Here is a 115,343-nt window from a genome sequence, read left to right as displayed (position 1 = left end):
GATTGATCAACGATATACGGGTTCAAAAGGGATTGGAGGCGATTTATTTTCAGGGAAAGCCCAATCTGTTCTATCCTTTGGTGATACTGACAGATATATGGAAGAACATCGGCTGGAATTCCATTATATATCTCTCCGCCCTGACAGGCATTGACCCCGGGCTGTATGAAGCAGCGGAAATTGAAGGAGCCGGAAGATGGGCAAAAACCTGGCATATTACGCTGCCGGGCATTCGTCCGACCATCGGCATCCTGTTCATCATGAATCTGGGCGGGATATTGAATGCAGGATACGAACAGATCCTGTTGATGCAGACGCCTCCTGTAATGGATGTCGCCGAGGTGCTGGACACCTATGTTCTGCAGAGAGGTCTGAAAATGAATCAATTTGGGTACGCCACGGCGATCGGGCTCTTCTCCAGCGTTATTTCATTGATCCTGGTGGTTGTGACAAACTATATTTCCAGGAAAACGACAGAAGTGTCATTATGGTGAAGGAGGGGAAGGCATGGAAAAAGCAGCCGGTTACAGACGAACAATAGGCGATCGGATTTTCGACGGGATCAATTATCTGCTGCTGTCGATTCTGGGCTTCACCACGTTATATCCCTTTATTTATGCTTTGGTGCTGTCCTTTAACGACGGGAATGATGCATTGAAAGGGGGGATTTACTTCTGGCCGAGGAAATTCACTCTGGACAATTACTATAAGGCGTTTCAGAACCCCAACATATCCAGTGCTTTCCAGATATCGATTGCACGGACAGTCCTTTCCGTGGTCCTGTCCGTATTTTTGACGGCTATGCTGGCATATGCCCTGTCCAAGAAAGGGATGCCCGGGCGGAAATACTTTGTGATGTTCTTCTATTTTACCATGCTGTTCGGCGCCGGACTGATCCCCAAATATGTGATATACCGGAAAATGAATCTTCTCAACAACTTCTGGATTTATGTGCTGCCGGGTTTGTACAATTTCTATAATGCAATTGTCATGAAAACCTATTTTGACGGCATACCCGACAGTTTATCCGAAGCGGCAGAGATTGACGGATGCAGTGAACTGCAGACATTTTTCCGGATCATTCTGCCGCTGTCCATGCCGGTTCTGGCCACCATTTCCCTGTTTGTCGGAGTGGGAAGCTGGAATGACTGGTTTACCGGTGAGTATTTTATCAACAAAGCCGAACTGGTTTCTGCGGCGACCCTGCTGAACAAGCTTCTGAGTGAAGCAAGTTTTGAGAGTTCAGCAGGAGCAAATGGGTTTGAAAATATAAATGAGTCCATTCGCCAGAACAGTAATGTGACTCCGGAAGCCCTGAGAATGACATTCCTGATTATTCTTACAGTTCCCATATTATGCATCTATCCCTTTTTACAAAAATATTTTGTGAAAGGAGTTATGATCGGATCCATCAAGGAGTGAACACGGCAGGTGAAATCGTCATCACAGGCAATGCTATCCAATGAATATCAAAAAAAGAAAGGGGATTTCAATCATGAATTCACGGCGAAAACGGTTTTTGGTCCTTTGTCTGGCCTGTCTTTTTGCACTGACAGCTTTTACCGGCTGCGGCAGCAAGGAAAACGGGAAAACATCCAATGGCGGAGGATCCAAAACGGCAAAAGGCGGAAAGGAACAGGTCACGCTGGATTTCCTGATGTGCTGGAATGGCGCATCCTCCCAATTTCCGGAGGATATGAAAAACAATCCGATTTCAAAGGAACTGGCCAAAAAGACCGGAGTGACCCTCAATGTGCAGACCATTACCACGGACGAAGGGGAAAAGCTGAGTACGATTTTCGGATCCGGTGAAGTTCCCGACATCGTAAACGCTCCTTATTGGGACACCAATCCGGGCAGTTCGGGAGATTTCATCCGAAAGGCTGCCACCGAGGGATTGGTTCTGGAGCTGGATCCCTATATGGACAAATATCCCAACGTAAAGAGAATGATGACGGAAGGCGTTTCCGAATCCTACAAGAAATATGATCTGGAACATCCGGATTATAACGGCAAGCATTATATTATTCCCCAGCAGACTCCCAGAACCGATGCCGATGTGACCCAATGGGCCTATAACGTTTGGGTGCGGCAGGATATTCTGAAGGACCTGAGTGTAGAGCCGGAGAGCATTGACAGCTCGGAAAAGCTGTACGAATTGATGAAACAGATTAAAAGCGGTGGGTTCAAGGATATCAACGGCAAACCCGTGATCACAGCCGGCACATGGGGAAATGGCTGGAACTACAGCGATTTTATGAGATCCTTCAGCAGGGATACCGTTTCAGACTGGAGAAATCTGGACGGAAAAATTACCCACTGGATCTTTGACCCCATGGAGGATAAAAAGGTTTTGTTCATGAGAAAGCTGGTTTCAGAAGGATTGTTTGATCCGGAAGCCTATACCCAGACGGACACGGTAGCGAAGGAAAAGATCGCCACCGGCAGAGTGGCGGTACTGAACGGCCATTATCCCAACCTGAGGGATTTCATGAGGCAGACTTTGTATAAGACCAATCCGGAAATGAAATATGTTCCAGTGGGTCCGTTCCTGGATGCGGACGGCAAGCAGGTGACAGCCAAGGAATCCAGAGGCCGGACAGGTTCTCCCGCGATCTTTCTGAGCAGCAAATGCAAGAATCCGGAAAAGGCATTGGAGTTCATTGATTATATCAACAGCGATGAAGGCCTGAAGCTGGTAACCTTCGGAATCGAAGGCGTTCATTACAACATGGTGGACGACAAGCCCCAGCGTACGGACGAGTGGCAGGACAAGAAAGAAAATGACATGACAGCCTACGTGAACGAAGGCCTGGTATTTGGCGACAACTTTGTCGGAGCCGATCCCAGAAAGGGCTGGTGGCCTGAAAAAGAGGATCCCGATTATGAGAAGGCAAAGGAAGTGACTCCTTTGGAGTTTTACGATGGCACCAATGCCAACTTTATCGCCAGGGATTATCCGGACCGGCAGGAATATGAAAGCAATACTGCAGCGCTGGATTATGGCAAGGAGTTTATGAGAGCGACCTTTGAGGACACGGATGAAGGCGCACTGAAAATATTGAACGATTACCGGAAAAAGCTGAAGGATGCAGGCCTGGATAAATTTATAGAGTATATGCAGAAGGAAATTCCGAAGGTGAAAGACGTCCGGTATTGATATTCTGACCTGAGAAAGCATCGGAAGGTATGGTTAGTTCATGCCTTCCCTTTCTTTTTGGTTTTTTTACCAATATCATCCTATTGAATTGAACCGGCCTGCATACTATAATGGAATTGTAAAGCAGTAAAGTGCTGGGAACGGACAGGCGGAAAAGGCGGATATTCCTGAGAGGCTATTGGAACTTCAATGGAGAAGCGGGGATGAACCATTATGAAAAAACGAAAATATGGATTTAAAATAGCCTATAAAATATTTATTTTTACGACAGTAATCTCATTTATTCCAATGATTATCATCAACACGGTCTTTTACAATAAAATAAGGCAAACAGTGGAGGATGAAGTCGTTGCATCCTATCAGCACTTAATACAGCAGTACGTGAGTAATGTGGAATATAAGCTGGCACTCTATGACAACATTATGGGAGAAATATCCTCCAATAATCTGGTGCAGGATTTTCTGACGTTCCTGCAGCAGGTGAAGAATCCGGATGAGGTGCGGGAAGCCAGAGTGACCTTGCTGGAAGATGTCAACAAGTACCTGTCCGATAAGTTTGTTGCCGGATTAAACGAACTTACCCTGTATCCTCTCGGCAATCGAGCGGTTCTGTATCACAGCCATATCGGGAATGTGGATCGGCTGGATGATCGCTCCTGGATTCAATCGATGCTGGATACGGGCAATAAGACCAATTTTTATGTTCGCCGGGACTGGGCAGACCGAAAAGTGATTTCCTTTTATGCGGTGATAAGGGACACGGACCGATATGCACCGGACAATATCCTTGGGTTGGCCCGGCTGGACACTTTTGTTTCCAATTTTTTTGCACTGACCAATATTCCGGCGGTCAGTGAGAATGTGAATCTCGCCATAGTGGATCAAAACAGGGATCCGTTATATGGGACAGGGGATTTGTATGACTGGAAGAACAAAAAGGAAATGATAGAAAATGCATGGTCCCATGGGGAAAATCATGTGGAGATTGATGGAAGGGAATATCGGATCCTGAATCAAAAAATAGCGAGATACGGCTGGTCTGTCCTTTTGCTGTTTGATTACGGCGCCATCCGTCAACAGGTGAGGGAAGCCACCATGTCCATTTTTATCATGAGTCTGACCCTCTATATTATCCTTTTCATGATCTGTATTCTTTTCTCCGCATCCATGTCCGCGAGGCTGAAGGTTCTGACGGATAAGATGGAAAAGGTTAAATCCGGGGCTTTTGCAACACAGCCTGTTGTAACGGGCAGGGATGAGATTGCGGAGATCGACCATGATTTCAACAATATGATCGTCCGGCTCCACAAATTGATTAATGAGAACTATGTGCAGAATATAGAGAGAAAGGAAGCAGAGCTCAGGGCACTCCGCTTTCAGATCAATCCTCACTTTCTTTACAATACCCTGGAGTTGATCAATTCCATGGCCTCGGTATATGGCTGCGACGATATCGGAAAGATAAGCCAGAACCTGGGCCAGATGTTCCGTTATAACATGTCCGGTTCAGATTCGGACTTTGCCACCCTGCGGGAGGAAATCGAGCACATACAGAATTATACTTCGATTGAAAAAGTCCGGTTTGAGGATAAAATAAAAGTGAAAATAGAAGTTTCGCAGGATCTTCTTGAATGCAGGGTCCCGCGTTTTATTCTTCAGCCTCTGGTGGGAAATGCGTTCCGGCACGGCTTTCGGGACAAAACAGACGGCTGCGTTGTCATCCATGCGGAACGGAAGGATTCCTATTTGTGTATCCTGGTTCAGGACAACGGGCAGGGGATTGCGAAGGAAAGGCTGGACGACATCAATCGTTCCATCCATAGCCAGGAGACAGGGATCGCCTCTGCCAGGACGGATACGGGAATCGGGCTTTACAACATCAACAGGCGGATTCAGCTCTGCTGCGGAGAGGCTTACGGAATACAGATGAAAAGTCAGGAAGGGAAGGGGACGGAAGTGTGGATCCGTCTCCCGGCAGAATAAACGAAGGAGGCAGGAAAATGTCGGATCTGTTGATTGCCGACGATGAAAAATGGATACGAAAAGGAATTATCGCCAAACTGAAGAAAAGCGGTCTTCATTTTGACGATATATACGAAGCCGGCGATGGCCTTGAGGCGAAAAATCTGATAGAGGAAAAGAGGCCGCGCATTGCGATCACCGATATCATTATGCCCAGGCTGGATGGTCTGGAGCTCATGGAATGGGACAACCGGAATCAGTTTGGCACCCGGTTTGTTATCATAAGCGGGTACTCGGAATTCCGATATGCCCAAAAGGCTATCAATCTGGGTGCGGAAGGGTATATTCTGAAGCCGATCACCGATTATGATCTGGTTTCCATCCTGCAGAAGGTCCTGCAGGAGGTCCTTCCTTCGGAGGCCGGGCAGCAGCAGACTTCCGGGCGGGACATTATCTCCGGGGCCAGGGAATATATTGCCGGCAACTATGGCAGGGATATCACAGTGAAGGACATTGCGGCGCATGTTTCCGTTCATCCCAATTATTTATCCGGTATCTTCCGAAAGGCAACCGGCGAAACCCTGACACAGTACCTGACAGGGATCCGAATCGAGGCGGCCTGTTACCTGCTGCGAAAGTCGGACGAACCGATTTGCAATATCTCCTGCCGGGTGGGATACCACGACAACCAGTATTTTTATCGGGTGTTCAAAAAGTTGAAGGGGGAGACGCCGGCAGATTTCCGGAATCAATACCGGAATGGATAAATGAGCGGTTTGACAGAATCTTCATTTACAGGGGAAGGGAATTATGATACGATATAATGCAAGGGTGATTTGGAAACAAATCTGATCCGGCATGTTGAGCCGGCGCGGAAAACGAACCGGTGCAATGAAAGCAGAATAAATGCAAATGCGATGAAGAGAAGAGTAGGAAAAGTCTTCCATCCACAGAGAGCCCCAATGGTGAAAAGGGGCATGGCGCTTTTCCAAACCAAGCCTCGGAGCGGCATACGGATTTCCATGCCTGAGTCAGAGGGATATTGGATGACAAAGGGTATGGATGGATGCTATGACGGTATTCCCCGTTACGGAACAACGGTATGGATATGGAAAGACGGATACCGGCAGAGACCAGTATGGCGACATATCGGCAAACAGGGGTGGCAACGCGAAGCGGGAGCTTTCGTCCTCAGGAAAAAATTCTGAGACGGAGGCTTTTTTCTTTGGGTGAAGAAACGATACGGTATGCTTTTCCCGGGATTGATGCAGAATCAATGGTGAGACAAAAGAACGGCAAGGCAACAGCAGAAGTTGAAAGATACAGAAGTTGAAAGATACAGGAGGAGAGATTTTAGATGGCAGACAGAAAAACGATACAGGAGAAGGCAGGGGCAGCCGCCCGGCCTGTTTTTCCGAAACGGGCGGTGATCACGGGCGGAATGCCCTATGGCAACAAGGAACTGCACTTTGGCCATATCGGTGGTGTGTTTGTCCATGCGGATGCCTTTGCCCGGTTCCTGCGGGATCGGATCGGGGAAGACAATGTGATTTTTGTTTCCGGAACGGACTGTTATGGATCACCGATTCTGGAGAATTACCGCAAACTGAAGGAGGAGGGCGCTTTCCATGGGTCAATGGAGGAATTTGTAAAGTACAATCACGATCTGCAAAAAAAGGCTTTGGAAGAATATGATATCAGCCTGAATCTGTACGGCGGTTCCGGGCTGGGCCGGTCCCGGGAGATTCACAGACAGGTATCCCGGGAAATTTTCGATAAGCTCTATCAGAACGGCTGGCTGACCAAAATCACCACTTCCCAGTTCTATGACAGCGAACTGGGTGTTTTCCTGAACGGACGGCAGGTGGAAGGGCAGTGCCCCATTGAAGGATGCCGCTCGGAAAAGGGATATGCGGATGAATGTTCCCTCGGCCATCAGTACATGCCGGCGGAGCTGATCCATCCCATCAGCACGTTATCGGGGAAGAAGCCCGATATGCGGGATGTCACCAACTGGTATTTCAATCTGGAAGACTGCCGGGGACTGCTGCAGGAATGGGTGGATACCCTGAAAAAGGCTTCCAATACTCGTCCCATGCTGATCCGGGTCCTGGAAGAGTTCCTCAGGCCGCCGGTGATTTATGTAAAAAAGGAGTTTTTTGAGCAGGTGGAATCCATCAAGGCCCGGATTCCGGATCATACTGTGGAGGAAGAGGAGAAAAAGCCTTCTTTCATCATGGAATTTCACAATCTGAAGGACCGGGAGAAGGCCTGTGCGGTTCTGACGGAACACGGGGTTCATTATCGTACGGGAAAGACCCTGGTTCCCTTCCGTCTGACGGGAAACATTGACTGGGGGGTTCCGGCGCCGGAGCGGGAGGGCATCGACGGCCTGACGTTCTGGGTATGGCCGGAGTCCCTCTGGGCCCCGATTTCCTTTACCAGGGCCTGGCTGGAGAAGCAGGGCCGGGGCGCGGAGGAATGGAAAAAATGGTGGTGCTCTCCGGAAGCAGAGGTTTATCAGTTTATTGGGGAGGACAATATCTATTTCTATGGTCTGGCGGAGATGGCCATGTTTATGGCGACCCAGGGAAAGAATCCGTCCATTCATCCGGATCCGGGGCAACTGCAGCTGCCCGGTCTGGTTGCCAACAGTCATATCCTGTTCCTGAACAAAAAAGCCAGCAGCAGCGGAAAGGTAAAGCCTCCCATGGCGGAAGACCTGCTGGAATACTATACGGCGGAACAGCTGCGAGCTCATTTTCTGGGCCTGGGGCTCGGAATCCGCAGCGTCAGTTTTCAGCCCAAACCGCTGAATCCAAAGGCCGGTGAGAGAGACGGTGATCCGGTACTCAAGGAAGGAAACCTGCTCACCAACGTGCTGAATCGTCTGGCAAGATCCTGCTTCTATACATCCCAGAAGTATTATGATGGCCGGATTCCGGCAGGGAAAATAAGCGGCTCGGTGCTGCAGGAATCCCGGGAGACCATTCTGGAGTATGAGAGACTGATGTACCGGTATGAGTTTCACAATGTTATGAGTCTCATGGATACGTATATCCGCAATGCCAACAAGTACTGGGCCAGCGGAATGAAGGAGGTCAGGGACAAAGATGACAGTGATCTCAGGATGCAGATCGTTGTGGACGCTTTTCATATGCTTCGGACATCCATTGTGCTGATGCATCCCATTGCGCCGGAGGGGACGGAGATGGTACGGGACTATCTGAACTTCCGGAAGGAGTTCTGGGACTGGAGCCGGATCTTTGATACGGTGTACGACTTTATGGATCAGCCGGAAGGGCATAAGCTGAAAACCCTGGAGCCCAGGGTGGACTTTTTCTCCAAACATCCCAGCCAACTGAAATGAGTTTCCAGCCAACTGAAATGAGTTTCGCAGGAAGCCGATATTGACGATGGACAGGAATCCATGTATAGTACTAATTGTAAAAATAGTCGCTTTTTGCGACAGATAGAATATGGGGTGAACGGATGAATGTAGCATTTATTATCAGTATTGTGCTGGTTCTGGCCGTGGTTTTTGTCAACGGCTGGACCGATGCGCCCAATGCCATCGGGAGCGCAGTGGCCACCAAGGTTTTCAGACCGAGTACCGGCATTCTGGTCGCTGTGGTCTTCAATTTCCTTGGCGTCCTGCTTATGACTTCCATCTCGACGCAGGTGGCGGACACCATATCCAATATGGTGGACTTTGGCCCGGAGCCCGGCAGGGATGCCCTTGTGGTTCTGACCGCCGGTATGTTTGCCATCGTTGTCTGGTCGGTGGCAGCATGGTATTTTGGCATCCCCACCAGTGAGAGTCATGCACTGATTGCCGGCATCACCGGTGCCGCTCTGGCCCTTGGCGGGCTTTCCGCCGTGAATATGGCAGAATGGTCCAAGGTGCTGATCGGATTGGTGGAGTCCTCCATTCTGGGGTTTGCCGGCGGCTTTCTGATTGCCCGCCTGATTGAAACCTTTATGCGGCGGGTGAACCGGAAGAAGGCAGAATCCTTTTTCAGCAAGGGACAAGCCGGTGCCGCTGCCGGTATGGCATTTCTGCACGGTGCCCAGGACGGGCAGAAGTTTATGGGAGTCTTTATGGTGGCCATGTTTTTAAATGGCATGGCACAGAGGGGGCCCAACGGGTCCTTTGAAATTCCGATATGGGTTATGGTTCTTTGTTCCCTTACCATGGGGGCAGGTACCATGATAGGTGGATGGCGGATCATCAAAAAAGTAGGTATGGATATGGTAAAGATGCAGACCTATCAGGGCTTCGCTTCGGATATTGCAGCCGGCGCCTGTCTGCTCCTGGCATCCCTGACCGGTCTTCCGGTATCCACAACGCATACCAAAACCACTGCTATTATGGGGGTGGGTACTTCCAGACGGGCTTCCTCGGTGAACTGGGGAATTGCGCGGGATATGGTCTATGCCTGGGTCCTGACGTTTCCGGGATGTGGCCTGATTGGATTTTTGATGGCAAAGCTGTTTCTGGCGATTTTCTGACTTTTGGAACTCGTTTTGTCAGTTGTTTGTTTTGTGCATGGAAATAAGGGTATAAAAAATGTGAACGGAAGAGGAGAAAGAATATGAAACTTGGCAGTAAAAAAGAGCCCAATTATTATGAACTGCTCTATCAAATGGCACAATGCTCCCATCGGGCGTCCATTCAGCTGGATGAAATGATGCATGACTTTACCGATGTTGCCAAAAAGGCCAGGAAGATTCACGATGTCGAGCATGAATGCGATGGTCTTCTTCACAAGCTGGTCCATGAGCTGAATTCTGCCTTTATCACACCCATTGACCGTGAGGATCTGATTGCCATCGGAAGCGGTCTGGACGATGTGATGGATGGTGTGGAGGATGTGGCAAACCTGTTTGATATCCTTTCTATTCAGCAGGTGGAGGAGACTGCGAAGGAAATGTCCGGACTTTGTGTTTCCATCTGCAAGGCACTGGCCGATGCAGTAAAGGAATTTGAGTCCTTCCGCAGTTCCAAAAATCTGAATAAGCTGGTTATTGAAGTCAACCGTCTGGAGGAAAAAGGCGATGTATTTCACCGATCCATCACGAGGACTTTGTTCAGCAGCGAGGACCGGCCTGTTCTGGAAATTATGAAGTGGAAGGAAATCTATGACGGCCTGGAAGACATTTATGACATTTGTGAAGATGTAGCGGATGTTCTGGAGAATACAGCTGTGAAGAACCGATAAAGAAAGAACAAATGGGGGAAGAGAAAATGAAAATATGGAAGGAATTTAGAGAGTTTGCAATGCAGGGGAATGTAGTGGATCTGGCAATTGGTGTCATTATCGGTGGTGCATTCGGCAAAATTGTCTCCTCTCTGGTGGGTGATATCATTATGCCCCTTATTGGTCTGCTCACAGGGGGAATCAATATGAAGGCGGCCCGGTGGGTGGTCCGGGAAGCGGCAGGGAAGACTCCCGAGCTATCTCTGAACTACGGAATGTTTTTGCAAAACGTCATTGATTTCCTGATTATTTCCTTCTCCATTTTTATGGTGATCCGGTTTTTCAATCAGTTCCGGAAAAAGGAAGTCGATGAGCCTTTGGAAGAAGAGGAATCAGCCAAAGAAGAACAACTGCTTACAGAAATCCGGGATATTCTGAAAACAAAGGCTTAATCGAAATTTGTGAGTCGAAATTCTTTTTTCAGATGTCATTGTTCTTATAAAGGATGGCCGGAAACGGCCGATTATACCGAGGACGGGTTGGATCATGTGAAGTCATACATGATCTATTTTTAACGAAAGGCAAGATCGGTTCATTGCATTTCTGCAGAGGATATTATACTATAAGTAGTATAGTGCAAAGGGATAAGGGCACTACATAATGTATATAAAGGGAAATTGCTGCCGAAAGGGATCGGGTTTTGCCGATAGCTTTCCAAAAAACATGCTGACTGGCTTTTGGAAGGATGCAGTCTGCCTGGTATTTGGAACCCGTCCTGCGGAAATGCGGAAACGGACGGAGAAGATGCAAGGGAGGATATGGGAAGCAATGGCTGCAATACAAAGGAGGAGAACACGTACTTGAAGACGATAAACGATTTGATGGTGAGAAGGTTTACCAGGGTACTGGAGAAAGACCCTGACAAGACCGTTTATGACCTTTTTGAATGGAAGACCGTTGATGTCCGGATCATGGATTATAAAAGAAACAAGGCCGTATGTGACATGAAGGATCTGGAGTTTCCGGTCCGGTATTCCCAGAATGCCTGTGACATCATAGCCATGAATTACTTCAGGAAGGCAGGCGTTCCCAACGAAGTGGGTCACGAACGAAGCATGCGGGAAGTGGCGGATCGCATGGTTTCCTTCTGGGTCCGTGCATTGGAGGACGAAGGACTGATCGATGAGGAGGAGCAGGGGAAGATTCTGTATGATGAGCTGGTTTACCTGCTGCTTTCCCAGGCATGGGCGCCCAATTCCCCCCAATGGTTCAATACCGGTCTGAAGCTTGCCTACGGTATCAGCGGTGACCCCGACGGCCTGTATTATTATGATCCGGATCAAAAGAAGGTTGTGGAGAGCAAGGATCGTTATACCCGGACCCAGGCATCCGCCTGCTTTATTCTTTCCATAAAGGATAAGCTGATGGGGGACCAGTCCATTACGGAACAGTATGTTACCGAGACAAAGCTGTTCAAGGGAGGATCCGGTACCGGAACCAATTTTTCGCCGATTCGCGGGGAAGGGGAGAAGCTGTCCAGCGGCGGCTATTCATCCGGGCTTCTGAGCTTTCTGAAAGGTCTTGATAAAAACGCAGGCGCCATCAAATCCGGCGGTACAACACGCCGTGCCGCCAAAATGGTCATTGTGGACGACGACCATCCGGATATCCTGAAGTTTGTGACCTGGAAGGCAAAGGAGGAGGACAAGGTCCGGGCATTGGGCAAGATGGGCTATGATACGGATTTCAACGGAGATGCTTACAGTACCGTGTCCGGCCAGAACGGAAACAACTCTGTCCGGCTGTCCGACGATACCATGGAAAAGATCCGGAATCTGGATCAGGATCCCGATGCGGCCATTACCCTGCACGGCAGGGTGGACTCCGCAGTGGACCGGGAAATCCCTGTCCGGGAGCTGTGGGATGCGATCAACCAGTCTGCATACAGCTGTGCAGACCCCGGGCTGCAGTTTCATGGCAGATTCAATGAATGGCACACCTGTCCTGCAGGGGAGGATGGTCAGGTATGGGCAAAGCATAATCAGATCAACGCCACCAACCCCTGCAGTGAATATGCTTTCCTGAATGATACGGCATGCAACCTGGCATCCATCAACCTGTACTTTTTTTACGATCCGGAAACAAAATCCTTCCGGGTGGAGGATTTCATGCATACGGTTGCCCTGGTTCAGATGGTCCTGGAGGCATCCATTCACTGGGGACAGTTTCCTACTAAACAGATTGCGATGCGGTCCCATCTTTTCCGAACCACCGGTCTTGGACCTGCCAATCTGTCTTCCCTGCTGATGGCGGCAGGGTATCCGTATGATTCCAGGGAAGCCCGGGCATTGGCAGCTTCCATTCTGGGCATCCTGACCGGCTATTCCTACTATGTCTCTTCCCTGATGGCACAGAAGCTCGGTTCCTTTGAGAAATACAGCCTGAATAAGAAGTATATGCTGCGGGTAATCCGCAATCATTCCCGGGTTGCCGGGGCAAGATCCGACGGATATGAGAATTTAAGCTATGAACCCATGAAGGTGGATCATGAACTGCTGGATTCCATGGGCTTTCAGGATGTCTGCTCTGCCCTGAAGCATTGCTGGGATCTGGCCTGTGACAGCGGTACAAAGTTTGGATACCGGAATGCCCAGGTAGCGGTGGTCGCTCCCACCGGCACCATTTCCTTTGCCATGGACTGCGGGGCAACTTCCATTGAACCCTTTTATGCCCACGTGATCTATAAAAAAATGATCAGTGGGAATTCCATGATCATGGTGAACCCGGTGATTGAAACGGCACTGAAGAATCTGGGATATCCGGAGGATCAGATCGATGCCATTGTCAGCTATATTCTGCGGAGGGATGCGGACGGCAATATCCTGGATGGCAAAATGGAAGGCGCTCCGTATCTGAAAGAAGAGCATTATCCCATTTTTGATACCGCCGGCAGATGCGGTACCGGTAAGCGTTCCATCTCACCGGAAGGACATGTGCTGATGGTATCCGCTATCACTCCCATGATTTCCGGATCGGTTTCCAAGACCGTAAACCTGCCTCATTCCGCCACCGTGAAGGATATTGAACGAATCCATCTGCTGGCCTACAACACAGGCACCAAAGCCATTGCCATATATCGGGATGGTTCCAAGGCCAGCCAGCCCCTGACTTCCGGGATTACGCCCAAATCCGAAAAGGATCTGGAGGATATGACCTATCAGGAACTGCTGGAGGCAGCCAGGGCAAGCAGGCAAAACGTTCCCGTTCGGGAGAAAGCCAGGGGACGGAGGCCCGGGTTTACGCACAGCGCCAAGATCGGGGATATTGAGCTGTATGTTACCGTCAATTTCTATCCCAACGGGAAGATCGCAGAGCTGTTTATTTCCACAGACAAGGAAGGAACCGTGGTAAAAGGCTTGCTGGCCTCCCTGTCCAAGGCGATTTCCAACATGCTGCAGTACCACATTCCGGCAGAGGAGATTTCCCGTACCCTGCGGGGACAGCAATATGAACCATCGGGTTTTGTCAGCCGGCATCCCTATATCAAGTCTGCCACTTCCATCTCGGATCTGGTTAGCAAGATCATTGACATTGAGCTGGGCGACTTTTCCCGTTGTCAGGTGAAGCCCGGGGAACAAGGCGGCGAACCGGTCCTTTCTGCCCATGACCTGGTGACGGCCACTTCAGAGGATGAGACCGAAGGCAGCATGGATGCTGCAGGAATGACAGAGGATCCTCCCGTTCCGGACGGGAAGGAAAAGGAAAACGACAGGGGCGACCGGATCTACGGAGAGGTCTGCGCCACCTGCGGCAGTACACGCCTGCGGAGGAACGGCACCTGCAAGGTCTGTGAGGACTGCGGGGCGACCACCGGTTGCTCGTGATGCCGTAAATACGGATTCGCAGGTTCCATGGATCCTGCGTTTTGCAGAGCGGTTTTTTGAGGCCCTGAATTCTCTTTACGGAGGATTCACGGCCTTTGTCTTTTTGTCCTTTTTTTCATTTTGAATTCACTTATACGTATCACTATGCTATAATAAAGGAAGCTGACAAACCGGTTTCTGATTCACCGGTCTTCGGCGACATCTGTGTGGACTCATAAAAAAGGAATCGGAAAAACACAAAAAGGATGTTCCTATCCCTATGAAGAACAAAATTGTATCGGAGTTCCTGAAGAAGTATTGGACGAATTACCTGTGGGGCGCCATTTTTCTGTTGTTGTGTGTTTCGATTGAGGCATTGTCTCCCCGATATCTGGGGATCATCATTGACTTGTTGAAGGCTCCTGTCATCGATATGCACCAGGTGATGCGGTATGTCGGGCGGATTCTGCTTGCTGCGCTGGGCGTCTTTGTCACCCGGTTTATCTGGCGGTATTTCATCATGGGAAATGCCCGCAATATGGAATGTTTTCTGCGGATGAAGCTGTTCCGGCACCTTCAGCAAATGTCCGTTGATTTCTACAACAACCGGAAAACCGGGGATCTCATGGCCTATGCCATCAACGACATCGGTGCCGTGCGGAAAAGCTTTGGTCCCGGGGTATCCCTGATCCTCAACGGTCTCGGTATGGGGCTGATCTCTGTCTTTTCCATGGCAGGATCCGTAAACCCCAGGTTGACCCTGCTTGCCCTGCTTCCGATTCCTTTCGTTGTTTTCATGATTGTCCGGCTGGGAGGAACCATACAGCATCGGTTCCGGGCGGTACAAAAGAACTTTGCAACCATTTCTGACCGGATACAGGAGAACATTTCCGGCATCCGCGTGATCAAAACCTATGTGCAGGAGGAGGATGAAGTCAGCCGGTTTGATGTGCTCAACGGCCGTATGAAGCAGTCCAACATCGATATGGTGAGGGTTTCTTCCCTTCTGACTCCCCTGATTCAAATCTTCTTTGGCATCAGCTTCACAATCAATCTGATCTACGGAAGTTCTCTTGTCCGGGCCCATGAGATCTCCCTCGGTGATTTTGTTGCATTCAACGGATATCTGACCATGATCATGCGTCCGGTGGTCTCCATTGGAAGAATCATCAACATTTTTCAGAGAGGCATGGCTTCCTATAAGCGGCTTGGTGAGATTTTTGAGGTGGAGCCGGAGATCCGGGATGAGATCCCGCTTTTCGGTTCCATGGAGCGGCTGGAAGGGAATCTTACGATTCGTGATTTGTCCTTCCGCTATCCCGGTCAGGAGGAGTATGCCCTGGAGGACATCAACATCAATCTGAAAAAAGGCAGGATACTGGGTATCATTGGCAGGACCGGCAGCGGCAAGACCACACTGGTCAATCTTCTGCTGCGGCTGTACAATGTGGAGTCCGGGAAAATCCTTCTGGACGGAAAGGACATCAACGGATATTCCCTGGAGGAACTTCGGGAAAACATTGGTTATGTTCCCCAGGACAATTTCCTGTTTTCCGACAGCATCTATGAGAATGTCCGCTATTTCAATGACCGGTATTCCGAAGACGAGATTAAAAGTGCGGTGCAGTCCAGCATGATCTATCAGGATATCATGGAATTTCCGGATCAGTTTGAAACGCAGATCGGGGAGCGGGGAGCGAATCTGTCCGGCGGACAGAAGCAGCGGATCTCCATCGCCAGAGCGATCATCAAGCATCCGCCCATTTACATTCTGGACGATGCCCTGTCTGCTGTGGACACCCGGACAGAGGGAGCGATTCTGAAAAATCTGAAACGGGAAATGAAAGGCCATACCGGCATTGTCATTGCCCATCGCATTTCCGCCTTGCGGAACGCCGATGAAATCATTGTCCTGGATCATGGCCGCATTGTTGAGCAGGGAACACATGATGAGCTGATCGATCGGGAAGGATTGTACAGGGAGCTGTACCAGGAACAGTACGAGCAAGAGCAAAGGGAGGACATGGAAAATGAAGCATCCTGAGCAAAAACATCACAGTCTGCTGCGCCTGATGAAAATGAGCCTGCCCTACTGGAAAATCATACTCGCCTGTGTATTGTGTGTGATAGCGGTGAATGGGGCCGCGCTATACAAACCGCTGGTGATGCAGAAGGTTATCGACGATTTTCTGGTGGCGGGCAAACCGCAGCATGGACTTTCTTCCATCCCTGCCATGGGGGTTCTCTATATGCTCCTGATCGCCGGGAGCTCGGTTCTCAGTGCGGTGCAGATCAATGCCATGACCTGGGTTGGGCAGAATGTCATAACCGACCTGCGGAGAACCGTATTTTCCCATATTCAGCATATGCCGTTGTCCCTTCTGGACAAATACTCTTCCGGGCGGCTGATCACACGGGCTACCAACGATGTGGAAGAACTGAGCCAGATGTTTACGGACGTTTTGATCGATCTGTTCAAGGATGTTTTTCTTCTGATCGGCATTGTGGTCATTATGGTGAAACTGGATTGGCAGCTGTCTCTGATTGGGTTTGCAGTGCTTCCCTTTATTGTTATGATCACCAATTTCATGAAAAGGAAAATGAAAGCCAATTTTGTGGTCATCAAGCGTCTGACCGGCCGCATTAACGGCTTTTTTGCGGAAAACATATCGGGGATGAAGCTGGTGCAGATCTTTAACATGCAGCGGGAAAAGGAGGGAGAATTTCAGGGCCTGAATGACAAATATTATCAGGCCTCTCTTACCCGCCTGATGCTGCACAGTATCCTGCGCCCTTCCATTGAGATCTTCAATTCGCTGGCCATTGCCCTGCTGGTATGGTACGGAATGGGGCGTATCATGAACCATACGCTGGACATCGGCGTTCTCTATGCTTTTACCAATTATATCAAACAGTTTTTTGATCCCATCAACGACCTGGCGGAAAAATACAATACCATTCAGTCAGCAGTGGTTTCGGCAGATCGCATTTTTGAAATTCTGGATGAGGAAGGCAGCCTGGAAGATTGTGATTCCGGCATGCACCTGGAAAGACTGCAGGGAGAAATTGAATTCCGACATGTCTGGTTTGCCTATGAAAAAGAGGACTGGGTGCTGAAGGATGTCAGCTTTCGGATCCAAAAAGGGCAGACAGCGGCTTTTGTCGGAGCCACCGGCGCCGGCAAAACCACCATCATCAACTTGATTTCCCGCTTTTACCGGGTGCAGAAGGGGGAGATCCGGATCGATGGGGTCAATATCAATGATATCAATTTAAAGGATCTGCGGCGGAACATTTCCGTCGTGCTGCAGGACGTATTTCTTTTTTCGGGCAGTATCCGGGACAATGTCACCCTGAGCAACCACATTTCTGATGAAACGGTGGCAGAAGCCCTGAAGCTTTCCTGTGCGGATGCGTTTATTGATGAGCTGCCGCATAAAATGCACGAGATGGTCACGGAGAGGGGGAGTACCTTTTCCGCCGGTCAGAGGCAGCTGCTGGCATTTGCCAGGACCATTGCCCATGACCCGGCTATCTTTGTACTGGATGAGGCAACGGCCAATATTGACACCAAAACGGAAAAGCTGATCCAGAAGTCCATTGAGAATATCTCAAGAGACCGGACCACGCTGATCATTGCCCACCGGCTGTCCACTATCCGGAATGCCGATATGATCTTTCTGATGCGAAAGGGCCGCATCGTGGAATCCGGGAACCATGAAAGCCTGATGGAGCTGGGAGGGTATTATGCACAGCTCAATGCGGTATAGCCTGCCGTGATTCCGGTGCAGGCGGTTTTATTCCCTTGTCAGCAATTTGTCAATCTCCTGATTGTTCACCATATTCTCCAGTCTGTCCAGCCCCAGCTGCTTCATGATCTTTATGATTCCTGTTATCAAAGGGGGTCAGAATGTAGGAATCTTCTCCGAAGTCATTGACGCAATTTATGGATGATATCATGAAATAATTTCGTTGTGGTAGACGGAAACATGGATATATTGTAGAATAGAGCAACAGGTGCATTTGAAAAAGCGGATGCAGGACGAAAGGAGTCTTAAAATAGTATGTTGTTGAGTAAGCTGCTGGGGGAGAGGTTTAAGGAAAAGCCTGCGGATGCGTTTATGGCCAGTCATATCTTCATGCTTCGGGGCGGTTACATCCGGCAGGTGTCCAATGGAATTTTTACCCTGCTTCCTCCTGCGAAGAAGGCATCCCGGAAGATCGAACAGATCATCCGGGAGGAGATGGACGCCATTGGCGGCCAGGAAGTATTGTTTCCAGTTGTGCTTCCGGCGGATCTTTGGAAGGAATCCGGGCGTTTTGATTCGGTGGGCAGCGAGCTGCTGCGCCTGAAGGACCGGAGTGGGCACGACATGGTTCTGGGCATGACTCACGAAGAGGCAGCGGTCCATCTTGCCCGTTCAGAAGCAAAGTCCTATCTGCAGTATCCTTTTATGATCTATCAGATCCAGACCAAATTCCGGGATGAGCCCAGAGCTCGGGGAGGACTGATCCGGGTCCGGGAGTTTACCATGAAGGATGCGTATTCCTTCCATACGTCCCAGGAGGATCTGGATGCCTATTACCAGAAGGTTCTGGAATCTTATGGCAGGATCTATAAAAGGGTCGGGCTGAGGAATGTCGTCGCCATTGAGTCGGATACCGGAATGATGGGCGGCCAAAAGGCCCACGAGTTTATGTATCTTTCCGATGGAGGGGAAGACACCATTGTGCTGTGCGATCAGTGTGGATATCAGTCCAATATGGAAGTCGCGGTATCCAGCATTCAGAAGGAGCCTTGTGAGGAACGGCCCATGGAAGAGGTTCATACGCCGGGTGTCCGGGATATTGAGGCATTGACGAAGTTTCTGTCCGTACCGGAGTCCCGTACCATGAAGGCTACGGTATTTTCCCGCAGGGACAACAAGATTCCTGTAGTGGTGTTTGTCCGCGGAGATCTGCAGGTCAATGAAGTGAAACTGAAAAAAATACTGGGTACGGAAGTGGATCCCCTGACAGATTACGAAGGAGTGGATCTCTGCTTTGGGTATATCGGAGCTTATCATCTGAATGCGGAAGGCATACAGGTCCTTTATGACAAATCCCTGGAAGGGGAAACGAACCTGGCGTGCGGCGCCAACCGAAAGGATTACCATATCCGGGGCGTGAGCGTTCCCAGGGATCTGGATATCAGGGAGTTTGTGGATGTGGCCAAGGTAAAGGAAGGGGATGCCTGCGTCAAATGCGGCGGTCCCCTGAAGGTACGCCGGGGCATTGAGGCAGGAAATATCTTTCAGCTTGGCACGAAGTACACCAAAAGCATGGGAATGCAGTACATGGATGAAAACGGAACGCTTCAGACCCCCCTTATGGGATGCTACGGCATCGGCGTCGGGCGCCTGCTGGCCTGCGTACTGGAGGATAATCACGATGAATATGGGCCAATCTGGCCGAAATCCGTGGCTCCCTGGCTGATTCATATCTGTATGCTGAACGATACGCAGGAAGGAATCCGGGAGCTGGGCTTCCGTCTCTATCAGGAGCTAGGGCAAAAGTGGGATACCCTGCTGGATGACCGCGGAGCGGCGGCAGGCGTGCAGTTTGCTGATGCGGATCTGCTTGGGGCACCGGTCCGGATTATTCTCAGCAAGCGGAACATTGCCAGGGGACAGGTGGAAATCACCACCCGGGACAAGCGGATCAAAACGATGGTTTCCATTGAAGAGGTATCGCAAAAGGTTGGAGAGATACTGGATCAATAAATTTATTCCCTACCCGGAATGTTCAGGAAATTCAGGGTTGCTTCTTGTATGCAGGATGGGCCTATGTTATAATACAATCATGGGAAAGAAGTTCTCCCACGGGAATACCGAAACCGCTTAACAAAGCTGATGACTTCTGTTTGAAACAGAATGTCGTCAGCTTTTTGTTTTTGGTAAAATATCCGAAGTGCCGGATGAAAAGCGGATGGTATTCAAGAACAAATAATAGTAAGGAGTGAGCACATGACGTATTCGATTGAGGTGGAAAATATGTGTCCGGTTGCCCAGGGTGTAAATCATGGAGCTGCGCCGATTCCCGAAGAAGGCAAATGGGTGCGGGCGAAAGAGGTCAGGGATATATCCGGTTTGACCCATGGAATCGGCTGGTGTGCGCCTCAACAGGGGGCTTGTAAACTGACGCTGAATGTGAAGGATGGTATCATTGAGGAGGCTCTGATTGAAACAATCGGCTGCAGCGGCATGACTCATTCTGCTGCCATGGCTTCCGAGATTCTTCCGGGCAAGACGATTCTGGAGGCGCTCAATACCGATCTGGTCTGTGATGCCATTAATGTAGCCATGCGTGAATTGTTTCTGCAAATTGTTTATGGACGTAGTCAAACGGCTTTTTCAGAGGATGGGCTTCCCATCGGCGCAAGTCTTGAGGATCTGGGAAAAGGAATGAGGAGTCAGATTGGTACCATGTTTGGTACAAAGGCGAAAGGAGCCCGTTATCTCGAGTTAACCGAAGGATATGTCAGTCGGATTGCCCTGGACGAAAACGACGGGATTATCGGATATGAATTTATCAGCCTGGGGAAAATGATGGACTTCATCAAAAAAGGCGAAGACGCCAACGTAGCGCTGGAAAAGGCCAGAGGCACATACGGACGCTTTCATGAAGCTGTAAAATACATTGATCCGCGTCAGGAATAAGGAGGAGATTGACATGGCATTATTTGAAGGCTATGAGCGTCGCATAGATAAAATCAACGGCGTATTGAACGAGTATGGTATCGCTTCCGTTGAGGAGGCCGGAGATATCTGCAGAAAAACCGGTATTTCTCCTTATGACATCGTAAAGTCCATTCAGCCTATCGCATTTGAAAATGCCGGCTGGGCTTATACTGTGGGGTCTGCCATCGCTGTCAAAAAGGATGTCAGATCGGCGGCGGAAGCGGCGGAAGCCATCGGCATCGGACTCCAGAGTTTTTGCATTCCCGGCAGTGTGGCGGAGGACCGCAAGGTTGGGCTGGGTCATGGAAATCTTGGTGCCATGCTGCTGCGGGACGAAACAAAATGCTTTGCCTTCCTTGCCGGACATGAGAGCTTTGCAGCCGCCGAAGGCGCCATTGGTATCGTGAAAAATGCAAACAAGGCCCGCAGGGAACCGCTTCGCGTCATTCTCAACGGACTTGGCAAGGATGCGGCACAGATTATCTCCCGCATCAATGGTTTTACCTACGTGCAGACACAATTCGATTATGCTGCCGGTAAGATCAGCGTTCTGCGCGAGATTGTCTACTCCAGGGGGGAACGGGCGCAGGTACGCTGCTACGGAGCGGACGATGTACGCGAAGGCGTGGCGATTATGCACCTGGAAGGTGTGGACGTGTCCATCACCGGGAATTCCACAAATCCCACCCGATTCCAGCATCCTGTTGCCGGAACCTACAAAAAGGAGTGCGTGGAGCAAGGGAAAAAGTATTTTTCCGTAGCATCGGGAGGCGGCACGGGCCGCACGCTGCATCCGGATAATATGGCAGCCGGTCCCGCTTCCTACGGAATGACCGATACAATGGGGCGTATGCACTCGGACGCACAGTTTGCCGGCTCCAGCTCTGTTCCGGCCCACGTGGAAATGATGGGCTTTCTCGGTATGGGGAACAATCCAATGGTTGGAGCTACTGTTGCCGTGGCTGTTGCAGTTGCAGAGGCATTGAGGAATTGAATACCTTTGGAAACTGTTTATTGGTTGGCGCAGGAGGAATGCTGGGGACGATGGGACGCTACAACCTTCTCCACCTTTTCCCTGGAAGCTGTACAACTGCTCCAAAACGACGAACCGGCCGTCGCCCTTTCCTATATGGTACTGAGTGTCACTGCGTGTACCGCTGCCGTTGCCGGGGCACAGGCTCTCGTTAAGTAAATAAAGAAACGGGAAAGAAGTTCTCCCATGGCGAAAGCCAAACTGCAAAAAGCTGATGACTTCTGTAACAGGAGAAAGCATCGGCTTTTTTATATTCCAGGAGGGAGTTTTTATGTTTTACAGTATTCTGTTTCCTGCACAGGAGCATTTTGAAAAGCCGCAACAGGTCAAAGCGCCAGCCTGTTTTACGGACTTAAACCTTGATCAGATATTTGGGCCTGTCTTTCAGTCCATAGAAGAATTTGATCTGGAGGAATATTTTTATACACCGCTGCAGGATCCGGGTGTTCTGAACTATAGACAGGATGTCATGCGGGAGTTGGAGAAGGAAGAACTTCGTATTTTGCTCGTTGATTTTTCCAATTCGGCTTATTGGACAGGAAAATACATGAAGGAGATCCGTTCTTCGCTGAACTCCGGGGACAGTTGGCGCAACAATTATCTTACACGGGGGCAGATGTTGGATTATGCGGACCGATATTGCCATACGGTTTCCGTCCTTAATGATGCGTTTTCCAAACAGACTTTTCATTCGGAGGGTCTTCGAAGTTTTGCGGGATATCTTGCTGCATACTGCATGTCGGGTGATTTTACGGAACTTTACAGTCATGTAAAACGACTGCGTGACGAATTTTCCACTGTGAAATATTGCATGCTCATCAAAAATGGCACCATACGGGTCCGCAAATACGAGGGACAGGCAGACCACTCAGAGCAAATTCTCAGGACTTTTGAAAGATTCCGTCAGAGCGTTGCGAAGGATTACCGGCATAAATTTACGGAAGAGCCCTATGCCAATCATGTGGAAGCAGCCGTGCTGAATATGGTCGCAGGGCTTTACAAGGATATTTTTGCAGACTTAAATCACTTTTGTTGCAGATTTTTTCAGTTTGAGGATGAAACAATTCTGCGCTTTTCCCGGGAGATATGGTTTTATCTGTCATGGCTGGCTTATGTCCAGCCGCTCCGGCAAACAGGCCTGTCCTTTTGTTATCCGAAGATTTGCGACAAGCCGGATCATCTCCATGATTTTGATTGCTTTGACCTTGCACTGGCGCAAAAGAAATCCGGGAAAATTGTAGTCAATGATTTCAGGCTGGATGCACCGGAACGGGTTATGGTTGTTACCGGGCCCAATCAGGGTGGGAAAACAACCTTTGCCCGCGCCTTCGGCCAGGTACACTATCTTGCCTCTCTGGGTCTGTGCGTGCCGGGTCGTGAAGCGTCCCTGTACCTGTTTGACAACATTTTTACCCATTTTGGGCGGGAGGAAGACTTGTCTGCATCCAATGGTAAGTTGCAGGATGATCTGGTACGACTGCATGATCTCTTTGACAAAGCTACCCATCGAAGCATTATCATTATCAATGAGATATTTGCTTCCACTACCCTGTCCGATGCCCTGCTGCTGGGCGGTCTTATGATGGATACCCTGGCTGAGTTGGGTGCACCTTCCGTGTTGGTAACCTTTCTTGATGAGCTGGCTTTACACGGGCAGGAAACGGTCAGCATGATGAGTATGGTGCGGAAGGACGATCCGACCCGGCGGACCTTTAAAGTCGTCCGGAAACCGCCGGATGGTCTTGCTTATGCCGTTCATATTGCCGGGAAACACGGACTCACCTATGAACAACTTTGCAGGAGGCTGAAGAGATGAAGGGAAATCTGATGTTCCGGGACAGGGATTTAAATTTGAAAGCGGAGCCCTGTTTTGGAAAGAATATTCTAACCGAAGATCTGCAGCTGAAGCGCATGCTGCATGTTATGGCACAGGGCGACGAAACTATTTATGCAGCATGTGATACAGCTCTTTTTTGCCCCCTGCAATCGGCGGAGGGAATTCGCTACAGACAGGAAAACCTGAGGGATGCACTAAGAAATCCGGATGCTGTGCGGCGGCTCTATGAAATTACAGTCGAAACAGAAAAGAAAAGAAAGGATTCCTGGCATTGGCTGTCTTCCGCTTATCTGTCCAGTACTTTATCAAGCGCCGTTGAGCTCATGAAGATCTATATCGGGATGCTTATGAAACTGCGCCGGGTTGCAGACAACTATCTTCCGGACTTTCAATCGGAAGGCTTTCGGAATTTACTGACCGGGTTTCAACGGGAACTGAACGACGATTACCTTGCCGAAGCCCATGCTCATTTGAAGGATCTGCAGGATGGGGACGGCCTACTGATCAGTGCTGTACCCGGGAATACTCTGCAGGGGATTCATTATGTGCTCCGTCGGAAAAATCGAAAGGGGTTCTGGTGGAGGTGGCGCTTTGCTCCTTCCTATACCATTGCTCACCGTGACGATGCCGGGGCTGCAGATCTCGAGCGGCGCTGCGGGCGCGCCGCCAACGAAGCGACAAATGCGCTGGCACAGGCAGCAGAGCATATGGAACATTTCTTTGCCACACTGCGCGGTGAGTTGGCGTTTTATGTCGGATGTTTGAATTTGGCGGATGTTTTGGGGAAGCTGGGAATGCCCATTACTTTCCCAAGTCTGCTTTCCGTAAACAGCAGGGACCGTTCCTGGATGGGCTTGTATGATGTAAGCCTGGCATTGGCGAAAAATGCAACAGTGGTTGGCAATGACCTGAAAGCTGCCGGCAAGCAACTGTATCTTATCACCGGTGCAAATCAGGGCGGGAAAACTACATTCCTGCGAAGCATGGGGCAAGCGCAGCTCATGGCTCAATGCGGGATGTTCGTGGGGGCAAAGGGCTTTACTGTCCCGATTCGCAGCATGGTTCTTTCTCATTTTAAGAAGGAGGAGGATGTCACCCTGCAAAGTGGTAAACTGGAGGAGGAACTTATCCGCATGAGTGAGGCAGCTGACCACCTGGGGAAAAATGCGCTGATGCTTTTTAATGAATCCTTTGCTGCTACCAATGAGCGTGAGGGATCAGAGATCAGCAAGCAAATCACAAAGGCGCTTGTCGAAAATGGTGTGGAGGTCTTTTCGGTAACGCATCTTTACAGTTATGCCGCTGCATTTTCCGGCAGCAGTCAAACACAGTTCCTGCGGGCACAGAGGCTGGATAATGGGGAACGTACCTTTCGTATGATATCGGGTGAGCCATTGAAAACAGCTTTTGGCGAGGATTTGTACCGAAAAATATTTGTATGAATTATTTTCAACTGTAGAAGTGAGAATGACGGGATTGTATTGGCCTGTGCATTTCATGGCGTGGTGTATTGACAGACTTCCTGATCCACATTATACTGAAATATGAGCTGTTTCCTGCAAAGATATCCGTTCCGGAATAATGTTGTTGCATACCAGGTATCCGGATGGCTGGCAGGCTTTCCTGTATTTGGAGGCGGGACTTTCGCAGGAATGCAGAATAGAATGGAAAAGCAGAAAATGTCCGGCCCGTTTTGGGGCCGATTCATTCAGGGCACCGAAAGGTTTAATAGGGAAAGCGGTGAAAATCCGCTGCAGCCCCCGCTACTGTGAACGGAGACAAATCCTGATATCCACTGGCAGTTCCTTTGCCGGGAAGGAGGGAGGAGAATGACCCGTCAGCCAGGAGACCTGCCCGGATGAAAAAATGCAGTCCTTCGGAGGGAAGGAAATAGGCATGGGATTACGATCATACCAGGACTATGTTCCTTTTGAAGGAGTATGGTCTTTTTTATTTGCAATACAGCCGGAGGATCAAACTCCATAGCAAGAAGAAGGAAAATAAAGGAAGGGCAATTAAGGATAACAGGGAAGGAGTGTTAAAATGGAAGGCCTGGTCCATATTTATACCGGTGACGGAAAGGGAAAGACCACAGCTGCCGTTGGCCTGGGGCTCCGCGCATGGGGCAGGGGAAAGAAAGTCCTGATGGTACAATTCCTGAAAGGAATGGAAAGCGGAGAGCTGACTGCCATTGATAAACTGGGAGAAGGATTTACAGTGAACCGGGGCAGATTCATGAGCAAATTTACCTGGGATATGAGTCAGGAGGAGCGAAAGAAATCAGAGGCTCTTCAGAACCAGCAGCTGGAATATGCTCTGAAGCAAATGAAGACGGATCAATGGGACATGCTGATTCTGGATGAGATCATGGCGGCCATTACGACCGGGATGGTGCGGCAGGAGGATGTTCTGGCGCTGATTGAGGACAAACCGGATCGGCTGGAGCTTGTTCTGACCGGACGGAATGCTCCGGGCCAACTGGTGGACGCAGCCGATTATGTTTCCGAGATACGGGAAGTGAAGCATCCATTTCAGCGGGGGATTGGAGCCCGGTTGGGAATAGAGAATTGAAGAGTATTCTCCCAGTCTGCGTGGCACAACAAAAGGCAGGGATCAAATATGGAATCCGGGATGAATCCATGATGGAAGGAATACAGGAAAATCTCAGGATAACAGAAAGGGAGACAAAAAATGAGAAGAACAAAGAAAGAGGCAAATCCATCGAGGTTATTATCCATCCTGATGGCTTTCCTGCTGATGTTTACCGGTTTGCTGGCCGGCTGCGGACAGGACAGTGACAAAAAGGGGAACGATGGTGCCGGCGGAACAAAAATAACGGAAACAAAAAAACAAAGTGAGAGTGCAGAGACAATTTATCCCTTCACCATTACCGATTCCTTTGATCGGAAGGTAACGCTGAAAAAAGAACCTCAGAAAGTGGTTTCCATCTCTCCTGCCGTTACGGAAATTGTCTTTGCTCTCGGGCAGCAGGATAAGCTGATCGGCCGGACGGATTACTGCAGCTATCCGGAGGAAGCTGCGCAGATTGAGTCCATCGGGGATCTGATGAGCCCCAATATCGAAAAAATTGTGGATATGGAACCGGATGTTGTGATCGCTTCCGCCCATTTCCAGAAGGAAGTGCTTCAGAAGCTGGAGGACGCCGGCCAGACGGTTGTGATACTGTACGGGGAAGAAAGTTTTGACGGCGCCTATGAAGCAATCGGAAAAATCGGAGGCCTTTTCAATGCCCGAAAAGCCGCATCCGGGATCATAGATGATATGAAGGCAACGGTTGCGGATGTGGAAAAGCGGGTGGAGGGAAAGGAAAAGCCAAGTGTGTACTATGTGGTGGGATTCGGAGAAATGGGAGATTATACTGCCGGAAAGGATACCTTTGTCGGTCAGATGATTGAGATGGCAGGCGGAAAAAATGCAGCCGATGATGTGGAAGGCTGGAATTACAGTCTGGAAAAACTTCTTGAAAAAAATCCGGATGTTTTGATCTGCTCCAAGGCCGACCATCACAAGGAGCAGTTGAAGACGGCCAACGGTTATCAGGATCTGGATGCCGTGAAGAACGGCAAAATACTTGAAATCGACAAGAATAAGCTGGAAATTCAGGGGCCGAGGCTGGCGGATGGTCTGAAGGAGATCGCCAAATACATTCATCCGGAAGCTTTTAAATAGAAGAGAAACCGAGGAAATTGCCATGACTTTTTTACAAAAGAAGAAACAATACGGGATCCTGTTTCTGATCGCTCTGATTGTCTTGTTTTTCCTGATGATTTTATCCGGCACCCTGGGGGCCGCAGACATTTCCTTTCTGGAATCCCTTCGCATTATGGTATCGGGGGTTCCCCTGCTGCGCCGGCTTGCGGATGTCGGTTCCATACGTTCTTCCTCCCGTATGATACTGTGGAATGTGCGGCTGCCGCGTATTTTCCTGTCGGCCCTGATCGGGGCCGGGCTTTCTGTTGTCGGCTCCACCTTTCAGAGCATGTTTCGGAATCCCATGGCGGATCCCTATATTCTCGGCATTTCATCCGGCGCATCTGCCGGTGCCACGGCAGCCATTGTCCTGGGATGGGGCGGAATGGTGGGCGGCATGGGAGTTATCGCCCTGTTTGCCTTTGCGGGAGCTCTTCTGACGACTTTGCTGGTCTATCGGATTGCCAGAATCGGAAATCGGATTCCGACGCTGGGACTGATTCTGGCTGGAGTGGCGGTGGGTTTTTTCCTGTCTTCCCTGGTCAATATCATGATGTTCTTTCATCGGGACCAGATGGATCGGATCGTCATGTGGACCATGGGCAGCCTGGCGACAGCCACCTGGAGTCAGGTGAGGATTCTCTTTCCGGTGGTGCTGTCGGGCTCCGTCGTTCTCTTTGCCTTTGCAAGAGATCTGAATGCCATGTCCACCGGAGAGGAAACGGCAAAAAGTCTGGGCATTGAAGTGGAAAAGGTGAAAAAGCTTCTGCTGGCGCTCTCTTCCCTTATCATCGCCTGCTGTGTCTCCACTGCCGGCGTGATCGGATTTGTAGGCCTGATCGTGCCCCATTCCATTCGACTGGTACTGGGATCTGACCAGAGAGCGGTAATTCCGTTTTCCGCGGTGGCGGGGGCTGTTTTTCTGGTGCTGTGCGATACTTTGGCAAGGAATCTGATTCCCCCGTCTGAAATCCCTGTTGGGGCTGTGACTTCGCTGTTTGGCGCGCCGTTCTTTGTGTATCTGCTGCATCGGAACAAAAAGAAGGTGATGTGAGTGGAATCCGGGAATCAGGAGAAAAGCACAGATCCGGCACAATATCCGGTGGCGGTCCGTGACCTGAGCTGGAGCTACGGCGGCCGGCGGGTTCTTTCCGATATCACTTTGTCTTTTGAAGAAGGAAAGCTCTACAGCATCATTGGTCCCAACGGATCGGGCAAGACAACCTTGCTCCGGAATATTGCAAAAAGCCTGGAGCCTGCAGCCGGTTCCGTTTTCCTGAATGGTACGGACATTATGGATTTGAGCACCCGGGATGTGGCAGGAAAGCTTTCTGTTGTTCCGCAGAATACCTATATTGATTTTGATTTTACCGTCCGGGATATCGTCCTGATGGGGAGAAACCCCTATATCAGGCGATTGAGGTCCGAAAGCCGGGAGGACATGGCTGCTGCGGAGCACGCCATGCGATTGACCAACACCTGGGATTTCAGGGGAAAGAGCATCAATGAAGTCAGCGGCGGCGAAAGGCAGAGGGCTCTTGTCGCAAGGGCCCTTGCACAGGATACGGCCGTCATGCTGCTGGATGAACCGGTGTCCCAGCTGGACCTGCACCATCAGATTGAATTGATGGACATGGTGCGCTCCCTGACGCAGGACAGAAAGCGCACCGTCATATCGGTGATGCATGATCTCAATCTGGCTGCCCGGTACAGCGATTTCCTGATCCTGCTGAACGAAGGACGGATCGTTTGCCAGGGCACTCCCTGGCAGGTCCTGACCAGGAAAAACATTGAGACGGTGTATCGTCTGGACAGCTGCATTGTAAATAACCCCGTCACGGGAAAGCCCTATATCATTTATGCAAAGGGGATTTGACAAAAGCAGTGGAATTCGTGGATAATGAGGGGGGAAACCGGAAACGGAATCCTGACATCATTATATGGCATAAATGGTCAGAGAGGAGAAAAGCATCATGAAGGTTCAAATTCTGGGGACAGCTGCAGCAGAAGGAATTCCGGGGATATTCTGCAACTGCCCTGTCTGTGAGCATGCACGGAGGGCCGGCGGCAGGGAGATCCGTACACGGTCACAGTCCATCATCAATGACAAATATCTGATTGATTTTCCGATGGATTCCTATCTGCATTCCCTGAGGTATCATATTGATTTTCATAAAATTCAACATATTATTATAACCCATCCCCATGATGATCATTTTTATCCCAACGATCTGGAATATCGGCGGCCTCCGTTTGCCTATTCTGCGGAGGGCTCCTGTCTCAATGTGTATGGACCAGGCTCCCTGAAGGAAGAGCACCCTGAATTTCCTTCGGAGGCAAGCAGGGATTACATAAAGGTCCACTATTGGGAGGCTTATCATACCTATCCGGTGGGTGAGCTTCGTGTGACCCCCCTGACGGCGCGGCATGACCAGAGATTCGAATGCTTTGTATACATAATCGAAGCGGGTGGAAAGCGGCTGTTTTACGGACATGATTCCGGTTTTCTTCCGGAGCGGAGCATGGAGATGGTCCGGAATACACATCTGGACTGTGCATTTTTTGATGTGACATCCGGGCGGTCCAGGGACGGAAAGTACCATATGGGCCTGGAGGATGACATCGGGATGCGGGACGATATGAGAGCGGCCGGCTGTGTGGACGAAAACACGGTATTTGTCCTGAACCATCTGTCCCATAACGGCAGACTGACCCATGAGCAGCTGGAGAAAGCTGCTTCGGAAAATGGATTCCTGGCAGCCTATGACGGATTTACAGTGGAGTTCTGAACTTTGAAGTATAAAAAAAGCACCTGCAAAGGTGCTTTTTTTATAAGAGGTACGGGGATGGTTATGAATTGATTACAGTGTCCTGTTTTTGGTCCGGCTTCTTTTCATTCTGTGTCTTGTCCGGCACGGACTCGCTGGCGGATACGGCTTTCCCCTTTGCAGTCTCCAGATTTTCCTTTGGGATGGATCCGGAACGGATCAGGGCAAACTTTGCGCAGGCAGGTCCGATCAGCTCATACAAAACCGATGAGGACAGGATGATGGTCAGAAGCATGTTGCCTTCTGCGCCCGGCAGGATTCTCTGTCCCAGGAAAGCGAGTCCTATGGCAACTCCGGCCTGAGGGGTCAATGCCATCCCCAGATAATTCCGTACGGATTTCGGCGACTTTGCCACCACGCATCCCAGATAGGCGCCAAGATATTTTCCGATAATCCGAATGAAGAAGTAGGCTACTCCAATCACTCCCAGGGTTTGAAAGGAGGTGATATCCAGGTTCATTCCGGATATGACGAAAAACAGGGACAAAATAGGCGGTGTAAAGTTCTCCATCTGATCATACAGCTGTTTATCCTTTGTCATGTTGATATACGTAGTGCCAAATACCATGCAGGCAAGCAAGGGAGAAACATCGACGATTGCACACAAACCTGCAATGCCGAGAAGCAGCGAGATGGTCAGTATCAGACGATTGCCCTCGCTTCGATCCGGCGTCATCAGCTTGCTCAGTATCAGTCCGCATACAAAACCGAGCACCAAAGCACTGATGTTATAGAGGATCGGCAAAATGATATCCCATGTGGAAAGATTTGCTCCGGATTCGGCGCTGACCACAGCAGAAGCGATGCTGAAGGCAATCAGACACACGGCATCATCAAATGCGGTAACCTGCAGCAGGGTATTGACAAAAGGCCCCCGCGCATGGTACTGACCAATGGTAACCATGGTGCTGGCAGGCGCCGTGGCTGTGGCAATGGCTCCCAAAAGCAGGCTGAAGCTCCAGTCCAGATGAAACAGAAAGCGCAGGGACAGGGCGATCAGGACTCCGGGGATCAAAGACTCCAGCAGGGTAATCGCGATGATGCCGATGCCGGTTTCCCTGAAGGACTCCTTTACAAAAAACCGTCCGATGCCAAATGCAATAAATGACAGGGCAATATCACTGACGAAGCCCATTTTACCGACCATCTCCAGCGGAATCAGCTTCAGGACATAGGGCCCGATCAGGATGCCGGCAATGATGTAGCCTGTGACGTTGGGAAGCTTTGCCTTCTTTGTAATGCGGGTAAGCAAAAAACCGGCCAGCAGTATTATGGATAATGTTAAAAGAACCGTTGTAGTATTATTTAATTGACTGAATGGATAGACCATCGACGTACACTCCCTAAATAGAAATAATTTATAATATATCAAAGTATCCAACAGGTGTTCCCTCAGACTGTTCAAGCCAGACAGGAATTCTTGCGATATCGTTGAACTTATGTTACTATTATAGTTGCCTGATAGCATAAAGTAAATTTATGAATTATTAGCAGTCAATAATGATATGTTATAAAGAAGGGGAAACGAATGATTGATCCAAAACTGTATACATTGCTGGCAGTGGTTGAGTATAACAGTTATACCCGTGCGGCAGAGCATCTTTCCCTGACGCAGCCGGCTGTAACCCAGCATATCAAACAATTGGAAAAGGATCTGGATATCAAAATATTCAATCGTGTCCGGAACAAGATAAAGCCCACAAATGAGGGGTATATCGTCATTCAGTATGCCCGGCGGATGATCAGTCTGTATGAGTCCATGAAACAGGACATCGAGGATGAACAGCATCATATCCGCCGTCTGACCGTTGGAATGACACACACGTCGGAGAGCAATGCTGTAGCAGAAGTGCTGGGCAAATTCAGTGCAAAGAGTCCGGGCACCAACATAACAATAGTCACTGACTCCATAAATAATCTTTATAAAAAGCTGAAGAATTATGAGCTGGATCTGGCTGTTGTGGAAGGGAGGATCGAGGATGAAAGCATCCATTCCCTGCTGCTGGATACCGATTCTCTGGTGCTGGTGGTATCGAATAACAATCCTCTGGCAAAAAGAAGCATGGTAACCATCGACGAGCTGAAACAGCAGCCGTTGATTTTACGCAGTCCGTCCTCCGGGACCAGGAATCTTTTTACGGCGAAACTGGAAAGCCATAATCTGTCTCTCAATGATTTCAATGTTATCATGGAAGTGGATAACATTGCAACGATCAAGGATCTGATCCGGCGGGATATCGGCGTTTCCATCCTCTCCCGCAGTGTGTGTCTGGATGAGCTGAAGAAGGGGAAGATCACGGTTCTGCCTATTGAGAATCTCAGTATGATACGGGAAGTCAATATTCTGTATCACAATGATTTCAAGCATGTGGATATCCTGCGCAATATTATGAAGGAATACAGAAAGGTAAAAGGGTTCTACGCTTCCTAGAAATATGATATAATTTTGCCAGACAAAGGCTTCCTGCCCCTATATCGGGTAATGCTCCCATGGGCAGGGGGACAGGCAAGGTTCCATATTGCATTTTGTGAGATCTCCTATATAATTTTTGTGAGATCTCCTATATAATATTGAATGAAAAGTCTGAACACAAGAATGCTTGCGAAAGGGGTACAAAAGTGACGGAGAAGGAAATCAGGGCAAAAGTTCAAAGCTTTCTGCAGAAAAACGGAATGGACCATGAGAGCATGGACTTTATGAAGGAATGCAGGACATTCCTGCAGGATATGCAGAAAGGGCTGGATGGAGATGAGGGTTGTCTGGATATGCTGCCCACCTATATTCCCATGACGGAAGATATCCCATCCAATGAACCGGTGATTGTAATGGATGCGGGAGGGACCAATTTTCGGATCGCTGTGGTTTCCTTTGATGCGAACAAGGAACCTGTCATTGATGATTTTGAAAATTATCCCATGCCCGGAGCCGGAGAAGAAGTGGACCGGGATGAGTTTTTTCATACGGCAGTGGAGTATTTGAAACCAGTGATCCACAAGAGCAATAAAATCGGATTTTGCTTCTCCTATCCCACCGATATCCTTCCCAACGGGGACGGCAGATTAATTCGTTTCAGCAAGGAGATCCGGGTTCAGAATATGATCGGACAGTCTGTGGGGGCAGGGATCCTGAAGACGCTTGAAAGCGAAGGAGTGACGGAGCCGAAGCGTATTGTCCTGCTGAACGATACTGTTGCCACCTTGCTTGGAGGAAAAGCAGCTTTTTCCAGAATGCATTATGACAGTTTTGTGGGCTACATCCTGGGTACCGGCACCAATACCAGTTATATTGAGGAAGGTGCAAATATCGGGAAGCTTCGGGAAGCACGCAGGAGCTACGACACCATGGTGATCAATATGGAATCCGGAGCCTATGCGAAATCCCCGTCCGGAAAGATCGACGGGGAATTTGACGCAACCACTGTGAATCCGGGGGAGTCCACCTTTGAAAAGAAGATTTCCGGCGCCTACCTGGGAGGCCTTGCATACACCCTGCTACGGGACGCTGCGGAGGAAGGAATGTTTTCGAAAGCACTGACCAATGCCATCCGGAGCATTCTGACACTGAGCACCAAGGAGGCCGACGATTTTCTGCATGCCCCTTATGGAGACAACCTGCTGGCCGGTTTCTGCAGTCCGGATCCGGAGGAAGGAAGGAATGATCGTACTGCCCTGTATTTCTTGATAGATTCCCTGATTGAGAGAGCGGCCAAGCTGTCTGCTGTCAATCTGTCCGCTGTTGTTATGAAGACCGGGAAGGGAAAGGATCCCGCAAGGCCGGTGTGCATTACGGCAGATGGTTCCACTTTCTATAAGACAAAGGATTTTCCAGGCAGGGTGGAGCGCTATATGAAGACCTGGCTGAATGACAAGCTGGGACAGTATCATACATTTGTCGAGGTAAAAAACGCCAATCTGACCGGCTCCGCGATTGCCGCCCTGGCGAAACTTTAATTTCAGCCAGGATGGAAAACAGCAATTGAAAAGCAGCAATCACCGTTTTGTGAAAAGCGGACCCTGGACGGAAAGGACATTGGAGGTTTTTGATTGAACAATCCCGGATCGGAATATGAGAAAAGAACAAAAGAGTACCAAAAGCAAGGGGAAGATCAAACATCCCGGTTGAATCGGATCAGCAATTTCCGACTGCTGACGGCACTGATTGGGTTCGGCGGATCTTTGTATCTGTATTTCCGAAAAGAAGAAGCGCTGGGCATTGCCGTATTTCTGCCTGCCATGCTGCTGTTCCTGTATCTTGTTGTCCGGCATAACCGCCTGAAACATGAGCAGGAGCGTATCGATGTTCTGAGGAAGATCAATGGGGATTCCCTGAAACGGCTGAATGGGGCATGGAGGACGTTTGAGGATATCGGCGAGGACTATCGGGATCCGGAACATGACTTTTCAGAGGATCTGGATGTGTTTGGCCGGAATTCCCTGTTTCAGTGGATGAATACGGCAAAAACCTTTGCCGGCAGGAATGCCCTGAAAAAGCTGCTTACCGATCCGCCCAAAAAGCCGGAGGAAATCCGGGAACGTCAGACAGTGGCAAAGGAACTGGCCGGGCTTCTGGACTGGCGGCAGCAGCTGCAGGCGGAGGCGCTGCTTTCTGCAGACAAACTTCAGGATCCACAGCCGTTTTATCAATGGGTACAGCAGCGCAATCCCCAATATCACAGACGTGTTGTCCGCTGGCTGATTCAGGGTCTGCCGCTGCTGCTGATTCTCTTTTTCACAGCTGCCTTTGTATTTCCTGCTTTTCCTTTTTTCATTCCCTATCTGGTTCTTCTCCTTCAGATGGGACTGACGGCTTATCATTATTCAGAACGAAGGCAGATCCTGGACGTGGTCGCCCCCTTTCTCGGCAATATCAAAATGGATCGGGCCATGCTGGGAAAAATAGAAGATCAGGAATTCCATTCCGCGTATTTAATTAAGCTGCAGCAGAGACTGCGCAATGAACAGGGCGAAACGGCATGCCGCCAGATCAGGAGGCTGGAAAGAATCATGGACCGGACCGCCGTCCGGTACAGCCAGTTATATTGGCTCATCAACATTCTTTTTCTGTGGGACTATCAATGCATGTTGGTATTGGAGAAGTGGAAGGAACAATCCGGCGATCGGATCCGGGACTGGATCGAAGCATTGGGGGAGATGGAAGCACTGTGCAGTCTGGCCGTCCTGTATTACGATCATCCGGACTGGGCGGTGCCAAGGATTTACGGGGACGGCCGTTCCCTTCTGTTTGCTGCGGAAGCGGGGCATCCGCTGCTGCCGGAAGACAGGGTATACAACGACATAGACCGGATGAAAAGTGGACAGGTCTTTCTGATCACCGGTTCCAATATGTCGGGGAAAAGCACGCTGCTGCGTACTGTCGGGATCAATCTGGTACTGGCTTATGCGGGTGCTCCGGTCTGCGCGAAGGAGTTTCATTGTACGGTATTTAATCTTTATACCTCCATGCGGGTCCGGGATGATCTGGAAGGCAGGATTTCTTCCTTTTACGCGGAGCTTCTTCGGATCAAGCGAATGATTGAAGCGGCAAAGAGGGGCGAACCGGTCTTTTTCCTGTTGGATGAAATCTTCAAGGGGACCAATTCCCGGGATCGGCATACCGGAGCGCGGATTTTGATCAAGCTGCTCAGCTCGGAAGGAGCCGTCGGCTTTGTGTCCACCCATGATGTGGAGCTGGGGGATCTGGAAAAGGAGGACAGCAGAATCCGGAACTATCATTTCCGGGAATATTACCGGGAAGGGAAACTCCTTTTTGACTACAAACTCCGGAAAGGCGTTTCCAATACCCGGAATGCCGTTTATCTGATGAAGATGGCAGGAATGGATATCCCCGAAGCGGAAATGAATGCGCTGTCCGCCGGCCCATCGGATACCAGGGAATAAACCCATCTATCGGGATCCTGTCACGGCAGAGTTTGCTGCCGGACTTTCGTATGTCTGGAATTTTAACAGGCCGAATTTTAACAGACCACTTGTCAAAATGCAATGACCAATCCGCCCTGATTCGCATAGGTGGAACTGAGGCCTCCCATTTCCGCAATGATAATGTCCTTGAAGGGGTATCTCTTCTGGATCTCTTCCTTCAGTCTCTGCGCCCTGTGAAGACAGTTGCAGTGCGAGATGCCCAATACCTTGTCCTCCAGATGGGTTCCTTCCTCCCCTATAACATCGATCAGGCGCTGAAACGCCCTTTTGTAGCCCCTTACCTTGCTGACCAGGCGGATGGATCCGTCATGGGCGCCCATGACGGGCTTGATGGAAAGAATGTTTGCCGCTTTGGCTACAATGGGATTCAGCCTGCCGGCCTTTGTCAGGTTGTCCAGGTCCTCCAGCAAAAAGAAGGTCTTCATCTCTTCAATATATCGGGTGACCTTTTCCACGATTTCGGCGTTTTCCAGATTCTTCTTTATATATTCATGAATTTTAAGATGAACCATGGTTTCGCCGATTGCAGCACTTTTGGAATCAAAAACGTGGATAAATTTATCACTGAGCTCTTCCCGGATGATATTTTTTGCCTGTACGGCGGCATTATAGGTCCCGCTGAGCCTGGAGGAAATGGTGACGACAAAGACATTGTCACCTTCCCGGAACTTATCCATAAAATCCTGAATGGACGGGCAGGAGGTTTTCGGATGGCTTTTGTATTCCTTCATGGCTTTAATATATTCCCTGATGTCCAGGCTTTTATCATCTTTGTATATTTTTTCACCCAGGCGCATGGTGAGCGGAATCAGCTCAACGCCTGTTTTTTTCTGTAAATCCTCTGTTACATCACAGCTGCTGTCTGCCAATATTTTAAATTTCATTCCTTCACCCCTTTTTTCAAGTCGGTATACTCCATTTTAACATGAACCTGTGAGGAGAACAAGAAAACCTTTGGTCATAGTTCCACCCAGCGGGAGGTTCGATCGGACTCAAAGGCCTTTTCCATGACATATTGAATATAGGCTCCGTCCCGCAGGGAAGGGCTGGCCTGTTTGCCTTCATAAACGCAGTTCAGAAAGCTGTAGAGACAGTGGACATGTCCGCGGATCCATCCGATGGGTGCCTTGGGGGAAACAAATGCCCCGCCCGGCTCGGGAAAACGCTGGACCGTTTCAATGCGGGTAAATCCCCTTTCTCCGCCGATGGGCTGATCCGGTTTTGTGTTGTCATAAAACTCCAGATAACTGGGATCCATGAGATGGAACCGGATGGCTCCCCGGTCGCCATGAATTTCAAATCGCATCTCGTCGTTCATTCCCGTGGCGATTTTCGACGCTTCGATTACCCCGGTACTTCCATTTTTCATCTGAACCAGCATCAGGGACTGATCCTCTGCAGTGATCTCTTTTCTTGTGCCGTCCGGAGCCGGACGCTGCGGGTACAGAACGGTGTTCTTTGCCAGAATACTTTGATATTTGCCGATCAGATAATAGATGATATCCAGCACATGGGATCCCAGGTCGAAAAGAACTCCGCCGCCCATTGCCTTGTCCTGTCTCCAGCCGATGGGCTGATCCGGGTCCACGGAACCGGAATGCAGATAGCACGCACGGAAAGAAAGGATCCGTCCCAGCCTGCCTTCCTTCAACAGCTCCTTTGCCCGCAGGACAGCAGGAAGGAAGCGGTTCTGAAATGTCATCTGGGTGATGGCATCTGTCCCGTCCAGGATGGATACGATCTCCTTTGCATCCCGGTAGCTGGTGGTCAGCGGCTTTTCACAGTAGACGTGCTTTCCGGCCTGTAATGCCCGGATCACCTGATCTTTGTGAAACACATTGGGAGTGCAGATATGAACGATGTCCACCGAAGGATGGTTCCATATCTCATTGGGGTCCGTGGTTGCAAAGGAGAAGCCGTAAAGCTCCTTTGCCTGCTGTGCTGTTTTCGGATGAGCAGTGCAGACGCCCACAAGTTTAGTCCGGAAGGGCAAATTTCTGTAATAAAACGGAATGGTCTGATACCCGTAAGTATGGGCTTTTCCCATGAAACCAAAGCCAATGATTCCAATTCCATATTCTTTCATCCTGAGTACCTCCTTCTTCTTTTTCTTTATTCTTATCTTTTTATGCCATTTTATCATGGTACGGGCAAAGAATGTGAAAATATTGGCTCAAATACACTTTCTGGAGATCCTAATCAGTATACAGGCACAGGAGGAGGCTGTCAATTTATATGGTGATTTATCAATCTTAAGTCCCATGGCATGCATTGGAAGTTCGCTTTACAGGATCAATTGCTGTTGGGGGATGAATTTATTTTAAAATAGCATGAAATAAAGAGATAATAAGAGATATAAACAGATATATTTAGATAAACCGTATAGATTAAGATATAAGGCTGAATTTTACTGTTGTGATTTTCCGCGAGAGGTGATATAAATAATACTGAAGGTCAAGGAAAGTCAAAGGCAGAAGATGAAAAGGAATGAAATGAGATGACTTTTCCTGACAGGATATAAAATACAAACAGGAGGAATGGTTATGTTTGGATTAACACCGTATCGTAACAGAAGGAATATGGATGTTCAGAGGGCAAGAGACTTTTTCGATCCGGAGTATTGGTTCGATAACTTCTTCAGCGACTTCCCGAGCCTGTATGATTCCAATGATCAGATGAAGGTTGATATCCGGGAGAATGATAATGACTATGTCGTTGAAGCAGAACTGCCCGGTGTGAAAAAGGATGAAATCAATGTAGAACTGCGGGACGACAGATTGACCATTGCCGTTCAGAGAGAAGATCACAACGAAGAGGAGGATAAGGATAAGAACTACATTCGCAGGGAGCGCAGATATAGCTCCATGAGCAGAAGTTTTTACGTAAATGGTATCAAGCCGGAGGATGTAAAGGCAGAATTTGAAAATGGTGTCCTGACACTGACTTTGCCAAAGGCGGAAGAACAGAAGAAAAGGGATCACCGGATTCAAATCAATTGATGAAAGCAATTGATGAAAGTCAACGGATAAAACAGCAGCCTCCAAAAAGAGGATAAAAAAATAAAGCAGAACAGGGTGGACCGGATCCATCCTGTTTTTTTGTGTTCATCTGTTGACTCCAATGGGAAGGAGGAGACACTTTATCTGTCACGACGCTTTTCTTTCCGGTTTTCCCGCTATGATATTCTGAATCAGCAGCAGGATACCGAGGAACAGAATTATATCTCCGATACTGAGAAAGGATTGGACCGGGGGAGGGACAAAAATAACATCTCCAAGCAACCACAGTTTTGAGTTGCTGTTCAGAATGTGATAGGTCAGGTATTTACCATTTGCCAGATACTGCATGTTTCTGGAATTGGCGTCCACCGTCATGGCTGCTTTTGACAGGGGCATGGAGCCCTTGTTGACCAGGATGACAAGGAAGTTCAGAAAGCTGCCCATGCCAATCAGCCAGATGTATGAAAGCATCCGATTCTCCCATAAAAACAGAAACAGCAGAAGATATTGTAAAAACAGAAACAGGCATGCCAGGGGCTGGGTGATCCGGGACGTATTTCTCATCAGATAGATCAAAATATATTCGACAAGAACAGATAGAAAGATCAGCCACGGACGCCTGATTTTAATATGGGTCAGATTGGATATCCTGCCGCCCCGGATCAGGCCAATGCCGACGGCGGCGACAAACAACAGGATCAGCAATATCATTTTTACGTATCTTTTCCTTTCTGCTTTTTTCTCTCTTTCCCGTCTTTCCTTTTTTCGCTATCGACTGCACCTTCTTCTTCCAGGACGGAGATCAGGGCATCGGCTATATCGGGATGAAATTGGGCACCCTTTTCCTTTCTGATGTTTTCAATGGCGGCATCCCTGGACATCGCTTTCCGATAAGGCCGGTCCGAAGTCATGGCATCATAGGCATCCGCTGCGGCCAGAATGTAAGCATCCCTGGAGACCTGATCCCCTTTCAGATTATCCGGGTATCCGTCACCGTCGTATCTTTCATGATGGTGGAGAATGGCGTCCTTTACATGTCCCGGGAAAGTGACCTCTTCCAGGATCTTTATTCCTATGCCGGGATGCTGCCGGATCATTGCCAATTCCTCATCGGAAAGCCGGTCTGGTTTGGAAAGGACCGAGTCCCTGATCCCTATTTTGCCTATGTCGTGCAGCAAGGCAGCCGTACGGATGGATTCGGCTTCTCCGGACGAAACCCGCAGTTTCCGGGCAATGCGCCCCGCGTAGTATTCCACCCGTTTGGAATGGCTTTCCGTATACTTATCCTTTGCTTCGATGGCCGCAGTAAGCGTCCGGATGGTCTTGTAATACTGCTCCCTGGAATCCAGGTACAGCTTGAAGGAATGACGGGCCAGCAAAAGCGGGCCAAGAAGCAGAAGAACATAGAGGGAACCGTTTGGGATCCGGTACAGAACGGAGAGAAAGTAGCCGAGGGGAGCGATGGCTATAAAATTGGGATAAGCCCACAATGTCTCACTGGTCCAGGTTTTCTGAAATGCTTTTTTCCGCATAAGGGATGTATAGAGTGCCATGATGGTGGAGTTCAGCAAAAAAACCACGGTCAGATAGAGAAAGATCAGAACGATGTTCAGGATGGGATTGATAAATACGGGGTATGTTTTGATCCATGTGTCATAGAGAACCCCGGCAGTAAATATGGATATCGTAAAATTCGAGTAATTCATCAACGTCTTATAAAAAGGTAAATTAAAGGGATGCTTCCAGGTACCATCCTGATTTTTTATAAATACCAAAACACTTCCACAGGATGCTACCAATGCAGTAAAATAGGGACCGTTGTTAAGGTGGCAGGCCAGCAGGACGGCAAAGCTCACACTGACTGCCCGGTCTTCTTTTATATATATTGGTAAGGATTCAAGCAGGGAAGTCAGGACAATCCAGTATATCAGATTCCAAATGTCTATACTTTTGACTTGTAAGATACAGTATATTGTAAGGGACAGGCTGATGATACTCAAAGCAGATATAGTAAACAATAGCTTTCTATTCATTGAAGCAATTCCCCTTAATGATAAAGAAAGCCAAAACATCGATGTATTTTATGTCTCATCCGTTATCTGATAGAAAACATTGCACCGCTGGCAAGTAACAAGGATACTAAACTCGTAACCAATGTCAATACCGATGCTCCAATCTTCTTCATGGAATATAGCCCCCCTATTTTTCAATCTCTGTCCTTCGCTAGACAGACAGGCTATATCCGCTCCGCTGTATTGTTGTCGATGTTTTGGCTTATAGGCAATCATGATACTTGCTATCTGGAATAATGCTGGTATAACCTCCGGTTGACCGCATCCAATGTGGCCTTTACAACGGCATCATCGTCGTTGCCCTTGATCATGGCGGATCCGCAAAGATACTCCTCGCCGAAGTCTGCAATATGCAGGATGGAAACAACGATTGCCTGACGATCCGCCAGATGGACCTCCACAGCATCGGATAATAAAAATACGAAATCCTTGTTCAGAAACCGATGGATTGCCTGTAGTGTGGCAGATACTGCCACCCGCATACGTCCTCTTGCGGAATTCCCCCCGGAAGCAATCCCTTCAAAGGTTTGATCGTCGCTGGACAGAATAACGCTGGCCATCACCTTTCCCTGTTCACTCTGCATTTTTATACTTTCGATCACCAGCCGGATCTCCCGTTTGGTGACACTCTTATCCTCTATCTGAGCGACACTGATGATCTTGTGATCCACGGATACATTATATTTTGCAAGCATGGCAGACTGAACATCCCGGACAATCTGCTTTGGCCCGCGGTTGGTAGTAGAAAGGACATGTACATCTGTTATATTTGAGTGGTCATCCGTAATAATTCTGGAAGACAGAACTCCGGGGATCTTATTCAACAGTTGCTGATACTCTTCGATGCTTTCCAGTTCCGCCATAAATCCGCATAATCCTCTCTTTCCATCTCATAATCCAACAGCCTTCATAAATAATGGATATCCTCCACTGCGCACAATGTATAGACAATTGTATATATCGTTTCTACTTTCTTATTCGCCGCAAGCAAGGCAATTCCTTCTTTTTCTGACACTTTAATAAAAAAAAGGACAGTTTCCTGTGACTTTTTCAGGCGCCGGGATTTCCGCAATTTCCTGAATGAGCTTCCGGGCGGAACAGGCCCCTTCTATTTGGAGGGAAATACAAATGATAAGCAATAAAGTATACAATAAATTGCTTGAAATATATACAAATATGTGATAATATAATTTTACATTGTAAATAAAACCTTGCAGCAGGAAAGGGGCGGCCAATGTACCAATTTGAAAAAAACACAATGCATCGCATCGACAATTTTATGGGGAGACTGGTTCACAAGTATTATAAGGTAATAGGGGATCTGAACTGTACTGCTTATATCACCAGGGAACCTGTTCGTTATGAAGATCGGTTTACCGGTGAGAAAAAGGATTTAAAGGCGGGGGATCACTGGGGAGATCTGTTTGACTGCGCCTGGATGCACTTTACCGGGGAGATTCCGGCGGAAAGCCAGGGGGAAAATCTGGTTCTGCTGATTGACGTAAGCGGGGAAGGTCTTTGCTATGATGAAAAGCGCGGACCCCTGACCGGACTGACTCATGGCAGCGTTGTTCATGAATTTGGTTCAGTCCGGAAGCATGTTGTTCCCCTGGATTTACTCGGGACGAAGGACGGCAGGATTGATCTGTGGGTGGATGCCGGCTGCAATGACCTGTTTGGCAATTATGTGGACAGCGGTGATTTGAAGGAAGCCTTTGTGGCGGTCCTGTATCCGGAGCTTCGGGCCTTTTATTATGATTTCTATACCCTCAGGGAAGCTTTTCATTGCATGGAGGAAGGGCCGAGGCGGTCCAGCATTATCCGGGCGCTGAACGATTCCATCAATGTTTTTTATGATGACACGGAGGAAGAGGCAAAGCACGCAAGGAAAATTTTAGAAAAAGAGCTGGCAAAGGTTGGCGGCACACCGTCCCTGACGGTAAACTTTATTGGAAATGCCCATATCGATCTGGCATGGCTGTGGCCGATCCGCGAGACCATTCGCAAGGGCGCGCGCACCCTTTCCACGGTGGATCAGCTTATGGACCGCTATGGGGACTATGTCTTTGGGGTCAGTCAGCCACAGTTATTGCTTTGGATGAAGATGTATTATCCCCAGCTGTTTGAACGGATCAAACAACGTGTGAAAGAGGGACGGATTGAGCCTCAGGGTGGAATGTGGGTGGAGGCGGATACCAACCTGCCCGGAGGGGAATCGCTGGTCCGGCAGATCCTGTTCGGCACGGAATTCTGGAAAAGGGAATTTGATGCGGAAGTGGATAATGTATGGCTGCCGGACTGCTTCGGATTTACGGCATCGCTTCCACAGATTATGCGGAAAAGCGGTCTGAAGTATTTTATGACGCAGAAAATGTCCTGGAACGATCACAATACGTTTCCGTATCATACCTTTCGCTGGAAAGGGCTGGACGGCTCTGTGGTGCTGGCGCATATGCTGCCGGAGGAAACCTATAACAGCCAGGCTTCCCCGGCATCGGTAAGGAAGATTGAAAAGAACTACCATGAGAAGGGCCTGTGCGATCAGGCGCTGGCGCTGTTCGGTGTGGGAGACGGCGGCGGCGGTCCTTCAGCCTATCATCTGGAAAAGCTGAAAAGGATGAAGAACCTGGAAGGACTGTCTCCAACGGTGCAGCGCTTTGCCAGGGATTTCTTTCATGATATTGACCGGAACACGGAGGAATATCCCGAGTGGCGGGGCGGACTCTATCTTGAAAAGCACCGCGGTACGTTTACAACCCAGGCCCGCAACAAGAAATATAACCGCTACATGGAAAATGCCCTGCACGATCTGGAGTTTGCGGCAGTACTGGCAGAGCAGTACGGCGGGAAGGAATATCCCCGGGAAGAGATTGCGGATATATGGAAGGAAGTACTGCTGTACCAGTTCCATGACATTATACCGGGATCCGCCATCAAACGGGTTTATGACGAGAGTGTCCCCCGCTATCGGATTCTTTATGACAAGACACTGAAAATGATCAGGGAGCTGTATGAAGACCTGTTTGCCGGGGAACTGGCTGTGAATACCCAGGGATTTGACCGGACGGAATACCTGAAGAAGGATAACGGATGGTATCAGGTGACGGTGCCGGCTTTTGCGGCCACCGGACAGTTTGACAAGGCGGAACGGAGCACCGCACTGGAGGCCGAAGATCTTCGGATTGAAAATGAAAATCTGAGCGTGCGGTTTGGCAGGGACGGAAGCATTGTCTCGATTTTTGACAGGCAGAACGGAGTGGAAGTGCTGCCGGACGGGCAGGTGGCAAACCGGCTGGCCGTTTATAACGAAGAAGACGGGAACGCATGGGACATTGAAGTGTATTATGACGAGCAGAAACCCCGCGCGTTTGAACTGGTGGAGCAAAAAGCCTCCCTGGACGGGGTAAATGCAGTGATGCAGCAGCATTACCGCTTTGGCGATTCCGATCTTCAGCAAACCATCTATCTGCAGCAGGACAGCAGACTTCTCCAGTTTGATACGAAGGTGGACTGGCATGAGAAGCAGAAAATGCTCCGGACTTCCTTCCCGGTTGTGATCGATGCAGAGGAAGTGACGTGCGACATTCAGTTTGGAAACATTCGGTACAGCACGAACCGGAATACCACATGGCAGCGTTCCCGTTTTGAACGCTGTGCCCATAAATGGGTGGATCTGTCCCGTGAAGATTATGGAGTGGCTTTGCTGAATGACTGCAAATACGGTCATAAACTCTATGACAACGTGCTGGATCTGGCACTTCTCCGCAGCACCAACAGCCCCGGCAAGGATGCGGATCAGGGGAAGCATACCTTCCGCTATGCCCTTTATCCGCATGTCGGAAATGAGCACAAAGCCCTGGTGGAGCAGACTGCTCTTGCCTTCAACAATCCGCTGAAGGTCTATAGGGGAACCGGTATCCTGCGTCCGGAGGAGAGTTTCATAAAGGTGGATCAGGACAATGTGATTCTTTCCACCGTCAAAAAGGCAGAAGAGCATGACGGGATTGTGGTCCGTATGTATGAGACCTATGGGGAATGCACGGATTGCTGCATTACCCTTCCGGAAGGGGTGGAGAAGGTTACCCTGTGCAACCTGATGGAAAAGCCGGAGCAAACGCTTCTTCCGGAAGGCCGCAGGCTTCATCTGCATATGAACCCGTATGAGATTACGACATTTATCATGGATATGGCAGGCAAATAAGCAAACTTCAGGAGGAATCCTTCCTGAAGTTTGGAAAGGAGAAGAGATGAAAAGCAGTTTGAATTCCAAAACGCAATCTGCCGGGACAAATGTCCGGGCGGGAGCAACAGGAACCAGGAAGAATTGGAAGTCGTTGGTCTGGAAGCAGCGATGGCTGCTTCTCATGGCCCTTCCGGGTTTTCTCATTGTGCTGGTATTTAACTATTTTCCAATGTATGGCGTACTCATTGCCTTTGAGGATTACTCGGTGAAAAAGGGGGTGCTTGGAAGCGAGTGGGTGGGCCTGAAGAATTTTATGGATTTTTTCAGCAATCCCATGGCGACCCGGACCATCAAAAATACAGTCACCCTGGGCGTTTATAATTTGCTGTGGTCGTTTCCGATTCCCATTGTTCTGGCACTGCTGTTCAATGAGCTGAGAGGCAGAAGGTTCAAAAAGACGGTACAGACTATCTCCTATTTTCCATACTTTCTGTCGACGATGATTGTTGCAGGGATGTTGATGCAGTTTTGTTCACGGGAAGGTCTGTTTAATCAGATCCTGAGTTTTTTTGAAAAAAAACCGATTCTGTTTCTGCAGAAACCAAAGTGGTTTCGGACCATCTTCATTGGCTCCGGCATCTGGACAGGCGCGGGATACGGAACCATTCTCTATCTGGCAGCCATCAGCAATATTGATCCAAATCTGTATGATGTGGCTTCGATTGACGGAGCATCGCGCTTTCAGAAGATCCGGCATATCACCATGCCGGCCCTGACCCCCACGATTACCATCATGCTGATTATGTCCATCGGAGGCATTATGGGTTCGGATTTCCAGAAGGTCATATTGCTGCAGACACCGCAGACCTATTCCATTTCGGATGTCATCGGCAGTTATACCTATCGCGAAGGGATTCTGGGAGCAAGGTTTGAATACACCACCGCGATTGGTCTGTTCCAGTCTCTGGTGGGCTTTGTCCTGATTGTAGCGGCAAATAAGGTCAGCCAGAAAGTTTCCGACAACAGTCTTTGGTAAGGGGGATCAAGGAATGGGAAATTCGAAAAACAAAGTAAAATCCAGCATTGGCGATGCGATTTTTGATGTATTCAATGTTGTGCTTATGATTCTGCTGATTATTGTAGTGCTTTATCCAATTCTCAATGTGATTGCAATTTCCCTCAGCAATGCGGAGCATGTAGCCAGGGCGGACATTACCATTTTCCCGAAAGGATTCAATATGGATGCCTACCAGTATATCCTGAAGGATGAACAGGTGTGGCGGGGTTATGCAAATTCCATTGTATATGCATTGGCATCTGCCGTCTGTACCCTGCTCTTTACCAGCATGACCGCATATCCGCTGACCAGGAGGGATTTCATCGGGAAGAAGTTCTTAACCGTATTCCTGACGATCACGATGTTCTTTGGCGGCGGTATGATTCCAACCTATTTGCTGATGATGAATATGAAGCTGATCAACAATCCGCTGGTGATTATCATTCCGGGCTGTGTCAGCGCTTATAATGTTTTTGTCTTCCGGACGTTCTTTCGCAATATTCCGGAGGAGCTGGGCGAATCGGCCAAAATTGATGGGGCAAATGAGTTCACCGTGCTGTTCCGGATTATTCTCCCCACTTCCAGGGCGCTGCTTGCGACTTTTGGGCTTTTTGCCATTGTGGGAATGTGGAACAACTGGTTTGGACCGATGATCTATTTCAAGAATCCAAATTTTTACCCGGTTCAGAATATCCTTCGGGAATATCTGTATGTCATCGATACGGCAAATCTGCAGCAGCGGGCCGGCTCCGGGGCTGGCAATTTTAATCCGACCTTTATTCAGCAAGTATCTCCGAAAGGCGTCCGTATGGCAATTGTTGTTGTTACCATGTTCCCGATTATGTGTATTTACCCATTTTTTCAGAAGTACTTCACCAAAGGAATGTTAGTGGGGTCCGTAAAGGGTTGAGCGCCGGCCGATTCGCCGGATATTGGCGGATCGTCAATATTGGTTTGGCATAAACAATGGCTATGAAAAGAAAAAAGCAAAGGAGAGAAACAATATGAGTAAAAAAACAGGCAAAAGAATCATGGCATTTGCACTTGCAGCCGTAATCGGGACTGTTTTCCTCAGTGCCTGCGGAGGGGGCGGCAAGGATTCCAGCAGCAGGAAAACCGGGCAGGAAAGTTCGGCTTCCGCTGACGGGAAAAGGGATCCTTTGGTTCTGAATATCACGATGGAAGGAAATCCGGGAAGCAAGGATGGCCGCGTGAATGAAGAATTTGAGAAACAGATGAGCAAAAAGCTGAACCGGGAGTTAAAGATCAAATATGAATTGATCCCGGGCAGTGAATACAGTGACAAGGCTTCCATCCTGTTCTCCACGGGAGACTTCGGGGATCTGATTGGAATACCTTTCCTGTTTGACTACAGCAAGGCATCCGAAGAAGGCTTCCTGCTGGATATTGCCCCCTATAAGGATATCTTCCCAAATTACTGGAAATATATGGAACAGACCAATGCAGGCATTGCTTCCGTTACAGATGACGAAGGTCACATCTACGACGTAAAAAGTATAGGTCTGCCGCGTTTCCCGGAGGACAAGGGGATGCTGCCTTCCAACCTTTCAACTTATCGGTATGATATCTTTGAGAAAAGCAATATTAAGATTCCGGAAACCCTGGATGAATTATATGATGCTGCGAAAAAGCTGAAGGAAATTTATCCGGATGTTTATCCGGTTCATACTCGCTGGAATGATCTGCGAAGTTTGTTTTTTGCCAATCATACCAGCAACGGCGTCTATTGGAACGGCAAGGAATATGTGATGGGACTCTATGAAGAAGGATACAGGGATGCCGTTGCGTTTGCACGGAAGCTGTATGCGGAAGGGCTGCTGGATCCGGAGTATATCAGTGATGACGATGAAATGCTGAAGAGCAAGGAGTTGTCGGATAAAACATTTATTGTGATGGCAGATTGGTTCACAACTCCGGGTGAATTCACCAGGCTGAGTTCCAGCGGGCAGGTATTTTGTGCCACGTTGTTCCCGAACAATCCAAAATATGGGGAGGAAGCATGGCAGGAAGTACAGCCCGTCAACACGGTTTCGATCAATCAATTCAGCGGAATGGCAGTCAACGCCGATACGAAGGATCCGGAAGGCGTGATTGAATTTTTGAATCATTGCTTTGATGATGATATCATCCGGCTGCTGACCTGGGGGATTGAAGGAGACAGCTACAATCTTGACAAGGATGGCAATCCGCAGTTTGTCGACGATATCCTGAACGCACCGGATCCCTGGTCCGAAGCAGACAAATATGGGATGCGCGCCAGTAAAAACATGAGTCCCGGGGTCATCCTGGCGGATGATACGAAGGCTTATGTGGCGCTGGCGGCAGACGACTGGCTGTATTATGACGGGAAAGTGCATCAGGAACCGATCGAGCAATCGGAATATTACCTGAATCTGCCTTATCCGGACTATCCGGAGAATCCCTATGTTCCGCCTGCGTTTGAGGAACCGGTTTGTACCTTTGACACGAATACCACTCAGGAAAACAGTCAGATCACAACGGCTTACAATACCCTGCGGGATGAGTGGGAAACCGCAATGGTTTCCGGAACCCGGAGCATGGATGAATGGGATAAATACATGAAGGAAATCAAGAACGTTGCGGATATTGACAAACTGCTTGATAATTACAACAAGGCAGCGAAAGAGTATTTCAAGAGAAGTGAAAAATAGTTTCCCTGATCGGAGGATTCCTGGAAGTTTCGTCGATCAAAGGCATCTCGGGGCATCTTTCCTCAACTTTGAGAAGGGTGCCCTTTTTTAAAGGGATTTGAAGGATTCACGCATAGGGATTTTCAATAACACTGTCCCGCTCCACCAGTGTGACGCCGGCCAGCATCTTTACATTCCTGCCCTGCAATTGTCCCTGTATGGCACTGATCAGCAGGTAGGCGGCATTGGATCCGATTTCATTGAAGTACTGCCGGACTGTGCTCAGGCCGGACGTTTTGTTCCGGGCATTGTCCCAATCGTCAAACCCGATGATCGAGACGTCTTCCGGGATCCGGACTCCCAGTTCGGTCAGCCTGGACATTATTTTTAGAGCGAGCCGGTCATTGACGCAGAAAAGGGCAGTGACTTCGTGGCTTATGATTTTTTGCTTCAGGTCATCATAATCGATATCAATCAAAAGATTGTCTGCACTGACATCCAGATTGTGCGCACGCATTGCGGAACAAAAGCCGTCATAGCGTTCCTGTTCCGAAGGGAGGAAAAAATGGTAGGCGGCAAATTTAATCTTTGTGTGTTTGAATTCGATGAGCTTGCTGGTGGCAAGAATTGCGCCGCTGTAGTTGTCACTGCCGGAAAAGTAGCAGGGGTGATGGAGATTGTACCGGTCCACCAGGACATAAGGAATGTTCTCCTTTTCAATCAGGCAGAAGATATTTTCGCTTTTCACAGGGTCAAAGGGATAGATAATGAAACCATCTACTTTTTTATCCAGCATTCGCTGGACAGAGGCACGCTCCTGTTCATTGTCCAGATCCGTCCATTCTATCAGAAGGGAATAATCGTATTCGGAAATAAAGCTCTGTGCCCCTTTGATGATCTCCATGTAGCTGGTATCGTAATAATCCTCCGTGGAGAGAATGACGGCGATCAAATGACTGGACGCTTCAAAACTGCCGGGATCGTTCACAAAAGTTCCCTTGCGCTTGATTCTCCGGATATATCCCTCCTCAGCGAGTTCAGAGAGAGCTCTCCGAACGGTGATTGCGCTGACATCAAACTTCTCCATATAATATTCCACGGATGGGAGCTGTTCGTCCGTCTGCAATTTTCCACCTTGAATCTTTTCAAGGATGGATTCCTTGATTTTTTGGTATTTTGGTGTCGCTTTCATAATATAAGCCTCCGGGTTCTGGGATTGTTCTGCGTTTCGCTGCCATAATTTTTGAAAACTGTTTGTACATCCGTATCTTTCCAGGATGCTCTTAATGTATCCATTATACCACACGGGGCCTGGAGTGTCAGTATGAAGCCGGCTTTGCAACGTTTTGCCAGGCTATGGTACACTGCTGACTTTTAATGGGGACCCCGGGGGACGGAGAGCTTTCGACATTTTCGACAGGCAAAGGAAGGTATATAATCCGTAAAAATGGCAACAATTTTCCCGATCCTGTGGTATAATGATTCTTGCCGGAATTGTCAGATTATGTGGAACGGAGGCTGGCTGTCTGTGGATAAGCCAATGTTTAATACAAAAATGGTCCGCACGCTCCGGATGAATCCGAAGCTGATTTTAAATGTGATATATAGTTTTTTCCTGAACCTGTTTCACTCCATACGGAGTTTTTACCGGTTCCGGGTTTTTGCGGATTTTGGGAGTACCATTACCAGGGGCTCCGGTGCCAGGCTGATCATTGACCGAAGGCTGTACCTGGGCGGCAAATATATTGGGGATATGGTGCATTCCAAATCCTCTGTCCGGATGTACCGGGACTCTGTTTTTCATGTGATGGGCAGGGTGAAGCTTGGGCCGGGCGTGGGGATTGTAACAGGCCCGGGTGCGATGCTGTCCATCGGGGACAATACCTATATTACGGCTTCTTCCGTCGTGTACTGTGCCAATCGGATTACTATCGGAAGAGATTGTGCCATTGCCTGGAACACCACCATCCTGGATACGGATTTTCATCATATCCATTATCCGGATGATACAGAGAATGAGCTCGTGAAACCGGTTCAAATTGGGGATCATGTGTGGATCGGATGCAACTGTACTGTTTTGAAAGGTGTGACGATCGGGGACAATGCCGTAATCGGAGCGAACACACTGGTTAATAAGAACGTACCGCCAAACTGTCTTGCTGTTGGCAATCCCATGCGGATTATCCGGGAAGATGTGGAATGGAAGGCCTGACAACCATCAAAAATAAACAGGGAGTATACAGCAAAGACTGCTGCAATCATTTATGCAGCAGTCTTTGCTGTTTCTTCTGCCAGGCATTCCCCTTGCCGTTGGAAGAAACCGTTGATGTTGATGAATTATTCCACGGTGATATCCTTGCTGCTTTCCCACAGGCCGTGGATATTGCAGTAACTGACAGCGTAGATTTTACCGGAAGTATGCAGTTTTATCCGGGTAACGCCGACGGGTTCCGTAAAGGCGCCTGCCTCTCCATGTGCCTGAAAGTTGAAGGTTGTCAGTTCCACCGGGAATTTCCCATCCTTTTCCACATAAAATACCTTGATCCAGCAGATATGATGTTCCAAGGTGTTGGGATGCTTGATGGCATCCCCGATGGAGGCCTTCAGTTCAAATCCTTCGTCCGCTTTTATTTTATCGGGAACGTGAATGACGGGTACGTGTTTTTCTCCCTTCCAGTCTCCGGTCTGCAGGTATTTTCCTATCGACATGCCAAACTCCTCCTTTATTGATTGGTTATTTTATTGATACCCGGCTCTGGTTTCCTGAAACGCAACGGATCAGCATTTGTGTTCCGGGGATGCTGAGGGCCCTTGCTATTTTCCGGATCAGAAGGTACAATAAAAGCCATGATGCATTTGGAGGGATTCGGATGAGTAATGGAAGCAACAATCATACCAACGTCTATGACATATTGAAGGAGCGGGGCTATCTGGCGCAGGCGACTCATGAAGAGGAAATCCGGGACCTGTTGGGCAGAGAACCCGTCACCTTTTATATTGGCTTTGATCCTACGGCAGACAGTCTGCATGTGGGACATTTTGTCCAGATCATGATTATGATGCACATGCAGAGGGCAGGCCACCGGCCCATTGTACTGGTTGGAGGCGGGACAGGCATGGTCGGCGATCCGACCGGAAAGACCGACATGCGCAAGATGATGACCCGGGAAACAGTGGAGGCAAATTGCCGATCTTTCCAGAAACAGCTTTCCAGGTTTTTGGACTTTTCAGACGGAAAGGCCATTTTGGTCAATAATGCAGATTGGCTGCTGAATTTGAATTATGTAGATTTTTTGCGGGAAGTCGGCATTCATTTTTCCGTGAATCGCATGCTGACTGCAGAGTGTTTCCGTACCCGTATGGAAAAGGGTCTTTCTTTTCTGGAATTCAACTATATGCTGATGCAAAGCTATGATTTTCTGGAATTGAATCGGAAATATAACTGCAAGCTGCAGCTGGGCGGAGATGACCAGTGGTCCAACATTCTGGGCGGTGTGGATCTGATCCGCAAGGGGAAGGGAACCCCCGCATACGGTTTGACATTCCGCCTTTTGACCACTGCCAACGGAAAGAAAATGGGCAAGACGGAGGCCGGCGCCCTGTGGCTGGATCCGGATAAGACGTCTCCCTATGACTTCTATCAATACTGGAGAAACATAGATGATGCGGATGTAAGGAATTCTCTTGCCATGCTGACATTCCTGCCCATGGAAGAAGTAAACCGGCTGGGAAATCAGAAGGACGAAGGAATCAATGAAGCAAAAAAAGTCCTTGCCTATGAAGTAACAAAGATTGTTCATGGAAAGGAAGAAGCGGACAAAGCCCAGGCGGCTGCGGAGGCACTGTTCGGAAAGGGAACTGCCGATGCGCAGGTACCCGGCACGGTTCTTTCCGTTGCGGAATTCCAGGAAAACAGTAAAATACTGGACATGCTTTCCTTCCTGAAGCTGATTCCCTCCAAAGGAGAAGGACGCAGGCTGATTCAGCAGGGCGGTGTCTATGTCAATGATGAGAGAATCGGGGACATCAATCATACCCTGACAGGGAAGGATCTGCAGGATGGGAGTTTAATGATTCGTAAAGGCAAAAAGGTTTACCATAAAGTGACGGTAAAATAATTATCATAAAATAACGTGACGATAAAACATAAAGATTAAAAAAATATTTAAAAAGAGGGCCCGGCGGAAAGCCGGGCCTTTTGTATCGTATAACGGGTATTCTCATTCATCTCTTCCATTATCCATCTCTTCGGTTTATCAGTCTCTGCGCCGGTTGCCTGCGCCGGACAGAATCAGCAGCCTCAGCAGCTGCAGGACTGCCATCATGGTGGAGGCCACATAGGTCAGGGCAGCAGCATTCAATACCTTGCGGGTGGAATGGACTTCATCCCTTTCCAGGTAGCCGCCGACTTCAAGCGCTTCCACTGCCCGGTTACTGGCATTGTACTCCACCGGAAGGGTGACCAGCTGAAATAAAACAGCCAGGCTGAACGCAGCCACTCCGATAAAAGCCACTTTCTGATTGCCGAGAACGATGCCCAGCAGAAGCAGGGGAAACGCTAGATTGGAACCGATATTGGCGAGGGGAACAATGGAGCTCCGGACCTTCAGAGGGACATAGTCGGTGTCATGCTGGAATGCGTGGCCCACTTCATGAGCCGCCACACCCAGTGCTGCCAGGGAAGTGGAGTTGTATACCCCTTCGGACAGATTCAGGGTCTTTCTGCGGGGATCATAATGGTCGGTCAGCTGACCGCGGATCGGCACAACGTTTACATCATAAATATTTCTGCTGTGCAGCAGTGCCAGGGAAACTTCCGCTCCGGTCATTCCACTGCGTGCCGGTACCTGTGAGTATTTATTGAAGGTCGACCGGACCTTCGTCTGCGCATAAACTGCCAGAAGTATGGCAGGGATCAGCAAAGCATAAGTCGGATCAAAGTAAAATGGAAACATCCAAACTTCTCCTTTCCCGGGATCAGGCGATACGGATAATACTTCCGGAATGCAGGGCTCTTTCCGGCATCCATCTGTCTGATTGATTTATTGATATCAGTTTAACATACCGATTTATGAAAGTCAATAAAGGTCAGACATTTTTTATTTATTGGAGTTTCAAAGTTTCAATTTCCGCACCCTTGGCGGCTTCGGGCCCAAAGGGTCCGACGGAACATAAACCATGGGGATATCCAGTCCCTTCGCATACATTTCGTTGGCGGTTACCAGATCCATCTGATCAATCTGGGAGATGGATGTTTTTCCCAAAGCACGGATTCCATTCTCCATCTCCAGTCTGCAGGAGTTCATGAAGTTCTGAAAGGAGCGGGCACCGACTTCCACATCAAACTGATCGGCAGCATCTCCGTCATACCAGACAAGGGAAGTGGGCGGTTCAAAGGGCAGGGCTTTGTGGATCTGGCCATGGGATACTGCCACCAGTGCGATGGATCCGATCTGGCAGGCATCGGCGCCCAACGCTTTCACCTTCAGCGCATCTCCGGGTGTCCGGATCCGGCCGGAAGCAATGAGGGAGATTCTTTCCCGGACTCCGTGCTGCTCCATCCATTTTGCGGCACGATGAACGGCGAAAGCGGTGGGAATGCCGAAATCATCCTGAAGGATGGGCGGCGAACCGATTGTCGCAGCTTCCGCTCCGTCGAGAACGATAAAGTCCACTTCACTGTCACAGATCCAGGCCAGATCTCTTTCCAGATCCCTGCCTGCTGCTATTTTTACTCCAATGGGCACGCCGTCGGTCATAGTGCGGAGTTTATCCACCAGTTTTTTTAATTGTCCGGGATTCTGCACTTCTGCCTGTCTGGAGTGGGTTATCAGATCGCTTCCTTTTCTTAATTTCATTTCTTCTCTGAGCTTTTCCCCTACGGACTCTGATTCCATCGTGAACCCGACTCCGGCAAAAGCCCCCTGACCGAACTGAATTTCAACAGCCTGGCTTTTCAGCAAGGCATCCTGTGGAGTGGGCCAGTTTCCCCGGCCATATTGAAAAATAAAGGGGCCTGCCTGGTTCAGGATATCCGCCGAAATGGCGCCTGCTCCGGTATGATAGATAACCCCTGCTGCTGTGCATCCCTTTGCCAGAGCCATTTTCACCGGCCTGCTCAGTGCGATGCCATATGCCATGGGGGCCAGCATCATGAAATGGTTCGTGGTCAGCGGCCTTTTGGCATACCTGCCGATGGTAACCGAACAATCCACTTCCGTATCGATCTCGGAAGGCAGGGTATCGATCTGAGCAACATTGAACTTGATATCTTCCAGTCCGGGGAACATGCCGGTGGATCCCATGGGCCGCTCCAGCAGTTTTCCGGTTTCAGCCCGGAGCTCTGTTTCCAGTATCACCTGCGGGCGGATCCGCAGGGTGGAAGAAACGACTTCATAAAGATTCTGATCATATTCCTCGCTGGTGATTTTTTTCAAAAAGCTGTCGCTTGCCTGGTTTACTGCAAACCGGCTCAATGATTTGATCCCCATTGCGCCCAGTGCTCCGATCGCTCCCAGGGCGGCCAGTTTTCCCAGGACAGGGACGCCATCTTTCTTTGCCTTATCGAAACCGTATTTTCCTTTCCCCATATTCCGAGAGCCTCCATTTTTTATCGGTTTTGGATAGTATGCGGAGAATTCCGGGAAATCATTCCTCAGGACACCATCAGGATTGCATATGTAACGAAAAGTTTGAAAAGAATTAAGCGTTTTGTAAACAGTGCCTGCGGCCTTCCCTTTTTCTTGAAGGCGGGCTTGTGATATAATAAGTTGTCATGAAACAAAACGAATGGAAATAAGAATGATTGGCATTAGAAAACAAGGTTTGGGGGAATTGCAGTGAGAAAACGAATGATCAGTCTGTTGCTTTGCATGATTTTTTTCGTTGTTTCGTTTTCCGCCGTGACCGGTACGGTTCACGCAGACGGCGATGTGGTGGTTTCCGCCGAAATAACCGGTAATATATCCAATGCAGGTGGAAAGCTCTTTATATCACCCAGTGGAACTTGCCGCGGAGCATATCTGGTTCAGAATAAAAGTGCACAGGGCATTCGGATCGTAAGTGCTGTGGAAAGCGTGCCGGGCGGGGACTTTTCCATCGATTTGGGCGGGAAGGAAATCGGACCGGGAGAAAGCCTGTCCTTTTCCGGCAGGAATTTTACCGCAGAGGCAGGCAAAGATACGGGCAACATTACGTGCCGCATCCGTTATGCAGGGGCAGAGGACCAACAGGAGCAGGAAGCAACAGGGCAGGCCTCGTTTCTAACGATCAATGACAGTATGAATGTGACGTATTCCTCCTCACAGCAGGGACCGGTTTTCAAAGGTGAGCAGACTGCCCTGAAGGTGGAAGTGCAGTCCGGGGCAAATGTTACACTGAAAAATCTGTCGGTTATGGACAGCGATCTCGGAAAGACATTGGGCACCATCAATGCGCTTGCACCCGGAGAAAGGAAAGCGGTGGAAACGACGGTTCCTCTGGATAAGGAAACCAATGGAAATATTATAATAGAGTATGACGATCCCCTGGGATCGGGAGGAAAGCTACGGAAAACCTTTGACACAGGCCTGAAGATTCCAATAAAGCAGGAAGCGCCGGTGTCGTCCCTGAACATTGCCGGCAAGCCGAATAAAAAGCTCATACCCGGGCCGGGGAAGGAATCCGTCACTTTCAAGCTGAAAATAAAGAATACGGGCAATACCGCCTTGAAGAATCTGGAGTGTCTGGACTGGAATCAAAAGGTATTTTATACCCTGGAGCAGCTTCTGCCCGGTGAAGAAACTTCCGCAAGCTTTACCGGGACCGTCAAACCGGATAAAACCTATCACCTGACGGCGCAGGCCCGGGTTGAGGACACCAATCAGCTGATCCAGTCTTCCTGTGATGTTCATATGGATCGGCTGCAGCCGCAGGTGGAGATTGAACGTTTTGTGGTGCCGGAAAATATAACTGCGGGAGAGCCTTTTGTCCTGGAATATGTGATCCGCAATACCGGAAATGTGGATTTGAAGGATGTTGTTCTGGAGGAGCCTGATTTCGGGGAAATCGACACATTTGAACAGATTGAAGCCGGGCAGGAAGTGCATACCGACAAGGAGCTGACCATTGAAAAAGATGCCGTCAGCAGGGCCACTCTGAGAGCAAAGGATGCCGTGACCAATGAAAATTACAGTTATGAGGCGTCTGAACTGGAGCTTCTCATCGGAGGCGGCGAATTGAGCCAAAATTTGTCCGTCCGGCTGACTTCGAAAAAAACTTCCCTGAGTAAATCCGGCACCGTGGAATTGAAATGCGTGATTGAGAATACGGGAACAGAGCCCCTGTACAACCTGGTATTGACTCTCATGGACCGCAGGATGGTCATTGACAACCTGTCTGTCCTGAATCCGGGGGAAAAGAAAACGATCCCGGTGACGACCTTCCGTGTGGAGAAGACGGAAGACTTTTTCATGGAAGTCAACGGGACGGACGAGGATGGGGAAAAGTTTACGGTGAAAAGCGAGCCACTGACCGTTAAAGTGAAAAAGGGCGGTCTGTCCGGCAAGGGTACCCTGCTTTGGGTTGTCCTGGTCGTAGTTGTTCTGGTGTGTGTATTGATTATCGGAGCATTGGTTTACCTGACAAAAGGTTCCGGCAAGTTTCCGCTTCTGTCCCGGAAAAAGCACAAGGCAACGGAGAGCAAGGAATAAGGCCGGAAGCTCTAACGTCATCTGCTTTTGATCTGCAATATTAAATGGATAAATAATGGCATGGATTATTGTTATGGCAAGGAGGGATCCTTGCCTTTTTTTATGCAATGACAGATATATGATGAAATCTTTATATATGCAGGAATAAACAATTCCATTATGGAGAATAATATACCTAGAATATTATGGAAGCATTGGAATAATGCGAAGGAGGAAAAAATATGTCCAAGGAACAAGCTCTGCATGAAGACAATACGATGGGTGAAAAGCAGGAACTGCAGCCGGAACTGATGTCGATCATGAAGGAAGAAGTCGGAAAAGCAAAGGAACGGAGAATGCCGATTATTCGCGCATTTGAGGCAATTGCCCGACGATCCGGACTGAAGGCGAATACCATCCGGAATTATTATTACCGCTATCTTCATACCCAGGAAGAAAAGCGGGAGGATCAGACGATTTCGGATGAAAAGGATCCGAACCAGGACGATAGGATCGGGAAACCATTTACTGCGGAGGAAAAGAAAGCGCTGATCCGGGAGATGCTGATCGCTCAGGCCCGGGGAGAATCGGTCCGTGGATGCGCCAATCGGCTCAGTCATGGAGACAAAAGGGTATTGATCCGGTATCAGAATAAATATCGCAGTGTGATTGCCAGGGAACCCGAATATGTCAGTCATCTGATGCGGGAAATCGAGGCGGAAGGAATCGCCTGCTTCAATCCGTATACCAGAGCCAGACTGATTCATTCCGGTAAAACACAGGCGACGTCGGAAGGTGCCAACGGTCAGTTGATTGACTGGATCGGTCAGTTTGTAAACAACGTGAAGTCGATCCATGGAGTTTCGCTGGATGATCTGGCCAGGGGACTGCGGGATTTAAGCAACCTGGCAGCAGGAAACCGCCGTTCAGGAAATGGGAAAAGCCGCAGCCGGGAGCTGCAGAATCTGAACAACCGCATTCTGATGCTGGAAGTCAGTCTGGACAAGGAACGCAGGGAGGCTGACCACATACGGAGGCAGCTCCTGGATTTGATGGATGTGAATCAGTGCTTTCTCAGCATGTCCGATACGGATAAACTATCCGGGCTGCAGAATTATGTGGCCAAGCTGCAATCCTGTATGACGCAGGACTGAGCGGACGGAAGGTTTGTACCGGGATAAAACAGACAGAGCATCGTTAAAATTGGTAGGAATGAAATGAAGTTTTGTGTGCCGGCATGGGTGAAAATCCGGTGCCGGTTGTTTTTTGGCTCCGGCATCATGTCTTGCAAACAGAAAGGCCCCCGCGGTTCTTTGCACCACTTGATGAACATGCTGGCAAAATTGATAGTAATATCAGAATGAAGCACAGTGGATAATTTGCTCTCTTCATAACAATGTCTCCTGTCTGAAGACTTGTCAATTGAATCAGTCGGATCGGGTCACTCCGCCGTCCGGCCCGCCGGGAAAGAAATGGTTATCCGGGTGCCCAGATCCTTGCGGCTCAGGACCTCGACGACGGCATGATGCCGGTCAATAATCCATTTGGAAATGGAGAGACCCAGGCCGGTTCCGCCTGTTTTCCGCGCACGGGAGTCATCGGAGCGGAAAAACCGGTCAAAGATATGAGACAAATCCTTCGAAGGAATGCCGATCCCGTTGTCCTGCACAGTTACCTTTGCCGAATCCTCCTTCCGGGCGGCAGATACCGTGATGGTCCCGCCGGGTGGGGTGTATTTGGTACTGTTGTCCACAAAGATACGGAAGGCCTGTTTGATGAGCTGCGCATCCCCTATGGTGTACACTTCTTTTTCTGTTTTCGTAACATATTCATGGTTCGGGTCGATCATAGCGGTCTCCCGCACCACCTCCTCCGCGATCCGGCTGAGATTAACGGGTTCCCGGTTCAGCTTCATGGAGTCGTTGTCACCCCTTGCCAGGAAAAGCAGCTGTTCCACCAGGTCCTTCATGCTTTCCGCTTCGCCCTTGATGGCATCAATGGATTCCTGCAGCGCTTTTTCATCCTTCTTTCCCCACCGGTCCAGGAGATTGGCATATCCCTGTATTACGGAAATCGGAGTCCGCAGTTCATGAGATGCGTCAGATACAAAGCGGACCTGGGAGCGGTAGGACGCGTCGATTCGATCCAACATCCCGTTGATGGCGCCCGCCAGATCCTTCAGTTCCCGTTGTTCCGAGCGGATGGAAACCCTCCGGTCCAGCCGCGTCACATTGATGGTATCGATGGTGCCGGTCAGATCCCGCAGCTGTATGTCGGGCCGGACCATCCGGGTCTGATTGATGCTCTTTGCCGTCCGGGCCAGATCGGAAAGAGGCTGAAGGGAGCGTCTCACGGCTCTTGCTCCTTTGCCGATGCCGCCGAGAAGAAACAACAGTTCAAAAACAGTCAAAACCAGAAAAAGTTTGAGAAACAGGGTCAGATGTCTGCCGATAGCATAGTCCGCCGCATAATACATTCTGCCGCCGGAGAAGGGCACCCATGCCCGGTATGTTACATCATCCAGCCGTTTCCAAAAGGAAGATTCCCCGGATGGGACGACGAATTGCCGGATCACACCCTCCATATGGTCCGGAAGCCATCGGTTCAGGAACCCGGGCAGATGAAAGCCGTCCGGCTCCTGCTCCGTCAGAAGGTCCCCAACTGCTGAATTTTCCACCCTCTGTCCTATATCCCGTTCCGCGTAACAGACCAGGGCGCCGGAGAAAAGGATAATCAGAAGGATATCGATCAGGAGAAATCCAAAAAACACCTGAGACAGATGCCAGGTGTTCAGCTTAAAGACAATGGAAAAATCTTCTCTTTTGTTTCCCTTTTTATTTTCCTTCATTTCTTATCACATACCCCACTCCGCGGACGGTATGAATCAGTTTTATACCAAAAACCTCGTCGATCTTACTGCGCAGATATCTGATATAAACATCCACCGCATTGGTGTCTCCCGCGTAATCAAACCCCCAAACCTTCTCCAGCAGGATTTCTCTGGTCAATACCATGTCCTTGTTTTCCAGCAGGTACCGGAGAAGATCGAATTCCTTTTTGGTAAGCTCTACCGGGACACCTCCGACGGCCGCTTCATGCCGGTCAATATCCAGAACAAGACCGCTGGCCGTCAGAGTTCTTGCAGATCCGGAAGCATTCTTCTTTCGCAGGGCATTGCGGATCCGGGCGAGAAGCTCCTCAATTTCAAAGGGCTTTGTCATATAATCGTCCGCCCCTCCGTCCAGTCCGGTCACCTTATCCACAATGGTATCCCGGGCTGTCAGCATGATCACCGGAACAGAGGAGCTCCTGCGGATACGCCGGAGTACCTCCATCCCGTTCAAGCCGGGAAGCATGATGTCCAGTATGATGATATCGAAACCGCCGCTCCGGGCAAGCTCCAGTCCGGTTCGTCCATCAAAGGCCTTTGCCACCTCATATCCCTCATAGGCCAGTTCCATTTCCATAAAACGCGCAATCTTCTCTTCATCCTCCACAATCAGGACTTTTTCATTCATATGCTCACCCTGTACCGTTTTTGCCTTGCCGGGGAACTGCTCTCTCCTCTGCCCAAACGCCGCTCAATCCCGTTCGAAGCGGCAGGAAGGCGTTATTGGCCCCTGTCGCCCTTGTTTTTTACTTCGTTCTTCAGATTCTCCGCCGCGCCGGCTGCGGAATCCATCATGTGGTTCACACCGGTGGATTCCAGATCCGGGCCTTTGAAATGGTAACGGCAGCCAAAGAACAATCCGACAATAATAAGCGGGACGGTAAACCAAAAGGCAAAGATCAGGAGAAGAACCAAAGCGGTAACAGGAACCGCAATAACCGTCTTGTCTTCCCGCCTTACCTCGAAGGAGTTCCGGTTCCCCTTTTCAATGACTCTGCCGCACCATCGGAAAAATCTGCCGGCCAATTGCGAAAAGGTTTCCCCTTTTTGTGTGCCATCCCGGCTGTCGTCATCCGCCGTTTCGTTTTCCGGCTCCTCCTGCCGGGAACAGTAATAACCGTCGTCCGGCGGAGGCTTTACCTTGCCCTGCCGTTCCAGATAGATCATCGCTTCCAGGATATCGTCCCCGCACGCATCCAGCGCGGCTCTTGCCTCCTCATAGGATACATTTGCCTTCTCCTTTAACTTTTCAACCTGTTCCATCGTAGCCATAAGAATATCCTCCTGTCCATTTGATAAGATGATTATAGCCTTCCGGGATTGAAATAAGGTTGGAACAAGATTAAAATCAGATTAAAATTTATGGATTCCGCCGCAAAAATCCATATTGCCGCAAGATAACGAAGGACACCTTAGCCGCATCAATCAGCACCATATCCTGCGGAAAATCAAAACGACTTCCAGACAAACAGTAACATAATCCGGACAGAAATGCAAGTTTTATACCAGCCTTCCATATTTCTGGCAGACGTCGTGTTGCCGCATTTCCTTTACCGTTACTCAACCTATTCGGTACCGCCTTCAGGGTTGGTGTCTTCTGTGTCTTTGCCTTCCGCCCGGGAAGTATTCTGCCGGGATTTCCGGCATTCCTCCGCGTAATAGGTATAATCCCCGTTGACGACATGTGTACCGCGGTCCTCTATGACGACGATCCGGTCCGCCAGCCTGTCGATGAAATACCGGTCATGGGAAACAAAGAGAAGCGTCCCGTCGAATTCCGCCAGGGTTTCCTCCAGAACCTCCCGGGATTCGATATCCAGGTGGTTGGTGGGTTCGTCCAGGATGAGCAGATTCACGCCGGCATAGGTAAGGGAGCATAGCTTCAGCCTGCTCTTTTCGCCGCCGGACAGGGAGCCGATCTTCTTGTTGACCTGCTCGTTCCGGAACAGGGTTTTGGCCAGCTGGGACCGGGCCTCCCCATAGGGGATATTGTGGAGGCGGGCGAAGTACTCCAATACGGTGGATTCCTCCTCCTCAAAGGCCGCGTTTTGCGGCAGATATCCGATTTTGACCCGGGAGCCGATGGTTACCGTGCCGCTGTCCGGTTCCGACTCTCCCAGAATCATTTTCAGCAGGGTGGTTTTTCCCGTACCGTTTCTGCCCATGACGCAGACGCTGTCCTGGTAAAAAACCGTCAGATTGACATCTTCGAGCAAAGGCTTGTTCCCGAAGGACTTGCTGATGTTTTTCAGCTCCAGTACGATTTTTCCGCTCCGTTCCGCTTCGGTCTGGCGCAGACGGATCCTTTGGTTTTCCAATACCGGCTTTTCCGGGGTTCCCATCTTTTCCAGACGCTTTTCCAGCTCCTTCGCCTTTTTGAACATCTTTTCGCTGTCCCGCATTTCTCCCCAGATCCGATATCTTTGGATCTGGCGCTCCATCCGCTGGATTTTCTTCTGCTGATTTACATAATTTCGATAATCGATCAGAAACCGGCGTTCTTTTTCTACCGTATAGTAACTGTAATTGCCCCGGTAGATATTTGCCCGGTCAAACTCCAGTTCGATGATTTTCCCCACGACATGATCCAGGAACCAGCGGTCATGAGAAATCACCAGTACAGTGCCCTTGTATTCCCGCAGGAAACCTTCCAGCCATTGGATGGTTTCCAGATCCAGATGGTTGGTCGGTTCGTCCAGAAGCAGTATGTCCGGTTCTTCCAACAGCAGCTTTGCCAGCATGACCCTGGTTCTCTCCCCGCCGCTGAGACGATTGAAACCCCTATTTTTCAAGGAATCGGTGATCTGAAATCCGCTAGCCACCCTGGCAATTCTGGTTTCCGATTCGTACCCGCCGTTTCGCTCATACTCTTCACCGAGCCTGCCGTATGTTTGGAGTGCTTTTTCCAATCCGGCGGTTTCCGGCTGCTTCATCCGCTTCTCCAGAAGCCGCATCTGCTTTTTGATTTCCCGGACGCTTTCAAACGCGGACTCCATGACATCCAGAGCCCGCACGGTGTCGTCATATACGGGGATCTGTTCCAGGCAGCCCAGCCTGGCATTTTTGCGGATGCTCACCTCGCCGCCCTGAACCTCCTCGGTTCCCATGAGGATCTTCAGAAGGGTGGTTTTGCCGCATCCGTTCTGTCCGATCAAACCCACTCTCTCCCCGGTTTGGACCGTAAAGCTGATATGTTCGAATATTTTGTTGGCGGCATAGTATTTCGTCAAATTGTTGCCACTCAGCTCAATCATTTTCCTTCCTCCTATCGGGCGCCCATTGGACGCAAAAAATCCCAAAGCCTATAAGCCTTGGGATCCGTCCTTATCGATTCTTATTTTCCGTTTTCGGTTTGATCCTATTGCACGTTATGGTATTCCGAACCTGACAATAGGATCTATATCGGACATGTTGTTTCCAAAACACTTATATGGATAGGGTAAAATCTATTCAATTTAGGCGCACTCCTCCCGTAAATCGGTAAAAATGCGGTCATGACAGATTTCCATGCGATCCATTTCCGTGTCTTGTTCATGGTTTTTCCTTTCTGAAACCCGCTTTATTCCATCTTTCCCGACCATGCGTTTCGCCCTGTGTTCCTGGACGCATTCCGGCGGAACTCGGATTCCTTCTTTTATTCTTCTTCATCCTATACGAAGAATGGCAATTTGTCAATTTCTTTTTTATTGCAGAAAAGTCTGGAGAAAAGCAGAATCATTAAGATGGCAATTATCCTGCAATACGGAAACGGTTTTACTGGATGAACCGGTACTTGGCCTGGATGCCTATCACCGGGATCTATTTTACAGGGAGCTGATATCCAGCTATAGTGAAAATCCGAGGACAATCGTGATATCCACCCACCTTATCGAAGAAGCAGCGGACATTATCGAAGAAGTCATCATATTAAAGGAAGGACAAGTCATCCTGCAGGACAGCGTGGAGAATGTGCTGAAAAAGGGGTATACGATATCCGGACCTATCGGGCGGGTAGATGCGTTTCTTCCCGGGAAACAGGTAATCGGATCGGATGTCATCGGAGGGTTAAAATCAGCCTACCTGTTTGATGAGATGCCGGAAAGCCCTGTTCCGGACGGACTGGAACTTTCGAAACTGGATCTTCAGAAGATGTTTATTCATCTGACGAACTCCTAAGGAGGATAAAGCCATGAATGTGAAAAATATGTATGCTTTTTATCTTAGTGACAGTAAGAAATCCCTTGCTGTCTTTTACGGGATTGTCGTTGCTGTCTATATGCTGTTCGCCATAACGGTCTTATCTACCAATGGAGAAGGCACGATCAACGGTATGGAGTTTAATATTCTGTTTTCGAGCATACTAACTCTATAATTCCATGAAATAGAGGTGGTTATGCTCTGTGATAAATTCAATAAAAACACCCAACAGATTGGTGAATGAGAAATCGCCTTATCTGCTTCAACACGCTTATAATCCTGTGGATTGGTGGCCATGGTGCGAGGAAGCCTTTGCAGAAGCAAGACAGGAGAACAAGCCCATCTTTCTGTCCATAGGTTATTCCACTTGTCATTGGTGCCATGTCATGGGGCGGGAATCGTTTGAGGATCAGGGCGTAGCCGGAATATTGAACCGATCGTTCGTCTCCGTCAAGGTGGACCGGGAGGAACGCCCGGATGTGGATGCGGTCTATATGGCAATATGTCAGGCATTGACAGGACAGGGAGGATGGCCCCTCACTCTCCTTTTGGATACGAAAAAGCGGCCGTTTTACGCCGCGACTTATTTGCCGAAAAACAGCCGGTACGGGATGACCGGGCTGACAGAACTGCTGTTAAAAGTATCGGAATTGTGGAAGACTTCCCGAAATCGGCTGCTGGAGAGTGGCGAACAGATTGTGGAAGCGATGCGGGAACAGGATAGAACGGGATATGTACAGGAGCCGGAGAAAAATCTGCTTTATGAGGCGTTCAGTGCCTTTGCACATTCCTATGACAGCCGATTCGGCGGCTTTGGAGAAGCACCGAAATTTCCGGCGGCACATAATCTTCTGTTTTTGCTGCGGTATGCGAAGGAAGAAAATCCCGCAGCAAGTGAAATGGTACTGCACACACTGGATGGTATGTATCGGGGCGGGCTGTTCGATCATATTGGCGGCGGATTTTCACGCTACTCCAGCGATGAAAAATGGCTGGTCCCGCATTTTGAAAAAACACTCTATGATAACGCACTGCTTGTAATGGCATATCTGGATGCTTACACCCAGACCAAAGAGTCTCTTTATACGCATATCGTAAGGAAAACATTGGATTATGTCTCACGGGAGCTGACCGCTCCGGAGGGCGGATTTTACTGCGGGCAGGATGCCGACAGCGATGGCGAAGAAGGAAAGTATTATTTGTTCATCCCGCAGGAGATATTGAATATTTTAGGCGAAAACCGCGGCAGGAGGTTTTGCGAGTGGTTTGGTATAACGGAACAGGGCAACTTCGAGGGAAAGAATATTCTCAATTTGGTGGAAAATGCGAACTACAGGGAAATTAACCCGACGATGGACCGCTGCTGCGAGAAATTGCTGTCCTACCGTGCCAGGCGGACATTTCTGCATAAGGATGATAAATGCCTGACTTCCTGGAACGCACTGATGATCACGGCCTATGTAAAAGCATATCTTATCCTGGAAGAGAATCAGTATCTCGATACTGCGCAAAAGGCGGAACGATTTCTTGAGGAAAAGCTTTCCCGGGACGATAAGCTGTTTGTGCGCTGGCGTGAAGGCGTAAGTGCCGGATACGGCAAGCTGGAAGACTATGCGTTCGTGGTTTGGGCGGAGCTGATGCTGTATCAGGCGATTTTCGATATCCGGTATCTTAAAAAGGCGGTCCGGTTCGCCGATACCATGTGCGACCGGTTTTTTGACGATACGGAAGGAGGTTTTTATCTATATGCCAGGGATGACGAGCGGCTCATCCTTCGCCCAAAGGAAACTTACGACGGTGCGATGCCGTCGGGTAATTCCATTGCGGCTTATGTGCTTGGTAAGCTTTTCAAAATCACGGGAGAAGAAAAATGGCGGGAGCGTTCCCAGAAGCAGCTCCGATATCTTGCAGGCTCGTCGGGTTGGTATCCAGCGGGTCATGGATTCGCCATGCAGGCTTTTATGGATGCACTGAATCCCTCTCAGGAGCTGATCGCATTGTCGCCGGAGCAGGAAGATCTCAGGAAGCTTCGTAAACTGGTGGCTGCAAAGCCAAATCTTACAGTCGTGGTAAAATCTCCGGAGAATGGACAGGAACTCGCGGAACTCTCGCCCTATACAAAAGAATACCCAGTCACGGCAGGACATCCACAGTTTTATTTGTGCAGCGGAAATTCCTGTGCCGCATCGGTAGATACACTGCAAGCGCTAAAGTGGTGAGGTTCTGCTAAAATTGGCAGGAATGAAATGACGATTTGTGACGCCGGCATGGGTGGGAACCCGATGCCGGTTGTTTTTTTGGAGGTTCCGTGTCGCTTTTTAGAGGAATTGCAACCTGTTTGTAGAATATATTACCTGTGACGGTTTTTATTCCAGCGGATTCAAGTGCGTGGGATGCTTGCGGGAGGCGGAGATCAATGCACGAAGGCCATAGGGAACGGCTTAAAAAACGTTTTCTGTCGGAAGGGATTGATGGATTCAATCAGCACCAGGTTCTTGAAATGCTGCTGTTTTTTACGATTCCGAGGAGGGATACCAACCCGCTTGCGCATGAGCTGATCGATCGGTATGGCTCACTTTCCGGGGTCCTGGAAGCGGACCCGGAGGATTTGAAAAAGGTTCCCGGTATCGGGCCGAATACTGCAGCGCTCCTGTCCTTTATCCCTTCCCTGTGCCGCAGATACATGAATGACAAATGGAAGGAAAGGCCCCGGCTGAGCAGTTCCGCCAGGGCAGGGGACTACGCCGCGACTCTGTTCTATGGCCGGCTGTATGAAGCTTTTTATGTGATTTGTCTGAACACCCGGAACGAGGTCCTTTATGCAGATCTGGTCCATGAGGGGACCATTGATTCCGCTCCTGTCTATCCCAGGCTGATTGTGGAAACGGCCTTGAAGCATCAGGCCAATGGCATCATTCTGGCCCATAATCATCCCGGCGGCAGTATGCAGCCTTCTTCCGCGGATCTGGACGCGACGCGCAGAATCAAGTCTGCCTGTGATGCCATATCCATTCAGGTCATGGATCATATTATTGTGGCAGGCACCCGGCATTTCAGCTTTGCCGATCACGGCCTGATTTAAAACAGGATTGGAGTATTATATCGATATCCTGGCCGGGATTCCGGTTGATGCAGTAGAATTTGACATAAACCAAATGTTAGGAGTACCGGAAATGGAATGCGGGAAAATCATCGGAACGGGAAATACGGCAGTTGTATATGAGTGGGGAGAAGGAAGAGCACTCAAGCTTTTTCATCGAGGTTATCCGGAAGAAGCAGTGGAAAAAGAGTTTTCCAACGCGAGGGCAATCTGCCATATGGATTTTGCAAAACCGCAGGCTTATGAGCTTATTTATCGGGAAGGTCGGGCAGGCATTATCTATGATAGAGTCGAAGGTCAATCCTTGCTGGATTGGGTCATGAAAACGCAAGATGTACACGGCTGCGGGGTATATATGGCAGGACTCCACAAGAAAATGCTGAAATATACAATTCAGAATGTCCCGAATTATAAAGAATTCCTGGAACGTGGTATTAAAAAAGCTGCGTATGTTCTGAGCAGGCAGGAAGAAATGATGGAAAGGCTGGATAAACTACCAGATGGCAATACGTTTTGCCATGGTGATTTTCACCCCGGCAATATATTCTTATTGGACGGTAAAACAACCGTTATCGATTTTATGAATGTGTGCCACGGGTGTTTTCTGTACGACGTGGCAAGGACGGTATATCTGATGGAATATACGCCGGTACCAGCTGAAATGGAAAGCAAAAAAGAGTTTCTGCAACTCAAAAAGTCTTTGGTGACCTCTTACCTTACGCAAATGGGAGTTTCCAGAGAAAGCATACAGGATTATTTATCGGTTATTGCCGCAGCCCGGGCAGGGGAATAATACCCGGGGGAACTGTTGGATATAGAATTGGACACATGATGAAGGGTCCTTTGGCCTTTGGGAGTCCCGGCTGGAAGGAAACCCCGGTTGGAAAGATGAAAACAGGGAAATGAGGGTTTTTGAAATGAGCAGGTTTCGATTTATTCATGCTGCCGATGTCCATCTTGGCAGCATGCTTCATATGGATGGAGCGCAGGATACGGCTCTGGCATCCTGGTGCAGGGAAGCCACGTATACGGCGTTTGACCGGCTCTGCCGCATTGCAGTGGATTCGGATGCACGGTTTCTTTTGATTTCCGGGGATCTGTATGACCGGGAATCCCGCAGTGTACGGGCCAGCCGGTTCTTTGCCGATGCCTGCGGCATGCTGAACCGCAGGGAAATCGGGGTTTACGTTATTGCGGGGAATCACGATCCTCTGCGGGAATATCATGAGATGTTTGCGCTTCCCCCCAATGTGCATGTTTTTCAGGCGGGGGAACCGGAAGTCTGCTATGTCAGGGAGAACGGGGAAACCCTTGCTGCCATTGTCGGGCAGTCCTATCGGAACAAATGGGAGTCTGCCCCCATGCACCGCGGGTTCCCGGCGCCGGATGAGGACTGTTTTACCATTGCCATGCTGCATACCCAGATGGAGGCCGGGGATCGGAAGTATGTTCCATGTACCCCGGGGGAATTGGCCGAAAGCCCATTTGTGGATTACTTTGCCCTGGGGCATATTCATCAGCCCGTTCTTCTGAAGGAGGACAAGCCGGTCATTGCATGGTCCGGCATTCCGCAGGGCAGGGACTTCGGGGAGGAAGGCCCGGGAGGGTGCTGGCTCGTGGAGGTGGACGGGACAGGGATTGCAGGAATGCAGTACCGGATGACTTCCCCTGTGATCTACCGGCGGGTTTCTGTGGATATCGGAGGGGAAAAGCTGCGGGATGCGGAAACACTGAGTCAGCTGGAGGAATATCTGGTGGACTGTGCCTGGAATATCCGGAACGATCCGGTCTCCCTGCCTGGTTCACATCGGTTTTCGTCTGCCTCATGCCAGACCGGAAAAGAGGAGGGCAATGGGGAAAACAATCCGGAGGGATATGTCATTCGCTGGATCCTCACCGGCCGGGGTAAGCTCCACCGCATTCTGGGCGGCGACCGGCAGGAAATCGGGCAGGAACTGTGTGAAACCCTGCGGGACAGGTTGTCCGGCATCGAGCCTTTTGTGTGGACGGATTCCGTGGAGTTCCGGACGGGCAGTCCGGTCACGGAAGAGGTTTTAAACCGGCATGAAGTTCTCCGGGACCTGCTGAAACAGTCCTTTCTCTCTGTGGAGACAGAGAAAGAGGCAAGGGAAAGCCTTATTCATGAGCTGGGACAGATGTGGACGGAATCCCTGGATCCGGAAGAGCAGGATGACCGGAAGCTGCCATTGGATGAGGAAACCCTTCAGGCGATCCTGGAGGATGCCGGTCAGCGGCTGATTGAAAGCCTGGCGGAGGAGGGACAGGAATGCACTTAAAAAGACTGTACATCGGGGACTTTGGCCTGTTCCGCAATCAGGCCCTGGAGAATCTGAGCCCCGGGATGATTGTCATAGGCGGCCGCAACCGGGCGGGGAAGAGTACCTTCGGAAAGATACTGAAGTATCTTGGATATGGATTTTCCAGAGGCGGGGCACTGCCTCCGCCCCACGTCCGCTATCAGGTGGAGGCGGATGCTGCAGGGAGCGGGAAACCCGATGAAGAATCAGAGAATAAGGATTCCCGGCAAGGGGAAGACGAACAGGCAGTGGTTCATATCCGGCTGGACGGGCAGGCAGAACCGGTCTGCGTCCGCTCGGCGGGGGAGGATTCCTCCCATGGATCCACTGTGTCTGTGAGGGAACTTTATCCATTGCACGCGTTTTCCTATCAGAATTTGTTTTTCATCAGTCTGGATCAGCTGACCAAAGTACCGGAAGGAATGAATAATCAGGAAGCGGTGCGGCTTCATTCGATCCTTCTGGGGGCGGGACTGTCTGATCTGGCCGGGATTCCGCAGATGGAAAGCCGGTTTCGTAAGGAAGCCCGGGCCATTGGAGGGAAAACAGGCAGTCTGACCAACAAGGGATTTCGTCCGTACATGCAGCAAATCAGGGAAGGCATGGAGCAAAGGAAACAGGCGCTGGCCCAGGTGGAAGAGTACCGGGACGGGCAGAAACGTCTTTCCTCCCTGCAGGAGAAGCTGAAAGGGCAGAAGGACCGTCAGCGTCTGCAGCAGGCCAATCTGGAAATTCTGGAGTGCCTGAAAAACAATTATGATGTTTTTGAGGAGGTCAGTCAGACTGCTGCGGCCCTGGAACAGCAGGAAGGGAAGTCCGCTGCGGCAGATTTTCCCCTGGAGAACCGGAATGCCGTTCAATTGCAGTATGACCGGTATCGGGAACTGGATCAGCAATGGCAGGAACAATCCATCCGATTTTGCGGAAGCCGGAAAAAGGGAGAAGAGACGGGCCGGCTGATTGCGCTTCTGTTGAAAAACAGGAGGAAACTGGAAAACTTCCATAACGGGCTATCCGGTCTCCAGGAGCGTTGGGATCGCTGTGCAAAATTGCAGGAGAAGGTTTCAGAGGGAAAGGATCAATTGCTGATTCGCATGAGGCGGTTCAACCCTGTCTGGACGGAAAAGGATCTGGACCGGATCCTGGACTTTTCCCTGGGGGTTGTGGAGGAAAGTACCCTCGCCGGCGCCGTATCACGCTGGCAGCAGTCCGGGGAGCAGCTGCGGCAGATGGAATATCGGAAGGACGAAGTCCGTCTTGAGACGGAACGGCTGAAAAAGCAGAAGGCGGAATGGAAGACGTCTCTTCCTTCCGCCAATTGGAAGGTTTATCTGCTCACCTCTTTGATATCTGCTGTTCTTGGAATTGCCGTGTATCATTTTCACCCCGCCGCCGGCTTGTTTCTGGGCCTCTTTGGAATTGCCGGCTCGGCTCTGTTTGTCTTTTTCAAAAGCCTGGGGCAAAAGGAAGCCGGCGTGAAGCAGAAGGAACTGGATTCCCGGCTGTCCGGCTGCATGGTGCAGGAGAAGGAATGGGACGATAAAATGGAATCGCAGCGCCGGGAGCAGGACGAAGCGAAAAAGACTCTGTCTGCAGCCCGGAAGGAATTGCAGCTGCCGGAACCCGCGGAACCGGAAGGCATCCTGGATGCTTACCGGGCATTGGCGGACCTTCAGGAAAGGGTTCACCGATATTTCATGGATCGGGAGGAATGGGAAGAACTGTCTGCCAGACTGTATGTTGCCCTGACGGAGATGGAAACCGTTTTGACGGAATGTGAGGAATGCTGGCAGAGCGAAGAGGAAGGAAGTCTTCCGGATGGGGAAGGCCATGGGGAGCAGACGTCCGCCGACTTCCGGCTTGACCCGATCCGTTGGCAGATGCTGCGTTCGGATCTGGAGAAGTGGTATGACAGAATGAAGCAGGCCGTGGCCCTGAATAATCTGTATGGAGAGAAGAGACATACGGAGGAAACGCTGCGGCGGCTGATGATGGAATCCGATAAGTCCGATGAAAAAGAACCTGCTGAAAAAGAATCTGCCGGGGAAGGGAGACAGCCCGGGGAGCCTGAGGATCGTGATGCCCTTCCGCAGGAGATGGAGTCATCGAAGTCCCTGGATCAAATGGTGGAAGCCTATTTGGCTCTGTGTGCGGGTAGGGAGGAATTCCTGGCCTTAAGGCGGAAGATGGATTCCCTTGTCCATAACCTGAACCGGGCAGCTTCGGCAGACCGCCTGAAAGCTGCGGTTTCCCTGGTGAATCCCCAGGGAAGAGATACGGTCCGCTACTTCTTTACATGCTATGAACAGTATTCTTCCCGGGAAGCCCTCCATGCGGTATATGAAAAGAAGTCCCTGGAAGTCCGGGGACTGGAGGAGCAGATCGAACTAAACAGGGAAACGATACAGAAAACAAAAAGCGAGTTGGAAAGACTGGCTCTGACATCCGAGCTGGAGCAGGCCCATAACCGGATTCAGCAGGGGCGGGACGGGCTGTATCCGGTTGCCCGGCAGTATGCCGTATGGAAAGCGGCAGCCTGGCTGTGTCAGGATATCCGAAGCCGGTTCATGGGGAATAAGCGGGAGGAGCTTCTGAAAAATGCTGACAGCCTGTTGGAAGAACTCACCTCCGGGGAATATGACCGGATTCTTCCCAATGAGGATCTTCGGAATCCGGATTTCTCCTTTTCCCTGGCGGATGGATCTGTTGAGAGCAGTACTGATGTCCTGAGCCGCGGGACCAGGGAGCAGGTATTTCTGGCTGTGCGGCTGGGCAGGATTATGGAGATCAAACCGGCAATGCCCATCATTCTGGACGATTCCTTTGCCAATTTTGATCCGCTGCATCTGGAACGGGCAGTTTCGATTCTGTGCCGCATAAGCCGGACACACCAGATATTTATCCTGACCTGCCATCCTCATCTGATCCATCAGATCATGGAAACCGGAGAACCGTGCCAGTATTGGCAGCTGGAGCACGGACAGTTCTCCCGGTCTGATGGGGATTCGCTCATGAGACATCTGCGGTGACAACCAGTCTTCAGTTTTCTTAAAATATAGCGTTGTATTTTACGAAAAGGATGTATCGGAAAGACAGAAACAGTTTTCTTTTCTGTAATATCTTTGTATTCACACTTTCATTCGATTTATTGACTCAGGTGTTATTATCAGGTATAATATATTATACAAATTATACTTATTGAACTTGGAGGGAAAGTATGAATACAAAAAGGGAAAAATATGCCTGGACGGTTACTGTTGGGGAAAAGGGGCAGATCGTGATTCCGAAGCAGGCAAGAGACGTATTTGGCATCAAACCGGGGGATGCCTTAATCATGCTTGCCGATGACAAGAAAGGCATTGCCATTCCGCCCAAAGAAAGCTTTGCCGAGCTTGCAGCAAAAATCTTTGAAGATAAGGCGGAGAATTGAAAATGAGAAAACACTATCTGGACAATATCCGCTGGGCTACTGTTTTGCTGGTCCTGGTTTACCACGTTTTTTATCTGTTCAACGGTGTAGGCGTGCTTGGTGGTGTTGGCAGCTTTTCGGGGACACAGTACCAGGATGCTGTGCTGTATTTCGTATATCCGTGGTTCATGGTACTGTTGTTTCTGATTGCCGGAATCAGTTCCCGATACGCGTTGGAGCATCGAAGTCATAAGCAGTTTATAAAGGAAAGAACCGTGAAGCTGCTTGTTCCGTCTACTCTTGGACTCTTCGTGTTTCAATGGATGGTTGGTTACCTAAATATAAAACTCGGTGGTGCGTGGGATATGATTCCGGCATTCGTCCGCTACCCCGTCATGGTCATTTCCGGGATTGGACCGCTATGGTTTATCCAGATGCTGTGGCTGTTCTCATTGCTGCTTGTGCTGATTCGGAAAATCGACGCTAAGGATAAATTCTACACGCTCTGCGGAAAGTGTAATCTTTTCGTGGTCCTGTTGCTTTTCCTTCCTCTCTGGGGAGCGTCACAGATTCTCAATATGCCGGTTATTACGACTGATCGCTTCGGTATTTACTTTGTCGCATTTTTGATCGGGTATTTCATATTCGCTCATGATGACATTCAGGACAAAGTGCATAAGATTCACCTGCCGATGCTGATTATCGCTGTTTTAACGGGGATTGCTTATACGGTTTATTATTTCGGTCGGAATTATGCGGATGATGCCTGTCTGAAAAGCATTTTCACCAGTGCTTACCTCTGGGCCGCGATTCTTGCGATTCTGGGCTGCGGGAAGGCCTGGTTCAACAAGACATCGAAATTTGCAGCTTATATGACAAAATCGAGCTTTGGTATTTACATCGTCCACTATCTTGTTGTCCTTGCCGCTTGCTATTTTCTGAAGTTCTATACAGCCTTGCCTGTATTTACCGTTTATCTGATTGCCATTTTCGCAGTCCTTATCATTTCTCCCGCTTTATACGAGCTGCTGAAGCGCATCCCGATTCTGAGATATCTGATTCTTGGTCTCCGAGGGGAGGATCTAAAGAGCAGTAAGCAGATATTAGCATAGGCATGTCTGCCTTTTCTCTCTGCCTGTCTCCAGAATACGCGTCTGTGGGGAGAGACGGGACGCTTCCGGCTAATGAGAGCGATATACGGAGCGCTGGACACCACAATCCGGAAGGATAAAGTGGTTAACGTCGAAAGCATTTTGTAAAGGTTTCACATATGGGAATCACCCTGGCATCAAACAGGGTGATTTTTTTGCACATCAGACAATACTGGTTTTCTCTTCCTGTTTGTGTTATTTTATGATGGGATGCAGAAGCGGAATTTCCTTTCCTGCGATCACAAAGGCTGTGCGCACAGGGGACACACCATCCAGGGATCGTCAGAAAATGCTGCGCAGGCCTCCGCATATCCTGATCACCACACCGGAATCCCTGTACCTTCTGCTGACTTCCGAAAAGTCCCAGAGTATTCTGTAAGGCATCCGCTGCCCGGTTCCAGGCCGCTTCTCCCAAATCCGTCACAAGGGGAATGCAGCGGCTGGGCCGTGCCGGTCACCGGTTGAATGCTGTCAGCAAAGGGCGGATTATACCACGGACCTGCGGGGATTTGCTGGACAGTGTCGTTATTTCCCGGGAAATGGTGAATCAAAACATTGAAACGGGCAAAGTGCCGAAAAATGCACTGGATATCGTATCGCAGCATCTGGTCTCCATGGCCTGTACGGAAGACTGGAAGCTTTCGGACATCATGGATCTGCTCCGGTCCTCCTGGCCTTTTCATACCATAGAGGAGGAGGAAGCCGTCAGGGTCCTAACATGCTTTCCGGGGAATAGGAGCATCAGCAGGACGTTCCCAGCCAGCCGCGGGTTTACTGGGACAGGGTCCATCAGGTCATGTCCGGAAATCATGATTCCCGGATGCTGGCTTTCCGCGGCAGCGGAACGATTCCGGACAGAGGCTATTTTGGAGTCTATCTGGAGGACCGTGCCACCCGGATCGGGGAACTGGATAAGGAGAGTATTCATGAAAGATGGTGTGATAAACTGATTTTAAGAAAGTTTTGTCGATAAGCTGCGTTTTACTAAAACGCTGTGATACTTTTTCACCTGGCATCATTTTACTAAAATATTCTGGCACGCCCGCTTCGTTATATTTTACTAAAATAAAAGGAATTGGATTGTAGGCATTTTAGCAAAAAGCATTGACTGGATCAAAACACCAATGTATAATATAGGAGAAGACAAAGATCCTTCCGAAAGGAAAACCCGGATTGTTGAGTGAAACGATTTTTTATCTTTTCAAACGGTAAACAGCAGAATCTGTGAGCAGTCAGGTATCTGCAAACGATCAAACGGGGGGGTGCATATGAATCATTCAAACACGGCATAGGCAGGGAAATTTCACACGGAAGCATGTCAACGAAGCGGACCAATGGATTGTAAGACGGTGGATACGGAGAGATCCGCAGTATGGTATTTTTATGGAAAAGTTCAAAGGAGGTTGGGTAACATGAAAAAGGGCAGTAAAATAATTGCTCTGCTGATGGTACTGGCTCTTGCAGGCTCTTTGCTGGCGGGATGCGGCAACTCCGGGGGAAATAAGGAGAAGGTAAATGCCGGAAAGCAGACAGACGAGCCTGCAAAGAAAGAAGAGGAGGAAAAAGGCGAAAAGGAAGAAACAAAGGACGGAAAGGACGCCGATTCCCTCCCCAGGGATGAGACCCTTTATTTCGCAGGACAGCAGTGGGGGACGGTAAACGACTACAACCCGTTGTCTGCAAACTCCAATAACGCCATGGCAATTAGCCAAAGTGATATGTCCCGTACCATTGTTTATGAGACATTGTATATGTGGAACCCGCTGACTGCCGAAATGACTCCGCTGCTGGCGCAGGGGGATCCCGAGTGGGATGAGGGAAAGACCCAGATCACCGTAAAGCTGAATCCGGACGCCAAATGGTCAGACGGAACACCGGTAACTGCGGAGGATGTGGCGTATACCTTCACCTTTCATACAAAATATGAATCCCCCACCGGGGAGGATATGCTGAGCTACATCGATGCCATAGAGGCAAAGGATGACTCCACGGTGGTTTTCAAAGCGAAAAAGGGTGAGGATGGAAAGGCCCTGAATCCTTTGTTGACCGAGTCTTTTTTGCCAAAGCTGTACATCCTGCAGAAAGCATACATGGAGAAAGTTGAAAAGAGATGCAATGAAGACAGCGAAGCGGTCAAGACGGACCGTATGGACGATCTGATCGCTTCCGGACCGTATAAACCATATATGGACAATGAGCAGAAAGTTGTTTTCATACGGGACGACAACTACTGGGGGCAGGCCGGATCCATGTGGGGAAAGCTGCCGGTACCCAAATATCTTGCACATACCATTTACAAGGACAACTCTGCGGCTCTGACTGCAATTCAAAAGGGAGAGGTCGATGTATCCCAGACCTTCATCCCGGATGTTCAGAAACTTTGGCTGGAACAGGATCTTCCGATTTCCACCTATATGGACGAGGCCCCTTACAGCGTCTGCCTGGTTATGCCTACCCTGTTTTTCAACACGGGAAAACCGGGACTGGATCAGACTCCCATTCGAAAGGCAATTGCCATGGCAGTGGATTACGACCAGATTATATCCAGTGCCATGTCCGGACAGTCTCCCACATTTGAGGATGTCCCCCGTTCGGTGATGAATCCGACGGATGCCGATCAGGAAATGGTGGATCAGGATGCACTGGCAAAGTATCAGTGGAAGAACGCGGATGTGGAAGGCGCAAAAAAGCTGCTGGATGAGGCCGGCATTGTGGATTCGGACGGCGACGGGATCCGTGAATACAAAGGGCAGAAGCTTTCCTACAAGGCGGAGTGCCCTTCCGGATGGTCGGACTGGAACGCCTCCCTGGAAATCGTGGCAGCGGCAGGGAAGGAGATAGGAATCAATATTGAGACTTACTTTCCGGAGGCAAGTCAATATTATGACGACTACACCACCGGCAACTTTGACATTACCATGCAGAGTTCCAGCGGGTCCTCCGTTGCAAACCCCTATCAGAGATGCATGTTTTTCCTGAGCTCTACCTACAATGATCTGGACGTGAACTACAGCGGGAACTTCGGACATTTCAAAAATGACCGGGCGGATGAAATCCTGAAGCTGATTCCAAATGAATCGGACAATGCAAAACTGAAAGGATACTATACCGAGCTGTCCCAAATCATGCTGGAGGAATGCCCGTGTGTCCCCCTGATGTATCGGCCGCAGCTGTTTCATGTTGTGAACGAATCCGTCTGGACCGGGTATCCGCAGATGGACGATGGAACCAACATTCCTCCCACGGATTGTACCGATGGTTATGGAATCGCAGCACTGTATCATCTGACTTTGGTGGACGGACAATAAGTGGACAATAAGTCACCATAAAAACGGCCTGAGGCAAAAGCGGCCGGGGCAAATGCTCCGGTCGCTTTGCAAACAGGGGCAAAGGGGAAGAACTTACATGAAAGGATTAAAAAAGTATTATGTACAAAAAATTCTATGGTATCTGCTTACATTGGTATTTGCTGTGGTATTGAACTTTGTTCTGCCCAGACTGATGCCCGGTGATCCGGTTTCCGCCATTGCCGGAAAGTCCGTTTCCGGCATGAGCGATGCCACCAAAATTCAGAAAGTATATCAGGATTATACAGAAAAGTTTGGGATCTCCAAACCAATATATGTGCAGTTTTTTACGTGGCTGAAAAACGCATTGCACGGTGATTTCGGGGTTTCCTTCAGTCAGTTTCCAAGAACGGTTTCCGATATCCTTTCCGGTGCGGTATGGTGGACGGTTTGCCTGCAGCTGCCGGCCATTGTTCTGGGATGGGTTCTGGGCAATGTTCTTGGCGCAGTGGCCGCTTACCGGAAAGGCGTATTCGATAAGGCGATCCTGCCAGCCTTTCTGTTTATCAGTAATATTCCCGCCTTTGGCATGGCGATTATTCTTTTGTTTGTTTTTGGTGTCAGGCTGGGCATTCTTCCCACCAGTGGTGGGTATGGATTCAATATGATGCCCAGTGCGACCTGGGCTTTTGTAAAATCCGTGATTGTTCATTACCAGCTTCCGTTCTGGTCCATTGTACTGATCACCATCGGAGGACAGGCCATCGGGATGCGGTCCATGGCGATTTATGAGCTGAATGCCGATTATGTGAAATACAGCCGCTTCCTGGGGATCAAGGACCGGACCATTGTAAAATATGTGTTCCGCAATGCCATGCTTCCCCAGATTACAGGACTGGCGTTATCCCTTGGCACGATGATGGGCGGTGCGCTGGTGGCGGAGATTATCTTCAGTTATCCGGGACTGGGCACTACATTGCTTGCAGCAGTCACCGGACAGGATTATCCACTGCTTTCTGCCTGTACGCTGATCATCACCATCATGGTATTGCTGGCCAATCTGATTGTGGAATTGATTTATGGCGTTATTGATCCGCGTGTGAAAGCAAGTCAGCAGGATTAGGGGAGGATGGCTATGAAAAATAGAATCAGACAGGTTTTTCACTCCGGGAAATTCATAACGGGATTTGTGATTTTTATCGTTATTCTCCTGACGATTTTTATCTATCCTCTGATTATCACCAGGGATCCTCTGAAGATGATGGGAGAAGGGAACTTTTTCCGGCCCGGCACTTATGTGTCCAAATCGGAGGTGGCGGGATCCGGGGACAGTTATCAGCTGAATGTGGATGCCGCCGCAGCTCAGGTGGACCGCAGGCTGAAAAATGACACCCGTGGATTCATGGCGGAATGGCTGGAAAAATACGGTGGGGTGAAATCCTCCGAAATTGATGTGTCGGATGCAGATGGGTTGATTGCACTCTGGCAGGATCATTATGATCTCGCAGCAGAGCAGAAAGGCATGACGGCGGCAAAGAAAAAGAAGTTCCGTCGTCTGGATAAGGAAATCCGGGACATCATGAAAAGCAAGGCATTGTTTCTTGCAGAGAAAAATGAGGAGACCGGGGATCTGGAGGAAGTGGAGGAACTTGGGGAAACGGAGTATGTGAATGAAAAGGATATTCAGAACAAACACACCTTTCCCCTCGGTACGGATAATTTTGGCCGGGATGTACTGACGGAGCTGGTGGCAGCTACCCGATCCTCATTGAAGATCGGGGTGATTGCCGGTGTGATTGCAACCGTCCTGGGACTGATTCTCGGGCTTCTTGCCGGATATCTCGGCGGTTTTGCGGATAATCTGATTGTGTTCTTTACCAATCTGTTTACCGTGATTCCGTCTTTTGTGCTGCTGATCCTGATCTCCTACAGTGTAGGGGAATCCCAGAGGGGAATCATGATGGTGGCCATTCTGATCGGATGCACTTCCTGGCCATGGACCACCCGTTCGGTACGGTCTCAGGTGATGTCCCTCCGCAACCGGGATCATGTCAATCTGTCCAAATTGTCCGGGCACAGTACGATACGCATTATACTGACGGATATTCTGCCGTATATCGCGTCCTATGTGGTGATGGCATTCATCCTTCAGATCTCTTCCGGAATTTTGTCGGAGGCACAGCTGTCCATGATTGGCCTTGGACCGGCAACCACAAAAACGGCCACCCTTGGCCTGATGATGAACTGGGCCACCATGTACTCGGCTCATCTGAACGGTTCCTGGTGGGCTTATTTTCCGGTTGTTTTGATGATTGCCCTGATTTCATTCTCACTGAATCTGATGAATACCGGCCTGGACCAGGTATTCAATCCTCAGTTAAGGGATTAGGAGGCAACTATGGGAAAAAACCTGCTGGAAGTAAACAATTTGAAAACAAAATATGTGACCCGCTTTCATGAAGATGTGTATGCGGTAAACGGTGTTTCCCTGAAACTTGAAGAGGGAAAATCCCTGGGGATTGCAGGAGAATCGGGCTGCGGGAAATCCACCCTGGCTCTGTCGCTGATGGGGTACTATTTTGCACCGCTGCACTATATCAGCGGAGACATTATAGTGGACGGAAAGAAAATTTCCGAACTGGATCCGAATACGGTGAGGAAAAACATTCTGGGCAATGAGATCGCCTATATTCCCCAGTCGGCCATGAATGCCCTGAACCCGACCCAGAAGATCATCCACTTCGTGGAGGATGTGATCCATGCCCACGATCCGAAAAAAAAGAAAAAGGATATCTATGATTTGGCCAGAAAGCGCTTCGGGATACTGGGCCTTCCGGAACAGGTACTGCAGAAACACGCAGTGGAGCTGTCCGGTGGGATGAAACAGCGTACCGTGATCGCCATTTCAACCATTCTCTCGCCGAAGGTACTGATCGCCGACGAGCCCACTTCTGCGCTGGATGTCACCTCACAGAAAAAGGTAATCCGGATGCTGCGGGATTTGATGGAAAAGGGAATGATCCAGTCCATGATTTTTATCACCCATGAATTGCCTCTGCTCTATAACGTGACAGATGATATTATGGTGATGTATGCAGGCCAGATCGTGGAGAAAGGCAATGCGGAGGAAATGGTGTTTGATCCGCTGCATCCTTACTCCAAAGGCCTGATGGGCTCCATCCTTGTGCCGGAGAAAGGGGTACGGGATCGGAAGCTGACTGCCATTCCCGGGACTCCGCCGAATTTGAAGCATCCGCCGGATGGCTGCCTGTTTGCGGATCGTTGTCCCTATGGGGTTCCTGCGTGCAGGGGAGGCCGGCCGGAGGAGCGAGTGCTTTCCAACGGGAGAAGCTATCGCTGCATTATGTCGGAGAAAAGAATCCGGGAGGTGTACGGCAATGAATAAAACGAAGGAGGAAAATTTCTGTCTTTCCGGCAGGGGCGTGACAAAGGTATTCGGGACAGGGGAGAACGGGACTGTCGCAGTGGATCATGTGGACTTTGAGTTCCGCGAAGGAGAATTTATTTCCCTTGTGGGGGAGTCCGGCTCCGGCAAAACCACTTTTTCCAAGATGCTGCTGGGACTCATTTCTCTTACGGAAGGGGAGATTCGGTATCAGGGGAAGCCCAGGGATATTTCCACCGGGAGAAAGAGAAAGGAATACTGGAAGAACATTCAGGCTATTTTTCAGGATCCCTTTGCCTCTTATAATATGTTTAACCGGATTGATTCCGTACTGCTGGACTGTATCAATATGCGGGGTGGAAAACATCTTTCCAGGGAGCAAAAAGCAGAGAAGATGACGAAAGCGTGCGGCTTTGTCAATCTGAAGTTTGAGGAACTGACCAACAAATATCCTTTTGAGCTGTCCGGCGGCCAGATGCAGCGGCTGATGATCGCCAGGATCTTCCTGCTGAAGCCGAAAATTCTTCTGGCGGATGAACCTACCTCCATGATTGACGCCTGCTCCAGGGCAACTATTCTGGATATGCTTCAGAAGCTGAGGAGGGAGAGCCATATGACGGTCCTTTTTATTACCCACGATATCGGTCTGGCCTATTATGTATCCGATACGGTATATATTATGGAGCATGGAAAGTTTGTGGAGCATGGATCAGCGGATGAGGTCATCCTGCATCCAAAGGCACCTTACACCAGGCATCTGATCGAAGATGTGCCGAAGATTTATGAAGAATGGAATCTGGATGCATGACGGCTGATTCTGCCCTGCAGGGCAATCCGCCATTCTGCAGATCCTCTCCCGAACGGCTCTTACCTCCGCAAAGCGGGTTTGTTTTCAAAATATGCCTTCTTTTTTGCGGGGGATCATGATAGAATCAATAGAGTAGAAAAGGAGGGGTTGATTTGCAGAAGGAGGTAATCTCTTTTGGCAAGGGAGAGACCGTGCAGGGATTCTATATGATCAAGACTGCCGTTCTCAGGACGTCAAATGCAAATAACAGATATATCGATATGACCATTGCGGATCGCACCGGAGAAGTCAACGGGAAGATCTGGGATCCGGATAATATGATGCGGAACATGAAATTAAAGGATGGCATGCTGGTCAAGCTGAAAGGGCTGGTCAACGAATGGCAGGGCCAGCTTCAGGTGAAAGTGGAGCGAATCCGGGACATCCGTCCGGAGGACCATGTCCGACCGGAGGACTTCGTACCGACAGCACCTTATTCTTCCGAGGATATGCTGGGAGAGATACTGCAGTTTGTCATACGGATCCAGGATAAGGATCTCAAGCAGATCACCAGCACACTTTTGAATGAAAAACGGGAAAAACTGATGTGCTATCCGGCGGCAATGAAAAACCATCACTCCATTCGGGGCGGTTTGTTATATCATACCTCCACCATGCTGAAAATGGCCGAGAGGGTGTTGGAAGTTTATCCATTTTTGAACCGGGATCTGCTGTATGCCGGAGTCATCCTGCATGACCTGGCAAAGACAGAGGAAATGGATGCCAACGAACTCGGAGTCGTATCTTCCTATACTCCGGAAGGGGTGCTTCTGGGACATATCGTCCAGGGGATCATGGATATCGACCGGGTCGGCAGGGAAATCCATGCGAATCAAGAAACGGTCATGCTGCTGGAACATATGATACTGGCTCATCACTATGAGCCGGAATTCGGGAGCCCAAAGCGGCCTATGATTCCGGAAGGGGAGATCCTGCATTATCTGGATATGATTGATGCAAGAATGTATGATATGCAAAAGGCATTGAAGGCAGTAAAACCGGGTGAGTTTTCCGATCGGGTCTGGCTGCTCAATAACCGGCAGATGTATAAACCGAAAGCGGAGAAATCAGACAGTCCGGAGAAAACGGATGATTCCGACCGTCAGACGGTACAGGGAGCCTGACAGGCTTTGGAAGAGAAAATAATTAAGACAGAGGTCAGAAAGGCCGGTGGATTTCCCACCGGCCTTTCTGACCTCCGCATTTATATATTCCGCGTTCTTTATTGTTTGAAAACATTCATGATCCGGAGGGCTTTAAAACTCCAGATCGTCCAATCATCTTGACAAGCCCAATAAAATAGCGTAAAATATCATCATGTAAAAATGTGATAATTAAGCAAAAAACATCAATATATACTATATCAGACTATTACTTAACTGTCAATAGATTCTGGAATATTTGTTGTATTTTATTTTTCCTGAAGCTTCCGGGAGGAAGCGTTTACCGGGAAAGGGGAGATGGAGAGTTTATGGATCCGAGTCAGTGGGACAGGGAAGCGAAGCGTCTTGCACAGGTTTATCAAAAAATCAGGAGGGAGCTTTCCCGCAGATCGTCCGAGGTGCAGTCCTATCGGACGTCTATTTTGAAAACCAGGCAATCGATATGGGAGGAAGGGGATCATACATGGAACTACGGGGATACGGATGCTGCGGTGGAACTCAAGCAGTCCATGGATGCCCTCAAACAGGAAAATCAGAGATTTCGGATTGCCAGAAATCAACTGAATAAACTGGAGAGGCTGAAAAAGTCCCCTTATTTTGGAAGAATTGACTTTATGGAAAATGGCAGTATCGATACCGAGCAGGTTTATATCGGAATTACTTCCTTTTTTGATGAACGGGGAAACATTCTCATCTATGACTGGCGTGCGCCGATTTCCGGCATTTTCTACGACTATGAACTGGGCCCGGCATCCTATCGCTGCATGGATGGCGTGATAGAAGGCCGTGTTAATCTGAAACGCCAGTATCGGATCACGGAGGACCGGCTGGACTATATGCTGGATACCGGCATCAAGATTGACGATGAGCTTCTGCAGGAGATTCTGAGCAAGAACACCGATGAAAAGATGCGCAACATTGTCAACACCATTCAAAAGGAACAGAACCGCGTGATCCGGGATGAAGGTCATCAGCTGCTGATGGTGCAGGGGGTCGCAGGCAGCGGAAAGACTTCCATCGCACTGCACCGGATTGCCTGGCTGCTGTATCAGTATCGGGATGAGAACATGACTTCCGGAAATATTCTGATCTTTTCCCCTAATACCGTATTCAATGACTATATCTCCAATGTGCTTCCGGAGCTGGGAGAAGAGAATATGCAGCAGACCACCTTTGATGAATATATTGCGAAGATGGCCGGCAGGGGACTGACCTATGAGACCAGCAGCGAACAGATGGAATATATCCTGGCCTCCGGACAGCGGGAAGATCAGCTTCCGAGAATGTGGGGCATCGCCTATAAGTCTTCGGTTGATTTTTATCATCTCCTCAATGGCTATGCCCGTTATCTGGAATTTCAGGCCATGCGGTTTCACGATATTGCCTTCCGGGGCGAGACGCTGGTATCCGTTGAGGAGATCAGGCAATTGTATGAAGAGGACTATGCACCTCTTCCCCTGGCAAAAAGACTACAGAAAATCAAAAGTCGCCTGTATTACCGGATCCGGCCGGCATGGTACCGGCGGTGGAAGGAATTATGGGATGAATTTCTGGGCTCCCCGGAATACAGGAGCAATGCAAAAGCATACAGCCGGTTATTTGTCTACAGGGAATTTAAGAAAGTCCGAAGGGAAATTGAAGATATGCTGCAGTTTGACGGGTATCAGGCTTTTAAGGAGCTGTTTTCCAACGTGGATCTGTTTGTTTCCCTGGCAGGCGAACATCTGCCGGAACACTACAGGGAGATCTGTGCAGATACCGCTGCCCGGTTTTCCCGAAAAATACCGGGTTATGAGGACATTGCCGCTTTTGTATATCTAAAGGGAATGTTGGAAGGCGTTCCCGAGATGGGACAGATCCGCCATGTGGTGGTGGACGAAGCGCAGGACTATACCCCGATTCAGTATGGAATCCTGAAGCAGCTGTTTCCCGAAACGAAGATGACTCTGCTCGGAGATTTCAATCAGGTGATTAATCCATTGAAGGGGGCTTTCCAATACCGGACGGTTACGGAAGTCATAAAGCCACACAGCCAGGCGGTTTTGAAGCTGGTCAGAGGGTACCGGTCCACGGCGGATATCGTGAACTTTACCCGTTCGGTGCTGAAGGACGGGCAGCAAATTGAGTCCATTCAGAGGCATGGGGAAAAGCCCCGGCTTTATCAGGCGGAGGTCAAAGGGGAATTGACGGAGCAGCTGGTGAAGGACATCCGGGATCTGGCAGATGAAGGCATGGAATCCATAGGCATCATCTGTAAAACGGCGGAAAAGAGCCGACGGCTTCATGACGCAATCAAAAAGAAGCTGCATGTTTCCCTGCTGACCAGGGACGACGTCAATTTCAGCAAAGGAATTGTCGTTCTTCCTGTATATCTTGCAAAGGGACTGGAATTTGATGCGGCGGTGGTATATGGGACAGATGCGGAAAATTATGGTCTGGAGAGAGACCGCAGATTGTTTTATACGGCGTGTACCCGGGCGCTGCACCGGCTCCATCTGTTTGCGGAAGGAGAGCTGTCCCCATTTTTCAGGGATATCCCGCAGAAATACTATGAACGTTTGTAACGCATAAGGACACATCCGGCACTGAGACATCCTGTCGTTTATTCGACAGGATGTTTGTAGGATACGACATATAACACAATTGTTACAAGTCATTAAGCCTTTGTTAGAGTATGAAAATATGACAACTATTTATACATTTCACGCGTCTCATATGGTAGAATGGGAAATGGAAAAGAGCCTCGGTTATTTTGAGGAATCCACTCGGAAGATGTCTTTTCCAAAGGGAAAGGTACCCATTCATATAGCTGTAATATAGGGGCATAAATATTGCTGTATGCATATACTTACTATAGGAGTGCAGCAGATATGGGGGCGCGCAGATGATTAAAATTACCAGGAAACGCAGGTTTGCAGGAAGGATGACATTGCTCTTTCTGATTTTGAATATATCTGTCATCTTTCTTTTTCATAAAGCAACCGGGTCGGCTGTTTCCAGTTCTGAAGGAGAATCCTACGGGGGCGAAAGCTATGGATTGGCGGCAAGTCTGATGAATAAGCCATCTGCCCTGCCGGTTCAAAAAAGCATCGTCGGGGACCGGCTTGGAGAGCCGGTGTATCAGGGAAAAAAGAATCCAAACGAAACAAATGGTGCAGCATCCACGTCCGATCCGGCATCTACATCCGGCCCGCAATCCACACCTGCAGCCGGCCCGGTATCCACATCCAATCCAGGATCAGCATCCGGCCCGGAACCCCGGACTTCAGCAGATCCGGGGAATGCGTCCGGTACAATTCCGGCCGTGGAGGCCAGTACGCAGCAGCTGCAGGCCACGCTGGACGGCATTTATCATCAGGAGGGAGAGAAGACAGCATACCTTACGTTTGACGACGGTCCAACCCCCTCTCAGACAACCCCCGTTCTGGATATCCTGAAAGCGGAAGGAATCAAGGCAACATTCTTTTCCATTGGATCCAATGCCGAACGTTATCCGGAGATGATAAAAAGGGAATACGCAGAGGGACATGGGATCGGATCTCACAGCTACAGCCATGAGTTCAGGCAAATATACAGCGATCCCAAAATTTATATGGCTGAAGTGGTGCGCTGCGAGCAGATCCTGAAGTCCATACTGGGACAGGACAAGGAATTCAAGCTGACCCGGTTCCCGGGGGGATCCTTTGGAAAGACTCTTGCGCCCTATCGGGAAGCGGCCAACCATGCAGGCTATGTGTATGTGGATTGGAACAGCCTGAATGGGGATGCGGAAACCCGTAAACCCCGCTCTGCAAAACAGCTGATTGCCCGGCTGGAGGACACCGTCCATCATCAGAACGGATTGGTTGTGCTGATGCACGATGCTCCGGGGAAACAATCCACTGTAAAAGCCCTGCCGGAAATCATTCATTATCTGAAGTCCAAAAATTATCGTTTTGAACGGATCCCGGGCTCACGTTCCAACAGCCTTGCACCCTAATCCTTTTTTTTCGCCTTACGGAACAGGGACAAGCTGCCAAAACCAGCAATGACGGAGATGTAAAAGCCGAAATCATACCACCATCCGGTATTTGCCGTTTCGTAAATCCGTATGCCTTTTCGAAATATGGATAAGATCAGCGAAACCGGAGCAATCCAGCCATGCCATATTCCCCAGAAAAACCCGGCCGGGTGCGCCGGCGTATTCCTGCCGTCTCCCGGTACACAACCGGTCAGAGCGGGCAGCAACAATAGTATCATAACCGGGAGCAGCAGCATTCTTTTCCTTGTTCTCTTTTTCATCATACCATGTCCTTTCTTTTTGATGGAATAAACGAAAACAGAGCCTTTTCTCCGATAAATTCCAATTGTCCGGCAATCCGATCCTCCTACTTATCTATTCTGCTTCCGAGGGGAAATCCCTTTCGGAACCTTCCGAAAGGAGAACCTTTCTTCTGAAAATTTTCCTTTTGAAATACTTTCCTATCGTGTATAATATATCTGTAAAAGGTTTCAAAAGAAACTGAGGTGTGCATTGTGGCCGGACTGAAAAAATTGCTGAACACACTGCTGGAATGGGTCGGGCTGATTGGCTTTTCCTTTGTCCTTGCCATTCTCATCAATTTATTTATCATGCAGCCCATAAAGGTGGATGGAAAGTCCATGTATCCCACCCTGCATGACGACGATTTCGTTCTGCTGTCCCGTATTGGCAAGACGCTGCATCTTCATCCGAAGTATGGGGATATCGTCGTTGTGGATCACCGTACAGACCGGGAACGATCCCTGCTGGATGACCTTTCCGATATTCGTATTTTTCATCGGTTGGGAAGCCGGGATCTGTGGATTAAGCGGCTGATCGGGCAGCCGGGTGATGTGATTGAAATCCGGGCGGGAGCGGTATATCGGAACGGAAAGCTCCTGGAGGAGCCCTATCTTCTGGATCAATTCACATATGGTCCGGATGAGCGGTTTGTCGTACCGGAGGGTTCTGTTTTTGTGATGGGGGACAACCGCAATAACAGCATGGACAGCCGGAAAATCGGATTTATCCCCTGTGCCAATATCAAAGGCACCATGGTGGCGGATATCAGCAAGCTGCTGCGGTAAGACAGTTTGGTTCTTGCCGGAACAGGAGAAAATGTGTTATCATGGAAAGAGAAATGAATAGACAGTTCGCAACCATCCTGTCTTGAAACAAAACTATGGATTTCATACGGGGCACCGTATCAGGGGCATTTTTGTTTGGTAAGGCGGAAATGCCTTTTTTGTTATGCTTTTTTATTGCCCGTTTTTTCATTGCGAAAAGTATGGAGAGAGGGGGTTGCCGCTGAAATGGAGGAAGAAATAATTGAAAAATACACGTTTTCTGGTTCAGGCAGCGGTCATTGCTGCCATTTATGTGGTGCTGACCCTGCTCTTTTCGCCCATCAGCTTTGGGGAGAGTCTGATCGAATTCCGGGTTTCAGAGATGCTGACCGTACTTCCCTTTTACACGCCGGCTGCCATTCCAGGCCTTTTTATCGGGGTACTCCTGTCCAATTTGTTCAGCCCGGTGGGGCCGATTGATGTGGTCCTGGGCAGTCTGGCTTCCCTGGTTGCCGCCTTTCTGTCCCGAAAGATGCCGAAAAAAGCACTGGTTCCACTGCCGCCGGTTGTTGTCAATGGTTTGATCATTGGAGGAATGCTTCATTATGTCTATCATTTTCCTCTGTGGATTTCTGTTTTGTCCGTTATGTTTGGACAAGTGGTGACCTGTTATGGGCTGGGGACTGTCCTGATGCTGGTTCTGGACAAATACAGCAAATATCTGTTTCCTTCCGGGCGGAGCTAAGCCTGAAGTATATCAGGCAATGGACTGAGGGATCAGAACAATTCCCTCCGGTGGAGTTCAGCCGTGACAGGCAGCCGGTGTTCGGCTGCCATGCACTACGCCTGCTTTTTGGTTTTTACGTCAAAGGCGACTGCCAGGATGAAGATGATTCCCTTTACGATATACTGATAGGAGATATCAATTCCCATCAGGTTCATTCCGTTGGTCAGAGACATGATCACGAGAGCGCCGATGATGGTATTGGTGACAACGAAGCGGGATGAATATAGTTCCGGGATAGTATATAATAGTACTTGTACGGCCGGTACAGCAGATGGATTCGGACTGCTGCAGCCGGCATCTGCGCCGGCAGATGTCTGGTTGCAAGAAGCCAACCCGTTTGGGGACTGCCGGCCGCATGGAAGGAGGAAGCGACGGTTTGGGGATTCATTATATTACCGGGCGTTCCGGCAGCGGGAAGACCATGCAGGTATACCGGGAGATCCGGAGGGCTTTGGAACGGGGGGACAGCCGCCTGATCCTTATGGTTCCCGAGCAGTTTACACTGCAGGCCGAGCGGGATCTGATCCGGAAGCTGAATCTGCCCGGACTCCTGGATGTGGAGGTGCTGAGTTTTTCCCGCCTCGCCCACAGGGTATTCAATGAAGTGGGAGGACTGACACAGATCCATATCAATGACCAGGGCAGGCGGATGATTTTGCGCAGGCTTCTGGATTCCTGCCGGGATCGCCTCACGGTTTATAAAACGGTATCCGGACAAAGCGGTTTTATCGAACAGATCAGCGATCTGCTGGCGGATCTGAAACAGCACGATATCATGCCGGAGCAGATGCGCCGGCAGGCGGAGAGACTGGACTCCAACGAGCTGCTTTCCGGAAAGCTCAAGGATACGGCCCGGATCTATGAGGAATTCAATCGTTATCTGAAGGATCGGTACATTGATTCAGAGGATGCGGTGAATGCCCTGATTGAACGGATGGATCAGTCCTCGTTTCTTTCCGGTGTGCGGATCTGGATGGACGGTTTTGACTATTATCCGCCGCAGACCATCCGGGTGATGGAAAAGCTGGCGGTCCTGGCCCGGGATCTGACGATTACCTTTACTGTTGGTCTGGATGACACCGGCAGGGATCAGGATGTTTTCCGCGTTCATGCCCTCTCCCTTCAAAAAGTGCGCCGGATGGCAAAGGAACTGCACAAAAAGGAACGTTTCACTCATCTTGCCGGTTCCGGAAGAGGACCTTTCCGGGCCACGGGGGCTCCGGAGATCCGTCATTTGGAGCGGGAGCTTTACCATTACCCTTATCGGACCTGGCCGGATGCAGTACATCATATTGAAGCATTTGCCGGCAACAATCCGGAATCCGAAGTGGAAAATCTGGCAGCCCGGATCGTCTCCCTTACCTGGGAGAAGGGCTGGCGTTACAACGAAATGGCCGTTGTTTCCGGTGATATGGAAACCTATGGCGGTATCATCAAACGGGTTTTCCCGGAATATGACATTCCCTTTTTTCTGGATGAAAAACGGCCGGTGATGGAGAATCCTGTCGTGGATCTGGTCCTGACCGTTTTGCATGTGGTAAGACGCGGCTACCGGTACGATGACGTTTTTAAACTGCTGAAGACCGGATTCTGCGGCCTGTCCACCGACGAGACGGAGCAGCTGGAGAATTACTGTCTGGAATTCGGGATCCGGGGCAAAGGATGGCAGGAACCCTTTATCTATGGGGAATCGGATGAAACCCTTGCGGCATTGAATGACTACAGGAAGCGGTTTGTTTCCCCCTGTCTCCTGCTGGAGAAACGCCTGAAACGGAGCAGTACGGTGGAAGGCATGGTAAAGGCCCTGTATCAGTATCTGACGGAGATTCATCTGCAGGAGCAGCTGAGGGAATGGATCCGGGAACTCCGGGAAATGGGAAAGCTGGATCAAGTCAATGAGAACGCCCAGATCTGGAACATTATCATGGAGACTCTGGATCAGCTGGTGGAGATTCTGGGGGATCAGAAAGTTTCTTCGGAGGGATTTTATCGTATTCTGGAATCCGGATTTTCCTCTCTGGAAGTTGGCATGATTCCTACGACGCTGGATCAGGTTCTGGTGGGGGATATTCGCCGGTCCAAGAGCCAGGATGTCCGGGCACTGTTCGTTGTTGGCTGCAATGACGGGATCCTGCCTTCCGGAAGGCAGGAGGAAGGCCTTCTGGCGGCAGAGGAACGGGACATGCTTTGCAGTATGGGAATGGACCTGGGCGGAAGCACCGAGCTGCTTTCTGCGGAGGAACGATTCGGCATCTACACGGCATTCTGCAAGCCCTCCCACTTCCTGTCGGTCAGCTATGCCGTTTCCGACGCGGAAGGCAGGGCACTTCGTCCGTCCATTCTGATGGATCGGCTGAAAAAGCTGTTTCCCCGGCTGGAGATCACGGGAGACCGGCATGTGGACACAGAACCGCTGATGCGGATTGTTACCCCAAAGAGCACATTTCCCCATATGGTGTGCCATATGCGGAGCCTTGCAGACGGCAAGCCGGAATCGGATTTGTGGTGGCTGGTCTATGATTGGTATTTCCGGCATCCGGCCTGGGAAAAGAGAAGACAGGATCTGGAAAAGGCACTGTTTTACCGAAATCAGGAGGCACCGCTTGGCCGGGATAAGGCAGCGGGACTGTATTCCCTCCCGATTCGGGCCAGCGTGTCCCGGCTGGAGCAGTATGTCCATTGTCCTTTTTCCCATTTTATCAAATACGGCCTGCGGCCCGGAGAAAGGAAACAGTATGCAGTGGAAGCGCCGGACATCGGAGAACTGTTTCATCAGTCCATTGAGGGATTTACCGCAGAGGTTGCGGAGGAAGGACTGGATTGGCGGACACTGGATGATGAAAAGTGCGGGGCTATGATCGATAAAATCATGGACCGGATCCTGCCGGAGCATAACCATGGAGTGCTGCTGAGCACCCATCGCTATCAATATCTGGCGAAACGTCTGAAACGCACCGGCAAACGGGCGGTATGGCTTCTGACCGATCATATCCGGCGGAGCAGCTTCCGTCCCATTGGAAACGAAATCAGTTTCGGAACCAGGGGGACGTATCCGCCTATTGAGATCGAGCTTCCGGGGGGAGAGAGAATGTATCTGGAAGGCAGGATCGACCGGGCGGATATTTACCGGGAAGGGGAGGACGCATACCTCAGTGTCGTCGATTACAAATCCGGTACAGAGAGCTTTGATTTGTCCGATGCCTATTACGGGCTGAAACTGCAGTTGCTTGTTTATCTGGAAGCACTGCTGGAGATGGAGCAGCGAAAGATCAACGGAAAGGCCCGGCCCGGAGGAATCTTCTATTTCCGGATCGACGATCCCCTGATCAACACCCAGGAGCAGGTGGCGGATGTGATTCAGGGCGAGATCCGCAAAAAGCTGAAACTGAAGGGACTGGTTCTGAAGGATGTCCATGTTGTTCAGTGCATGGACCGTGATATAAACGGGTATTCCGAAGTCCTTCCCCTGGGGATTAAAAAGGACGGAACCTTTCACAGTCGTTCTTCCGTTTTGGAGGAGGAGCAGTTCTTCCGGCTTCTGGGTCATATCAGACGGCTGATCCGGGATATCGGCGACGAAATGCTGCACGGAAACATACGGATCGAGCCGGTCCGGAAAGGAAAGGAGACCGCATGCCGGTTTTGCCCCTATGACGGGATCTGCCAGTTTGACAGCCGTCTGGAGGACAACGGATACCGTCTGATCCATCCGCTGAAGGATAAGGAGGTTCTCCGGAAAATAGAAGAAGACGACCGGAAACCAACGTAATAAGGGAAAACGATGAAAGTAATGAAAAGAGAACGATGGAATGCATAAAACGAGAACGATAACGGTAAGGGAAGGGGAAAGGGTTCATGCCAAAATGGACGGTGGAACAGCAGGCAGCCATCGATGCCAGGGACTGTAACCTTCTGGTGGCAGCTGCAGCCGGTTCGGGCAAAACAGCGGTCCTGGTGGAGAGGATTCTGCAGCTGATTTTGAAGGACGAAGCGGAGTTGGACCGTCTTCTGGTGGTGACATTCACCAATGCAGCAGCAGGGGAAATGCGCGAGAGGATCGGAGCGGCCCTGATGAAGGCTCTGGATGAAAACAGGGGAGACAGCAGGCACTTAAGACGGCAGATGAACCTTCTGCCCAAGGCTTCCATCAGTACATTGCATGCTTTCTGCATTCGCATCATCCGCCAGTATTTTCATGTTATCAATCTGGATCCCGGCTTTCGGATCGGGGATGACACGGAGTGCAGCCTGATCCGGCTGGATGCCATCGACGATTTGTTTGAAAAGGAATATGAAAAAGGTTCGGAGAAATTTTACGGCCTGGTGGAACGTTTCGGAAATAACCGGCAGGATACACCGCTTCAGGATCTTGTGCTGAGGCTGCACGGCTTTATCCAGAGCAAGCCCGATCCGGAGCGGTGGATGGAGGTGCGGGTACAGGATTTTGCCCTGAAGGAGGAGGAAATCGGGGCCAGCCCCTGGTATCAGGCGTTATTGTCCCAGATCCGTATGGATCTTGCCGGGGCCATGGATCTGCTGCAGGATGCCCTTGCGCTGTGCAGAAAGCCTGGCGGGCCAATGGCTTACGAGGCGAATCTTCTGGACGACCTGTCGCAGCTGGAGGATCTGCTGTCCCTGACACAGCACAGAGGCCTTCGGGCATGCTGTCAGGCTTATCCGGGAATCAAGTTCAAAAATCTGAAACGGTGCGGCAGGGATGTGGAGGACTCCCTGAAGGAAGCGGTTCAGGAGCAGAGAAATCAGGCAAAGGCAATCTTCAAAAATCTGGGCGACGGCTTTCTCTCTGTGGGACTGGAACACAGCGTGGAACAGCTGAACGAACTGTATCCTTACATGCAGTATCTCTGTGATCTGGTTTTTAAGTTTGACCGGGAGTACAGGCGGCAGAAACAGGAGCGGGGAATCATTGATTTCAATGATCTGGAGCATTATGCCCTGGATATTCTCAAGAATGAAGAGGTGGCAGAGGAACTCCGCAGCAAATATTCCTATATTTTTGTGGACGAATACCAGGACAGCAACCTGGTGCAGGAGACCATTGTAAATAAGATTGCAAGGGAAGACAATCTGTTCCTGGTGGGGGACGTGAAGCAGAGCATTTACCGGTTCCGGCTGGCCGATCCGTCTGTTTTTCTGTCCCGGTACCGCGCCAGTCTGCCAGAGGAGGGGACCAAAAACCGCCGGATCGATCTGAATCGGAATTTCCGGAGCCGTCCATCCATATTAAATGCCGTCAATTATCTGTTCCGGAATATTATGTCCGCGCAGTTCGGGGAAATGGATTATGATGGCAACGCTGCCCTTTATCCGGGTCTGAATACGGAAGATCTGCCGGATCCGGAAACGGAGCTTCATCTGGTGGAAAAGGCGGAGGCAGGAAAGGAGGACCCGGACCCGGACACGGAAAGCCTGAGTGATATTGAAGTGGAGGCAGGGATCGCTGCGCAGCGGGTTCAAAGTCTGGTTGGCACGGAACTTCCGGTGCCTGGCGAAAAAGGCGGCCAGGGGGTCCGCACGGTGGATTATCGGGATATTGTGGTTTTGATGCGAAGCACAGTCGGATGGGCCTCCGTTTTTCAGGAGGTATTTGCGGCGGCGGGAATTCCGGTCTATGCGGATGTGAACACCGGTTATTTTGAAGCTCTTGAGGTGAAAACGGTGATCGCCCTGCTGAAGGTCGTCGACAATAAATGTCAGGACATCCCCCTGCTGACCGTTTTGCGCTCTCCCATCGGAGGATTCTGCGCAGATGACCTGATCCGGATCCGGACGGTCAGCCACGGGCGGTTCTTCTGGCAGGCCGCTACGGAATATGTAGCAAACCGGGAGGACAGGCTGTCCCGGCGGCTGAGGGATTTTTACGGAAACATCGCACAGTGGCAGATGGCATCCCGCTATCTTTCCATGGAGGACTTTATCTGGAAGCTTTATACGGAATCCGGCTATTATTCCTATGTGGGGGCCATGCCCGGCGGAGAACAGCGGCAGGCCAATCTGCGGATCCTGTTGGATCGGGCCCACCAGTTTCAGCAAACTTCCATAAAGGGACTCTTCCGGTTTATCCGGTTTATTGACAAGCTGCAAAACAGCAGCGGCGACATGGGAGCGGCCCGGATTCTGGGTGAAAATGAAAACGTGGTACGTATTATGAGCATTCACAAAAGCAAGGGTCTGGAATTTCCAGTGGTGATCGCAGCAGGGCTGGGGAAGCAGTTCAACCGGATGGACACCAATGCCGACGTGCTGTTTCACAAGGATCTGGGGCTGGGTCCGAAGTATGTCAACCCGGAAACCCGGCAGACCTGTGACACCATCGCCAGGTCTGCCATGAAGCAGGTGATCCGCATGGAAAGTCTGTCGGAGGAAATGCGTATTTTATATGTTGCCTTTACCCGTCCGAAGGATAAACTGATTCTTCTGGGTTCGGTCCGGGACTTGGGCAAAGCAGCAGGGAATTGGGCAAAATCATTTACTCCCTATTCCCTTTCCCGGGGAAAATGCTTTTTGGATTGGATCTGTCCGCCTCTGATCCGGCATCCGGACGGTAGCCCCCTGCGGGAGCTGGCAGGCGCTGCGGAAACGGAAGAGTCTCTGGCGGAGGATCCGTCCGTGTGGAAGGTAGAGCTTCATGACAGGGGAGAAGTCACCGGACTTGCCAGGGAAGGGGCTCAGAACAAAAAGGCGATGCTGTACCGACTGGAAAATCCGGAGGAATATTTGAAATCCCTGGAAGAGGAAAAGGATTCAAAGCCTGCTGAGAAAGATACCCGTAAAGATTTGGGGAAGAAAGACGCAACGCAGGCGGATCAAAAGGATTTGGGTGACCAGGAGAAGGATCTTTTGGAGGAAAGCAGGAAAACCGTAAATGACCGATTTTCCTGGATCTATCCACATCGCTGTTCCATCACCGTTCCATCCAAGCTTTCGGTAACGGAAATTAAAAACATGCAGGGTCTGCGGGGAGCGGAGCTGCCGGGGAAAGAGGATACTGTGGTAAAAGTCCTTTCGGACCCGATGCCTTCCCTGATCGATCACCCCGGATTTCTGGAAAGCAGCCGGAAATTCACAGGTGCAGAAAGAGGGACCATTGTCCATTTTGTCCTGCAGCATCTGGACTTGTCCCAGGTGGATAATGAGGAGAAAATTCGCCGGCAGATATCCGGAATGGTGGAGAAGGAGCTTTTGACGCAGGAAGAGGCGGAAGCGGTGGATGTCGGCATCCTGGATTCCTTTTTCTGCAGCAGGACCGGACTGCGCATCCGGAATGCAAAAGGTGTCCGCCGGGAGGTTCCCTTCAACCTGCGGAAGAAGGCGTCCGAGGTCATGGAAGGAATGGAGACAGGTGATGATAACCTTTTGATTCAAGGGATTATGGATTGTGTCTTTGAAGAGAATGGACGATGGATCCTGGTTGATTATAAGACCGACTACGTGGATCCCAGGGGAGGAGTCCGGAAGCTGGTGGACCGATACCGGGTGCAGATCGATTACTATACGGAGGCCTTGGAGAAAATCACCGGCAAGCCGGTGGGAGAGCGCATTCTCTGCCTGCTCAGCATCAATCAGGCGGTTTCCCTGTAGATTTATTCAGCAGAATCCCACCGGACGATATCCTCAAGAGGTTTGCGTCTCGTTCGATGCCGGTCGGCAGAATCCGTTTGTGCCGGATAACCCAGAGGCATCATGACAACCGGCTCCATGTATTGCGGCAGGTTCAATGCTTTTCGGCATATTTCCGGATCAAAGGCACCCAGCCAGCAGGTGCCAAGTCCCAGGTCTGCTGCCGCCAAAGTCATATGATCGGTTGCTATGGCGATATCCACATCACCATAATCCTTGTTGTCGTTCTGTCGTTTCCAGGATTGGGAATGATCGCAGCATATCACCAGGATAACCGGTACCCTGGCAAACCAATCCCTTGGGTAAGCTTTTACCAGATCCGCTTTCCATTGCGGATCCCTTGCAGCAAAGATCTGCCAGGGCTGCATATTGCATGCCGAGGGGGCGATCCTTGCAGCTTCCAGTACCTGGAGTAACTTTTCCTCCTCCACTTCCCGGGGGAGATAGCTCCGGACGGAACATCTTTTCTTTGCAATGTCCAAAAAACTCATATTTTATCCTCCTTACCGGGGTGCCGGAAAGTATGTATATTTTCTTTGCTTCACTTTAAAATACAATTGTCTTTCCACAAACAATGGCACCACCACTATTATTATATCAAAACAGATCCCGCATTCAACCTGAAATTGTCAGATTATTTAAAAATGTTTGAAATATGGCGGCAACCGCTTTGATTGCTTTATGCGCTGAAGAAGATAATCACTCTGATGCCGCAGGGTGATTTTTTTATCCTGAGGTTTCCTTTGTATCTGCTTAATCCAGTTAATCCAGCTCGGACATTCCGGTATAAAGCTGATAATATCTGCCCCTTGCGGCAAGCAATTCTTCATGATTGCCCCGTTCCAGTACAGTTCCATGCTCCAGCACCAGTATGGCTTTTGCATTCCGTACGGTGGAAAGCCGGTGTGCGATCACGAATACGGTACGTCCGGCCATCAAACGATCCATTCCGGATTCGATCAGTTTTTCCGTATGGGCGTCCACGGAACTGGTGGCTTCATCCAGAATAAGAACCGGCGGATCGGCTGCGGCTGCGCGTGCTATGGACAGGAGCTGTCTCTGCCCCTGGCTCAGATTGGTTCCGTCATTGGTCAGGACGGTGTCGTATCCCTTCGGGAGGCGACGAATGAACGAATGGGCGTTGGAGAGCTTTGCGGCTGCCACTGCCTGCTCCCGGGTGGCTTCGGGGTTTCCGAAGCGGATGTTGTCCAGAATGGTTCCGGAAAACAGATGAGTGTCCTGCAGGACCACGGCAATGGAGCGCCGCAGATCCTCCTTGCGGATATCCCGTACATCTATTCCGTCGTAGGTGATGGAACCCGATATCACTTCATAAAATCGGTTGATCAGGCTGGCGATGGTTGTTTTGCCTGCGCCGGTGGATCCGACAAAGGCAATTTTCTGACCGGGCTTTGCATACAGGTTGATCTGATTTAAAATGGGTCTGCCGACTTCGTATCCGAATGCCACATCATGGAATCGGACATCCCCTCTCAGGGGAATACGCTGTCCGTCCGGTTTGCACCATTCCCAGCTTTTTGCGGCGCCTTCCTCAGTGGGTTTGCGCAGCAGGGTTATTTTCCCGTTATCTACCTCCGGCTTCTGCTCCATGACTTCCTGAATCCGCTCTGCTCCGGACAGGGCAGCCAAAAGGAAGTTGAGCTGCTGGGAGAAATGATTGATTGGCATCGCTGTCTGGCGTACGTAGACAAGATAAGCGGAAAGACTGCCCAGATCCATATGCCCGCTCATGACCAGAAAAGCACCGAGGCAGGCAGTGATGGCATAGTTAAAATAGGAAAGACTGACCACCACGGGTACGGTGACTCCGGAATACGTGACGGCATTGGTTGCAGCATCCCGAAGCATTTCGTTCCGATGGGAGAATTCCTTCATATTGTTTTCTTCATGGTTAAATACCTTTACAACTTTCTGGCCCGCTGTCATTTCTTCGATAAACCCGTTCAGGCTTCCCAGGTATTTTTGCTGACGTGTGAAAAAGGAATGGCTCTTTTTACCGCTGTAGCGGATGAACAGGAACATGCAGAAAAAAGTTGTCAGAACAATGAGGGAAAGCCTTGGACTCAGGATCGCCAGCATGGTGAAGGTACCGACGAGAATCACAAAATTCTGGATCACTACGGTAAAGCTGTTGTTCAGGGCATTGGACAGGGTGTCGATATCGTTTGTAAACCGGCTCATGAGCTCTCCATGGGTATTCGCGTCAAAAAAGGAAAGCGGCAGGGTCTGCAGTCTTCGGAAAAGATCGTTCCGGATCTCCAAAATCACCTGCTGTGCGGTTTTGACCATAAGCTGGGTGTATCCGTAGGAAGAAGCCACTCCCGCAAGATAAACCGCTCCCAGAAGAACAAGTATCCGCGCCAGCCCGGCAAGGTTCCCGGGAAGGATATATTGGTTGATGATGGGCTTGATCAAATACACTCCGTATACATTGGCTCCGGCGCTGATGAGGGTCATCAGGGAGACAAGAACAAGCGCAGCAGTGTGCTGTTTCAGATATCCTCCGATAAACGCAAGTGTCCCGCGAATGTTTCTTGGTTTGTTGCGTCTTATCTGATTTGCCATTATTCCAAAACTCCTTTTTGCTGGAATTCATAAATATCCCGGTAAATTTCGCTGCTCTTCATCAGCTCATCATGTGTGCCGGCGGCGCTGACCGTTCCGTTGTCCAATACCACAATCTGATCGGCATCCTCAATGGATCGGATCCGCTGGGTAATAAAGATCTTCGTCGTATTTTTCAGCTCCGAAGCGAGTCTGTGACGGATCCTTGCTTCCGTTGCCGTGTCCACGGCGCTTGTGGAATCATCGAAGATCAGCACGCGGGGCTGCTTCAGTATGGCTCTGGCAATGCAGAGGCGCTGTTTCTGCCCGCCGGAAACATTCACTCCGCCCTGTCCCAGATCCATGTCATATCCTTCCGGCATGCGGGAAAGAAATTCATCTGCACAAGCAATCCGGCAAGCCCAGTCCAGATCTTCATCCGTTGCGTTTTCGTCGCCCCATTTCAGGTTTTCACGGATGGTCCCGGAGAACAGGTTGTTGTTCTGCAGTACCATGCCCACGGCATCCCGCAGATGAACCAGGGAATATTCCCGGACATTGTGCCCGTCGATTTTCAGGACCCCTTCGGAAACATCGTACAGTCTTGGAATCAGCTGCACCAGGGAGGACTTGGCAGATCCGGTTCCTCCGATGATTCCGATGGTCTGCCCGGCGCCGAAATGAAGGTTGATATGGGAAAGCACATATTCCTCTGCAGTTTCCTGGTATTTAAAGGAGACATCTTCAAAATCAATTTCTCCGTGATGCACGGTATAGGAACCGGGGCCGTCGTGGATGGCGGCAGGCTCATCCAGTACTTCAAAAATACGCTGTGCGGAAGTTATGGACCGGCTGAGCAGGAGAAAAACATTGGAAATCATCATCAGGGAATTCAAAATCTGCAGTACATAGCTTAAAAAGCCGGTCAGCACACCGACCTTCATAGTCCCCTGATGAATATAGTTTCCACCCAGCCACAGAATGCAGAGAATCGTCGCATACATAACAGCCTGGAAACAGGGAAGGTTCAGGACAGCATAGTGGAAGGACCGTTCTGCTGTCTGCCGGTACGCTTCGTTGCCTTCGCTGAATTTCTGATACTCACTGTCGCCCTTTACATAGGCTTTCACGGTACGGATGGCTCTGAGGTTTTCCTCCACGATGGCATTTACTTCATCCAGGGCCTTCTGCATTCCGGCATACATGGGACCCAGCTTTCGGAGAATCAGAACCAGACAGGCGGCCAGAACAGGCATGGCCACAAGGAATACGAGGGCAAGCTGCGGACTCATGGTGATGGACATGGCGAGAGCCATGACCATCATGACGGGGCCGCGAACCATTGGACGCAGGCCGGTGCAGGCTGCGTGCTGCAATATGGTAATATCGTTGGTTAAGCGGGTAATCAGCGAAGGAACGCTGAAGTGGTTCATGTTGGAAAAAGAAAACCCCTGCAGTTTTCTGTACTCCGCCTTTCTCAGTTCCGCGCCGAATCCCTGTCCGGCTTTTGCAGAAAGGTGGGCATACAGCACTCCAAGGGCCAGTGCGACCAGTGCGCAGCCTGCCATGGCGGCGCCTTTTCCCAGGACATAGCTTTTGTCCCGGTTTGGAATACCGATATCAATAATCTCCGCCATGAGTATGGGAATCACGAGTTCAAAAACGGCTTCCATTGCGACACAGAAGACGCTTCCTGCCAGTTCCCTGCGGTAATTGTGAAAATAAGCGGCCAATCGTTTCAGCAAAATATTCCTCCCCAATGCTGTCTTCTTGATAGATTATTCTTAAATGATTTCCATTTTAATCAATCGGAAGATACGATCTCCATTATATAATAAGGAAAGGCAGGATGCAAATAGGAAAGCCGGAATCATTGCCCGGTTTTCTCCTCCCCGTTGAAGTTTGTCGTGTAATCCAGTCGCATCAGGATGTTCTGTTCGTAATCGCCGTATTTTTCTCCGAAGATGGTGATACCCCCCACATTTTCCGCATCTTCTGCGATGCCAATCCGGACAGTGATATAATCGTTGTCCTTCAGGTCCAGCTGGTCAATTGTCACATCGGATACGCGGGCTTCATCGATAAAGGAACCGTCAGCGTTTACTTTCCAGGTTTTGAGCAAACCATGCTGTGTGCTGGCGTCCGGCCACCATGTGGGATTCAGTCTGCCTCTGCGCCCGCCAAGATCGCCGGGACTTCTCCAGGTGCCAACCGCAGTTCCATTGATCCACAGGGTGATATCCGATGGCCAGTTGTTCCGGTAATTCGGTGCTTCCGAGCATATTTCCATAGAGAGTTCCATGGACAGCGGATTTGCATGGAGCAGGATGCTGTTGGGAAACCGGTATTCTACATATCCATTTCCAAGCCACAGGATCTGCGCTTCCGTCCGCAGCGGATTGTAGAAGGCTCTTGGACTGTCATCGGTATCGATAAAGGATTTTTCACTGGCGAGGCCGCAGGTTGGCTGAATTTTACAGTCCACATAGTTGCCAATGGGCATGTTGATTTCAAAGAGATTGCTCAGATTGTTTTCCGGATTGGCTAAATTGATATGGACGACATCGATCTTTCGGCTGCAAAGCTTCATGGATCCCCGGATGCCTGGCTGCAGTTCGGTACGAATCAGATCGGCATCCTCCAGCACTTTGACATGCATGGCTGCTGTGGAGACCGGCATATCCAGTCTTTCGGCAATCTCATTGATGTTGTAGCTGCCTCGGTTCAACAGATTGATAATCTCAAGCCTGCTTTCAGAAGCCATTGCTTTTGCCGAAACAAACAGTTTTTGTCTGTCGTGTATTCCCAATATGATTTCTTTGGGCAATTGTCATCCCTCCCGTTAATGGTTGTAAGCTTACCCTTTTGTGATTCATTATACTTCATATTTTTCTACAAATCATGAAAAACAGCTTCACGCGATTCATTATATACAGAAAATATAGAATAATGCACAGTAAATGTTTTACATATGCTATCGATAGAATCACTTACTTTGTTGAAATATACAATTTATAAATAAAATCTACTATGTGTATTGACATATACAGAAACATAGTCTAAACTAATAGTTGAAAAATAAATCTCGCTGTACCTTATTATATACAATATTTTTGTTATAGTCCATGTATTTTGATTTTCTTAGTTGGAAAAGGTGGATTGGACAGTTTTGAATTGAGCATTGCCGGGAATGAGGAAGACTGGTACATAGGGGGATAGGGTAATGATGATCATGAAAAAGGGAAGAAGTCATTTCGCGGGTTGGACCGCAAGGCTTACAGCATGGATACTGTGTGCTGCTTTACTGCCTGGTGTGGCGGTTCCCGGTACGGCTGTTGCTTCAGATGCCGCGAAAGCGGATGTACCGGATTTACGTCAGATCTACCTTTCCATGGACGATATTCCGGATAATGATTATTATCACTATATCAGCAGACAGGGGAATCAGTTCTATAAAGGGGAAGAGATCCTGTGCCCGGTTCAGGAGCTTGTCGGAGGCGGTGAACTGGAGGACGGCGGTATTCGAATGGATCCCGGTCAGACCAGGGACTTTCAAATCCAGGCTCCTGAGGAGGGGCTGTATCAAATCGGATTTCAGTATCGTACGGCGGATGAAGATATCCTGCCGGGCGGAGTGGCCATAATGGTGAACGGGGAATATCCCTTCCCTGAGATGAAAAGGCTTTCCGTGGACAATACCTGGGCGGACGAAAGTGATTCCTTCCCCTATGACCGTTATGGGAATGAAGTCATGGCGATCCCGGTGAAGCAGCATACCTGGAATCATACATATCTGTTCAGTGAAGACCATCTTTTCAGCACGCCTCTGGTCACCGCCCTGAAGGAAGGGACCAATACGCTTTCCGTCACCTGCACGGAAGAGGCACTGCTGATCGGCGATTTCACCCTTTCCGCAGCAAGGCAGCCGGAGGAATCCTTCCCGGAGCCACCGAAAGAACGATCGGGAAAGCCGGATGGGAACAGGCTGATTCCCATTGAGGCGGAGCACATGACCAGGCGAAACAGCCCCAATATCCGTCCGGACAGCATCTATGACACTTCTCTGACTCCATATCATGCTAAGAAGAAAGTGCTGAATGTTGTTGCCGATTCTTCCTTTAAGTCAGGTGGAGACCGGATCGAATATGATTTTCAGGTAAAGGAAAGCGGCTGGTATCGGATTGGCTTCCGTTATCGTCAAAGTGACAAGGCAAATTTTCCTGTATTCCGAAATGTCTATGTGGATGGAAAAATACTTTCTGATGCGTTTCAAAATATGCCGTTTCCCTATACGACTAAATTTGAGAACCAGATTGTTACCAAAGCGGACGGGAAAAAGGCGGCTGTTTTTCTGGAGAAAGGTCCGCACACCATAGCAGTGGAAGTTTCTCTGGACCATGTACGGGATGCGATCCGGATTCTGACAAAGGTAACAGACGAAATGAATCAGCTGGCCCTGGACATTGGCAGGATCACCGGTGGCAATACAGGCCGGTTCCGGGATTTCCGGCTGAAGGATTTCAATTTTGATGTCACTGGAAAGCTTCATTACTGGAAAGAAATCATAGATGAAGTATATCGTTTCCTGGCATCTTTCAACCCTGGCGTGGACAATATCGGAGAGTTGGCACCTCTCAAAATGGCAGCCCGGATCATGACGGACCTGGCAAAGGAACCCGATGAACTTCCAAAGAAAATGGATGCTTTCAATCAGGGTACCGGCTCCGCCCGGCAGAACCTGACCACGATGATTGAACAATTGAATCAAAGCCCGCTGGGACTGGATAAGATTTTCATTTTTCAGGATGGGAAACGGCTTCCGGAGGGAATGGGTTTCTTCCGGGGGACGACAGAAAAAGTCCGGCGTTTCTTTTATTCCTTTGGCGAACAGGAATATACTCCGACCTATCAGGACGATACCGATCATCTGCAGGTCTGGGTCAGGCGGCCAAGACAGTATCTTGAAATGATACAGAAAATGGCGGATACCGACTTCAAATCAAAATATGGCATCGATGTGGATCTCTCCATCATGCCGGATCAGAATAAACTGATTCTTGCAAATGCCTCCGGAAAGTCTCCGGATGTGGCCATGGCCATCGGATCCGGTCTGATCTATGATCTGGCGATACGTGGAGTTCTGGCGGATATGAGGAAATTTGACCGCTTCCGGGAAGTGGGGCGTCGGTTCGCACCGGGGATGCTGATACCAGGGGTTGCAGATGACGGGCTGTATGGGATTCCGGAAACATTCAATTTCTGGGTCATGTTTTACCGAAAGGATATACTGGATTCCATGGGTCTCAAGCCTCCGGACACTATGGAGGAAGTTCGGCAGATGCTGCCGCAGCTTCAGCGCAGAGGACTGAATTTCAACAGCCATGTTTCCAATTTTGTCGGGACCAAGCCCTTTGCCGCAACTGTTCCGTTTATCTATCAAAACGGCGGTACACTTTTTGATGAAAAGAAAATGCGCTGCAATCTGGATACGGAGGAAGCGCTTCGGGGCATGACGATGCTCACGGAAAACTATACGATTTATGATATGCCCTATGAAGTACAGAGCTTTTATCAGAGCTTCCGGGACGGCCGGATTCCCATTGGTATCGCGGATTATGGAATGCTGAATCTGTTGACCAACGCGGCGCCTGAGATCGCAGGTATGTGGGAAGTGGCACCGTATCCCGGAGTCCGGGACAAAACCGGGAAGGTGCAGCGGTGGACGCTGGGCTCTGCGGAAAGCGATGTAATTTTCGAGAACAGCACAAGGAAGGAAGAGGCCTGGAAATTCCTGGACTGGTGGACATCCACCGATGTCCAGACCCGGTTTGCCAATACCCTGCAATCCACTCTGGGCAACGAATATCTGTGGAATACCTCCAACCTGGAGGCAATGGCCAATACGCCATGGATCCGAAAACACAAAGCCATTCTGGAGCAGGTGAAATGGACCAGGGAACCGCCCAGGATTCTGGGAGGATACATGATAGAAAGGGAACTGAGCAATGTGGTGACGCAGACGGTCATGGAAGGCGAAAATGTCCGTTCTGCCATGGATGAAGCCATAAAGCGGATCAACCGGGAGATTACCAGAAAGCTGGAGGAGTTTGGCTACCTGTCGGATGGCCAGGTGGTAAAGACCTTTCAGGTGCCGGATATTGATACAGTGAGAAAGTGGGTGGAGTAAATGGAAGGTCATCTGGCAACAGGAAAAGAAAGAGTGGTAAAGCCGAAGGTTCCACCACGGGAGCAGAGGCACAGGCTGAATCCTGCTTTTGTGTTTCTTTTTCCCTACATATTGTTGTTTACTATATTTATTGTCATACCGGTGACCCTGGCTATTCTGCTTTCCTTTACGAATTTCAATGCGGTGCAGGTTCCCGATTTTACCTATTTTTTAAACTACATCAATTTGCTGACACAGGACTCCATATTCATGCAGTATGTTCTGCCCAATACCATCCTGTTTGCCGTCATTGTCGGGCCGGTGGGCTATGCCCTTTCCTTTTTCCTCGCCTGGTCCCTGAGTCAAATTCAAAAAGTACCGAGAACCATCCTGGCGCTGATTGTCTACTCTCCGTCCATGACCTCCGGCGTGACTATGGCCGTAATCTGGAAGATCTTATTCAGCGGAGACCGGATGGGGTATCTGAACAATCTGCTTTTGGATCTGGGCTGGATCACCGAACCGATTCAGTTTCTTCAGTCCCCGGATTTTCTGATGCCTATCATGATTATCGTGGCCCTGTGGGGGAGCATGGGGGTGGGATTTCTCGCAATGCTTGCAGGTCTTTTGAACTATGACAGCAGTATTTATGAAGCGGCCAGCATTGATGGCATACGGAATCGAATGCAGGAAGTATTTTATATCACGATTCCCATGATGAAGCCGCAGATGCTTTTTGGTGCAGTTATGGCCGTGGTCAATACGTTCCAGGTCGGGAATATCGGAGTGGCGCTGAGCGGGACAAATCCCACCCCATCCTATGCGGGACAATTGATTGTCAATCATATAGAGGATTATGGATTTATCCGTTATGAGATGGGATATGCCTCCGCCGTTTCCGTTGTTCTGCTCCTCATTATCTATGGGGCGTCCAAATTGGCCAGAAGAATGTTTCGGGAGGATTGAGCCATGAAGAAAAGGATGATCCGGTCTGTTTTTTGTCCCGCTTTGCTCACTTTGCTGATGCTGCTTTTCCTCTGCCCTGCTGCATTTGCCTCCGATGCGCCGTATACCACCATGACACAGGATCACAGAGGCCGGCTTGTCAGCAGCCAGGACGGATACCTGCCACAAAACGCCATTACCAAGCTGGGAGGCAAGGAGCTCAAGAAGCCGGGCGACATCTTTATAGACGGAAAGAATATGCTTTACATTGCCGATACGGGAAATGCCAGGGTGGTACGTTGCACACTGGAAGGGGAATTCCTTGCCTCCATCGGGGAAGGGGTGCTGAAGGGTCCTACCGGTATCTTTGTGGATGAAAAGGGCAATCTCTATGCGGCGGACCCCAGGCAGGGGAAAATCATTGTTTTCTCATCTGACGGAAAGCAGATCGGGGAATATGGCAAACCGGAAGGCCCCCTGTATGGAAAGAAGAATAAGTTTGTTCCCAAAAAGCTGGTGGTGGATGCTGCCGGAAGCCTTTACGTTATTGCAGAGGGCAACACCAACGGAATTGCCCAGATCGGGGAGCAGAAGGACTTTCTTGGATACTTCGGGGCCAACAGTACACCGCTTCCTATTCGGGACGCCTTTCGCAGATTGATTTCCACGAAGGAACAGAAGCAGCAGCTAAAGCGAAATGTTCCTCCTTCTCCCGTCAATCTTGCCATAGATGACAGGGGACTGATCTATACTGTGACCCAGGGATCCGAAGCAAACGGGGTGAAGAAGTTCAATATGGCCGGCATCAATATGCTGAACAATGTGCTTTCCGATGAGAACATCGCGGATGTGGCAGTCGGTTCGATAGAAAACATATTTGTCGTGTCTGCCACCGGATATCTCTATGAATATTCCAGGGAAGGGGATCTGCTCTTTCTGTTCGGCGGCAGCGATGACGGAAAGAACCGCAGCGGTCTGTTCGTCAATGCGGCTGCCATTGATGTGGATGCATCCGGACATTTGTATGTTCTGGATCAGGAAGCCGGCAAAATACAGGTTTTTGAGCAGACCGAGTATGCGGATACTGTTCACCATGCCTTGCGTCTCTACCAGGAAGGACATTATGTTGAAAGCAAGGAGCCGTGGGAGGAAGTGCTCCGGCAGAACAGCTTCTTTGACTATGCCTACAGGGGTTTGGGGCAGGCCTATTACAAGCTGGAGGATTACGACCGATCCCTGTCGGCATTTCGCCTGGCAGGGGATAAGGACGGCTACTCCGATTCCTTTTGGGAAGTGCGGAATGTTTTTCTGAAAAATCATCTTTTTTTGATACTTATCATCTTTCTCGTGTTGTATGTCTTCAGAAAGGCCCTTCAGAAGCTGGATCGGAAATTTGGCATACTCCGGCCGGTCCGGGGCTTCCTGTCTTCAGCCGGGGACAAGCGACTGGTACGGGAGCTGCGATTTGTGGCTTATGTGCCGAAAAATCCGGCGGATGCCTATTATGGGATTCAAAGAGAGAGCAAGGTCTCCATTTTCTCCTCCACTTTGCTGTATCTTGTTTTCTTCATCCTATATGTGGCGGACAAGTATTTCTCCGGATTTTTGTTCAAACGGGTACAGGAAGGGCGGTTTGAGCTGGGGATGGACGTCGCTTTGGTGTTCGGTATATTCTTCCTGTTTATTCTGTGTAATTATCTGGTCTCCTCCATCCGGGACGGAGAGGGAAAACTGAAGGATATATACTGCTCTCTGGCTTATGCGACCATGCCCTATCTGGTTCTGAAGCCTGTCGTTATTCTCTTGAGTCATGTGCTGACTCAGAATGAAGCTTTTCTGATTGGATTGCTGAACTTTATTGTTGTCCTCGCGATGGCAATTCTGATCGTCGTCATGGTTCGGGAGATTCAGAACTACTCCTGGCGGGAAACGTTTCAAAATATCGGCCTGACGCTGTTTACCATGTTTCTTTTCATTGTTGCCGGCGTAATCATCTTTGCTTTGATTCATCAGGTCGTTGACTTTGTTGTGTCCATCTGGAAAGAGGTGAGCTATCGTGTCTCATAGGAAGGTCGCTGCTTTTCTGCGGAATATTGGGATACTGATTTGTGTTGTGGCTGTTTTTGCCGGCCTGATCTATGCAATCAATCACAGAACGAAGGTAGCCGGGAAAGGAGGAAAAGCCGGGGACTTTTCAAAATTTTTGCCGGGGTCTTCCGATAGGGGGACAGGGGATTCGCCCTTTGTGGCTGCAGAAAATCAGAGGCTGAAAATGATTCTGGATCCGGTTTCCCTGGGGATTACCCTGGAGGACAAATCCACCGGCGAGACCATGTCCTCTGTTTTCAATCCGGGAAAGGATCCGCTGAATGAATCCTGGAAAGGATTTCTGGAGTCCGGTGTCGCCATCGAATTTTACAATGGAACTTCTCCTGCTTTGGAGCGGGCGGATATGTTCAACCGGTCGCCGCAGAAATACATAAAAAAGAAGGAAAATGGATTTCAGGCCACGATTTCCTACGAAAAACTGAAAATAGCCTTTACCGTTGTGGTGGAGCTGACAGAGGACGGCATGACCGCAAAGGTTCCGGCGGAAAGCATCTATGAAGGGGAGCAGTTCCGTCTGGGTGCAGTTTATCTGTATCCCTTCATGGGAGCTTCCCGTCTGGATGAGGAGAAAGGATACCTGTTTATTCCGGAAGGCTCCGGCGCGCTGGTGGAATTGCAGGATAACAAGGGCCGTTACAATGCTCCCTATGCCAAGAAAATATACGGGGAAAATATCGCCGTGGATGCTGAGGTTTCCCAGAAGATGAACTGGCCCAGTGTGAAGCCTCCGGAACAAATCGTTATGCCGGTTTTCGGCATCGCCCATACGGACCGGAACATGGCCCTGCTTGGCATTGCGGAGGACGGGACATCCGACGCTGAGCTTCTGGCCTACCCGAATGGCGTAATGACCAACTACAACTGGGTGACGGTGAAGTACCTGTACCGCAAGGAGTTTATTACACAGGTATCCCGTGGCAGCGGCATTATCGCCGCACCGAAGGAAGGAAGCTTCCGTGATGTGGGAGTACGGTTCATTGTGTTGTCCGGAGATCAGGCGGACTATTCCGGGATGGCAAAAGCCTACCGCAATTACCTGCTGAAAACAGACAGGCTGGAGAAAAAAGATACCGAGTTTCGGATTCGCCTGGATTTTCTGGGAGCAGAAAGCAAGAAATGGATCGTATTCAAGGCAAAGGTACCTATGACCACGGTGGAACAGATGGGATCCATGATGGAAAGACTGGAGAAAAAGGGCGTGGACCGGATTCTGCCGACCTATATGGGATGGCAAAGCGGCGGCCTTTCCCTGGCATACGGCAGCAACAACTATACCGTGGAAAAGTCGGTAGGAGATATGGATCAGCTGAACGGCCTGGCGGCCAGGCTGAAAAAGAAAGGCTCCGAGCTGATGCTGTATCAGGATTTCCTGTTGGCCAATCCGGACCGGAAGTATGACTCCTCCACCGATATCGCAAAGAATCTGGGAAAGACGATAGCGAAAAAGAAAACCAACAAGCCGTTGTACCCGGAATTCTATTATCTGACGCCTCCCCGTTCCCTGTCGGACTCGGGGAAATTCCGGGAGAAGTTTGAAGATACCAACCTTCATGGGATTACGGTAGGCTCCAATGCCAATACCCTATACTCTTATTTTTCCCGGGGCGCAGTGCATCCCAGGGAGGAAACCAGGAACATGACAGATTCCATGATGAAAGGATTCCAGGGGTATCAGAAGGCGATGATCCGACCCTTTGATTATCTGTGGAAATATACGGACCATTATTTCGATCTCCCCCTGGCGACTTCCAATTACAATTATATCAGTCGGGAGGTTCCGTTCCTGCCCATGGTATTGAAAGGAATCCTTCCTTATTATTCAGATTATGCCAACTTTGAGCCGAATCGAACAAAATTTTTATTAAAAATGGTGGAGTATGGGGCTTATCCGTCCTTCCTTCTGACCTGGGAGGACTCAACAGAATTGAAGGATACGAATTCATCGGATTTCTTTGCTTCCAAATTTACGGATTATGAACCGGTGGTCAAGGAATATTACAGATTGTTCCGGGAACTGCATGACCGGATCGGGGATGCGGGTATCCAGAAGCATGAGGCTTTGTCGGAGGATGTGGTGAAGGTTGTTTATGATAACGGGGTGGAGATTGTGGTGAATTATGGGAGGCAGGATTTCCCATACAGGAATGCAACGGTGGAGCCGCAGTCCTATCGTTTATTTGAGGTGAATTGATATGATCGGGAAACGAGGGTCCGTACGAAGTGTGACAGCTCGTCAGGAGAGAAAAGGTTATCTTTTTGTATTGCCCTGGACCGTGGGGTTTCTGATCTTTTTTGCCAACCCCATTGTTCAGTCTGTACTTTACAGCATTAGCAGCGTACGCATTACGGCAAAGGCAAGGATCGTGAAGCCGGTGGGTTTTGATAATTTTGCCTATATTTTTACAAAAGATATTTATTTTGTGGAACGCACGAAGGATTTCTTTATCAATACCCTCTTCAGTCTTCCGATCATATTGGTGTTTGCCCTGATGATTGCCATGCTGATCAACCAGAAAATCCACTTCAAGGGTTTCTTCCGGACGCTGTTTTTTCTTCCCATCATCGTTGTCAGCGGTCCGGTGCTGAATAACCTGATTCAGGAAGGCGCGACCACCGTGCCCATGATGGAGCAGTATGGGATTTACGATATTATCAATGAAACGCTGCCAAGCTTTCTGAAAAGTCCGATTACCTATCTGTTCCAACAGCTGATTCTGATTTTGTGGTATTCCGGTGTGCCGATTCTGATCAACCTGGCCGGGCTGCAGAAAATTGATTCGAATCTGTATGAGGCCGCTTTGATCGACGGTGCGTCTGCCTGGGTGGTATTCTGGAAGATTACCCTGCCGGCCTTGAAAAGCATTCTGTTGGTGGACGCAATTTATATTCTTGTATTTCTGGGGACATCGGAGATCAATGAGGTAATCGGTCTGATCAAGTCCAATATGTTGAATCCCAATACCGGGTTTGGCATTGCCTCTGCCATGGCCTGGATCTATTCCCTGGGGCTGCTGCTTATTATGGGAGTCATATATTTGATCGCCGGGCGGGAGAAGTCCAATGCGGAAGAAAAACACGCCAAAAAGGAACAGAAGATACAGAAAAGAAAAATAGCAAAGCTGGTCAAACAGGGAGGGAGATGAAATCATGCAAAACGCAGTAACTCAGAAAAACAGGATTTGGCTGGAAAATCATAAGAACAAGGCAAGGAAACTTCTTTTTGGGACGAGAAGTAAAAGCGGCATCCTTTTTTTGACCTTTGTATATATCATGCTGATTGCTCTGGGGTTTATCTATCTGTATCCCATTCTGCGCATGTTTGTCACGAGCTTTATGTCTCTGGATGATCTGCTGGACGATTCCGTTAAATGGATTCCGACACATATCTCATTGGGGAACTACAAGCAGGCTCTGGAGGTTATGAAGTTCCGGGAAAACATCGGTCCCACCCTGTTGCTTTCCGTTGTTCCCTCCCTTTTCCAGACAGCCATCAGTGCCATAACGGGATATGGATTTGCCCGATATCACTTTCGCGGGAAATCCTTCCTGATGCTTTTGGTACTGCTGACCTTTGTGGTCCCGCCTCATGTCATGATGGTACCGCGATATCTGATGTATTCAGATTATAAAATGATCGGGACCATGAAGGTGCTGATTTATCCCGCCATGCTGGGCCAGGGGCTGAACAGCGCGATCTTTATTCTGATCTTTACCCAGTTTTTCAGGCAGACGCCTGCTTCCCTGGAAGAAGCAGCGAGGGTGGATGGAGCCGGGGATCTCCGGATATTTTTGACCATTGCCGTTCCTCTGGCTGTACCGGCCTTTGTCGTCTCCATTTTGTTTTCTTTCGTCTGGTATTGGAATGAGACCTACTTCAGTTCCCTCTTTTTGGGAAGCGCCAATATCGGCAATCAGAAATCCATTTCCACGATTCTGATGGAGCTTATGCGGTTTGAAGACAACTATAAAAAGTATATTCAGCAGGTGTCGGGATCCTGGTCTACCGGGACATCCGCAGATACTGTGGTAAATGAGGCAATCCGTATGGCGGGAACGATGGTGAGTATTCTGCCGCTTCTCATTGTGTATTTTCTGCTTCAGAGATATTTTGTGGAAAGTATTGAACGCACCGGGATTACCGGGGAATAATTTTTCAGGTCATAACGGCGAATGCCGATGTGATAAATGGGACAAAAAAGAAGGAGGAGTGAAATCGTGAAGCATTTTGGGAAAAAGAGTGTTGTTTTGCTGCTGGTAATGGTTCTTACGCTTTCCGCCCTGAGCGCCTGCAAGGGTGGGGACAAGACAGCTGGCCAGCCGAAAGGCGGCAAGGAAAACAATTCCGCGGATGCTGACGGGAAGGGCAAAGACGACGGAAAAAAGTCCGGTAAGGAGGGTGGCCTGGATCCCATGACGAAGGAGGATATCACGTTGTCCTATGCCTGCTGGGGTCTGAAGGAAAAGGGTGAAATCGAGGCGAGAGACGAACAACTGGCAGCCTTTACGGACGCCTATCCCAATATCCATGTGAATTTTGTGGAGATCGAACAGGACAACTGGAACGAAGCATTGTATAACAATGCGGCTTCCGGTACGTTGCCGGACGTTTTTTGGGTGTTCAGTGTGACCGATGCGGTAAAGAATCAATGGGCACTGGATGTAACGGATCTGTTTGACGCTGACCCGGATACAAAGGAGATTTATCCGGGAGTACGGGATTTGTCGACCATTGCGGGGCACAGGTTCCATGTACCCTGTGTCATGTTCCCCCATATGATTTTTCTCAACAAAACCCTGTTTGAAAAGTATAACGAACCCCTGCCGGATTATGACTGGACTGTGGATGATTTCAAGAAAATTGCGGAACGGATGAGCCATCCGGAGGATTATTATTTCGGAACTTCCCAACCCATCTATTACGATCTGATGGACGCCTGGTATAACGGAAAAACCCGTTACGGCTGGGACGGGAAAAAGTATGATATGGGACAGACCTGGGTAGATGCCTGGAACTGGAGGCTGGACTGGATTGACCAGAAGGTTTGCGAGTGGATGAGCGAGGATGAAAAGCAGAATGTCCTGGGTGATCCTGCAGCATGGCCTCCGGGAAAAGGACGGGTAGCCATGCATATTGACTGGCCCTGGACCATAGCCAAATTTCAGGATGAAGTGTCCAAGGAAACGGGAATGGAATTCCTGTTCTATCCATTGCCCAAGGGACCCACCGGACGCCAGATGGCCCTGATTGACAACAGTGTGATTTCTGCCACCACGAAACACCCCAGGGAAGCCTGGGAACTTCAGAAATGGACTTCCTGGGGAAAGGAAGCCTGTAAGAATCGTTTGGCAGGATACAAGAAAGCAGGAGCGCCGGTATCACGTCTACCTGTTATTACCAACAAGGAGGTCTGGAAACAGATCATTGACACAGCTCCCAATGAGTCTATGAAGGCATTTTATGAACATCTGACGGATATTACGCCATCTCCATGGCCCATTGCGCCCGGCTGGGCGGATTTTGATGCCTGGATGGGAGATCAGGACATGATAGGCAAGATTGAACGCCGGGAAGTCCGTCCGGAGGATGTTGTGGAGGAACTGAACGATAAATTGAATGAATTCAGGGAGAAAGACGTGGAGCTGATCAAAGAGCTCTATTCCATCAAGTAAAAATAACGGAGTCAATGCAGGCATGCAGGAGGGAGTCTGTATGCCTGCATTTTAAGGAGGTTGGATTATGAGTGTCCGACAGGCGACCCGGATTGATCCAAAGAGATTTCACAAAAGTCAGCTGAAAATTTACGCCTATTTGATCCCCATTTCCATTTTTATGCTGCTTCCCATTGTATATATCATAAATCACGCCTTTAAGCCGATCAATGAGCTGTTTGCCTTTCCACCCCGGTTTTTTGCGCATCAGCCCACAACGGATAATTTTCGAAAGCTGTTTCAGACTACCCAACAATCAGGGATCCCCATGGGGCGGTATCTGTTCAACAGCGTTGTGATTACCGTTGTCGTTGTGCTTCTGACCGTTGTCATCAGTTCCATGGCCGGCTTTGCCCTGTCGAAACTGAAGTTTCGCGGAAAGGACCAGCTGTTTGAGATCAACACCATTGCCCTGATGTTTGTGCCGGTAGCGGTAACCATTCCAAGATATCTGGTCATAGACCGGCTGGGGATCATGGATACCTATCTGGCGCACATTCTTCCGCTGATGGCCATGCCGGTGGGGCTGTTCCTTGTGAAGCAGTTTATTGACCAGGTGCCGGATGAGCTGATGGAAGCGGCGGTGGTGGACGGTGCGTCCCATTACCGTATTTACTGGAAGATCGTGCTGCCGATGATCCGGCCTGCCCTTGCTACGATTGCCATCCTGGCGTTTCAGGCGGTGTGGAACAATGTGGAGA

General features: G+C 49.7%; 86 protein-coding genes and 3 riboswitches (2 of these 89 running past the window's edge). Of the genes, 65 read left to right on the top strand and 21 right to left on the bottom strand.

Annotated features, from left to right (window positions below; all coding sequences use genetic code 11):
* The 23 genes from QBE55_02305 to QBE55_02195 form a co-directional block, all read left to right on the top strand.
* Positions 1-494, top strand: the 3' portion of a protein-coding gene (locus QBE55_02305; GenBank protein WZL79023.1) for an ABC transporter permease subunit. It extends 475 nt beyond the left edge of the window; 494 of the gene's 969 nt are visible here — the last part of the coding sequence; its start codon lies off the left edge, out of view; it ends in the stop codon at positions 492-494.
* Between the two features lie 13 nt (positions 495-507).
* Positions 508-1,422: a carbohydrate ABC transporter permease gene (locus QBE55_02300; protein WZL79022.1), complete on the top strand. Its 915-nt coding sequence runs from the start codon at positions 508-510 to the stop codon at positions 1,420-1,422.
* A gap of 73 nt (positions 1,423-1,495) precedes the next feature.
* A complete protein-coding gene (locus QBE55_02295; GenBank protein WZL79021.1) occupies positions 1,496-3,160 on the top strand; it encodes an extracellular solute-binding protein in 1,665 nt (554 codons plus the stop codon).
* 213 nt (positions 3,161-3,373) lie between these two features.
* Entirely contained in the window at positions 3,374-5,143 is a 1,770-nt protein-coding gene (locus QBE55_02290; protein WZL79020.1) for a sensor histidine kinase, read from the top strand.
* A 17-nt stretch (positions 5,144-5,160) separates the two neighbouring features.
* Positions 5,161-5,889, top strand: coding sequence for a response regulator (locus QBE55_02285; GenBank protein WZL79019.1), 729 nt, complete (start codon positions 5,161-5,163; stop codon positions 5,887-5,889).
* A gap of 590 nt (positions 5,890-6,479) precedes the next feature.
* On the top strand, positions 6,480-8,492 hold the full coding sequence (locus QBE55_02280; protein ID WZL79018.1) for a class I tRNA ligase family protein: 2,013 nt from the start codon (positions 6,480-6,482) through the stop codon (positions 8,490-8,492).
* Positions 8,493-8,614: 122 nt separating this feature from the next.
* Positions 8,615-9,634 (top strand): inorganic phosphate transporter, encoded by a 1,020-nt coding sequence (locus tag QBE55_02275; GenBank protein ID WZL79017.1) that lies wholly within the window; start codon positions 8,615-8,617, stop codon positions 9,632-9,634.
* 83 nt (positions 9,635-9,717) lie between these two features.
* A complete protein-coding gene (locus QBE55_02270) occupies positions 9,718-10,344 on the top strand; it encodes a DUF47 family protein (protein ID WZL79016.1) in 627 nt (208 codons plus the stop codon).
* Positions 10,345-10,370: 26 nt separating this feature from the next.
* Positions 10,371-10,775: a large-conductance mechanosensitive channel protein MscL gene (mscL, locus tag QBE55_02265; GenBank protein ID WZL79015.1), complete on the top strand. Its 405-nt coding sequence runs from the start codon at positions 10,371-10,373 to the stop codon at positions 10,773-10,775.
* A gap of 408 nt (positions 10,776-11,183) precedes the next feature.
* Positions 11,184-14,207, top strand: coding sequence for a vitamin B12-dependent ribonucleotide reductase (locus QBE55_02260; protein WZL79014.1), 3,024 nt, complete (start codon positions 11,184-11,186; stop codon positions 14,205-14,207).
* Positions 14,208-14,466: 259 nt separating this feature from the next.
* A complete protein-coding gene (locus QBE55_02255; GenBank protein ID WZL79013.1) occupies positions 14,467-16,230 on the top strand; it encodes an ABC transporter ATP-binding protein in 1,764 nt (587 codons plus the stop codon).
* A complete protein-coding gene (locus tag QBE55_02250; GenBank protein WZL79012.1) occupies positions 16,217-17,956 on the top strand; it encodes an ABC transporter ATP-binding protein in 1,740 nt (579 codons plus the stop codon). The genes QBE55_02255 and QBE55_02250 overlap by 14 nt, the downstream gene beginning before the upstream one ends.
* Positions 17,957-18,250: 294 nt before the next feature.
* Positions 18,251-19,948: a proline--tRNA ligase gene (locus QBE55_02245; GenBank protein ID WZL79011.1), complete on the top strand. Its 1,698-nt coding sequence runs from the start codon at positions 18,251-18,253 to the stop codon at positions 19,946-19,948.
* A 72-nt stretch (positions 19,949-20,020) separates the two neighbouring features.
* Positions 20,021-20,094: riboswitch (Fluoride riboswitch) on the top strand.
* A 97-nt stretch (positions 20,095-20,191) separates the two neighbouring features.
* Positions 20,192-20,884, top strand: a complete 693-nt coding sequence (locus tag QBE55_02240) for a hypothetical protein (GenBank protein ID WZL79010.1) — start codon at positions 20,192-20,194, stop codon at positions 20,882-20,884.
* Positions 20,885-20,897: 13 nt separating this feature from the next.
* The gene (locus QBE55_02235) at positions 20,898-21,899 is read left to right on the top strand and encodes a GGGtGRT protein (GenBank protein ID WZL79009.1); all 1,002 of its coding nucleotides are present in this window, start codon (positions 20,898-20,900) and stop codon (positions 21,897-21,899) included.
* 6 nt (positions 21,900-21,905) lie between these two features.
* On the top strand, positions 21,906-22,097 hold the full coding sequence (locus tag QBE55_02230) for a hypothetical protein (protein ID WZL79008.1): 192 nt from the start codon (positions 21,906-21,908) through the stop codon (positions 22,095-22,097).
* A 1-nt stretch (position 22,098) separates the two neighbouring features.
* Positions 22,099-22,169, top strand: a riboswitch (Fluoride riboswitch).
* A gap of 40 nt (positions 22,170-22,209) precedes the next feature.
* The gene (locus QBE55_02225; protein ID WZL79007.1) at positions 22,210-23,754 is read left to right on the top strand and encodes a hypothetical protein; all 1,545 of its coding nucleotides are present in this window, start codon (positions 22,210-22,212) and stop codon (positions 23,752-23,754) included.
* Positions 23,751-25,217 (top strand): DNA mismatch repair protein MutS, encoded by a 1,467-nt coding sequence (locus QBE55_02220; GenBank protein ID WZL79006.1) that lies wholly within the window; start codon positions 23,751-23,753, stop codon positions 25,215-25,217. Before QBE55_02225 ends, QBE55_02220 begins: the two co-directional genes overlap by 4 nt.
* A 252-nt stretch (positions 25,218-25,469) precedes the next feature.
* Positions 25,470-25,648: riboswitch (cobalamin riboswitch) on the top strand.
* 170 nt (positions 25,649-25,818) lie between these two features.
* A complete protein-coding gene (locus tag QBE55_02215) occupies positions 25,819-26,346 on the top strand; it encodes a cob(I)yrinic acid a,c-diamide adenosyltransferase (GenBank protein WZL79005.1) in 528 nt (175 codons plus the stop codon).
* Positions 26,347-26,466: 120 nt separating this feature from the next.
* Positions 26,467-27,465: an ABC transporter substrate-binding protein gene (locus QBE55_02210; GenBank protein WZL79004.1), complete on the top strand. Its 999-nt coding sequence runs from the start codon at positions 26,467-26,469 to the stop codon at positions 27,463-27,465.
* Between the two features lie 22 nt (positions 27,466-27,487).
* Positions 27,488-28,540, top strand: coding sequence for an iron ABC transporter permease (locus QBE55_02205; GenBank protein ID WZL79003.1), 1,053 nt, complete (start codon positions 27,488-27,490; stop codon positions 28,538-28,540).
* A complete protein-coding gene (locus QBE55_02200) occupies positions 28,541-29,362 on the top strand; it encodes a heme ABC transporter ATP-binding protein (protein ID WZL79002.1) in 822 nt (273 codons plus the stop codon).
* A 97-nt stretch (positions 29,363-29,459) separates the two neighbouring features.
* Positions 29,460-30,275 carry an MBL fold metallo-hydrolase gene (locus QBE55_02195; GenBank protein ID WZL79001.1) on the top strand — a complete coding sequence of 272 codons (816 nt, stop codon included), beginning with the start codon at positions 29,460-29,462 and terminating at the stop codon, positions 30,273-30,275.
* 61 nt (positions 30,276-30,336) lie between these two features.
* Here QBE55_02195 and QBE55_02190 read toward each other — a convergent pair whose 3' ends face one another.
* Positions 30,337-31,644 carry a cation:proton antiporter gene (locus QBE55_02190; protein ID WZL79000.1) on the bottom strand — a complete coding sequence of 436 codons (1,308 nt, stop codon included), beginning with the start codon at positions 31,642-31,644 and terminating at the stop codon, positions 30,337-30,339.
* A gap of 198 nt (positions 31,645-31,842) precedes the next feature.
* On the opposite strand from QBE55_02190, the gene QBE55_02185 reads away from it, so the two are divergent.
* From QBE55_02185 to QBE55_02175, 3 genes are all read left to right on the top strand, one after another.
* Positions 31,843-32,745 carry a LysR family transcriptional regulator gene (locus QBE55_02185; GenBank protein WZL78999.1) on the top strand — a complete coding sequence of 301 codons (903 nt, stop codon included), beginning with the start codon at positions 31,843-31,845 and terminating at the stop codon, positions 32,743-32,745.
* A 188-nt stretch (positions 32,746-32,933) separates the two neighbouring features.
* Entirely contained in the window at positions 32,934-34,265 is a 1,332-nt protein-coding gene (locus QBE55_02180; GenBank protein WZL78998.1) for a hypothetical protein, read from the top strand.
* A 93-nt stretch (positions 34,266-34,358) separates the two neighbouring features.
* Positions 34,359-36,212 carry a hypothetical protein gene (locus QBE55_02175; protein ID WZL78997.1) on the top strand — a complete coding sequence of 618 codons (1,854 nt, stop codon included), beginning with the start codon at positions 34,359-34,361 and terminating at the stop codon, positions 36,210-36,212.
* A gap of 92 nt (positions 36,213-36,304) precedes the next feature.
* On the opposite strand, the gene QBE55_02170 is transcribed toward QBE55_02175, so the two are convergent.
* Positions 36,305-37,138 carry a DegV family protein gene (locus QBE55_02170; GenBank protein ID WZL78996.1) on the bottom strand — a complete coding sequence of 278 codons (834 nt, stop codon included), beginning with the start codon at positions 37,136-37,138 and terminating at the stop codon, positions 36,305-36,307.
* Between the two features lie 74 nt (positions 37,139-37,212).
* Positions 37,213-38,340 (bottom strand): Gfo/Idh/MocA family oxidoreductase, encoded by a 1,128-nt coding sequence (locus QBE55_02165; GenBank protein WZL78995.1) that lies wholly within the window; start codon positions 38,338-38,340, stop codon positions 37,213-37,215.
* A 457-nt stretch (positions 38,341-38,797) separates the two neighbouring features.
* Here QBE55_02165 and QBE55_02160 point away from each other — a divergent pair, with 457 nt between their 5' ends.
* Positions 38,798-39,253, top strand: coding sequence for an Hsp20/alpha crystallin family protein (locus QBE55_02160; GenBank protein ID WZL78994.1), 456 nt, complete (start codon positions 38,798-38,800; stop codon positions 39,251-39,253).
* Between the two features lie 147 nt (positions 39,254-39,400).
* On the opposite strand, the gene QBE55_02155 is transcribed toward QBE55_02160, so the two are convergent.
* From QBE55_02155 to QBE55_02145, 3 genes are all read right to left on the bottom strand, one after another.
* Entirely contained in the window at positions 39,401-39,964 is a 564-nt protein-coding gene (locus tag QBE55_02155) for a DUF5317 family protein (GenBank protein ID WZL78993.1), read from the bottom strand.
* 2 nt (positions 39,965-39,966) lie between these two features.
* Positions 39,967-40,959 (bottom strand): HD-GYP domain-containing protein, encoded by a 993-nt coding sequence (locus tag QBE55_02150; GenBank protein WZL78992.1) that lies wholly within the window; start codon positions 40,957-40,959, stop codon positions 39,967-39,969.
* A gap of 590 nt (positions 40,960-41,549) precedes the next feature.
* Positions 41,550-42,188 carry a hypothetical protein gene (locus QBE55_02145; GenBank protein ID WZL78991.1) on the bottom strand — a complete coding sequence of 213 codons (639 nt, stop codon included), beginning with the start codon at positions 42,186-42,188 and terminating at the stop codon, positions 41,550-41,552.
* Between the two features lie 371 nt (positions 42,189-42,559).
* Between QBE55_02145 and QBE55_02140 the strand changes: the two genes are divergently transcribed.
* From QBE55_02140 to QBE55_02125, 4 genes are all read left to right on the top strand, one after another.
* The gene (locus QBE55_02140) at positions 42,560-45,526 is read left to right on the top strand and encodes a glycoside hydrolase family 38 C-terminal domain-containing protein (protein ID WZL78990.1); all 2,967 of its coding nucleotides are present in this window, start codon (positions 42,560-42,562) and stop codon (positions 45,524-45,526) included.
* A 46-nt stretch (positions 45,527-45,572) separates the two neighbouring features.
* A complete protein-coding gene (locus QBE55_02135) occupies positions 45,573-46,544 on the top strand; it encodes an ABC transporter permease subunit (protein WZL78989.1) in 972 nt (323 codons plus the stop codon).
* Between the two features lie 13 nt (positions 46,545-46,557).
* Positions 46,558-47,475 (top strand): carbohydrate ABC transporter permease, encoded by a 918-nt coding sequence (locus QBE55_02130; GenBank protein WZL78988.1) that lies wholly within the window; start codon positions 46,558-46,560, stop codon positions 47,473-47,475.
* 94 nt (positions 47,476-47,569) lie between these two features.
* On the top strand, positions 47,570-49,258 hold the full coding sequence (locus tag QBE55_02125; protein WZL78987.1) for an extracellular solute-binding protein: 1,689 nt from the start codon (positions 47,570-47,572) through the stop codon (positions 49,256-49,258).
* A 106-nt stretch (positions 49,259-49,364) separates the two neighbouring features.
* Here the strand turns inward: QBE55_02125 and QBE55_02120 are convergent, their stop codons facing one another.
* Positions 49,365-50,429: a substrate-binding domain-containing protein gene (locus QBE55_02120; GenBank protein WZL78986.1), complete on the bottom strand. Its 1,065-nt coding sequence runs from the start codon at positions 50,427-50,429 to the stop codon at positions 49,365-49,367.
* A 336-nt stretch (positions 50,430-50,765) separates the two neighbouring features.
* Between QBE55_02120 and QBE55_02115 the strand changes: the two genes are divergently transcribed.
* Positions 50,766-51,449, top strand: a complete 684-nt coding sequence (locus QBE55_02115; protein ID WZL78985.1) for an acyltransferase — start codon at positions 50,766-50,768, stop codon at positions 51,447-51,449.
* A gap of 125 nt (positions 51,450-51,574) precedes the next feature.
* Here QBE55_02115 and QBE55_02110 read toward each other — a convergent pair whose 3' ends face one another.
* The gene (locus QBE55_02110) at positions 51,575-51,946 is read right to left on the bottom strand and encodes a class II SORL domain-containing protein (GenBank protein ID WZL78984.1); all 372 of its coding nucleotides are present in this window, start codon (positions 51,944-51,946) and stop codon (positions 51,575-51,577) included.
* 161 nt (positions 51,947-52,107) lie between these two features.
* Here QBE55_02110 and tyrS point away from each other — a divergent pair, with 161 nt between their 5' ends.
* Positions 52,108-53,355, top strand: a complete 1,248-nt coding sequence (tyrS, locus tag QBE55_02105) for a tyrosine--tRNA ligase (GenBank protein WZL78983.1) — start codon at positions 52,108-52,110, stop codon at positions 53,353-53,355.
* A 138-nt stretch (positions 53,356-53,493) separates the two neighbouring features.
* On the opposite strand, the gene QBE55_02100 is transcribed toward tyrS, so the two are convergent.
* Positions 53,494-54,192 carry a zinc metallopeptidase gene (locus QBE55_02100; GenBank protein ID WZL78982.1) on the bottom strand — a complete coding sequence of 233 codons (699 nt, stop codon included), beginning with the start codon at positions 54,190-54,192 and terminating at the stop codon, positions 53,494-53,496.
* 159 nt (positions 54,193-54,351) lie between these two features.
* The gene (locus tag QBE55_02095) at positions 54,352-55,827 is read right to left on the bottom strand and encodes an FMN-binding glutamate synthase family protein (GenBank protein ID WZL78981.1); all 1,476 of its coding nucleotides are present in this window, start codon (positions 55,825-55,827) and stop codon (positions 54,352-54,354) included.
* A gap of 249 nt (positions 55,828-56,076) precedes the next feature.
* Here QBE55_02095 and QBE55_02090 point away from each other — a divergent pair, with 249 nt between their 5' ends.
* Both QBE55_02090 and QBE55_02085 read left to right on the top strand, forming a co-directional pair.
* Positions 56,077-57,927: a hypothetical protein gene (locus tag QBE55_02090; protein WZL78980.1), complete on the top strand. Its 1,851-nt coding sequence runs from the start codon at positions 56,077-56,079 to the stop codon at positions 57,925-57,927.
* Between the two features lie 221 nt (positions 57,928-58,148).
* Positions 58,149-59,060, top strand: a complete 912-nt coding sequence (locus QBE55_02085; GenBank protein ID WZL78979.1) for a hypothetical protein — start codon at positions 58,149-58,151, stop codon at positions 59,058-59,060.
* A 287-nt stretch (positions 59,061-59,347) separates the two neighbouring features.
* Here QBE55_02085 and QBE55_02080 read toward each other — a convergent pair whose 3' ends face one another.
* The 4 genes from QBE55_02080 to abc-f all read right to left on the bottom strand — a co-directional run bounded on the left by QBE55_02080 (position 59,348) and on the right by abc-f (position 64,050).
* Positions 59,348-60,754, bottom strand: a complete 1,407-nt coding sequence (locus tag QBE55_02080) for an ATP-binding protein (protein WZL78978.1) — start codon at positions 60,752-60,754, stop codon at positions 59,348-59,350.
* Positions 60,741-61,424 (bottom strand): response regulator transcription factor, encoded by a 684-nt coding sequence (locus QBE55_02075; protein ID WZL78977.1) that lies wholly within the window; start codon positions 61,422-61,424, stop codon positions 60,741-60,743. The genes QBE55_02080 and QBE55_02075 overlap by 14 nt, the downstream gene beginning before the upstream one ends.
* Positions 61,425-61,516: 92 nt before the next feature.
* Positions 61,517-62,068 (bottom strand): DUF4342 domain-containing protein, encoded by a 552-nt coding sequence (locus QBE55_02070; protein ID WZL78976.1) that lies wholly within the window; start codon positions 62,066-62,068, stop codon positions 61,517-61,519.
* Positions 62,069-62,361: 293 nt separating this feature from the next.
* On the bottom strand, positions 62,362-64,050 hold the full coding sequence (gene abc-f, locus QBE55_02065; protein ID WZL78975.1) for an ABC-F type ribosomal protection protein: 1,689 nt from the start codon (positions 64,048-64,050) through the stop codon (positions 62,362-62,364).
* A 406-nt stretch (positions 64,051-64,456) separates the two neighbouring features.
* Between abc-f and QBE55_02060 the strand changes: the two genes are divergently transcribed.
* The 9 genes from QBE55_02060 (at position 64,457) to QBE55_02020 (ending at position 74,911) form a co-directional block, all read left to right on the top strand.
* Positions 64,457-64,951, top strand: a complete 495-nt coding sequence (locus QBE55_02060; GenBank protein WZL78974.1) for a hypothetical protein — start codon at positions 64,457-64,459, stop codon at positions 64,949-64,951.
* Positions 64,952-64,964: 13 nt separating this feature from the next.
* Entirely contained in the window at positions 64,965-65,147 is a 183-nt protein-coding gene (locus QBE55_02055) for a hypothetical protein (protein WZL78973.1), read from the top strand.
* Positions 65,148-65,175: 28 nt separating this feature from the next.
* On the top strand, positions 65,176-67,191 hold the full coding sequence (locus QBE55_02050) for a thioredoxin domain-containing protein (GenBank protein WZL78972.1): 2,016 nt from the start codon (positions 65,176-65,178) through the stop codon (positions 67,189-67,191).
* Positions 67,192-67,388: 197 nt separating this feature from the next.
* Positions 67,389-68,054 (top strand): DNA repair protein RadC, encoded by a 666-nt coding sequence (gene radC / locus QBE55_02045; GenBank protein ID WZL78971.1) that lies wholly within the window; start codon positions 67,389-67,391, stop codon positions 68,052-68,054.
* A gap of 91 nt (positions 68,055-68,145) precedes the next feature.
* Positions 68,146-68,865 (top strand): phosphotransferase, encoded by a 720-nt coding sequence (locus tag QBE55_02040; GenBank protein ID WZL78970.1) that lies wholly within the window; start codon positions 68,146-68,148, stop codon positions 68,863-68,865.
* A gap of 124 nt (positions 68,866-68,989) precedes the next feature.
* On the top strand, positions 68,990-70,369 hold the full coding sequence (locus QBE55_02035) for a DNA repair exonuclease (protein WZL78969.1): 1,380 nt from the start codon (positions 68,990-68,992) through the stop codon (positions 70,367-70,369).
* Positions 70,360-73,419, top strand: coding sequence for an AAA family ATPase (locus tag QBE55_02030; protein ID WZL78968.1), 3,060 nt, complete (start codon positions 70,360-70,362; stop codon positions 73,417-73,419). Before QBE55_02035 ends, QBE55_02030 begins: the two co-directional genes overlap by 10 nt.
* A gap of 188 nt (positions 73,420-73,607) precedes the next feature.
* The gene (locus QBE55_02025; protein ID WZL78967.1) at positions 73,608-73,820 is read left to right on the top strand and encodes an AbrB/MazE/SpoVT family DNA-binding domain-containing protein; all 213 of its coding nucleotides are present in this window, start codon (positions 73,608-73,610) and stop codon (positions 73,818-73,820) included.
* A 2-nt stretch (positions 73,821-73,822) separates the two neighbouring features.
* On the top strand, positions 73,823-74,911 hold the full coding sequence (locus QBE55_02020) for an acyltransferase (GenBank protein ID WZL78966.1): 1,089 nt from the start codon (positions 73,823-73,825) through the stop codon (positions 74,909-74,911).
* Positions 74,912-75,035: 124 nt separating this feature from the next.
* Here the strand turns inward: QBE55_02020 and QBE55_02015 are convergent, their stop codons facing one another.
* On the bottom strand, positions 75,036-75,374 hold the full coding sequence (locus QBE55_02015; protein WZL78965.1) for a hypothetical protein: 339 nt from the start codon (positions 75,372-75,374) through the stop codon (positions 75,036-75,038).
* Between the two features lie 7 nt (positions 75,375-75,381).
* Here QBE55_02015 and QBE55_02010 point away from each other — a divergent pair, with 7 nt between their 5' ends.
* The 9 genes from QBE55_02010 to QBE55_01970 all read left to right on the top strand — a co-directional run bounded on the left by QBE55_02010 (position 75,382) and on the right by QBE55_01970 (position 87,632).
* On the top strand, positions 75,382-75,900 hold the full coding sequence (locus QBE55_02010; protein ID WZL78964.1) for a hypothetical protein: 519 nt from the start codon (positions 75,382-75,384) through the stop codon (positions 75,898-75,900).
* Positions 75,901-76,362: 462 nt separating this feature from the next.
* Positions 76,363-78,258, top strand: coding sequence for an ABC transporter substrate-binding protein (locus QBE55_02005; protein ID WZL78963.1), 1,896 nt, complete (start codon positions 76,363-76,365; stop codon positions 78,256-78,258).
* Between the two features lie 97 nt (positions 78,259-78,355).
* Positions 78,356-79,360: an ABC transporter permease gene (locus QBE55_02000; protein ID WZL78962.1), complete on the top strand. Its 1,005-nt coding sequence runs from the start codon at positions 78,356-78,358 to the stop codon at positions 79,358-79,360.
* Positions 79,361-79,372: 12 nt separating this feature from the next.
* Complete coding sequence (locus QBE55_01995; protein ID WZL78961.1) at positions 79,373-80,626, top strand: ABC transporter permease; 1,254 nt, start codon at positions 79,373-79,375, stop codon at positions 80,624-80,626.
* Between the two features lie 9 nt (positions 80,627-80,635).
* A complete protein-coding gene (locus tag QBE55_01990) occupies positions 80,636-81,643 on the top strand; it encodes an ABC transporter ATP-binding protein (protein WZL78960.1) in 1,008 nt (335 codons plus the stop codon).
* The gene (locus QBE55_01985; GenBank protein ID WZL78959.1) at positions 81,636-82,451 is read left to right on the top strand and encodes a dipeptide/oligopeptide/nickel ABC transporter ATP-binding protein; all 816 of its coding nucleotides are present in this window, start codon (positions 81,636-81,638) and stop codon (positions 82,449-82,451) included. The genes QBE55_01990 and QBE55_01985 overlap by 8 nt, the downstream gene beginning before the upstream one ends.
* Before the next feature lie 206 nt (positions 82,452-82,657).
* Complete coding sequence (locus tag QBE55_01980; protein ID WZL79843.1) at positions 82,658-83,614, top strand: OB-fold nucleic acid binding domain-containing protein; 957 nt, start codon at positions 82,658-82,660, stop codon at positions 83,612-83,614.
* Between the two features lie 347 nt (positions 83,615-83,961).
* Positions 83,962-86,217 (top strand): RNA polymerase recycling motor HelD, encoded by a 2,256-nt coding sequence (gene helD, locus QBE55_01975; protein WZL78958.1) that lies wholly within the window; start codon positions 83,962-83,964, stop codon positions 86,215-86,217.
* Positions 86,218-86,537: 320 nt separating this feature from the next.
* Positions 86,538-87,632 (top strand): polysaccharide deacetylase, encoded by a 1,095-nt coding sequence (locus QBE55_01970; protein ID WZL78957.1) that lies wholly within the window; start codon positions 86,538-86,540, stop codon positions 87,630-87,632.
* Here QBE55_01970 and QBE55_01965 read toward each other — a convergent pair.
* The gene (locus QBE55_01965) at positions 87,629-87,934 is read right to left on the bottom strand and encodes a hypothetical protein (protein WZL79842.1); all 306 of its coding nucleotides are present in this window, start codon (positions 87,932-87,934) and stop codon (positions 87,629-87,631) included. The genes QBE55_01970 and QBE55_01965 overlap by 4 nt on opposite strands.
* A gap of 234 nt (positions 87,935-88,168) precedes the next feature.
* Between QBE55_01965 and lepB the strand changes: the two genes are divergently transcribed.
* Entirely contained in the window at positions 88,169-88,741 is a 573-nt protein-coding gene (gene lepB / locus QBE55_01960; GenBank protein WZL78956.1) for a signal peptidase I, read from the top strand.
* A gap of 241 nt (positions 88,742-88,982) precedes the next feature.
* Entirely contained in the window at positions 88,983-89,465 is a 483-nt protein-coding gene (locus tag QBE55_01955; protein ID WZL78955.1) for a QueT transporter family protein, read from the top strand.
* 95 nt (positions 89,466-89,560) lie between these two features.
* Here the strand turns inward: QBE55_01955 and QBE55_01950 are convergent, their stop codons facing one another.
* Entirely contained in the window at positions 89,561-89,839 is a 279-nt protein-coding gene (locus QBE55_01950) for a hypothetical protein (protein ID WZL78954.1), read from the bottom strand.
* 44 nt (positions 89,840-89,883) lie between these two features.
* Between QBE55_01950 and addB the strand changes: the two genes are divergently transcribed.
* Positions 89,884-93,276 carry a helicase-exonuclease AddAB subunit AddB gene (addB, locus tag QBE55_01945; GenBank protein WZL78953.1) on the top strand — a complete coding sequence of 1,131 codons (3,393 nt, stop codon included), beginning with the start codon at positions 89,884-89,886 and terminating at the stop codon, positions 93,274-93,276.
* Between the two features lie 86 nt (positions 93,277-93,362).
* Positions 93,363-97,109, top strand: coding sequence for a helicase-exonuclease AddAB subunit AddA (gene addA / locus QBE55_01940; protein ID WZL78952.1), 3,747 nt, complete (start codon positions 93,363-93,365; stop codon positions 97,107-97,109).
* Positions 97,110-97,111: 2 nt separating this feature from the next.
* Here addA and QBE55_01935 read toward each other — a convergent pair whose 3' ends face one another.
* From QBE55_01935 to QBE55_01920, 4 genes are all read right to left on the bottom strand, one after another.
* A complete protein-coding gene (locus QBE55_01935; protein ID WZL78951.1) occupies positions 97,112-97,639 on the bottom strand; it encodes a nitroreductase family protein in 528 nt (175 codons plus the stop codon).
* Between the two features lie 271 nt (positions 97,640-97,910).
* On the bottom strand, positions 97,911-99,734 hold the full coding sequence (locus QBE55_01930; protein ID WZL78950.1) for an ABC transporter ATP-binding protein: 1,824 nt from the start codon (positions 99,732-99,734) through the stop codon (positions 97,911-97,913).
* Positions 99,734-101,386 (bottom strand): ABC transporter ATP-binding protein, encoded by a 1,653-nt coding sequence (locus tag QBE55_01925; protein ID WZL79841.1) that lies wholly within the window; start codon positions 101,384-101,386, stop codon positions 99,734-99,736. Before QBE55_01925 ends, QBE55_01930 begins: the two co-directional genes overlap by 1 nt.
* 197 nt (positions 101,387-101,583) lie before the next feature.
* Positions 101,584-102,540 (bottom strand): ArsR family transcriptional regulator, encoded by a 957-nt coding sequence (locus tag QBE55_01920; protein ID WZL78949.1) that lies wholly within the window; start codon positions 102,538-102,540, stop codon positions 101,584-101,586.
* Positions 102,541-102,936: 396 nt separating this feature from the next.
* Between QBE55_01920 and QBE55_01915 the strand changes: the two genes are divergently transcribed.
* The 8 genes from QBE55_01915 to QBE55_01880 all read left to right on the top strand — a co-directional run.
* On the top strand, positions 102,937-105,900 hold the full coding sequence (locus QBE55_01915) for an extracellular solute-binding protein (GenBank protein WZL78948.1): 2,964 nt from the start codon (positions 102,937-102,939) through the stop codon (positions 105,898-105,900).
* On the top strand, positions 105,901-106,845 hold the full coding sequence (locus tag QBE55_01910; GenBank protein ID WZL78947.1) for a sugar ABC transporter permease: 945 nt from the start codon (positions 105,901-105,903) through the stop codon (positions 106,843-106,845).
* A 3-nt stretch (positions 106,846-106,848) separates the two neighbouring features.
* The gene (locus QBE55_01905) at positions 106,849-108,891 is read left to right on the top strand and encodes a YIP1 family protein (GenBank protein WZL78946.1); all 2,043 of its coding nucleotides are present in this window, start codon (positions 106,849-106,851) and stop codon (positions 108,889-108,891) included.
* On the top strand, positions 108,881-111,124 hold the full coding sequence (locus tag QBE55_01900; protein WZL78945.1) for a DUF5696 domain-containing protein: 2,244 nt from the start codon (positions 108,881-108,883) through the stop codon (positions 111,122-111,124). The genes QBE55_01905 and QBE55_01900 overlap by 11 nt, the downstream gene beginning before the upstream one ends.
* Before the next feature lies 1 nt (position 111,125).
* A complete protein-coding gene (locus QBE55_01895; GenBank protein WZL78944.1) occupies positions 111,126-112,076 on the top strand; it encodes a sugar ABC transporter permease in 951 nt (316 codons plus the stop codon).
* 4 nt (positions 112,077-112,080) lie between these two features.
* Entirely contained in the window at positions 112,081-113,082 is a 1,002-nt protein-coding gene (locus QBE55_01890; protein WZL78943.1) for a carbohydrate ABC transporter permease, read from the top strand.
* Between the two features lie 66 nt (positions 113,083-113,148).
* Positions 113,149-114,603, top strand: a complete 1,455-nt coding sequence (locus QBE55_01885) for an extracellular solute-binding protein (protein WZL78942.1) — start codon at positions 113,149-113,151, stop codon at positions 114,601-114,603.
* Between the two features lie 67 nt (positions 114,604-114,670).
* Positions 114,671-115,343, top strand: partial view of a carbohydrate ABC transporter permease gene (locus QBE55_01880; GenBank protein ID WZL78941.1) — the 5' portion only. 200 nt of this gene lie beyond the right edge of the window; 673 of the gene's 873 nt are visible here — the first part of the coding sequence; the start codon lies at positions 114,671-114,673; the stop codon falls past the right edge of the window.

The sequence above is a fragment of the Eubacteriales bacterium mix99 genome (genome assembly GCA_038396605.1).
GTDB lineage: Bacteria > Bacillota > Clostridia > Caldicoprobacterales > DTU083 > UBA4874.
Note: the sequence above shows the minus strand (reverse complement) of the source record. Positions and strands in the feature narration are given on the sequence as shown.

What these genes read in the sequence shown, in the direction of transcription:
- QBE55_02010 (WZL78964.1), top strand. Translation starts at nt 75,382, where the DNA reads ATGCAGCGGCTGGGCCGTGCCGGTCACCGGTTGAATGCTGTCAGCAAA.
- QBE55_02140 (WZL78990.1), top strand. Translation starts at nt 42,560, where the DNA reads ATGTACCAATTTGAAAAAAACACAATGCATCGCATCGACAATTTTATG.
- QBE55_02155 (WZL78993.1), bottom strand. Translation starts at nt 39,964, where the DNA reads ATGATATTGCTGATCCTGTTGTTTGTCGCCGCCGTCGGCATTGGCCTG.
- QBE55_02210 (WZL79004.1), top strand. Translation starts at nt 26,467, where the DNA reads ATGAGAAGAACAAAGAAAGAGGCAAATCCATCGAGGTTATTATCCATC.
- QBE55_02295 (WZL79021.1), top strand. Translation starts at nt 1,496, where the DNA reads ATGAATTCACGGCGAAAACGGTTTTTGGTCCTTTGTCTGGCCTGTCTT.
- QBE55_02060 (WZL78974.1), top strand. Translation starts at nt 64,457, where the DNA reads ATGGCAATTTGTCAATTTCTTTTTTATTGCAGAAAAGTCTGGAGAAAA.
- QBE55_02005 (WZL78963.1), top strand. Translation starts at nt 76,363, where the DNA reads ATGAAAAAGGGCAGTAAAATAATTGCTCTGCTGATGGTACTGGCTCTT.
- tyrS (WZL78983.1), top strand. Translation starts at nt 52,108, where the DNA reads ATGAGTAATGGAAGCAACAATCATACCAACGTCTATGACATATTGAAG.
- QBE55_02185 (WZL78999.1), top strand. Translation starts at nt 31,843, where the DNA reads ATGATTGATCCAAAACTGTATACATTGCTGGCAGTGGTTGAGTATAAC.
- QBE55_01970 (WZL78957.1), top strand. Translation starts at nt 86,538, where the DNA reads ATGATTAAAATTACCAGGAAACGCAGGTTTGCAGGAAGGATGACATTG.
- QBE55_02220 (WZL79006.1), top strand. Translation starts at nt 23,751, where the DNA reads ATGAAGGGAAATCTGATGTTCCGGGACAGGGATTTAAATTTGAAAGCG.
- QBE55_02040 (WZL78970.1), top strand. Translation starts at nt 68,146, where the DNA reads ATGGAATGCGGGAAAATCATCGGAACGGGAAATACGGCAGTTGTATAT.
- QBE55_02100 (WZL78982.1), bottom strand. Translation starts at nt 54,192, where the DNA reads ATGTTTCCATTTTACTTTGATCCGACTTATGCTTTGCTGATCCCTGCC.
- QBE55_02085 (WZL78979.1), top strand. Translation starts at nt 58,149, where the DNA reads ATGTCCAAGGAACAAGCTCTGCATGAAGACAATACGATGGGTGAAAAG.
- radC (WZL78971.1), top strand. Translation starts at nt 67,389, where the DNA reads ATGCACGAAGGCCATAGGGAACGGCTTAAAAAACGTTTTCTGTCGGAA.
- QBE55_01980 (WZL79843.1), top strand. Translation starts at nt 82,658, where the DNA reads ATGATCAAGACTGCCGTTCTCAGGACGTCAAATGCAAATAACAGATAT.
- QBE55_02055 (WZL78973.1), top strand. Translation starts at nt 64,965, where the DNA reads ATGAATGTGAAAAATATGTATGCTTTTTATCTTAGTGACAGTAAGAAA.
- QBE55_01925 (WZL79841.1), bottom strand. Translation starts at nt 101,386, where the DNA reads ATGGAAGCCGTTTTTGAACTCGTGATTCCCATACTCATGGCGGAGATT.
- addA (WZL78952.1), top strand. Translation starts at nt 93,363, where the DNA reads ATGCCAAAATGGACGGTGGAACAGCAGGCAGCCATCGATGCCAGGGAC.
- QBE55_02290 (WZL79020.1), top strand. Translation starts at nt 3,374, where the DNA reads ATGAAAAAACGAAAATATGGATTTAAAATAGCCTATAAAATATTTATT.
- QBE55_02135 (WZL78989.1), top strand. Translation starts at nt 45,573, where the DNA reads ATGAAAAGCAGTTTGAATTCCAAAACGCAATCTGCCGGGACAAATGTC.
- QBE55_01965 (WZL79842.1), bottom strand. Translation starts at nt 87,934, where the DNA reads ATGAAAAAGAGAACAAGGAAAAGAATGCTGCTGCTCCCGGTTATGATA.
- QBE55_02235 (WZL79009.1), top strand. Translation starts at nt 20,898, where the DNA reads ATGGCATTATTTGAAGGCTATGAGCGTCGCATAGATAAAATCAACGGC.
- QBE55_02095 (WZL78981.1), bottom strand. Translation starts at nt 55,827, where the DNA reads ATGGGGAAAGGAAAATACGGTTTCGATAAGGCAAAGAAAGATGGCGTC.
- QBE55_02270 (WZL79016.1), top strand. Translation starts at nt 9,718, where the DNA reads ATGAAACTTGGCAGTAAAAAAGAGCCCAATTATTATGAACTGCTCTAT.
- QBE55_02190 (WZL79000.1), bottom strand. Translation starts at nt 31,644, where the DNA reads ATGGTCTATCCATTCAGTCAATTAAATAATACTACAACGGTTCTTTTA.
- QBE55_02250 (WZL79012.1), top strand. Translation starts at nt 16,217, where the DNA reads ATGAAGCATCCTGAGCAAAAACATCACAGTCTGCTGCGCCTGATGAAA.
- QBE55_02130 (WZL78988.1), top strand. Translation starts at nt 46,558, where the DNA reads ATGGGAAATTCGAAAAACAAAGTAAAATCCAGCATTGGCGATGCGATT.
- QBE55_02275 (WZL79017.1), top strand. Translation starts at nt 8,615, where the DNA reads ATGAATGTAGCATTTATTATCAGTATTGTGCTGGTTCTGGCCGTGGTT.
- QBE55_02165 (WZL78995.1), bottom strand. Translation starts at nt 38,340, where the DNA reads ATGAAAGAATATGGAATTGGAATCATTGGCTTTGGTTTCATGGGAAAA.
- QBE55_02145 (WZL78991.1), bottom strand. Translation starts at nt 42,188, where the DNA reads ATGGCGGAACTGGAAAGCATCGAAGAGTATCAGCAACTGTTGAATAAG.
- QBE55_02020 (WZL78966.1), top strand. Translation starts at nt 73,823, where the DNA reads ATGAGAAAACACTATCTGGACAATATCCGCTGGGCTACTGTTTTGCTG.
- QBE55_02245 (WZL79011.1), top strand. Translation starts at nt 18,251, where the DNA reads ATGTTGTTGAGTAAGCTGCTGGGGGAGAGGTTTAAGGAAAAGCCTGCG.
- QBE55_02125 (WZL78987.1), top strand. Translation starts at nt 47,570, where the DNA reads ATGAGTAAAAAAACAGGCAAAAGAATCATGGCATTTGCACTTGCAGCC.
- QBE55_02075 (WZL78977.1), bottom strand. Translation starts at nt 61,424, where the DNA reads ATGAATGAAAAAGTCCTGATTGTGGAGGATGAAGAGAAGATTGCGCGT.
- QBE55_02035 (WZL78969.1), top strand. Translation starts at nt 68,990, where the DNA reads ATGAGCAGGTTTCGATTTATTCATGCTGCCGATGTCCATCTTGGCAGC.
- QBE55_02240 (WZL79010.1), top strand. Translation starts at nt 20,192, where the DNA reads ATGACGTATTCGATTGAGGTGGAAAATATGTGTCCGGTTGCCCAGGGT.
- QBE55_01995 (WZL78961.1), top strand. Translation starts at nt 79,373, where the DNA reads ATGAAAAATAGAATCAGACAGGTTTTTCACTCCGGGAAATTCATAACG.
- QBE55_01895 (WZL78944.1), top strand. Translation starts at nt 111,126, where the DNA reads ATGATCGGGAAACGAGGGTCCGTACGAAGTGTGACAGCTCGTCAGGAG.
- QBE55_02070 (WZL78976.1), bottom strand. Translation starts at nt 62,068, where the DNA reads ATGGCTACGATGGAACAGGTTGAAAAGTTAAAGGAGAAGGCAAATGTA.
- QBE55_02080 (WZL78978.1), bottom strand. Translation starts at nt 60,754, where the DNA reads ATGAAGGAAAATAAAAAGGGAAACAAAAGAGAAGATTTTTCCATTGTC.
- QBE55_02150 (WZL78992.1), bottom strand. Translation starts at nt 40,959, where the DNA reads ATGAATTACTCGAATTTTACGATATCCATATTTACTGCCGGGGTTCTC.
- QBE55_02000 (WZL78962.1), top strand. Translation starts at nt 78,356, where the DNA reads ATGAAAGGATTAAAAAAGTATTATGTACAAAAAATTCTATGGTATCTG.
- QBE55_02300 (WZL79022.1), top strand. Translation starts at nt 508, where the DNA reads ATGGAAAAAGCAGCCGGTTACAGACGAACAATAGGCGATCGGATTTTC.
- QBE55_02110 (WZL78984.1), bottom strand. Translation starts at nt 51,946, where the DNA reads ATGTCGATAGGAAAATACCTGCAGACCGGAGACTGGAAGGGAGAAAAA.
- QBE55_02280 (WZL79018.1), top strand. Translation starts at nt 6,480, where the DNA reads ATGGCAGACAGAAAAACGATACAGGAGAAGGCAGGGGCAGCCGCCCGG.
- abc-f (WZL78975.1), bottom strand. Translation starts at nt 64,050, where the DNA reads ATGATTGAGCTGAGTGGCAACAATTTGACGAAATACTATGCCGCCAAC.
- QBE55_01890 (WZL78943.1), top strand. Translation starts at nt 112,081, where the DNA reads ATGCAAAACGCAGTAACTCAGAAAAACAGGATTTGGCTGGAAAATCAT.
- QBE55_02255 (WZL79013.1), top strand. Translation starts at nt 14,467, where the DNA reads ATGAAGAACAAAATTGTATCGGAGTTCCTGAAGAAGTATTGGACGAAT.
- QBE55_02195 (WZL79001.1), top strand. Translation starts at nt 29,460, where the DNA reads ATGAAGGTTCAAATTCTGGGGACAGCTGCAGCAGAAGGAATTCCGGGG.
- QBE55_01905 (WZL78946.1), top strand. Translation starts at nt 106,849, where the DNA reads ATGAAGAAAAGGATGATCCGGTCTGTTTTTTGTCCCGCTTTGCTCACT.
- mscL (WZL79015.1), top strand. Translation starts at nt 10,371, where the DNA reads ATGAAAATATGGAAGGAATTTAGAGAGTTTGCAATGCAGGGGAATGTA.
- QBE55_01910 (WZL78947.1), top strand. Translation starts at nt 105,901, where the DNA reads ATGGAAGGTCATCTGGCAACAGGAAAAGAAAGAGTGGTAAAGCCGAAG.
- QBE55_02160 (WZL78994.1), top strand. Translation starts at nt 38,798, where the DNA reads ATGTTTGGATTAACACCGTATCGTAACAGAAGGAATATGGATGTTCAG.
- QBE55_02120 (WZL78986.1), bottom strand. Translation starts at nt 50,429, where the DNA reads ATGAAAGCGACACCAAAATACCAAAAAATCAAGGAATCCATCCTTGAA.
- QBE55_01915 (WZL78948.1), top strand. Translation starts at nt 102,937, where the DNA reads ATGATGATCATGAAAAAGGGAAGAAGTCATTTCGCGGGTTGGACCGCA.
- QBE55_02285 (WZL79019.1), top strand. Translation starts at nt 5,161, where the DNA reads ATGTCGGATCTGTTGATTGCCGACGATGAAAAATGGATACGAAAAGGA.
- QBE55_01990 (WZL78960.1), top strand. Translation starts at nt 80,636, where the DNA reads ATGGGAAAAAACCTGCTGGAAGTAAACAATTTGAAAACAAAATATGTG.
- QBE55_01930 (WZL78950.1), bottom strand. Translation starts at nt 99,734, where the DNA reads ATGGCAAATCAGATAAGACGCAACAAACCAAGAAACATTCGCGGGACA.
- helD (WZL78958.1), top strand. Translation starts at nt 83,962, where the DNA reads ATGGATCCGAGTCAGTGGGACAGGGAAGCGAAGCGTCTTGCACAGGTT.
- QBE55_02225 (WZL79007.1), top strand. Translation starts at nt 22,210, where the DNA reads ATGTTTTACAGTATTCTGTTTCCTGCACAGGAGCATTTTGAAAAGCCG.
- QBE55_02030 (WZL78968.1), top strand. Translation starts at nt 70,360, where the DNA reads ATGCACTTAAAAAGACTGTACATCGGGGACTTTGGCCTGTTCCGCAAT.
- QBE55_02170 (WZL78996.1), bottom strand. Translation starts at nt 37,138, where the DNA reads ATGAAATTTAAAATATTGGCAGACAGCAGCTGTGATGTAACAGAGGAT.
- QBE55_02205 (WZL79003.1), top strand. Translation starts at nt 27,488, where the DNA reads ATGACTTTTTTACAAAAGAAGAAACAATACGGGATCCTGTTTCTGATC.
- QBE55_02215 (WZL79005.1), top strand. Translation starts at nt 25,819, where the DNA reads ATGGAAGGCCTGGTCCATATTTATACCGGTGACGGAAAGGGAAAGACC.
- QBE55_02025 (WZL78967.1), top strand. Translation starts at nt 73,608, where the DNA reads ATGAATACAAAAAGGGAAAAATATGCCTGGACGGTTACTGTTGGGGAA.
- QBE55_01985 (WZL78959.1), top strand. Translation starts at nt 81,636, where the DNA reads ATGAATAAAACGAAGGAGGAAAATTTCTGTCTTTCCGGCAGGGGCGTG.
- QBE55_01935 (WZL78951.1), bottom strand. Translation starts at nt 97,639, where the DNA reads ATGAGTTTTTTGGACATTGCAAAGAAAAGATGTTCCGTCCGGAGCTAT.